This is a genomic window from Acuticoccus sp. I52.16.1 (assembly GCF_022865125.1).
GTDB lineage: Bacteria > Pseudomonadota > Alphaproteobacteria > Rhizobiales > Amorphaceae > Acuticoccus.
Genome location: NZ_CP094828.1, coordinates 572,527 through 687,869, shown reverse-complemented (window position 1 = coordinate 687,869; position 115,343 = coordinate 572,527). Strand labels below are relative to the sequence as shown.

The following is a 115,343-nucleotide window of genomic DNA, read 5'->3' as shown; positions in this document are numbered from 1 at the left end:
TGTTCATACCGTTCATCGCGCTAGGCTAGCATGGCCGAAACGATCGCGCGACGCTGATGATTGCGCCTTATGCTGCCTGAATCAGGGCAGATTTCACTGCGCGGCGGGGACCGCCTCGTCGGCCGCACTCTCTGCGTCGTCGGCGGCGTCTTCAGCCTTGTCGGCGGCGTTTTCCGTGGCGTTCGTCACGCTGTTGGCTGCGTCCTTCGCAGCGTCGCCCACCTTGTCGGCCGCATTCTCGATCGCGTCGCCCGCGTTCTCGATCGTCGTCTCGTCGAAATAGCCGAGGTAGTAGGCACCACCGGCCGCGATCAGGGCGACGATGATGATGGTGATGATCGTGTTCGTCACGTTCATGGAACGCTCCAGGACTAGGGCCCTTGCCATCGGGTCCACAGGGTGTCAGCCGGGCAGCTCGTCTGCGCACGGCAAGGCCGAACGGCGCCCGAGGACGCACGTCTCTGCTCACCAATGCACGAGACGCTCAAGCGTTCACCATGAAATGCACCTTTATTGTACAGTCAGGGCAAAATCCGCGGCGCCGACGAGCTGGTCCAGCGCGATCCCGCCGGCTGTGGCGATGAAACCGAAGTTGATCGTCTCGCCCGGGCCGATCTCCCCGTTCCATTGCGCGTTCTCGAGGGTCACCCGCTCGCCCTCGTCGGCAACGACCGCCGCGCTCCAGATCTCCGAGATGTCGAACGGCAGGTCCATCGCCAGCGTCCAGGCCTCGACGGGGTGGTCGGACACGTTCTTCAGGATGACGTTGAAGAGCGATCCGGACCCCCAGTCCTCTTCCAGGATGAGTTCGATGGTGAGCTGGGTCTGCGCGGTCGCTGCCTCGCCGGTGACGCTGCCGAGCGGGCCGTCTCCGGCGAGCTGCGCCTCGGCGCCGCCGTTGCGGATGGCGGCGCCGTCCGCCGCGGTCAGCTCCAGCGTGAAACGCTGCACGCCGGGTTCGATGGGGACCTCGAGATCCACCTGGCGGGCGCCGGCGGGGATCACCGCGGAGTGCGCCGTGCGGCTGCCGTCCGCGCCGGTGAGGGTGAAGTCGATCGCCACGTCCTCGGCGGCGGGGGCGGAAAGGACGAGGCGGAAGCTCGCGGCCTCGGCCCCCTCGGCGAAGACGGTGTTGGCGACGTCGAGCATCGGCATCGCAGCCGGGCGGCGGGCCGTGCCGCGCTCGTCCTCGGTGATGACGCCGGTGCCGGACGCGCGGCTGCCGCTACCCCCGCCCAGGACGAGGTAGAAGAACGTGTCCCCCTCCGTGTCCATGTCGGGCAGGATGGGAACGGAGACGGTCTTCTCGCGCTCACCCGTGGTGAAGGTCAGCGTGCCGGCGGTGGCGACGTAGTCCTCGCCGGCGGTCGCGGTGCCGTCGGTGGTGGCGTACTTCACCAGCATGTCGTTCGGCGCCGGCCGGTCCAGCGAAACCACGAAGTCCGCCGTGACCGGCGAGGCGGACGCGTCGAGTGCGACGGGCGGTTGCGTCTCGCCCAGAAACGGCTCGAGCAGGCGTGCCACCTCGGGGCGCACGGTGGTCCAGTCGTCGGCGAACAGGCCGCCGGTGTCGCCCGAATTGGGGTTGAGCGACCACCAGAACCACGGCAGGCCGAGGTCGGCGATGTAGGCGCTCAGTTCCTCGGCCCAGGCGAGGTCCTGGTGGGTGGCGAGGAAACTGCCCCACTCGCCGATCAGCACGGGGCCGATGCCGTCCTTGACGATGTAACCCCAGTTCTTGTCCCACACTTCGGGCAGCGACCGGCCGTCGTTGAACCAGGGCTGGTCGTAGACCGAGGGCGGATAGTCGTGGATCGAGTAGACGAGCTTGGCCGGGTCGTTCAGCGCCACGGGATGGTCGCGCACGCCCTGCAGGTTGCCGCCCCACCAGTAGCCGTCCCCGTCGTAGACGGAGGTGCCCTCGACGATGATCAGCCATTGCGGCGCGATCTGTTGCACCGCGTTGCCGATGCGCGCGGCCGCGGCCGCCCAGTCGGTCGCCGAGCCGTCGCCCCAGGTCGCCATGTGCGGCTCGTTGATGAGGTCGGCGCCGATGACGGCGGGCTTGTCGGCATAGCGGGCGGCCATCGTGCGCCACTCGGCGATGACGTCGGCCTCGGTGCGGCCGTCGCCGTACCACAAGCCGTTGTCGTTCGGCCCGCCGCCGGGATTGCCGCGGTGATAATCGAGGATGACGCGAAGGCCGATGGTGTCGGCATAGTCGACGATGGCGTCGAGGATCTCGAGGCCGTCGAGGCCGGCGAGGTCCGGGTTGTAGCCGAAGTCGACGCCAGAGACGGTGCCGCCGGTGGCCGCCAGCTCCCCGGAGAAGGGGATGCGCAGGGTGTTGAAGCCGAGCGACTTCACCTCGTCCATCATGCCACGCCAGTTGCGGGCCCACAGGCCGTGGGCGACGAAGATGTCGGTCTCGAAGCCGAACCAGTTGATGCCGTTGATCTCCACCGGCTCGCCGGCCGCGTCGACGATCGCGGTCCCGCGGACCGAGAAGGCGCCCGGTGGGAAGGCCGCGAGGTCGACCGCCTCGCCCGCGGGCTCGACGACGGTGGGGCCGCTGACCGCGATGGCGACGGCGGGCGGTCCGGGCTGGGCCGGCTCGGGTGCCGGCTCGGGTGCCGGGGCGGGCGTCTCGGCCGCGGTGGCGGCCGGCGGGGTGCCGGGGGTGGGGACCGGGCCGCCTGCGACGGGCGGCGGGGCCGGCACCCCGGCTTCGGCGCTCGCGTCGGCGACGTCGGCGGCGAGCTCGATCTCGGCCCCCAGCAGCGCGAAGGGGCCGCCGCCGTCGATCTCCATGCCGAACTGGACCGCGGTTCCGGCGCGCACGAGGTGGTTGTAGTCCACCGCGCCGACACGGTAACGCGTCCCCTCGTTGGACAGCACCACCGCGTTCCAGATGTTGACGATGGTCCCGCCCGCATCGAGCTCCACCTGCCAGCCGTTGACCGGTTCCAGCGCCGACAAGGTCACGTCGACGACGGAGCCGGTCTGCCAGTCTTCGCGGATGGTGGAGGTGAGGCGCGCCTCGTCGGAGACCAAGTCCGTCATGGGGTGACCCTCGTTGTCGGGCGCCGCGGCCGATATGCGGCAGTACGTTGAGAGTTAGCCTGTCGCCCAGGGGCGCAAAAGCGTTTTGAGCGCCTTCCCCCGATCCTCGCCCTCGAGCGGCGAAGCGCCGGGCCGTGGGGCCGTGGGTGGGCGGCGATCGGTCGCCGGGGCGCCGCGGATCGGGCGGGGCTTGTGGCGAGACGAGATGGCGCCCAACTCAGGCTTGCCGTCATGCAGGCTTTCGCGTATCGAACCGGCTGCGGCGACGTGGCGGAGTGGTTACGCAGCGGACTGCAAATCCGTGTACGCCGGTTCGATTCCGGCCGTCGCCTCCACTTGATCCGGCGCGGTGGTGGCCTCGCCGGTGCCCTACGACGTGGGCCGGACCCGCGAGGAGAACGACGATGGGTGACGAGGCTGTTCTGCGTACGCGGATGGTGAACAACCAGCTTCGTACGTTCGACGTCACGGACCATCGGGTCCAGGACGCGGTGCTCTCGGTCCCGCGCGAACAGTTCGTCCCCGCCGACCAGCGCGCCATCGCCTACTCCGACGAAGCACTCCCGATCCTGCGCGATTCCATCGGCCGCCCGGTGCGCACGATGACGCGTCCGGCGATCCTCGGCCGCCTCATCCAGCTCGCCCAGCCGAAGGAGGACGACGTCGTCCTCCTGGTGGGGGCGGGCCTCGGCTACACGGCCGCGGTCCTCGGCCAGCTCGCCGGCTCGGTGATCGCGCTGGAGTGCGAGGACAGCCTCGCCGACAAGGCCTCCGCCGACCTGGAAGAGGACGTCTCCAACGTCGTCGTCGTCAGCGGCCCGCTGGAGGCCGGCTGGCCGAAGGAGGCCCCCTACGACGTGATCTTCGTCGACGGTGCGATCCTGGTGGAGCCCACGGCACTGACCGAGCAGCTGAAGGTCGGCGGCCGCCTGGTCGCGGTCTACGGCGAAGGGCTCTCCGGCCGGGCCCAGATCTTCACCAAGGGCGAGCACGGCGTCTCCATGCGATTCGCCTTCAATGCCGCGGCAACCGTGCTGCCGGGCTTCAAGAGCGAACCCTCGTTCGTCTTTTAGAAACCATCCACAGTTTGCTCCGGCGCGACAGGGGCGCAATCACAGGCATTTGTGATCACGCGGCCACGCGAGCTTCATTGTTCGTTCATTTGTCGTTGCAGGAAAGACGCACCTGCGCGTAGCCTGATCGTTCTGACCCGTCCGGTCGGAACTCGACTCTGGCTCAACGAATTGCCCTGACCGTAGAACATGCTCAGGTTCGTTGAGGACGAGAGCATGCCAAGTCGTATCCGAGTTTCAGCCTTGGCCGCGGTCACTCTGGCCGCAGTCTGCGGGACGCCGGCGTCGTCGCAGACGATGACCGAGTCACTCGCAGCGGCTTATTCCACCAACCCCCAGCTCAACGTCGCCCGCGCCCAGCTCCGCTCGGTCGACGAGGACATCGCCATCGCCCGGTCACAGAACCGGCCGCTGGTGGAAGGCTCGGTCCAGTACCTGACCTCCACCACCCAGGTTCACGGCGCCCCGCTCGTCGCCGGCCACACCGCCAGCAACACGCTGGGCTTCTCGCTGCAGCTGACGCAGCCGATCTTCCAGGGCTTCCAGGTCCGCAACTCGATCCGCCAGGCCGAAGCCTCGGTGCTGGCGCAGCGCTCCGAGCTCGAGGTCACCGAGCAGGACATCCTCCTCCAGACGGCGGTGTCCTTCCTCGACGTGCTGCTGTTCCGCCAGATCGTGAAGCTGCGGACCGACGATGTGGAGTTCCTCGGCGAGCAGGTCCGCGCCGCGCGCGACCGCTTCGAGGTGGGTGAGGGCACCCGCACCGACGTCTCGCAGGCCGAGGCCCGCCGCGCCGAGTCGCAGGCGCTGCTCAACGCCTCGGAGGCCAACTACGAGGCCGCCCGCGCCACCTACCAGCGCCAGACCAACCTCGTCGCCAACAACCTGCGCGACAACTTCAACGTCGAGCGGCTGCTGCCCAAGTCGCTGCCGGACGCGCTCAACGTCGGCCAGCAGCGCCACCCGGCGATCATGGCCTCGCTGCACAATGTCGACGTCAACATCTTCAACGTCGCCACCCTGGAAGGTCAGTTCCTGCCGAGCCTGGGGGCCACCGCGTCGGCCAGCTCCACCTTCCAGACCGTCGGCCGCACCGAGCGTACCGACGACGCCCGCGTCGGCCTCAACCTGACGATCCCGATCTACCAGCGCGGCCTCGTCTCGGCGCGGGTGCGGCAATCGAAGGAGAGCCTGGGCGCGGCGCGGCTCCAGGTCGACGTCAACCGCAACATCGTGCGCCAATCGGTGGCGACCTCGTGGTCGAGCTTCCAGTCCTCGGTCCGCTCCATCCGCAACGCGCAGACGGGCGTGTTCTCGGCGCAGCTCGCGCTGGAAGGCGTGATCGAGGAGCAGCGCGTCGGCCAGCGCACCACGCTCGACGTACTCGATGCGCAGCGCGACCTCATCAGCGCGCAGATCACCCTCGTCAACGCGCAGCGCGACAAGGATGCGGCGGCCTTCCAGCTCCTGTCCAACGTCGGCCGGCTCAACGTGACGGCGCTGGGCATCAACGTCGCCGCCTACCGGCCGGAGGAGCACACCGACTCGGTGCGCAACAAGTGGTACGGCGCGGGTACCCCCGACGGCCGCTGACCGGCGGCCACGGTCCGGACGATCTTTCGAGCGGCGGTCCACCGGGCCGCCGCTTTTTCGTGCCTTCATACCCCGTGCGACGATCCGGCTCGATAAGTTGTGCCGTTCGATCTTTTCAATCTAAGGGTGATATGGTCTGATGCGCCTCCATGAGACGAGGCGGCGCATCGGGGCGACCCGTTGGTCGACGTGTTCGCCGCGTCCGCTCGGGGGTCGGCACGGGCCGGGGCGCAGGGTGCGCCGTGGTGCCGGGCGGCCCCGCGCCGGGGAGCGCGCACTGACTTGGCCACGATCCATCCCAGCAACACCGGCGATGCGGGCGACAACCTGATCCTCGCCGCCAACCCCGCCGCCGGCGACACCTTCTCCGGCGGCGACGGGTTCGACACGCTGCTCCTCGAGACCGCCAGCCTCGAGGTCGTCGAGGTCGACTTCGTCAAAGGCCGGCTCGAGGTCGACCGGGTCCGCTCCAAGGTCGCAGGCTTCGAGGGGTTCCTGTACGAGGGGCAGGCGGCGATCAGCATCATCGGCACGGACCGGTCCGACTCGATCACGACCGGGTCCGGCAACGACACCATCTTCGCCGGCTATGGCGACGACACGGTCCGCTCGCGCGGTGGCGACGACAGTGTGCACGGCACCTACGGCGAGGACGACATCCGCCTCGGGTCCGGCAACGACTCGGCCATCGGCAGCTACGAAGACGACACGATCTACGGCGAGGGCGGCAACGACACGATCCACGGCGGCTTCGACGACGACCTCCTGATAGGCGGCGACGGCGACGACAGCATGCTCGGCAGCTACGATCGCGACACCTTGCAGGGCGGCGGCGGCCGCGACTGGCTGGATGGCGGAGCGGGAGACGACCTCGTCCAGGGCGACGCCTTCGACGACACGCTCTTCGGCGCCGCCGGGCAGGATACGCTCGACGGCGGTTCCTCCGCCGACGTCCTCTACGGCGGCACCGGCAACGACCTCCTCCTGGGCGACAACGGCACCGACACGCTCTTCGGCGAGGACGGCGACGACACGCTGCAAGGCGGCGCGGCCGAGGACAGCCTCGACGGCGGCCTGGGCGACGACGACATCGACGGGGGCACCGGGCTCGACACCCTGCGCGGCGGCCTCGGCAACGACACGCTGCGCGCCGGCGGCGACCTCGGCGAGAGCATCTTCGGCGAGGACGGCGACGACACGCTGTTCAAGAACGCCGACGCCGGGGCCGACGGCGTCGTCTGGGACGGCGGCCCGGGCAGCGACACGCTGGAGTGGGCGAACGGGGCGAGCGCGGCCGCCGGCTGGTCGGCCGACCTGGAGGCCGGCCGGATCGAGCGCAACGGCGTGCGCTACGACATCCTGATCGACATCGAGAACATCACCATCCACCACGACGCGCCGGTCACCGGCAGTCGCGGCAACAACGTCATCACCGCGGTCGGCGACTACGCCAACATCCTCGTCGGCGGCGGCGGCGAGGACACGATCGACGGCGGCGGCGGGTCGGACACCATCATCGGCGGCGGCGGCCCCAGCGTCCTCAACGGCGGCAGCGGCAACGATTCCATCACCGGCGGCGCCGACCGCGACACCATCGACGGTGGCTCCGGCAACGACACGGTGGTCGGCAGCACCTTCCGCGCGGCGGACATCTACGGCGGCGGCACCGGCAACGACCTCCTCATCAAGAACGACGGCACCGGCGCCGCGGCGGCCACCTGGAACGGCGGCCCCGGCATCGATACCCTCGAATGGTCGGCGATCGACCTGCCGGTCGACAACAACTGGGCGGTGAACCTCTCCTCGGGCGCGATCGAGTATCAAGGCGAAAGCCGCGACATCCTGATCGACGTCGAGAACGTCACCGTGCACAACGGGGCGACGCTGATCGGCGACAATGCCGACAACACGCTGCGAAGCGTCGGTGACTTCGCCACCACGCTGTCCGGCGGCAACGGCGACGACAGCCTGGACGCCGGCGACGGCGACGACGCCCTGGTCGGCGGCGCCGGGAACGATACGCTGAACGGCGGCGGCGGCGCCGACACGATGAACGGCGGCGACGGCAACGACACCTACGTCATCGCCGCGACCGGAGACACGATCATCGAGTCGTCCGGCAACGACACGGTCCAGACCTACCGCGACTACACCCTCAACGACGACATCGAGAACCTGACGCTGCTGGGCGCCGTCTTGGTCGGCATGGGGACGAACGTCGCCAACGTCATCATCGGCAATGCGCAGGCGAATACGCTGACCGGCCTCGCCGGCAACGACAGCCTGGTCGGTAACGACGGCAACGACACGCTGGACGGCGGCACCGGCGCCGACACGCTGGACGGTGGCGGCGGCATCGATTCCATGACCGGCGGCGACGGCAACGACACATACGTGATCGACCGCATCGAGGACCTCGTGATCGAGAGCGCGAATGGCGGGACGGACACCATCGCCACCACCCTCGACGGCGTCACACTGCCGGTGAATTTCGAGCACCTGACGCTGCTGGGCAGCGCGATCACCGGCAGCGGCAACGCCTACGACAACTACATCGTCGGCAACGGCACCGGGAACGTGTTGCGCGGGCTGGACGGCGACGACACCATCGTCGGCGCCGGCGGCGACGATACGCTGGACGGCGGCGAGGGCTTCAACACGCTCGAAGGCGGGGAGGGCGACGACTACTACATCGTCATGCGCTCGACCGACGTGGTGCGCGAGGTGGCCGGCGAGGGCCGCGACACCGTCGGCGTCTATTTCGACTTCACGCTCGGCAACAATATCGAGCGGCTGGAGCTGCTCGGCAGCGCGACGACCGGGATCGGCAGTGCCGACGACAATACGCTCCTGGGTAACGGCCTCGCCAACACGCTCTTCGGCAAGGCCGGCGACGACTATATCCTCGGCCGGGGCGGCAACGACACCATCAACGGCAACGACGGCGACGATACGATGATCGGCGGGCCGGGGGACGACGAGTACACCGTCTCCTCCGTTGACGACATCATCACCGAGGCGGTGAACGAGGGGATCGACCTCGTCTACGTCTACCGGGACTTCACGCTCGGCGACAATGTCGAGAATCTGACCATCCTGGGGTCCGGCGCGCGGGCCGGTACGGGCAACGCGCTCGCCAACATGCTGGTCGGCAACGGCAACGACAACAACCTCCAAGGCATGGCCGGGTCGGACACGCTCGACGGCGGCGCCGGCAACGACACGCTGAACGGCGGTGCCGACGCCGACACGATGATCGGCGGCGCCGGCAACGACGAATACGTCGTCGCCGTCAACGGCGATCTGGTGGTGGAGGCGGCGGGCGGCGGCACCGACCACGTCCTCTCCTACAACCCCAGCTACACCTTGCCCGATCATGTCGAGAACCTGACACTCGGCTCGACCACGCCGGTCGGCACCGGCAACGACCTCGCCAACGTCATCAAGGGCAACAGCGGCCAGAACCGCCTCTACGGCGAGGGCGGTGCCGACTACATCACCGGCGGCGGCGACAACGACACGCTGATCGGCGGCCCCGGCAACGACACGCTGATCGGCAACTCCGGCCAGGACCGGATCACGCTGGGCAGCGGGGCGGACCGGCTGCGCTACGTCTCCTACGGCGACTCCGGCGCCACCCCCTCGACACGCGACATCATCACCGACTTCTACCGCAACGAGGGAGACAAGATCGATCTCTCCGCCCTCGACGCCGACCGGACCACCAGCGGCGATCAGGCGTTCGAGTTCATCGGCACGCGGCCGATCACCAAGGCCGCGCAGATGAACTACTACAGCTTCAACGGCACCTCGATCCTCTACATCAATGTCGACGACGACCTCGACATCGAGTTGCAGATCCTCTTCAGCAACAACTCCTACCTCACCGGCACCGACTTCATCCTCTAGTCCGAGCCCTGTCCCCGCGAGTTCGGGGAAGGGCGCGGGAGGGGGGCGGGGCCGGTGCGGGGCCGTCTTCGGCGTGTCCTGCAGCCGGACCGGGGCTGGCCTCTGGCTGACCGGCGCGCCAAGCCGCCCGGCGCCGCGGGCCATTCGTTTGGCGAAAAACAGCTTCGCACAATCTTGGTCCCCTAGCGTCGTCCTCGGGTTTCGAGGGCGGTGGAGGGTGGTACGGGGGGGATACGAACCCACCGTTGCGCCCCGCGCGCCCCCGCCGCCCGACGGGGTGAACCTCGAGCGTCTCCGCCGATCGGTCGTGATCGGTCGGGCCCGGCCGCTCGCCGCCCGTGGGATCAGAGAATGTCGGAGCCGTGCCCGTCGCAGGGCCGGCCGCCCCCGTGCGGCCGGAGGCGATCGCGTGCGCCTTCGCCGGCCACCGCCGCGCACGCTCCATCCCCCGGTCCGCCCCCACGAACACCGATCGCCGGCACGGCGACGTCGTCTCGAGGTGGTGCGTCGCTGGCCCACGGCCCTCCGGGCATCGGCCGCCCGCACGCAACAGGAGTGCGCGGATGACCATGCGCCCAGAAGATCTCGACCCCGCCATCTCACCCACGGCGCAGGCCGGTCGCGACGGCGCGGCGCGCGAGGACACCGCCGCACCCATCTCGCCCGCGGACGACCCCGGCGGCGTCATGCTCGACGTCGTGCCCGCCTCCGACCCCTATTTCACCGCGCAGTACCACCTCGCCAACAACGCCGCGGGCCAGCGTGACCTGCACCTCTTCGACGGGCGGACCGCGGTGTGGGACGACGTCACCGGCATGGGGGTGCGTGTCGCCGTGCTCGACGACGGGGTCGACTACCTGCACCCGGACCTCTTCGCCAACTACGACTTCAGCCTCCAGGTGCGCGGTGTCGACGGCTATCATCCCGACCGCGACGGGGCGCACGGCACGGCGGTCGCCGGCATTATCGCCGCCCAGCGCGACGGGGCGGGCGCGGTCGGCGTCGCGCACGACGCGCGGCTCGTCTCCATGCCGGGGATCCCCGCCTCGGACCTCTCCGGCGACGGCCTCGCCGGCATGCCGACGATCTCGCTCGCCGGCGCCTTCGGGAATTTCGCCAACTACGACGTCATCAACAACAGCTGGGGTTACATCACCCCATTCTACGATACGCCGTTCAACCCCAACCAACGCGCCTACCACGACACGCTGGTCGACGTGATCGACGCCGGGCGCGGCGGACTGGGCGGCATCATCGTGAAATCGGCCGGCAACGGGCGCGGCGCGCTCGACAATACCGCCGGATCATGGACCACCGCGTTTGAAGGGACCATCGCCGTCGCCGCGGTGGAACGGGACGGGCGCGTCACCCACTACTCGACCGAGGGGGCGGGGCTGCTGGTCTCGGCCTTCGGCGGGCCGGTCCCGGGCGACGTCGTCACCACCGACCGCACCGGCGGGCTCGGCTACGACCGTTCCTATTACGGCGACGACGTGACGTCGCAGTTCAACGGCACGTCGGCGGCGGCGCCCATGGTGACGGGCGTCGTGGCGCTGATGCTGGAGGCCAACCCCGACCTCGGCTACCGCGACGTACAGGCGATCCTCGCCGCCACCGCCCGCCACACCGGTGGCGACAGCTTCGACGACGGCGGCCTCACCGGCGCCGAACGCTACCAGTGGGACATCAACGGCGCCGACACCTGGAACGGCGGCGGGATGCACTTCTCGGAGGACTACGGGTTCGGTCTCGTCGATGCGCTGGCCGCGGTGCGGCTGGCCGAGAGCTGGCGCCGAACCGGCGGCTACGACGACCGTCTGGTGATCGCCGACGTCGCCTCCAACGAGGGGAGCGTGACGATCGACGACCTGTCCACCACGTCGATGACCTTCACCATCGCTGGCCACATCGAGGTGGAGCGGGTCGAGATCGACCTCGGCCTCGCGCACACCTGGATGAGCGACCTGGAGATCCAGCTCGTCTCACCGGACGGCACGGTGAGCGAATTGATGCGCGACAATTTCGGTGCCGCCGGCGTCACCGACTACGGCGCGCAGGACCTCACGTTGACCAGCAACGCCTTCCGCGGCGAGCTGAGCGCCGGCACCTGGACGCTGGTCTTCACCGACGACTACTTCGGCGATCCCGGCAGCGCCGCCAACGCCGCGCTCACCATCATCGGCCGTGACGCCGCGAGCGACGTCTACGTCTACACCGAGGAGTTCTCCGACTTCGCCGATGGCGGCCGCCGGGTGCTGGCGGACACCGACGGCGGGGTCGACGAGATCAACGCCGCAGCGGTCTTCTCCGACAGCGTCGTCCACCTGGAGCCCGGCCGCGCGGGGACGATCGACGGGGTGGCGTTCGAGGTCGCCGCCGGGTCGGTCATCGAGCATGCGGTGACCGGGGACGGGGACGACCGGCTGACCGGAACCGCCGGCGCCAATCGCCTCGGCGGTGGGCGCGGCGACGACACGCTGGACGGTGCGGCCGGCCATGACACGCTGGACGGCGGTGCGGGCGACGACCTCTACCGGATCGACAGTGCCGGCGACCGGATCGTCGAGCGCGCCGGCGGCGGGATCGACACGGTGGAGACCACGGTGAGTCTGGCTTTGCCGGACCATGTGGAGCGGGTGCTGTTACAGGGCGCGGCCGCTTGGGCGCGGGGGACAGCGGACCGGAACACGATCCTCGGCAGCGGCCGCGACAACCGCCTCTTCGGCGAAGGCGGCGACGATTATATCGCCGGCGGGGCGGGGAACGATTCGCTCGACGGGGGCGGCGGCGCCGACCGCATGCTCGGCGGTGCGGGGGACGATCGCTACGTCGTCGGCAATGCCGGCGATATCGTGCGCGAGGAGGCCGGCGCCGGGTTCGACACGGTGAGCACCTACGTCGACTTCACCCTCGGCGCCCATGTGGAGCGGCTGGAGCTGCTCAACGCCGCGCGGTCCGGCACGGGGAACGACGCGGCCAATACACTGGTGGGCAACGCCCTCGCCAACCCCCTGAGCGGCGAGGCGGGCGACGACTACATGCTGGGCGGGGGCGGGGGCGACACGCTGAACGGCGGCGCCGGCAACGATACGATGATCGGCGGCGCGGGCGACGACGTCTACATCGTCGGCCTGCGCAACGACGTCGTCGTCGAGGCGGCCTCGTCCGGCTACGATACGGTCGTCACCTACGCGCAGACCTTCGTGCTGGGGGACAACGTGGAGCGGATGGAGTTCCGCGGCGGCGCCCGTGCCGGCTACGGCAACGAGCTGCGCAACACGATGATCGGCAACGACGGCGCCAACGACATCCGCGGCGAGGGCGGGGCGGACCGGCTGTTCGGCGGCGGCGGGCGCGACACGCTGGTCGGCGGCGCCGGCGACGACACGCTGACGGGCGGCGCGGGATCCGACCACCTCGTTCTGGGCGAGGGGGCCGACACGGTCGTCATCGGCGCGGGCGATTCGGGCTACGGATTCGCCCGGCGCGACATGGTCCGCGACTTCGTCCCCGGAGAGGACCGGATCGACCTCACCGCGCTCGATGCCGACGCCGGGCTGGACGGGGACCAGGCCTTCGCCTTCGTGGGGACGGGGTCGGTCGCGGCGGCGGGGACGGTCGGCTTCGCGGTGTATGGCGGCAGCACCATCGTCAGCGTCAACACCGACGACGACCGCGCGATCGAGGTGCAGCTCCAGCTCAACGGCGTCACCACGCTCGGCGCGGATGATTTCATCCTCTGACCCCGAACGCGAAAGGCCCGCCCCGGAGCGTCCGGGGCGGGCCTTTGGTTCGTGTCGCGAGGGGCCGGGTTACTCGGCCGGGGCGCCGGCCGATGCGGGCGGGGTCGCACCGCCGCGCTCCACGGTGCGCTTGTTGTTGCTCACCGTGTCGCCGAGCCACTGGAACATCACGTAGAGGCCCGGGATGAAGATGATGCCGATGCAGGTGGCGGCGAACATGCCGCCCAGCACCGTCGTTCCGAGCACAAAGCGCGAGACGGCGCCCGCACCCGTCGCCGTCACCAGCGGAACCACGCCGAGGATGAAGGCGAAGGCCGTCATCAACACGGCGCGGAAGCGCATCTCGGCGGCTTGCCGGGCGGCCTCCACGCGGGTGTGGTTCGCCTCGCGTGCCTCCTTGGCGAACTCGACGATCAGGATCGCATTCTTCGCCGCGAGGCCGACCAGGAGCACGAGGCCGATCTGGACGTAGACGTTGAGCGCGATGCCGAAGGCGGAGATCGCCGCGATGGCACCCAGCGCCGCGATGGTGACAGAGCCCAGCACCGCGAACGGGTTCATCCAGCTCTCGTAGAGGCCGACCAGGAAGAGGTAGCCGAAGAGCACCGAGAGGCCCAGAAGGATGCCCAGCGCGTTGCCCTGACCTTCCGACTGGTAGGACATGCCCGTCCACTCGAAGCCGTAGCCGGGCGGCAGCGTCTTGGCCGAGATCTCGGCCATCGCCTCCATCGCCTGCCCGTCCGAGTAGCCCTCGGCCGCGCTGCCGTTCACACCCGCGGTGATGAACTGGTTGTAGCGGAAGGAGAGGTTCGGACCGAGCGTGAAGCGCGGTGTCGCCAGAGTGGAGACCGGGACCATGTTCCCGTCCGTCGAGCGGACGTAGATCTGGTTGAGGTCGCCGATCGACTTGCGGTAGGGCGCGTCGGCCTGGATGTTCACCTGGAAGGTGCGGCCGAGATAGGTGAAGTTGTTCACGAACTGCGAGCCGAGCTGCGCCTGCAGCGTCTCGTAGAGCGAGGAGATCGGCACGTTGAGGCTTTCGGCCTTGGCGCGGTCGACGTCCAGGTAGACCTGCGGCACGTCGGCCGAGTAGCTGGAGTAGGCGCGGCCGATGCGCGGGTCGGCGTTGGCGGCGACGAGGAGCGAGCGCAGCGTCTCGGTCATCTCCTGCGGTGTCTGCCCGGAGAGGCCCTGGAGCTGGTAGGCGAAGCCGCCGGCGGTGCCGAGGCCCGGGATCGGTGGCGGCGGGAAGGCGAAGACGTTCGCCTCCGGGATCGCCGCGAACTTCTCCGAGAGGCCGGCGTAGATCGCCCGGAGGCTCAGCTCGGGCGTCGTGCGCTCGTCCCACGGCTTCAACACGATGACCGCGAGGCCGGAGCCGGAGTCGGGCGCGCCCGTCAGCAGGCTGTAGCCGGCGACGGTGATGGTGTTGGCCACGCCCGGCTGCGCCTGGGTGATGTCGGTCACCCGGTCCATCAGTTCGAGCGCGCGGGGGAGGGCGGCGCCGGACGGCAACGACACGTCGACGAAGAGCGCACCCTGATCCTCGTTGGGGATGAAGGCGGCGGGGACGCGCTCCAGCATCAGGTAGGAGGCGCCGCCGGCGGCGGCGATGGCGATCCCCGCGATCAGCGAGCGCCGCGCGATCATGCCGACCAGTCCGACATAGCCGGAGCGCACCTTGTCGAGCCCGCCATCGAAGAGGCGCAGCGGCAGCATCTTCTTGGTGTTGGCCTTGAGGACCAGGGCGCAGATCGCCGGCGACAGCGTCAACGCGTTGATCGACGACAGGAAGACCGCGGCCGAGATCGTCACCGCGAACTGGCGGAAGAGCTCGCCGGTGATGCCGGGGAAGAAGGCGACCGGGCCGAAGAGGGCGAACAGCACCAGCGTGGTCGAGATGATCGGCCCCTGCACCTGGCGCATGGCCTCCAGCGTCGCCTCGCGCCGTTCGAGGCCTTCCTCCTCCATGAGGCGTGAGACGTTCTCCACCACGACGATCGCATCGTCGACGACGAGGCCGATGGCGAGCACCACGGCGAAGAGGCTGATGGTGTTGGCCGAGAAGCCGAACGCGGCGAGGATGAGGAACACGCCGATCAGCGAGACCGGGATGGTCGCCGCCGGAATGATCGTCGCCCGCAGATTGCCGAGGAAGACGAAGGTGACGATCATGACGATGACGGCCGTGATGCCGAGCGTCATGATGATTTCGTTGATCGAGGCGGAGACGAAGAGGGTCGAATCGTAGACGACCTCGTACTTCAACCCGTCGGGGAAGCGCTGCGACAGCACCTCGAGCTGGGCGCGCACGTCCTTCATCACGGCGAGCGCGTTGGCACCCGGCGCCTGGTAGACCGCGACCGAGGCGGCCGGCTGGTTGTTGAGCTTGGAGATGGCCGAGTAGGTCTGCGCGCCGAGCTCGATCCGGGCGACGTCGCGCAGCCGCACGATGGCCCCGTCCGCCCCGGTGCGCACGATGATGTTGCCGAACGCCGTCGGATCGGGGAGCTGGCCCTGGCCGGTGATCGTGTACTGCACCTGCTGGCTGTCGCCGATGGGCGGGCCGCCGATGGTGCCGAGCGAGGCCTGGATGTTCTCCGACTGGATCGCCTTGACGATATCGTCGGTGGAGAGCTGGACCGACGCGAGCTTGAGCGGGTCGAGCCAGATGCGCATCGAGTAGTCGAGGCCGCCCAGCAGCGTCGCGTTGCCGACGCCGTTCACGCGCGAGAGCGGGTCGCGCACGTTGATGGTCGTGTAGTTCGAGATGTAGATCGGGTCGAACGAGCTGTCGGGCGAGAAGACGTTGATGACGCCCAGCATGTTGGTCGACTGGGCCTGCACCGTGACGCCGAGCGCCTGCACCGTCTGCGGCAGGAGGGCGAGCGCCTGGGAGACGCGGTTCTGCGTGTTCACCTGGGCGATGTCGGGGTCGGTGCCGATATCGAAGGTGACGCTGAGCGTGTAGGTGCCGGAGGAGGAGGCGGTGGAGGACATGTAGATCATGTCTTCCACGCCGTTGACCTGCTCCTCGATCGGGCCGCCGACGGTATCGGCGATCGTCTCGGAGTCGGCGCCCGGATAGGCCGCCGTCACCTGGACGACCGGGGGCGTGATGTCCGGGAACTGGGCGACCGGCATCGAATACAATGCCAGCGCACCCGCGATCGTCATGACGAGTGAGATGACGATCGCGAGCCGGGGGCGATCGACGAAGACCTTCGAGATCATTGGGTGCTAGCCGTGCCGCTGGAGGACGACGAGGCGCTGCCGGCCGTCGAGGTGGAGGTGGAGGCGGGGCTCGCGGAGCCGGAGGCGCCCGACCCGCCGGCCGCCCCCGCGGTGCTCGACGAACCGGCGACGGCGGGGTTGGTCGCTTGCGTGGGGCTCACCTCGATGCCGGGCTGCACCTTCTGCAGGCCCTGCACGATGACGATCTCGCCGGCGGTCAGGCCGTTGGTGACGGGGAAGCCGTTCTCGATCTGCGGCCCGGTCTGGATCCGCCGGACCTCCGCCTTGTTCTGTGCGTTGAGGACGAACACGTAGCGGCCCTGCGCGTCCTGCAGGACACCGGAGACCGGGACGACCGGCAGCACCTGCCCCTGCGCTTCCTTGACCGTGACGTTCACAAAAGCGCCGGGCAGGAGGACGCCGTTGGGGTTGGGGAAGTCGGCATAGATCACCAGCGAGCCGGTGCTGGCGTCGATCTGGTTGCTGGCGAAGCTGATCTTGCCGTCGTGACCGTAGGTCGTGCCGTCCGACATCATCAGCTCGGGGGTGAAGAGATCGGCTTCCGCGACCTTGTCCTGCTCGCTGGGCTGGGGGACGGCGGGGGCGGTGGTCGGGTTGTTGGTGGTCGTCGCCGCCGTATCGCCGGCCGTGCTGTCGCTGGCCGCCGTGTCGCTCGGCGTGCTGTCGCTCGTCGTGGCATCGCCGGGGGTGGCGGCTTGGGTGCCCGCGTCGGTGCCGGGGGCTGCGGCGGTGTCCGTACCGGCCGGCGCGCCGGCGTCACCGCTGGCCGGCGTGCCGGCGTCCGTGCCGGCCTCGGTGCTCGAGCCGCTGCTCGCAGGGGGCGTGGCGGCGGCGCTCTGGTCGGCGGCGGCCGGCTGTGCCGGTGCGTCCGCCGGGGCGGGGTGGGCGGCGGCGCCGGAGGCGGCCTGACGTTTGGCCGCCTCTTCGGCGACCTTGGTGAACAGCGTCTCCGGGATCGAGAAGGCGACGCGGATCGGGTCGATCTGCACCACGTTGGCGATCGTCCCGCTCTGCGTGTTCACGAGGTTGCCCTCGGTGATGGCGAGCAGACCGATGCGCCCGTCGATCGGTGAGACGATATCGGTATAAGAGAGGTTGAGCTGCGCGGTCTGGACGTTCGCTTCGGCCTGCTGGATGGCGGCCTTCGCCTCCTCCACCTTGGCTTGCGACACGTCGCGCTGGGCCTGCGCATCGTCGGCCTGCGCCTGGCTGACGACCGAGCGCTTCAGCAGGTCCTGCTGGCGTTGCAACACGACGTCGGCGTTCTTCAATTGGGCCTGCGCGCCGCTCAATTGCGAATTGGCGGCGGCGACCTGGGCCTGCGCGTTGGCGAGCGCGGCCTGGTATGGCGCTTTCTCGATCTGCATCAGCAGCTCGTTCTTCTGCACCATGGAACCTTCCTTGAAGTTGACCGTTTCAAGGAAGCCTTCGACGCGGGCGATCAGGTCGACCGATTGGATCGCCTGGACACGACCGACGAAGCGATCACTCCGGGTGACGTCCTCGTTCTTGACGGCGGTCACGACGACGGCGGGGGGCGGTCCCGCGCCCGGCTGGCTCTGCGCGAGCGCAGGTGAGCCGGCAGCGAGCAGGGTCGCGACAGAAGCTGCCACCCGCCACGACGAGCGGACGGGCATGGCGACGGACGGCGGTCGGAATGTCATGTGGCGGCTCTATCGAACACTCGGGTTAAACATATGAGATGTCGAGCCCCACTGGGATTGGCCCGCGCAGTGCACACTGCCGCCCCGTCCCCCCCGTGACAACCCGAAGCACCACTTTGCGGACACACTATCGCACAATCTCCCCGTCCTGATGACGCAGCGGTGTCCGGCGCGGAGTGGGGTCTCCGTCCCGTTCCGCCGGCGGCTCGGGCTAGGCGCTCGCCTTCGGGCGCGCGTCCGCCTCGGCCCGGTGACCCAGTTGGGCGACGAGGCCCGCGCCCCCCTCCATCAGGTCCGCCTGCACCGCCTTGCGCACGTCCGCCCCGTCGCGGCGGCGCAGTGCGTCCAGCACGTTGAGGTGCTGGTGGCGGCCCGGATAGGTCGGCCGCGCGTCGGGGTAGAGCGCGTTCATCAGCGGGCCGTTGCGCAGCCAGATGCCCTCCAGGATGGCCTGCAGCTCCGGCATCTGCGCGGCCTGAAAGAGGCTCGAGTGGAACTGCCAGTTGGCGCGGATCGCCTCGCGCCAACTGCTGCTCTGTTCCGCCGCGATCAGTGCCGTGTGGTGGCGCTCCAACTGGCCGATCTCGTGATCGGTGATGCGTGCGGTGGCGCGCTCGCCGGCGAGGCCCTCGAGGAGGATGCGGATCTCGCGCAGCTCCAGATATTGTTCCAGCGTCAGGCCGGCGACGGTGATGGAGCGGGCCGCCTGCATCTCGAGCCCGCGCTCGCGCACCAGCTGCATCAGGGCCTCGCGGATCGGCGTCTCGGAGACACCCATGCTTTCGGCGAGAGCGCGGATCTTGAAGCGGTGCCCCGGTTCGAACTGCCCCTCCAGGAGGGCGGTGCGCAGCCGGCTGTAGACACGCTGCGTGAGATTATGGCGGACTACGGTGCCCAGAGGGGCGCTGTCGCGTTCCAACATCCCTGGTCCTTTCCATCGAAATTGATCGTGAAGGCCCAAAACTCCAGGCGCGAATGTGCATGGAGGCGCGGAAATATCGCCGCCGCCCCGGAAGAGCGACGGTGGTTCGGGCAACGAGAGCGCCCACAATACTCCCAGGGTAAGGGTCAGTTTGCGACATTTCGCAAGTGGTGAAGCAAGCCGGCGTGGTAATTCCGGCGCCTGCCGTCCGCGGCAGGGTGTCGTCGATGGCCGTCCGATCCGTCATGGCGGATGCCGTCGCGTTCGGCGCGAGACACCCACTTGACGCGGTCATGCCCGCCCGATAGAGGGAACGGCATCCCGCTGGATCTGCGGCGTCTTATCGGACGACTGTGGGTCGCATTCCCAAAACCCAACGGTTTCTGCGGGGTTCTTGGGGGATAGTTTAACGGTAGAACAGCGGACTCTGACTCCGTTAGTCCAGGTTCGAATCCTGGTCCCCCAGCCACTTCCCGAACATTCGCTCCCGACCGAACGCCCCTCGCCTCCGGCGCGCCTCGCCGCTCGCGCTTTGCCGCTCGCACCGGTGGCGGGCTCTTCGGCGCGCGGCAATTCGCGCCCGGCGTCGTTCGCCGCGGCCTGGCGGTGGTGTCAGCCGGCCGCCAGCAGCAGGGGCGGCGGGCCGCCGTGGGGGCGGCGCAGGAGCAGCGGGGGCACCGCCTCGGCCGCGACGGGGGCGCCGCAGAGATAGCCCTGCAACTCGTCGTAGCCGGCGCGGCGGGCGAAGCGGCGCTGCTCCTCCGTCTCGATCCCCTCGGCGACCACGGTCAGATGCATCGCCGCGCCCATCGCCGTGATCGTGCGCAGCACCTCGCAGACCCCGGTCGACAGCTCGATGGAATCGAACAGCGAGCGGTCGACCTTCAGCTTGTCGAACGGGAACTTCCACAGGTAGTTGAGGCTCGAGTAGCCGGTGCCGAAGTCGTCCAGCGCGATCCCGACTCCGAGCGATTTCAACGCGGTCAATTGGCGCGTCACGATGCCCTCGTTGGCGATCAGCAGCGACTCGGTGATCTCCAGATGCAGCCGCTCCGGCGGCAGGCCCGAGCCGGCGAGGGCCTGGCTCACTGTCCCGACGATGTCCTCGCTGAACTGCTGCGCCGACAGGTTGACCGAGACGGCCACCGGCACCGGCCACGTCGCCGCGGTGCGACACGCCTCGTGCAGCACCCAGGCGCCCAGCCGCGGCATCAGCCCCATCGCCTCGGCCACGGGAATGAAGTCGGCCGGCGCGATCGACCGGCGGCCGAGGCGCGCGGGGAGGCGGGCGAGCGCCTCGAACGCGGTGATCCGACCATCCTCGGCACTGCAAATCGGCTGGTAGTTCATCTCGAACGCGCCGGACTCGATCGCCTGGAGCACCACCATGCGCATGTAGTTGCGCGCCTGCACCTCGTCGCCCATCGATGCGGCGAACGTGACCTGGCGGTCGCGACCCGCCTCCTTGGCGCGGTAGAGGGCGATGTCGGCGAACTTGGCGAGGTCCTCGGCCGTGACCGCGTGTCCGGGCGCCAGCGCGGTACCCACCGACAGGCTGACCTTGACCGCATTGCCGTCCACCTTGCGCAGCGTGCGGACGCTCTCCACCAGCTGTGCGCCGAACACCTCCGCCTCATGCGGCGAGGTGACGTTCGACTGCAGGACCGCGAACTCGTCGCCGCCGAGCCGGGCGACGAGGCCGTTCTCGTCCACCAGCGCCAGCAGGCGCTGGGCGACACGCTGGAGCAGCTTGTCGCCGGCCGGGTGACCCAGCGTGTCGTTTACGGCCTTGAACCCGTCGAGGTCGACGAAGTGGAGGGCGATACTGCTGCGCGCGGCGAGGTCGACGGGGAAGTGCCGGTCGAGCACGTCCTGGAAGAGGTTGCGGTTGGCGAGGCCGGTCAGGCTGTCCTTGTGGGCGAGGACGAGGATCTGCTCGTCGCTGCGCTGCTTGCGCTTCAGCAGGACCGCGACGACGATGCAGTTGGCCAGCGCGATGCTCGCCAACAGCCCCGTCAGCATCATGGTGCCGAGCATCTCCCCCTCGTAGAGGCCGATCGCGTCACTCTGGTCGATCATCACGACAATCGACCCGTTGTTGCGGCTGATGCTGGCGAGCGGCAGCGAGATGCGGGCGATGATCTGGGCGCGGCCGTCCGCGGTGTCGCGCAGGATGTCGGCGCGGCGCACGGTCGTGGCGTCGGCCAGCGCCGCATCGGGCAGCGGCACGGGGCTGGCCGCGCTGTGCGCGAAGAGCTGCTGGCCGAGCGAGCCGTAGACCGCGAAGCCGAGAAGGCCGGCGGTGTGGGTGATGGCTTCGAGATAGGCGCGGTCGGCGGCAGGCAGCGCCTCGCCCGTCAGGATGTGGGCGAGCACGTCGGTGTCGGCGAGGGCGGCGCGCACCCACTTCTCGGCGGTGAACTCCGCGGTCTCGATCAGTTCGTCCTCGGCGGCGAGGTAGGACCAGGAGCAGATGGCGAGGAAGGTGGCGACGACCAGCGCGCCGCCAATCGCGTTGAGCACGAAGACGCGGCCCATGCCATGGCGCCGTTCGCCGGAGACGCCGAAGGGCGAGCGTAGCGACCGCAGCCTGCGCGTCATGAACCTGCCGCGCTCGGCGCCGGTTCTGGCGCCGCCAGGAGGGAGTGTCGCGCTCATCGTGCCGGCTCCGTGCGGGGAAGGGCGGATTGGGGTGGAAGGGCCGTGGCGGCGCAGGTGCGCCGGCTGCGCGAAGCGCTTCGGCCGGTTGTCGAGCGGTTGGTCATGTCGCATCCCCCGTCCGGTCTCGTCCCCTCGATGGATCGTGTATGGGAGGCCACCGATCAGCCCCCGGGCAGGGCATGGAGCGCCGGCCTGGTGGTGAAGAGGTCGCGCGGTCGGCCGCTCGGGACTACGGGCGCAATGGGGAAAACTGTGTTTGGCCGGGTGTCGCGCGCTGCTCCCGACAGGGTGGGCGCAGGCGCGATCGCGCCGCGTCCTGCGGGCTGCGTGCGCGCGCGACGACGCCGCGGGCGCCGCGATCACGACCGTTCGCACGCCATCTATTCCGATGCGACGCTGGTCCTTCGCCCAAAGGATAGGTGGGGGCGGCCGGCTTCGACCGGGCGGGTGAGGGGCGGGCGAGGCTGGTGCAGGGCGGGGCCGGTCAGCGACGGGCAAGCCGTCCCGACCGGCACCCGCCGGGCCGGGGGCGACGGGCGGGGCGATCCGGCCGCGCCGGCCGGATCGCGGGGACTACCAGCCGATGGCGTCCGGCAGCCAAAGCGCGGTGGCGGGGAACAGGAAGACCAGCGCCAATCCGACGAGCTGCAGCAGGATGAACGGGATCACGCCGCGGTAGATGTCGCCCGTCTTCACCTCCGGTGGCGCGACGCCCTTCAGGAAGAAGAGCGCCCATCCGAACGGCGGGGTCAGGAACGAGGTCTGCAGGTTCACCGCGATCAGGATCGCCACCCACGCGAGGTCCACGCCCGACTGGTCGAGGACCGGCAGGAAGAGCGGCAGCGCGATGTAGGAGATCTCGATCCACTCCAGGAAGAAGCCGAGCACGAAGAGGAGCGCCATCAGGAAGAGGAGCTGCCCGTCGAGTCCGCCGGGGACGAAGGCGAAGGCGTCCTGCACCAGCCGCTCGCCGCCCAGCCCGCGGAAGGCGAGCGAGAAGACCTGCGCGAAGATCAGGATGAAGAACACCATCGCCGAGGTGACGAGCGCGCCGCGCACCACCTCGCGCATCAGCGAGAACGTCAGCCGGCCCGACAGCAGCGCCAGGACGATGGAGCCGAACGCGCCCATCGCCGCCGCTTCCGTGGGCGCCGCGACGCCGCCGATGATCGACCCCAGCACCACCAGGATCAGCGCCAGCGGCGGCACCACCACCGTCAGGAGCTTGACGGCTAGCGCGCGGCCGGAGGTCCGGCGCCGCTCCTCCAGCGGGATCGCCGGCATCTTGTGAGGGCTGACGAGGCCGAGGACGAGGACGTAGGCGACGAAGAGCCCAGCCAGCATCAGCCCCGGTATGAGCGCCGCCGCGAACAGCGTGCCGACCGATTCGCCCATGATGTCGGCCAGCAGGATCAGGACCAGGCTCGGCGGGATGATCTGCCCCAGCGTGCCGGACGCGCAGATGACGCCGGAGGCGAGCCCGGCATCGTAGCCGCGCCGCAGGAGGGGGGAGAGGGCGATGAGCCCCATCGTCACCACCGTCGCGCCGACGACGCCCGACGCCGCGCCCATCAACACGCCGACGATGATGATCGCCAGCGCCATGCCGCCCTTGAGGCCGCCCATGGCGAGGCCGATCACGTCGAGCAGGTCCTCCGCCATCTTGGAGCGCTCGAGCATGATGCCCATGAAGATGAAGAGTGGCAGGGCGAGGAGCGTGTAGTTGGTGACGACGCCGAAGACGCGCGCCGGCAGGAGCCCGAACAGCATGCCCCCGAAGCCGAGGTAGCCGAACACGAACCCGGTGACGGCGAGGCACACCGGCACCGTGAAGCCGATCAGCAGCATCGCGAAGAAGGCGCCGATCATGCCGAGCGCCAGCATCTCGTTGACGGGCATGGGTCAGTGTCCGGCCGTGTCTGGACGGGGGGCGGCGAGGGCGGCGATGTCGTGCACCAAGCGGGCGAAGGCCTGGATGGCGAGGAGCACGAAGGCGGTCGGAATCATCGCCTTGAGCGCATAGCGCGCCGGCAGACCGCCGGGGTCGGCCGAGCCTTCCCCCAGCGCGTAGCTGCGGGTGACGAAGCCGACCGAAAGCTGTGCGATCTTCAGCGCGACGAGGCCGAGGAGCAGAGCGCCGAGAGCGTCGATGGCGAGCTTCACGGGCTGCGGAAAGCGCGCATAGAGGACGTCGACCCGCACCTCCTCGCGCCGGTTGAGCGCGTAGGTGATGCCGAAGAGGGCGCCGACGGCCATCAGGTGCCATTCCAGCTCCTGCAACGCCACCAGGCCGTAGGAGAAGAAGTAGCGGGCGATGACGTTGAAGGCGATCAGGAGCACCATCGCGAGCCCCGTCCAGGCGACGATCTCGCCGACGATGCGGACGAGGCGCTCGGCCCCGTCCGCGATTTTCACCAGGGCGCTCAAGAGTAGAGCAGCGGCAGCAGCGGCTGGAGCGACTGGTTGGCCCACGCGGCATACTGCTTCTTGAAGGCGAAATAGTTGTCGTGGACCGTCTGGGTCTGCGGGTCGGCGGCCGCGCCTTCGGCGAGCGTCTCCTCGGTGAGCGTCTTCAGCTCGGCGACCACGTCGTCGGGGAGCGGCTGTGCGATGGTGCCGAAGTTCTCGACGAGGTCGACCATCGCCTCGGCGTTGGTGGCGTCGCACCAGGCGTTGCTGACGAGATTGCACTCGGCCGCGACCGAGGTGACGATCGTCTGCAGATCCTCCGGCAGGCTGTCCCAGGCGGCCTTGTTGATGAGAAGCTCGGTGACGTTGTTGGGCTCGTGCCAGCCGGTGGTGTAGTAGTATTTCGCGGCCTTCTGCAGGCCGAGGCGGCGGTCCTGATAGGGGCCGACGAACTCCGCCGCATCGATCACGCCGCGTTCCAGCGCCGGGAAGATCTCGCCGCCGGGGAGAAGCTGCACGTTGACGCCGAGCTTGGCGTAGACCTTCCCCGCGAGGCCGGGGATGCGCATCTTCAGGCCGTCGAAGTCGGCGACCGAGGTGATCTCCTTGCGGAACCAGCCGGTCATCTGCACGCCGGTGTTGCCCATCGGGAAGGCGATCAGGCCGAGCGGCTCGTACATCTCGTGCCACAGCTTGATGCCGTCGCCGTGGTACATCCACGCGTTGGTGCCTTTGACGTCCATGCCGAAGGGGACGGTGGTGAAATATTGGGCCGCGGGGATCTTGCCGGCCCAGAAGTAGGCATTGGCGGCGTTCATCTCGACGACGCCGTTCTGTACCGCGTCGAAGCCCTCCAGCGCCGGGATCAGCTCGCCGGCGGCGAAGTGCTGGATGGTGAGGCGCCCGCCCGAGAGCGCGGCAACCTTCCGGCAGAAGTCGGTCGGGCTGCCGGGACCTTCCACGTAGTAGGGCGAGCCGGGGCCGTAGGCGTTGGTCATCTTCCAGGAGAAGGTCGACTGCGCCTTGGCGACGTGGGGCGTGGCCAGCGTGCCGGCCGCGATGGTGGCGCCCGCGGCGCCCGCCAGGAAATCGCGTCTCTTCATGGTGCTCTCCTCATGCCTCGATGGGGGTCGTGGCGGGAGGAGAGCAGATTGTATGCCATGCCAACGAAATGGCGGCCGAGCGTCGTCGCGCGCTTATGATTTCTCACGTGCCAGAACGACGCAGCCGGCGCGCTGGGCCGCTCAGACCAGCACGCGGGGCGCCGGCCGGCTGGCGAGGGTCGCGGCGGCGGCGCGCTTGCCGTCGTGCCTGGCCTTCGCCTCGTAGAAGCGCAGGAAGGCGTCGAGCGCCAGCGGCGGCGCGTAGAGGTAGCCCTGCCCTTGGCCGACGCCGTGGGCGCGCAGGAAGCCCGCCTGCACCGGCGTCTCGATCCCCTCGGCGATGATGCCGAGGTTGAGCGAGAGCGCCAGGTCGATGATGTGCTCGATCACCTCGCGCCGCGCCATCTCCCGGCCGATCGCGTCGACGAAGCTCTTGTCGATCTTCAGCGCGTCGACCGGCAGGTCTTGCAGGTATTGCAGGCTGGAATAGCCGGTGCCGAAGTCGTCGATCGACAGGCGGTGGCCGGCGTGCCGGAGGGCGGCGAAGGTGGCGATGCTGCTCACCGGGTCGACCAGCGCGCGCTCGGTCACCTCCAGGTGGACGCTGCGCGCGGCGACGCCGGCCTGATCCAGTTCGGCGGCGAGGAAGCCGGAAAAGGTCGCCGAGGCGATGTCCTGCGCGGAGAGGTTCACCGCAACGTGCGCCTCGGGCGTGGAGCGCAGCAGCGGGCCGAGGTCGTCCAGCACGCGGCGCAAGACGAACCGCGTCACCTCGCCGATCACGCCCTCGTCCTCCGCCGCCGGAATGAACAGGTCCGGGCGCATGATGTGCCCGTCGGGCCGCTGCCAGCGGATGAGCGCCTCGGCGCCGATGCAGGTGCCGGTGTGCAGCTCCATGATCGGCTGGTAGACGAGGTGCATCTCACCGTTGCGCAGGGCGGCGAGGATCTGGCGGTCGAACCGCAGCTGCCGGCGCGAGAGCCAGATCACGTTGGTGATGATGAGCGCCGCCAGCGTGATCCCGATCGGCAGCATCCAAAGGATGAACTGGCGGTAGGTGGCGCCGTGGAGCGGCAGGCTCGAGCTGGCGAGGGCGATGAAGCGGCCCCGCTCGGACGTGCGCGCACCATAGGGCAGCGGGGCACCGTCTAGGACGCGCAGCAGGAGCGAACTCGCCGCCGTCTCCCGCTCGCTCAGCAGGTAGGCGGTGCCGTCGGTGGTGCGGTAGGCGAGGGCGAGGGTCACCCCGTCGAGCGCCGGCAGGCTCACCAGTCGGAACTGCGAGATGAGGACGTTGTGCGCCCCCTTGTGCAGGCCGATCGCCGCGCGCGCGCCGGTGACGGACGGCAGGATCCGGTTCGAGGTCTCGAGGCCGTCGGCCGTGACGAAGTCGATCTCGGCGCGGCGGATCCCCGGCTCCACGGAGCCCCATGAGGTGCAGGCGAGCTCGTCGCCGCGCAGGTAGCCGACCTCGTCGATGAAGAGTTCGCTCATCGCCACGCGGCGCATCGCCTCGATATGTTCGGTGGTGCAGTCGGCGTAGGCGGACATGTCGTCGAGGACGCGCGCGGCGTCGGCGAAGGCCCGTTGGGCGCGCTTCACCGGCAGCGAGGCGTAGGATTCCAGTTGGCCGTTCATCTCCCGCAAGGTGAGGTCGCGGGCGATGACGATGCTGAGGGTGATGGGAACGCCCGCGCCGAGGATAGCGCCGATAGCGGCGAGGAGCGCGATTCGCGTCCGCCTGGACAGCGCCCCTCTACGGAGCCGGTTCCAACGCTCCACCATCAGCTGACATGGCCTAATTCGATGACTTCATAGGTAGCGAATTATATATGGTTTAAATAGGGCTATATTGTTCATAATATGTTGGAGCGGCGCGCCGTTCGCCGCGGGTCCGGGCCTTCATGTCCTATGAATGCGGACCCTCGAGGGCGGCTCATGCCTCGCGCGGAGGCACCCTCGCGGCCCCGGTGTCGACCTCTCACCGCCGCGGCGCCTGCGCCGAGTTTGATTGAATGCCAAAATTCACACGCCGATGGTTGGTCCGGTGTCGACGCTTCGCGGTGTAAAGCGTTGAATTTATATAAATAATCATGACGGTTCCGCCGCCGGATTTGGCACGCCATCCCGCCGCGCGGTGAGTCCCATCGTTTTGCGGTGTGGTGAAATGGCACGGTCGTTGCAGCAGCACTCGTTGCAACGTGGAGGGCCGTCGTGGGCTGGATCATCGTACTTCTGATCCTCGTCATCGCCGTGGTGGCGATTCTTTTCCTCAATCGCTTCTACGTGAAGGCGACGCGCGAGACGGCGCTGGTGCGGACCGGCTTCGGCGGCCAGCGCGTCGTGTTGGACGGCGGCGCCCTCGGCCTGCCGATCGTCCACCGCATCGCCGAAGTGAACATGAAGACGATGCGCCTCGAGGTGGAGCGCGCGGGCGAGCGGTCGATCATCACCAAGGACCGCCTGCGGATCGACACCACCGCCGAGTTCTACGTGCGCGTCCAGCCCTCGGACGAGGGCGTCGCCACGGCCGCCCAGGCTCTCGGCGGCAAGGTGCGCGCATCCGACGTCGAGGATCTCCTCGAAGGCAAGCTCGTCGACGCGCTGCTGTCGGTCGCGGCCAAGTACACGATGGACGAGCTGCAGGACAACCGCGGCCGCTACGTCGCCGAGGTGAAGGACGAGCTGACCGAGAAGGTCGCCGCCAACGGCCTCGTCCTGGAGGCGGTGTCGCTGACCCGGCTCGATCAGACACCGTTCTCGGCGCTCGATCAGAACAACGCCTTCAACGCGGTCGGCATGCGCCGCCTCGCCGAGGTGATCGCCACCAACCGCCGCGAGCGCGCCGAGATCGAGGACTCGGCCGACGTCGCGGTGCGCCAGTCCCACCTCGACGCCACCAAGCGCAAGCTCGTCATCGAGCAGGAAGAGGAAGAGGCGCAGCTCACCCAGCAGCTCGCCATCGAGGTGCAGCGCGCCAAGACGATGGCCGAGACCGCCGAGCGCCAGTCCGAGGCCGAGGAGCGGCGCGAGTACGCCCGCATCCGCCGCGACATGGAAGTGCGCGCCAAGCAGATCCAGTCCGATCGCGAGATCGACGAGCTGTCGCTGCAATCCAAGCTCGCCGTGCAGTCGACCCGGCACGACACCGAGATCAAGCTCGCCGCCAAGAAGGCGGAGGAGGCGGCCGCCGCAGCCGCCGCCCAGGCCGCCATCGCCGAGGAAGCCACCGCCCGCGAGGGGGTGGACACCGCGCGCGAGACCGCGGTCGCCGAACGCATCCGCGCGCTCGCCGTCATCAAGGCGAAGGAGGCCGCCGAGGTGGACGACACCCGCGTCGCCTCCGAAGCCGACACGGTGCGTGCGATGGCCGCCGCCGAAGCCGAGGCGATGCACACCAAGGCCCAGGCGATCAAGGCCGAGCTCCTCGCCAAGGCCGAGGGCGAGAGCGCGCTCTACGCCGCCGAGAACGCCCAGTCGGACGCGATCATCAAGATGAAGCTCGACCTCGCCAAGGTCGAGGCGCTGCCGGAGGTGGTGCGCGAGATGGTCAAGCCGGCCGAGAAAATCGATTCCATCCGCATCAACCACGTCTCCGGCTTCGGCCCCGTCGCCAACGGTCACGGCGGCGGCGGCGGCGAGTACGGCGGTGGTGGCGGGCCGATGGTCAACCAGGTCGTCGACGGGATCTTGTCGATGGCGCTGCAACTCCCCGCCGTCCAGAAGCTCGGCGAGGACATCGGCATGAACATCGCCGGCAGCATGGACCGCGTCACCAGCGGTCTGACGGGCGGGCTGACCGGCGAGACGACCGGCGCCACCAAGCCGGCCGGCAGCGCCACCGGCACCAAGCCGTCGGGCAAAAAAGGCACGAGCAGCGAGGCGGCCGAGTGAGCGACGCCGCACCCAGAGGGGGACTTCCGATGACGATCAACCGCCGCACTCTTCTCAAGAGCGCATCCGCCGCATCGCTGGTGCTGGCCGCCCCCGGCATCGTCGGCCGCGCTGCCGCCAACGACACCATCAAGCTCGCGGCGATCCTCGACCAGTCCGGCGGGCTCGACCTGCTCGGCCGGCCGATGCTGGCGGCGACCAAGATGGCGGTCGACGAGCTGAATGCCGCCGGCGGCCTCAACGGCGCGGAGATCGAGCTGATCTCCTACGATCCGCAGACGACGATCCAGTTCTACACCCAGTTCGCCACCCAGGCCGCGGCCGGCGACCGGGCCGACGTCGTCCACGCCGGCATCACCTCCGCTTCGCGCGAGGCGATCCGTCCGCTCCTCAACCGCTACCAGTCGCTCTACTTCTACAACACGCTCTACGAGGGCGGGGTGTGCGACATGAACAACTTCTGCACCGGCTCCACCCCGGCGCAGACGGTCGAAAAGCTCGTCCCCTACGCGATGGAGAAGTTCGGCCCGAAGGTCTACGTCGTCGCGGCCGACTACAACTACGGCCAGATCACCGCCCAGTGGGTGAAAAAGTACGTCGAGGACAACGGCGGCGAGACGGTCGACATCGAGTTCTTCCCGCTGGACGTCTCCAACTTCGGCCCGTCGATCCAGAAGATCCAGGCGGCCAAGCCGGACTTCGTTATGTCGGCCCTCGTCGGCGCGGCGCACATCTCGTTCTACCGCCAGTATGCCTCCGCGGGCCTGACGACGCAGATCCCGCTCGCCTCGACGACGTTCGCGCTCGGCGGTGAGCACCTCCTCGTCTCGCCCGAGGCGGCGGAGGGGATGCTCCTCGCCTACGCCTACTTCGAGGAGATCGACACGCCCGCCAACGCCGAGTTCGTCGAGAAGCTGCGCGCGTCCTCCTCCGAGGAGATCCCCTATATCGGCGAGGCGACCGCCCGCTCCTACGAGGGCGTCATGTTGTGGGCCGAGGCGGTGAAGAAGGCCGGCACCAAGGACCGCACCGCTGTGATCGAGGCGCTGCGCAGCCCGGTCGGCTACGCCGGCCCGTCCGGCACGGTGACGATCGAGCCGAAGACGAACCACGCGCTGCAGAACGTCTACATCGGCGAGATCAAGAACCAGAAGATCGAGATCATCGAGGAGTTCGAGAACCAGCCGCCGGCGGACACGCTGCTCGTCTGCGATCTCGACGAGAACCCCAACCAGTCGACCTTCTATTTCGAGAACGGCCTCGCCGCGGCCGGCATCGAGTAACCGCGCCTCCGGCGGCCCTCGGGCCGTCGTCCTCTGCGGCGGCGTCCTGCCGCCGCACCGCTTCCGCGTCACGGAGAACCGGGTGGACTACGCCGCCGTCATCGTCCTGCAGGTCGCCTACGGGATAGCGAACCTCGCGCTCATCGGCCTCGGCCTCGCGATCATCTTCGGGATGATGCGCGTCATCAACCTCGCACACGGCGAGTTCCTGATGCTCGGCGGCTACACCGTCGTCGTCGCCACCAACGCGGGCGTCAACCTGTGGCTCGCCATGCTGGTGCTGGCGCCTGTGGTGGTCGGCCTCATCGGCGTGATCGTCGAGCGGGTGCTGATCCGCTTCCTCTACGGGCGCATGATCGACACGCTGCTCGCCACCTGGGGCCTGTCGCTCTTCCTCATCGGCCTGGTGACGACGATCTTCGGCCCCACCACGTCGACCACCGTGTCGCCCCCGGTCGGCGCGCTGCACATCGGCGAGTTCTACACGTCCGGCTACGAACTCCTCCTTATCGTCTTCACGATCATCCTGTTCGCGATCGTCTTCGCGGTGATGAAGTTCACCAAGCTCGGCCTCCTGGCGCGCGGCACCATGCAGCGGCCGGACATGGCGGCCGCGCTCGGCGTGTCGACGTCGACCATCTACATGATCACCTTCGGGCTCGGCTCGGCCGTCGCGGGGCTGGCCGGCGCGCTGCTGGCGCCGATCACCGGTGTGGTGCCGACCATCGGCGCGGCCTACATCGCCAAGGCGTTCATCACCGTCATATCCGGCGGGGCGGCGATGCTGGCGGGCACGGCCTCTGCCGCGGCGCTGCTCGGCTTCATCAACCAGGTCATCACCTTCATCACCGGCCCCACGGTGGGCGAGGTGGCACTGCTCGTCGCCGCGATCATCCTGTTGCGGCTCCTCCCCACCGGCATCACCGGCCGCTTCTTCCGGCGCAGCCTGTGAACCGCTGGTCCGACAAAGGGCGGCTGATCGCCGTCGGGGTCATCGGCCTCGTCTTCATGTTCGGGGCGCCGCAGGTGCTCCAGCTCTTCACCATCATCAACCTCACGACGGCGATCGCGCTCGCGGTACTGGCGCTCTCGCTCGGCCTCGTCTGGGGCTACGGCGGCATCCTGTGCTTCGGGCAGACGACGTTCTTCGGCCTCGGCGCCTACGCCTACGCCGTCGCCGCCCAGAACTTCGGCGACACCACCGGCGCGGTGATCGTCGCGATCCTGGTGGCGGCACTCGCGGCGGCGATCCTGGGCTACTTCATGTTCTGGGGTCGCATCAGCGACGTCTACCTCGGCGTCATCACGCTGACGGTGACGCTGATCCTCTTCAACCTGATCCGCCGCACCTCGGGACCCGAGTACAAGATCGGCACCGCGCTGCTGGGCGGCTTCAACGGCACCTCCGCGCCGCCGTTGCAGGTGCCGTGGTCGGGGGCGATGCTGTTCCCGCAGCATCTCTTCTATGTGGCGATGGGCGCGCTGATCCTCGCCTATTTCGGCTGCATCTGGCTGACGCGCACGCACTTCGGCCGCGTCTGCGTCGCGATCCGCGAGAACGAGACGCGGGCCGAGCTGCTCGGCTACGACACGCGCGTCTACAAGCTCGGCCTCTTCGCCATCGGCGGCGGGCTCGCCGGCCTCGCGGGGGTGCTGATGGCCAACGGCATCGGCCGCGTGACGCCGGATCTCTTCAGCCTCTCCTATGCGGCGCAGGTGATCATCTGGGTCATCGTCGGCGGTCGCGGCACGCTGATCGGCCCGATCCTGGGCGCGTTCGGCATCTTCTGGCTGACGTCCAAGCTCGGCACGCAGCAGACCGTCAACGCCAACATGGTGCTCGGCCTGGTGCTGATCGGCTTCGTGCTCCTCTTGCCCAAGGGCGTGGTGCCGACGGTGATCGAGCTGGCCGGCCGGCGCTGGACCCGCCGCTCCGGCCGTGCCGCGCGGCGCCGGGCGCGCGGCGGGGCGCGCCGCAGCGTGCAACCGGCGGAGTGATGTGATGGCCCGTACGCGCCGCGAAACCGTCCTCGAGACACGCGACCTTTCCATGCGCTTCGGCGGCGTGGTGGCGAACGAGAGCGTCGACTTCCGCCTCGCCTCCGGGGAGCTGCGCTGCCTCATCGGCCCCAACGGCGCCGGCAAGTCGACCTTCTTCAAGTGCCTCACGGGGCAGCTGAAGCCGACCGAGGGCACCGTCACCATCCGCGACGTCGACACCACCGGCGCCGACCCGCACGAGGTGGCGGAGCTGGGCGTCGGCATCAAGACGCAGGTTCCCAACGTCTTCGACTCGCTCAGCGTGGAGGAGAACATCTGGCTCGCCTCCCGCCGCTTCCATGCCGACCGGCGCGCCCAGGCCCTCACCGCCGAGACCATCGAGCGCGTGCGCCTCGGCGACATCCGCCGCCGGCAGGTGGGGGCGCTGGCGCACGGGCAGCGCCAATGGGTCGAGCTGGCGATGGTCGTCTCCGCCGAGCCGTGGCTGGTGCTCCTCGACGAGCCCGCCGCCGGCATGACGGACGAGGAGACCGAGTTCACCGCCGAGCTCATCAAGAGCATCAACGAGACGGCGACGCTGATCGTCGTGGAGCACGACATGAACTTCATCCGCGCCATCGCGCAGAAGGTGACGGTCTTCCACCGCGGTGCCATCCTGATCGAGGGGACCATGGACGAGGTGTCCGCCGACCCGACGGTGCGTGACGTCTACCTGGGGCACAAGCATTGACCGCGCTGGCGCCCGAGGCGCGGAGCCGTAGCGGCGCGTCGTCCTCGCTGCTCCACGTGAAGGGCCTTCGCGCCGGCTACGGCCGCGTGCCGGTGCTGCACGGGGTCGACGTGTGGGTGGGGGAAGGCGAGATCGTCGGCGTGCTCGGCCACAACGGCATGGGCAAGACGACCCTTCTGAAGACGCTCATGGGCCTCGTCCCGGCGACCGGCGGCTCCATCCACTTCGACGGGATGGACATCACCCGCGACAAGAGCCACACCCGCGCCCGCCTCGGCATCGGCTACGTGCCGCAGGGGCGCGGCATTTTCCCGACGCTCTCCGTGCGCGACAATCTCCGGATGGGGATCGCCGCCCACGGCGCGGAGGACGAGGAGGCCGCCGTCGAGGCGATGCTCGCCGAGTTCCCGCAGCTGGAACGCCTGCTCGACCGGCCGGGCGGCGCGCTGTCGGGCGGCGAGCAGCAGCTGCTCGCGCTCGCCCGCTGCCTCGTCTCCGACCCGCAGCTCGTCCTGCTGGACGAGCCGACCGAGGGCATCCAGCCCTCCATCGTCGACATGATCGAGGACAAGCTGAGCGAGCTCGCCAAGCGGCGCGGGCTGTCGATCCTGCTGGTGGAGCAGAACCTCGAGTTCATCACCGACCTGTCGGACAAGCTGGTGCTGCTGGGCAAGGGCCAGGTCGCCGGCGTGATCGACCGGGCGGACTACAAGGACGCGCCGCTGATCGCCGAATTCACCGGCCTCAACGCCAAGGGCGGCAGCGCCAAAGCCGCGCCCAAGGCCGCCCCCGCACCGAAGACCAACGGCGCCACCGCGCCCGCCGCCGACCTCTTCGCCCGGCACGACCCCGTTCAAAGGCTCGCCCGCATGACCGTCCAACGCCCCTCGTTCGCGCAGATGAAGTCCATCACCGAGGACTTCGGCATGCACCTCTCCGACGAGCGGATCCGCGAGTTCATGGGCCTGATGGAAGCCTCCATCAAGCACTATGACGCGCTCGACGCGATGCCGGATAACCTGCCCGAGGTCGCCTATCCGCGCACCTCCGGCTACCGCCCGCCCGCCGAAGAAAACCCCTACAACGCCTGGTACGTGAAGACCGACATCAAAGGTGCCCCGCGCGGGCCGCTCGCCGGCAGGACCATCGCGCTGAAGGACAACATCTGCCTTGCCGGCGTGCCGATGATGAACGGCGCCTCCACGCTGAAGGGCTACGTGCCGGACGTCGACGCGACGGTGGTGACGCGGCTCCTCGATGCGGGCGCCGTCATCAAGGGCAAGGCGCACTGCGAGTATTTCTGCTTCTCCGGCGGCAGTCACACCAACGCCACCGGCCCGGTGCAGAACCCGCGCAAGCTCGGCCACACCACCGGCGGCTCGTCGTCGGGGTCGGGCGCGCTGGTCGCGGCCGGCGAGGTGGACATCGCCATCGGCGGCGATCAGGGCGGGTCGATCCGAATGCCGGCGTCCTTCTGCGGCATCTACGGCATGAAGGCGACGCACGGGCTGGTGCCATACTCCGGCGTGATGCCGATCGAGACGACGATCGACCACACCGGCCCGATGACCCAGAACGTCTACGACAACGCGCTGTGCCTGGAGGTGATCGCCGGAAAGGACGGCCTCGACCCACGCCAGTACGCGCCCAAGACCGACGCTTACACCGAAGCGCTCAACAAGGGCGTGCGGGGCCTGCGGATCGCGCTGGTGCGCGAGGGCTTCGGCCGGCCCGAATCGGAGGAGGTGGTCGACGCCTCGGTGCGCAAGGCGGCCGAACTCTACCGCCAGATGGGCGCCACGGTGGACGAAGTGTCGATCCCCTGGCACGCGACGGCGATGGCGGTGTGGCTCCCCATCGCGGCCGAGGGCGGCACCAACCAGATGATGCGCGGCAACGGCATGGGGACGGGCTGGAAGGGCCTCCACACCACGAGCCTGCTCGACTACCACGCCAACTGGCGGTCCCGCGCGGACGAGCTCGCCGACCCGCTGAAGATCACCATGTTCGTCGGCGAGTACTTCCAGCGCTTCCACCGCGGGCACTACTACGCCAAGGCGCAGAACCAGGCGCGCAACCTGCGCAAGGCGTACGACAACATGCTGGCGAGCTACGACATCCTCGTCATGCCGACGACGCCGATGCGCGCCCCGCCGATCCCGCCGGCGGACGCCCCGCTCGCCCTCGTCGTCCAGCGCGCGTTCGAGATGATCGAGAACACTGCCCCGTTCGACGTCACGGGCCACCCGTCGATGTCGATCCCCTGCGGCATGGTCGACGAACTGCCGGTGGGCATGATGCTCACGGCCAAGCACTGGGGCGAATCGACGATCTACCAGGCCGCCGCCGCCTTCGAGGCGGCCGGCGACTGGACGCGGATGTAACGTGGCGATCCAGCGCCCCGACGCCGGCGCGGTCGCGGAAGCGGGCGCCGAACTCGGTCTCAACCTGTCGCCGGCCGACGCCGCCTCGTTCCACGGCCTGATGCAGGGGCTGTTCGACGCCTACGAGCAGGTGGCGGCGATGGCCGAGCCGCTGCCCCCGGTGCGCTACCCGCGCACCCCCGGCCGCCGCCCGGCGCCGGCGGACAACCCCTACGGCGCCTGGGCGACGCTGTCGGAGATCAAGGGCGCCAAGCGCGGCAAGCTCGCCGGCAGGACCGTCGCCATCAAGGACAATACCGCCGTCGCGGGTGTCGCGATGGCGAACGGCGCCTCGGTGCTGGCGGGCTACGTTCCGGAGATCGACGCCACGGTCGTCACGCGGCTTCTGGATGCCGGGGCCACCATCCTCGGCAAGGCGCAGTGCGAGTATTATTGCGCGTCCGGCGGCAGCCATACCTCCTGGCCGCATCGGGTCGAGAACCCGGCCGTGCCCGGCTACAACGCCGGTGGCTCGTCATCCGGGTCGGCGGCGCTGGTGGCGGCCGGGATCGTCGACATGGCGACCGGCGGCGACCAGGGCGGCTCGATCCGCATCCCCGCCTCGTTCTGCGGCATCGTCGGCATGAAGCCGACGCACGGGCTCGTCCCCTACACCGGCATCTTCCAGGTCGAGCAGACGATCGACCACACCGGTCCCATGACGCGCACCGTCGCCGACAACGCGTTGATGCTGGAGGTGATGGCCGGGCCCGACGGGCTCGACCCGCGCCAGAAGGGGGCGCCGGCCGAGCCCTACACGCAGGCGCTCTCGCGCGGCGTCGCCGGCCTCACCATCGGCGTCGTGCCGGAAGGGTTCACCCGGCCGGGGGCGGAGGCGGCGGTCAACGATGCGGTGCACGCCGCGGCCGAGCGGCTCGGCCGGGCCGGGGCCCGCATCGTCGAGATGCCGATCCCGATGCATGCGCACGGCAACGCGATCTGGACGCCGATCTTCCTGGAAGGCGCGACGCGGCTGATGATGCAGGACAACGCCTACGGCACCAACGCCAAGGGCGTGTACCTGGAAAGCCAGCTCGACGCGCACGGCCGCTGGCGCGGGCGGGCGGACGAACTGTCCGAAACGCTGAAGCTCGGCATCCTGATGGGCCATTACATGGCGAGCCGTCACAACGGCCGCTATTACGGCAAGGCGCAGAACCTCAACCGCGCCCTGACCGCGGCCTACGACGCGGCGCTGACCCGCTGCGACGCGCTGCTGATGCCGGCGACCGCCATCGCCGCCACCCCGCTGCCGGGGCCGGATGCGACGCGCGAGCAGATCGTCACCTCCGCGTTCGCGATGACGGCCAACACCGCACCCTTCTGTGCGACGGGCCACCCGTCGATCTCGGTGCCGGTGGGGCCGCTCGCCGACGGCCGGCCGGTGGGCGCGATGCTGACCGGGGCGCACCTGTCGGAGATGATGCTTTACCGCATCGCCGCCGCGCTCGAGGCGGCCTACCGCTAACCCTAGAGCACTTCGCGCTCAGTCCGGGTCATAGCCGGCGGCTCGGAAGTAGGCTCGGGCTTCGTCTGGCGTGACGAGGTCGAGGACCGCGCCGATGCGGTCCCACAGGTCATCGACGGTTCGCTCCGCCGCCTTTCGAAGGAGCGCCTTGATCTTGGCGAAGGCCATCTCGATCGGGTTGAAGTCGGGGCTGTAGGGCGGGAGGAACACGAGCCTCGCCCCGGCGCTCTCGATCAGGTCGCGAACGCGCCAACCCTTGTGACTGCCGAGGTTGTCCATCACGACGACGTCGCCCGGCGACAGGCATGGTGCGAGAACCTGCTCCACGTAGGTCTCGAACCATACGCCGTTGATCGCCCGGTCGAGCACCATAGGCGCGACGATCCCGGACAGCGAGAGCCCGGCGACCAGCGTGGTCGTCTTCCAATGGCCGAACGGCAGCGGCATGCGCAGCCTTGTCCCCCGGGCGCAGCGGCCGTGGGTGCGGGCCATCTTCGTGTTGGCCCAGGTCTCGTCGATGAAGATCAGGCGCTCGGCGTCGAGCTCGTCCTGCCCGTCGAACCAGGCGTGCCGCCGGGCAAGGACATCCGCGCGGTCCTGCTCGGCCGCGTGGCCGGTCTTTTTTTGCGCGTGATCCCGTGGCGACGGAAGAAGCGCGACAGCGCCGAGATGGAGACCGTGCCGCCGCTCTCACCGAGCCTTGCCTTCAGCTCGACCAGGGTGATGTCGCCGGTGCCGTCCAGGATCGCGAGGATGCGCTCGGCGTGGGCTTCGGTGACGTGGGACCAGCGGTCGCCGCCCTGGCGCTTGGCGCGGCATGAGCCGGTGCGTTGCCAAGCCTCGTACCATCGGATCGCCGTGGACGGGGCGACCTCGAACCGCGCCGCGGCCTGCCGGCGGGACATTCCATCGTCGATGGCGCGAACCACGCGAAGGCGAAGATCCTCAGAGAGCAGCTTGGGCATCATGACTGGCCCCCCATCGCCAGCCATGATGCTGAATCAGACTTCCGCTGATTCGGGAATCCCACAGCGATTCATTCCGAGCGCGAAACGCTCTAGGCGGCGGTGACGAGCGCCGCCGTCACCGCGGCGATGAAGACCCATGCCACCGCGCCGAGAAGTAGCGGCCGCACGCCCTTCAGCCGCAGCTTGGCGAGGTCCGTCTCCAGCCCCATCGCGCCGAGCGCCATGGTGAGAAGGAGCGTCGACGCGCTCGCCGCGCCGTGGACGGCGACCGCGGGGAACGCCACCAGCGAGTTGAGCGCGACCACCGCGACGAAGCCGAACACGAACCACGGCATCGGCGCGCGTCCGGCGACCGCGCCGCCGCGTCGTGCCGCCACGGCGCCCAGGATCAGGATCATCGGCGCCAGGAGGATCACGCGACCGAGCTTGGCGACGGTGGCCGTCTCACCGGCGACGTCGCCCAGCGCGAAGCCGCCGCCGACCGCCTGCGCCACCTCGTGCACGCTGGCCCCGACCCAGAGCCCGTACGCCTCGGGCGAGAAGCCCAGCGGGCCGGCGAGCAGCGGAAAGAGCAGCATCGACAGCGAGCCGAACACCGTGACGCAGGCGATCGCGTAGGCGACATCCTCGTCGTGCGCGCGGGTGACGGTGTTGACCGCCAGCACCGCCGACGCACCGCAGATGGAGGTGCCGGCCGCGATCAGCTCGCCGAGCTTGGCGTCGACTCCGAGCACTCGCGCGGCGGCCTTGGTGAACAGGAAGGTCGACACCAGCGCCAGCGCGACGACGGCGACGCCGGAGAGGCCGATGGCGCCGAGCTGCTCGAACGTCAGCCGGGCGCCGAGGAGGACGATGCCGAGCCGGAGCACCGGCCGCAGCGCCACCTTGACGCCCGGAAGCATCCCCTCGCCGAGGCCGACCGTGTTGCGGATGGCGATGCCGGCCACCATCGCCAGCACCATGGGGCTGATCAGCGGCGAACCGGACCACGCCGCCAGCGGCATCGCCAGCGCCGCCAGCACCGCGGCGAGGGCGAGCCCCGGCGCCACGGGGCGCAAGCGCTGCAGCCAACCCTCCGCCGTGGAAGGGGAATTTTGCACGCTCATAATCGCCATCGCGCCGGTCCTCATCGCAATGCAGCCAATGTGGCGCGCCTTGATCATTCGATCCAATTGAATATTCTGAGCAAACCAATCGATTTTGCCGATGAGTTTCCGCATGACCCTGGATCAGGTGCGCATCTTCCTGGCGGTGGCGGAGCGGCGGCACGTCACGCGCGCGGCGGAAGCGCTGCACCTGACGCAATCGGCCGTCTCGTCGGCGATCGCCGCGCTGGAGGCGCAACACGGCGTGGCGCTGTTCGACCGGGTGGGGCGGGGCATCGCGCCGACCGAGGCCGGCGAGATCTTCATCGACGCGGCGCGCAGCCTGCTGGCCCAGGCGGAGACGACGCGGCTGGTGCTGGACGATCTGGCGCGGGAGATGCGCGGGCGGCTGCGCATCGCCGCCAGCCAGACGGTGGCGAGCTACTGGCTGCCGGGCCACCTGATGGCGCTGCACGATCGTCACCCCAAGATCCAGATCGCGCTCAGCGTGGGCAACACGGCGCACGCGGCGCGGGCGGTGCGGGAGGGGGCGGCCGACCTCGGGTTCGTGGAGGGCGAGGTGCCGGCGGACGACCTCCACCGCGAAGTGGTCGCGCGGGACGAACTGGTCATGGTGCTGGCGCGCGGTCACGGGGAGACGCGGCGGCCGGCCTTCACCGCCGGCGACTATCGCGCGTTGCGGTGGGTCCTGCGCGAGCCGGGCTCGGGCACACGGTCGGCCGCGGAGGCGCACTTCGCGGTGATGGGCCTCACCGCCGCGGATCTCGACGTGGCGCTCGAGCTGCCGTCGAACGAGGCGGTGCTGGCGGCGGTCGGCGCGGGCGATGCGGTGACTATCCTCTCCCGCCGCGCGGTCGGCGCGTTTCGCACGCGGCGTATCGCGATGCGGCGTGTCACCTGGGCGCCGCGTCCGGTTCGCCCCTTCGCGGTTCTCACCCACCCGCAGCGCCACAAGACCCGCGCCGCGCAAGCGCTCCTCGCCCTCGTGACGGCGGAACTCGGCGCATAGGGCGCGCCGCGGACGACCGGGACACCACGCCGGCACGCCTCGCGCGTGGTCGTGAGCGGTCCGGCGGTGAGCGCCGCGTGCTCCCTTCGGAGCCCCGCCGGCGGGAGGACGTCAGGCGCTCGCCATCCGGCGCAGGCGCAGGGCGGCCAGGGTGGCGGTGCCCTTGGTGTCCTCGCCGGGATCGAGGTCGATCGTCAGCGTCTCGTGCGGGGCGAAGACCGACTGGCGGATCGTCCGCGGCTCGGTGAGATGCAGGCGCGTGCCGCCGATGGCGACACTGAGACGCTTGCCGACGCTGGTGGCGACCAGCTCGACCTCGTAGCGGCCGCCGCGCTTCACCTCGGCGACGATCCGGCACATTCCGCCGTAGGGGGCACCGTTGCGGCTGAGCTTCCAGGCGCCGGGGACCGGCTCCAGCGTCGCAGGGGCGACGAGCGCGACGGCGACCCCCGGCTGATCGCTCCCGAGGAGATCCTGAGTGGGGCGATAGTCGGCCCGGTCGGGCGCGTCGGTGTCGTCGCGGAAGATGTTGCGGATGACGCGACGGATGTCGGCGCGCAGGTCCGTGGGGCGCGCGTCGGCGCGCCGGTCGCCGAGGGCGTCGCTGTTGAGGATGTCGTTGGTGAAGCGGGCGAAGGTCATGATCTTCGCGCCGGTGATGGCGTCCGCGTCGATCAGGTCGGGCGCCATGTCCATGAGGCAGCGCACGCCGATGTCCTGGTAGGCGACCTCGGACCAGCGCTGGGAGTGGGTGATGTGGGGGAAGACCGCGTCGTCCAGCCGGCGCACGGTGTGTCCGGCGAGGATCGCCAGCACCGGCACCATGTAGTCCCACCAGGGCATGCCGAGGCGCAAGTCGTCCCGCTCCAGCACGCCGAGGCTGTCGCGCGAGAACGCGAAGACGTCGAACCCGTCAGTGTAGAGGCCGGCGTCGGTGCCGTCGGGCCTGACGTCGCTGCGGGAGGCGAAGGTGAGGTCGGCCGGGGCGGTGACCAGGGCGGCGACATCGTCGATCCCGCGGACCTTGATGTCGGAGTTGGTGAAGACGATGCGCTCGGCGGTGGGGGAGGCGGCACGGGCGATGCCGTCCCGCAGGGCGCGAAGGGGCAGGTAGTCGCGGCCGTAGGCGCGCGCGAAGTCGACCTCGACCGGGATCATCCACGGCGGCAGGTCGGCGGCGAAGGTATCGAACTCGCGGGCGTGGTTGACGGTGAAGACGGGGCGGCCGTGGGCGGCATGCCACGTCGCGAGCTTGTCGACCTGGGCGGCGATCCCGACCGGGGCGATCGACGTGAAATGGTCGAAGCCGAGGTTGGGTGCGCTCATGCCGGCACCGTCAACGCGGCGTAGGCCCGTTCCAGACGCACCTGCGCGGGCCCGCAGGTCGTGTCGAGGGCCCGGCCGAGGGCGCGCAGGTCTGTCAGGACGTGGCCGGGGAAGGTCGCGCGGGCCTCCAGATGGTCCCACGCATCACGCATGGGCGCGGAGACGACGAGGGTCTCGGCGGCGCTGCGCAGAAAGGTGAGCGCCTCGGCGCCGAAGCGGGTGGCGAGCATGTCCGCTTGGCACAGGAAGGCGCGGTGGAGGTCGAGGGCGGCGTCCCACATCGCCTCGCATGCGGGCGTGCGGCCGGGCCGCGGCGTCCAGACGAGGCCGACCTGCGGCGTGCGCACGACGCCGGAGGCGAGGCCGCTCAGCTCGATGGCGAGCGACCAGTCGGCGAAGCGGCCGAGGGTCGGGCCGTAGCCCATGGTGCGGCCGTAGAGGGCGCGCGAGAAGGCGATATGCCGGGGCAGGGCCGGGCCGCGCGCGGCCACCGCGGCGGTGAGGGCGCCGCCGGCGAGACCGCCGAGCGCGCCGAAGGACCAGCGCACCGGCGCGCCGAGCTGGCGGCGCTCCAGGTCGCAGACGGCGATGGCGCGCGGGTCCGTGCCGATGATGTCGACATCGGCGGCGAGTTTGTGGGGGGCGAGGGTCGTCTCGGGATCGAGTGTCGTCAGGACGGGGGCGCCCGAGGCGGCCGTGCCGTGGGCGAGGGCGGCACCCGACGTCGCGGCGCTCGCGATCCGGCCGCGCCCCTTGGCCGCGAGACGCTCGGCGCGGAGGTGGTCCCGCTCGGAAACGCCGACCGCGACGAGAATGGCCTCGGCCTCCACGCCCGACTGCGCCCAGACGGAGGCGACGGCCTCCTCCAACCCCGCGTCGTAGCGGCGGAAGGGGATGACGACGCCCACGCCGCGCGGCCCCGACCGCCAGACGGGGCGAGCGGTGGTCGCGGGGTATCCGCGAAGACGGTGCGGGGGCTGGCGGGTGGTCATCATGCTATCGCCTCGCGGCCCGTGGGGCGCGGCCGGAGCATCGGCCGGCCGCCACGGGGGATCAAGCCTCTCGGCATCACCCGGCGCGACGGGACGACGGGCCGGCCGGCCGCCGCGCGGCGCCGCCGGGCGGGAGGTCCGGCGGGCGGGAGGTCCGGCGGGCGCGTCATGCCTGCGCACCGCGGCGGGCCGCGATGACGGCGCATGGGGCATCCGTTCGCCCGGCCGGTCGCCCGTCGTCGCACCCGGAGCCCGCCGGAGACGCCGGCGCGGGACGACCGGACATGGCGGCGCGGGTCGGCCGGAGGCCGGGGCGTATCAGCTCGGGCGCCAGTCGGACAGGCGCTGGCCGGAAGCGGCGAGGTCGCGCAGCAGCGGCGCCACCGTCCAGTATCCGTGCGGATTGCCGAGAGTCGCGGCATAATGGTCCAGCCGGGAGACGATCTCGGCGATGCCGATCTCGTCGGCCATGAAGAGCGGGCCGCCGCGCCAGGCCGGGAAGCCGTAGCCGGAGGTCCACACCACGTCCACGTCGCCGGGCCGGTAGGCGATCCCTTCCATCAGGATCAGCGCGGCCTCGTTGATCATCGGGTAGAGCAGGCGCTCGAAGATCTCCTGGTCGGAGTGCTCGCGCGGGGCGATGTTGTGCATCGTCGCCAGCTCCCGGGCGAGGGCGGCGGTCTCCTCGCTCGGGATCGGCGTGCGGCCCTCGTAGGTGTAGAAGCCGGCGCCGGTCTTCTGGCCGAACTTGCCGCGGTGGAAGAGCGCGCGCACCAGCGCCCGGTAGTCCGGCGCCTGCGGGCCCTCGCCCGCTTCCACCCAGCCGTTGACGATGCGGGCCATCACGTCGACGCCGGCCATGTCGCCCATGCGGTTGGGGCCCATCGCCAGGCCCAGCCACGCCGGGTTCTCGACCACCTTGTCGATCTCGGCCGCGCTCGCGCCCTCGAGCTGCATCGCGTCGGCCTCGCGCAGGTACACCTCGGTCATGCGGTTGCCGATGAAGCCGAAGCACACGCCCGAGACGACGGCCGTCTTGCCGATCGGCTTGGAGAGCTTCATCACCGTGTGCAGGACGTCCGGCGCCGTCTCGTCGCCACGCACGACCTCGAGCAGCTTCATGACGTTGGCCGGAGAGAAGAAGTGTGTCCCCAGGACGTCCGACGCGCGGCTGGAGGCGGCGGCGATCTTGTCGACGTCGAGCGTCGAGGTGTTGGTGGCGATGATGGCGCCGGGCTTGGCGATCGCGGCGAGCTTCTTGATGACGTCGAGCTTCAGCGCCATGTCCTCGAACACCGCCTCTATGATGAGGTCGGCGTCGGCGAGCGCCTTCATCTCGGTGGTGCCGGTCATCAGGGCGCGGCGCTCTTTGGCCTCGTGCTCGGACATGCGGCCGCGGCTGACGGAGCCGGCGTAGTTCTTCTCGATGATGCCGAGGCCACGCTCCAGCGCCGCGTCGGTGGTCTCCACCAGCGTCACCGGGAAGCCGGCGTTGGCGAAGGTCATGCCGATGCCGCCGCCCATGGTGCCGACGCCGACGATGCCGACGGTCTTGATCGGCCGCGGCTCGATGCCCTTCGGCAGCCCCGGAACGCGCTGCGCCTCGCGCTCGGCGAAGAAGATGTGGCGCAGCGCGCGCGAGGTCGCGGTGGCGCGCAGCTTCTCGAACTCGGCCGCCTCGACCCGCTCGCCCTCGGCGAAGCTCTTCGTCGCGGCCTCCAGCGACGCGGCGATGGCGCCGAGCGACGGCAGGAAGGGCTTGGCGTCCGCGGCGGCCTTGGCGCCGGCGATGATCTCGTCCGCCTGGTCGAGGTCGGGGATGGCGAGCCGGCTGGCACGCCGGGGCGGCTTGCCGGAGTTGATGGCGTCGGCGACCGCGTGGATGGCGGCCTCCTTCGGATCGTCGGCGAGATGGTCGACGAGGCCGGCGCCGACCGCCTTCTCCGCCGCGATCGGCTTGCCCGAAGAGATCATCTCCAGCGCCGTGGCGAGGCCCGAGAGGCGCGGCAGACGCTGCGTGCCGAGTGAGCCGGGGAGGAGGCCGAGGTTGATCTCCGGCAACCCGACGCGGGTCGCCGGGTGCGCGATGCGGATGTGGCAGGCCATCGCCAGCTCCAGCCCACCGCCCAGCACCGTGCCGAACAGCGCCGCGGCGACCGGCTTGTCGCACGCTTCGATGTCGGCGAGGAGGGCGTTGAAGGGGGCGGCGGAGAAGGACGGATCGTCGAACATCGTGATGTCGGCGCCGGCGACGAAGGTGCGGCCGGTGCAGGCGATGACCAGGCCCGTCGCCTCGCCCGCCGCGAACGCGTGGAAGCAGGTGCGCATTCCGTCGATCACCGCCTGGGACAGCGCGTTCACCGGCGGATTGTCGATCGTCATGACGGCGATGGGGCCGTCGAAGGTCAGCGTTACGGGCTCGGTCATGGGTCTCGTTTTCCTCCCTCGGGCCGCTGGCTCGGGCGCCGGCGGGATCGTGCCGCCGGCCCAGCGGGGTCGGCGGGGGACATGGAGCGTTCGCGTCGCCGGGGGCGTAACCCGCCTCGGGCGGTGCGAACGCGCCTCAGTCGACGATGGTCGCCTTGGTGGCGGCGCGCAGCTCGTCCTCGGTCACGCCGTCGGCACACTCGACGATCTTCAGCCCGCCCTCGACGACGTCCAGCACGCCGAGGTTGGTGATGATGCGGTCGATCACGCCGGTTCCGGTCAGCGGCAGGGTGCATTCCTTCAGCACCTTGGACTCGCCGGCCTTGTTGGTATGGTCCATCACCACGATCACCTTGCCGACGCCGGCGACGAGGTCCATCGCCCCGCCCATGCCTTTGACGAGCTTGCCGGGGATCATCCAGTTGGCGAGGTCGCCGTTCTCGGCCACTTCCATCGCGCCCAGGATGGCGGCCGCGATCTTGCCGCCGCGGATCATGCCGAACGAGGTCGCGCTGTCGAAATAGGCGGTGCGGTTCAGTTCGGTGATCGTCTGCTTGCCGGCATTGATGAGGTCCGGGTCCTCCTCGCCCTCGTAGGGGAAGGGGCCCATCCCCAGCATGCCGTTTTCGGACTGCAGGGTGATGTCCTTGTCGCCGACATAGTTGGCGACGAGGGTCGGGATGCCGATCCCGAGGTTGACGTACATGCCGTCTTCGAGCTCTTCCGCGGCGCGAGCGGCCATTTGATTGCGGTCCCAGGGCACAAGCCATCTCCTGAAAAGTCGGCGGTCTCGCCGGATTGTCCTTGCCCCCGCAGGGGCGTCACATCGGTCGCGTCGGCGGCCCGAGGGGTCAGGCCGCTTCGCGCTTGCGCGTGGTGCGCTGCTCGATGCGCTTCTCGTGCTCGCCCTGGATGATGCGGTGGACGTAGATGCCGGGGAGGTGGATCTGGTCGCCGTCCAGCGAGCCGCGCGGGACGATCTCCTCGACCTCGACGACGCAGACCTTGCCGGACATGGCGGCCGGCGGGTTGAAGTTCCGCGCGGTCTTGCGGAAGACGAGGTTGCCGGTGTCGTCCGCCTTCCAGGCCTTGACGATGGCGAGGTCGGCGACGATGCCGCGCTCCAGGATGTAAGTCTCGCCGTCGAAGTCCTTGTGCTCCTTGCCCTCGGCGACGAGGGTGCCGACGCCGGTCTTGGTGTAGAAGCCCGGAATGCCGGAGCCGCCGGCACGCATGCGCTCGGCCAGTGTGCCCTGCGGGTTGAATTCCAGCTCCAGCTCGCCCGACAGGTACTGGCGCATGAACTCGGCGTTTTCGCCCACGTAGGACGAAATCATCTTCTTGACCTGTTTGGTCTGAAGGAGGACGCCGAGGCCGAAGTCGTCGACGCCGGCATTGTTGGAGGCGACGGTGAGGTCCTTGGTGCCCGCGTCGCGGATCGCGGCGATCAAGAGCTCGGGAATGCCGCAGAGGCCGAAGCCGCCGGCAGAGATCAACATGCCGTCGAACAGAAGCCCGTCGAGCGCCTCCGCTGCGGACCCGTAAACTTTCTTCATGCCTCTCCTCCCGTCGTGGCAACCCGGTCGATGCGGCGCAACTAGCACGACTTGACCGGCGGCGTCGCACCAGAAAATCGAGCGTGTCGAGCCCTGCCGTCAAGTCGCGCAGTCCGCTCTTCGCTGCAAGCTTAATCGGCCGCGCTCGCCGGTGGCGGCGAACGCCGCGTCGCGGCCTAACCGGTCCGCGTGGAAGGCGAATCCGGCGTTATCGAAACCGGGGGGATCGGCGTGGCGAGGGCGGCGGCGGCGGGCGGGCCCGCTCAGGAGCCCTTCCGCGGCACGAGCTTGACGATGTTGGAGGAGTTGCCCGTCTCGGTCACGGCGTAGACCGCGCCGTCGGGGCCGACTTTCACGTCGCGCACGCGTGCGTTGAGCGGCACCCACGCCTCGGTCACGACCTTGTCGTCCTTCACGTCGAGCACCACGACCGCCCGCGCCTTGAGGCCGCCGACCAGGAAGCGCCCGCGCCACTGCGGAAACTGGTCGCCCTCGTACTGCGCCATGCCGGAGGGGGCGATCACCGGATCCCAGTAGTAGACCGGCTGTTCCATCCCCTCCATCTGCGTCAGCCCCTCGCCGATCGGCGCGCCGCTGTAGTCGACACCGTAGGTGATGACGGGCCAGCCGTAGTTGAGGCCGGCCTGCGGGCGGTTCAGCTCGTCCCCGCCGCGCGGCCCGTGCTCCACCGTCCACAGCCGGCCGTCGGCGTCGACGAGGGCCGATTGCAGGTTGCGGTGGCCGTAGGACCAGATGGCCGGCTGCACGTCCTCGCGTCCGGCGAACGGGTTGTCGTCGGGCACGGTGCCGTCGCGGTTGATGCGGAAGATCTTGCCCATTCCGGCGTCGAGCGCCTGGGCGCTGTCGCGGATCGGCGTGTCGGAGCGTTCGCCGGTGGTGACGAAGAGCGTGCCGTCCGGCGCGAAGGCGAGGCGGGAGCCGAAGTGCTTGGTCCCCGCATAGCCCGGCTTCTGCCGGAAAATGACGCGCACGCCCTTCAGCGCGGCGGTGTTGCCCTCGCGCAGCTCCAGGGTGGCGGTGGCGACGGAGGTGCCGTTGACACCGTCACCGCGCGGCTCGGCGTAGGAAAAATAGATCTGGTGGTTGGAGGCGAAGTCGGGGTCGAGGGCGAGGTCGAGGAGGCCGCCCTGGCCGCGCGAGTCGACGCTGGGGACGCCGGCGATCATCGGGCCGACGTGGCCGTTCTCGGTGAGGATGTGCATCGAGCCGGAGTTGGCGGTGACGAGCATGCGCCCGTCCGGCAGGAACTCCAGCGCCCACAGCTTTGGCAGGCCCGTGGCGACGATGCGCGTCGCGACGGGGACCGGATTGTCGGGCTGGGGGGCGCGGGTCTGTCCCTCGAACGCGGGGCGCTGGTCGGGCGCGTCGGGCGGGCCGACCTCCACCGGCGGGGCCGACTGGGCATATCCCGGCCCGGCGAGTGCGGCGCTCAGCGCGAGGGCGATGGCAAGGCGCATGGCAAAGGCGTCCTCATCGTGTCTGCGGCGCCGGTGCGGCGCAATGACCTCCGCTGGAGGTGGCGCGAGCGGCGCGCGGCACAACCGTTTCCCGCTGTGCCCAATGGGCGCACGGCCCTTGGTTGCGCGAGCGCCGCTCTACACTCTGCCGTTCCCCGAGCGCGCGACCTGCGGCCGGCTCTCAATCGCTCGGCAGGTTCTCCTGCAGGACGTCCATCATTTTGGGGATCATCTCGTGCGCGCGCTGCGACTGCAATGGCAGCTCCACCGAGATCAGCTTCTCGAAGCCGATTTCGTCGAGGGCGGCCAGCACGGCGGGGAGGTCGAGGTCGCCCTCGCCGAGCGGGCGATGCTCGTGGAGGCCGCGGACCATGTCCTCGATGCCGACCGCGCCGAGGACGGGGGCGAACTCCTTCACCGCCACGGCCGGCTCGCGCTCGCCGGTCACCAGGCAATGGCCGACGTCGAGCGAGAGGGTCGGCGCAGTGCCGGTCATCTGCTTCAGCGCCTCACGCACGAGCATGAAGTCGTCCAGCGTGCCGACCATTTGCCCCGGCACCGGCTCCAGCGCGACGGCGACGCCGGCCTTGGCGCCGATCTCGGCGATCTGGCTCAACCCGTCGAGCAACCAGGCGCCGGCATTCTCCTGGCTGACGTTGCGGCGGCGACGGCCGGCGAAGAAGGTCACCGCCTCCGCCTCGCAGATCCTGGCGATGTTGACCGCACGCTCGACGAGGTCGATCCGCCGACGCCGGCCGTCCTCGGTCGGGTGCAGGAGGCTCGGCTCCATCGCCTCGCGCGGGTCGAGAAGGTAGAGGGCGCCGGTCTCGATCACGAGGCCGAGGTCGAGCGCCTTCAGCCGCTCGCCGAGGCGACCTGCGGCATCCTCGTAGTCGTCGGCGAGGGGGTCGAAGTGGTGGCTGTCGAGCGTCAGGGCGACGCCCTGGTAGCCGGACTCGCAGATGAGGTCGAGCGCATCGTCCAGGCGATGGTAGGCGCAACCGTTCGTATTGTAGGCAAAGCGCAGCATGGGTCGTCGACTATTGGGCCTGAGGTCCTGCGGTGGGGCTGGCGCCGCACACCCCTGCGGCACCCGCGCACATCGCGACGTCGGCAGGAATCGGACCACCGGCGCAACGAAATGCTTCGCTGCAAGGTTATCGGCTCATCGCGCCGGTTTGCCAAGTCTCGCCGACCCCGCGCGGGCCGAAATCCGCCTGTTTTCTCGACACTTTGCCGGCAAAAGGGTGGGGCGGGCGGTCGACGTCGTGTCTTTGCCGCGATCGGGACCGGATCGCCGCGCCTCAAAAGATGAGGCGGAATCGGCGCAGCACGTCGAGCTGGAAGTCGTAGAGGGGGCCGTGCGCCGCGAATTCCCGCGCGTCCATCGCATCGGACAACGAGAAGCCCGCGAGGTTCGCATAGTGGCGCTGCTGCAGGACGCGGTCGATCAGGTCGGCGGCGACGAAGGCGCCGACGGACGGGGCGGCGACGTCCTCGCGCGCGGCGAGCCCGGCCTCGAGCGCCTCGGCGAGGTCGCCGGCGCACTGCTCCAGCGCGCGCCGCTCCGAGCGCGCCCGCGCCTGCTGGAGCTGCGCGGCGGAGAGGTCGGTGGCGCTCGTCATCGTGTAGGCGTCGCCCAGATGATGGGCGAGGCCGAGCAGGAAGGCTCCGGCCGCCGGCTCGCCGCGCTGGCGCTGCAACAGGCCGCCGATCACGCCGACGCACCAGCCGTGCTCGGACTGCATCTCCTCCGGCGGCATGATGAGCCGCGCCGCCCCTTCGCGCAGCGCCCCGGCGCGCGGCTGCGTCGCCAGCAGCTCGACGAACTGCGGCCCCTCGCCGGTCGGCGCCGTCCCCTCGACGATCTCGGCGAGGCGGTCGGCGACGGGCTCCGGGAGGTCGCCCATCATCCGGGCGGCGGCGTTGGCATAGACGGTGCGGCGGTCCTCGGGCTCGACGCCGGCGAAACGCAGCTGCGAGGCGTCCACCGGGGCGATGGCGATCTGCACGGCGGCGAAGGCGACCTCGGCGAGCGCCACCGTCTCTGGCGCTTCACCGTCGAGGAGAGCGGTCCAGGCGCGGCGGAAGCCCTCGTCGGCCAGCGAGCGGTGCGCATCGGCGAGGCCGGGCACGCGCTTCAGCGCCGCGATCTCGGCGAGCGCGGGGGCCACCGAGGGATCGAGCGGGGCCGGGCCGCCGTCCGGCCGGGGGGCGAGGGCGTCGTGCATCATACTCGCGCGCGTCTGCTCCGTGACGGGGCCGGAACATTAAGGGCCCGTAAGGTTTCTGCCGGTCCATCCGCCCTCAGTCAACGCACCGTCCGCCGACGCGCCGTTTCGCCTCGGCGGCGCCCGCTGCCGGACGATTGCGCCGCGGCATGGAACCGGCGCGCCACACGGGCGGTTGCGCTTAATGACGAGGAGGCGGTGTCTATGAACGTTGCGGAGCCGAAGGCGGGTGTGGACGGGCGCTACGCGGAAGGGATCTTCCAGATCCCGCCCGGCGCGTGGATGGAGATCCTCAAACGCACCGTGCGCGACGTCGGCCGCAACAACCTCTCTCTCATCGCCGGCGGGGCGACGTTCTTCCTGCTGCTGGCGATCTTCCCGGCGCTGGCCGCGTTCGTCGCCCTCTACGGGCTGGTGTTCGACGTCGCGGCCGTGCAGGAGCACGTGACGGCGCTGACGGGCGTGTTGCCGGCCGAGGCGATCGACCTCGTCAGCGAGCAGCTGAGCCGCCTCGCCTCGCAGAACGAGGGGACGCTGGGGATCGGCTTCGCGGTCGGCCTGGGCGTGGCGCTGTGGAGTGCCAACGCGGGGGTCAAGGCGCTGTTCGCGGCCATGAACGTCGTCTACGGCGAGGAGGAGAAGCGCGGCTTCGTCAAGCTGACGCTGATCTCGCTGGCGTTCACGTTGGCGGCGATCGTCGCGGCGGCGATCCTGCTGGGCGCCATCGTCGTGGTGCCGGCGGTGCTGGCGGTGATCGGGTTGCAGTCGACCGGCGGCCTCATCATCGACCTGGCGCGGTGGCCGATCCTCTTCGTGGTGCTGCTCTCGGGGCTGAGCCTGCTGTTTCGCTACGGTGCGTCGCGGCGGCCGCCCCGCCTGCGGTGGGTCGTCTGGGGCAGCGTGCTGACGGCGGCTCTGTGGGTCGCGGCATCGGCGGCCTTCTCGTTCTACCTGGCCAATTTCGCCAACTACAACGCCACTTACGGATCGCTGGGGGCGGTGATCGGCTTCATGATGTGGCTCTACGTGTCGCTGATGATTCTCCTCATCGGCGCCGAGTTGAACGCCGAAGTCGAGCACCAGTTGATCACGGACACCACGGTCGGGCCGATGAAGCCGATGGGCGAACGACGCGCCGTGGTGGCGGATACGTTACCGGACACGGCCGAGGTTTCCGGCGCGCGCTAGCAGTCTCCTGCACTGCTGCCAGCTAACCTGTTGCCCAGCTTGCTTAAAATTCATTCGCCGGCTTGCCTTTGTCAGATCTCGTGGCAGACTTTTGTTTGTTCGACCTGGAGAGACCAATGGCGACAGCGTTGGAACGGCAACTCGCCGGCTACAGCTTGACAACCGCGGAAATCCTCTACCGCCTGCCGGACCATCCGGCGATTCTCCAAAGTTACATCTGGCAGGAATACGACTGCGCACCCGAGTTTCCGGTCCTGGAAACGTTCCTAGACTTCTGGAAGCGCGAGATTGACGGCAAGTTGCATTCGGTCGTCGTGTGCTATCAACAGCTCATCTCGGCGGGCACTTGGCGCCTGGTCACGCACCAGCACGTCCACTGACCCACGCGCCGCCCGGAGACCCCGTCCGGGATCCCGCCGGCGACCCTGCCGGACACCGCGCCGCCGGGCCGGTCCCAATCCCCCCTCACGCGAAGCTGAGGCGGTAAGGGGTATGCGTCTGACATCGCGCGCTTATATTGCTGCGTGAACACTGATGCAGCACCGGACGCGCGCATGACGCCCCCTCTCTACCGAGAACACCCCACCATGTTCGCCGACGAGCCGGGGCGCTTCATCCTCGCTTGCCTGCTGGTGCCGCTCGGCGTCGGCCTCGTGTGGCTGATCGTGTGGTGGGTCATCAACCGCAGCACCGTCGTCACGATCGACGACGAGCGGGTGACCCTGCGCCGGGGCATCTTCAGCAAGGAGAGCATCGAGGTGGAGATGAGCTCGATTCGCACCGTGCGGATCGACCAGACGCTCGTCGACCGCGTCTTCGACTGCGGCATCCTCAAGGTCTACACCACCGGCGACGTGCCCGACATCGACCAGGGCGGCCTGCCGGATCCGACCCGGCTGCGCACCATGTTGCGTGCCGCGCGCGAGACCCCAGGCTAGACTTGCACTCCCGCCACCAAGGCAACCATTGTGGGGCCTCGCGGGTTGCTCGCCGGGGGCCGCCCGCCGGACGGCCCAGACGCCTGACCGACAGAAAGCGCTGAAATCGATGACCGATGTGACTGCCGACAACGTCCCCAAGCCTCGCTACCAGGAACACCCGCGCATGTTCGCGGACGAGCCGGGGCGCTTCATCCTGGCGTGTCTGTTGATCCCGGTGGGGGTCGGCATCGTGTGGCTGCTGGTCTGGTACATCAAGAAGAAGTGCACGCTGCTGACCGTCGGCGACGAGCGCGTCCTGCTGACGCGCGGCGTCTTCAACAAGGAGCGGCTGGAGATCGAGCTGGAATCGATCCGCACGGTGCGCGTCGACCAGACCTTCGTCGACCGCATCTTCAACTGCGGCATCCTCAAGATCTACACCGCCGGCGACAATCCGGAGCTGGTACAGGGCGGCATGCCCGACCCGGAGCGCCTGCGCAGCGCGCTGCGCGTCTGACACCGGCGGCAGCCGGCGGATCGGCGCGCGCACCCGCCGCAGGCGCGCCGCCCGCCCGGCACCGTGACGCGGCGACGGGATGTTGCCGACTGCATCGAAATTCGGGCTAAGGTCGTGCGGCCGGTCGGGCGGGACCCGATCGGGGCGTCGCCGCGTTTGGTTTGACCGGCGCTGCCGTTGGTGGCATTCGCCGGACAGTCTGTGAACGAGGGGGCGTATTTGGCCTCGCGAGCCTTTTTCCGCTGCCGCGCGTGCGGCGAACCGGTCGTGTCCGGCGCCTATCGGTGCCCGGTGTGCGGGATCGATTTCCCCACCGGGACCCCGAACACGCCGACGACGCCCGATTCGCCCGCAGCGGTCGACCCCGGTCGGCGCACGCGGCCTCGACCCGTCGCGCCGGGCGATATCGCCTCCCGCCTCGAAGGCGCCCTCGGCGACGAGCTGTTCGAGCCCGCGCCGCCGCCGCCCCCGGAGAACGCTGCCGAACGAGACGCGCCGCACGCGCCGGCGGCGACCGACGCGGCCGAAGACGATTCCGAAGTGTGGATCGACGTCGGTGTCGGCGCCGAAGACCGGCGCACGGCCGATCTCGGGGCCACGCGCCCCGGCACCGAGCGGGCCGGCGGCCGCGGCCGTGTCCAGTGGGCCGACGAGACCGAGCCGGGCGACGGCGACGCGCCGGACCCCGAGGCCGACGAGGATGGCGAGGACGCCGAGGACACCGGCGACGAAGCGCCCCAGCGCACCGGCCCACAGGACGCCCCGTCCGACTTCGACGTCGCGGCGATCGTCCCCGGCCATTCGCGGGCGAGTGGGCGCGAGGCGGGCACCGGCCTCAGCGTCGCGCCGGCGGGTGCGCCCAAGCGGCCGCGCCGGGTGGTGGTGGCCGAGCCGCGCACGCGCGAAATCCTCGTCGTGCCGCGGCGGCGCAGCGTCTCCAAAGGGCTCTTCGGCACGGTGGTCGTGGCGCTGGTGGCGCTCGTCGGCATCGGCGGCGCGGCGGTCTACCTGGAGCAGAGCGGCCTCGCCGACTTCGGGCTCTTCCAGCGGACCGCCTCCGGGCTCATGGGCCGCGACGCGATCACGGTGACGGCCGACGACGGCTGGGTCTCGATCCCCGCCGAGTCCGGCACGGTGCTGATCGACGCCGACGGCACCTACCGCATCCGCCTCGACGGCGAGGTCTTCACCGGCAATGCCGCCCAGCGCGTGCGCGTGCCGATGACAACCGACACCTCGCTGGCCGTGCGCACCGTGCGCGCGCCGACGCAGGCCACCGTCAGCCGCGTCCCCTGAGTGCGTCCCCGGAGCGCGGTGCCCGGCGCGGCGCCGCGGACGCCTCGCCCCTGCGGGCCCCACGCGCGGCCCACCCCGTCCGCCCAACCGTGCGAAGCGACGACCGGTGCGGCCGGCGTGCCGCTCCGCACGCAAGGGGCGGCAGACCGGCCGGGCGCCGGCATCACCGGATCAGGGGGCGATGCACATCGTCTGCGTGTCGGTGGTGCACACCGGGAGCGAGCCGGAGCGGTCCAGCGCGTCGTTGAGGCGGGCGAGCAGCGTCGTGGCGGGGACGGGAAGGGCGAAACGCTCGTCGCGGGCAAAGTCGCCGATCGCGTCCTGCACCGCGCTCGACGAGCCGTCCGTGCTCGCGGGCAGATAGTCGAGTTCCTTCAGCGCGGCGACGACGCGCTCGTCGGTCGCGTCGCCGCCAGGCGGCCCGGCGACCGGCGCGCCGACGACGCGCGTGGTGTCCGTCGCCGCGACGTCGACCGGCCCGGTGCCGGTTGGGCCGTCGCCGCGCGGGGTCACGTCGCGTGGCGGTGCGGCGGGGGCGGAGGCGGAGGGAGCGGCGGCGGGCTCGGCACGGTCGGTGGTGAGGCGGGCCCGCACGGTCGGCGCGAAGGTGTCGTTCGGGGGCGTGTCGGCGTCGGCGCTGGAGACGGAGTTCTGCCGCACCAGGCTCGTCTCGCCGGGTCCACCGCCAGCGTCCCCCGTGTCCCCGGCGTCGCTGGTGGTCGCGGCGCCGCCGGTGTCGCCGGCGCCCGCGGTGGTGTCCTGTGGCTCGGCGGGGCGGGCGGTGATCTGCGGCGCGGCGGTCGCGATGTCGGCGTTGCCGGGAGGCGCGGCGCTGTCCGTCGTGGCTGGCGCGGTCGGCGCCGGCCTGCCGGCAGCGTCGGCCGGCGGCGCGGCGGTGGCGACGCGCGCCGGCGCCTTGCGGGGCAGGGGCGGAACCTCGCCGGGGCCGAAGAGGGACGCGTTCTCGGGCTCGGGCTCGGGCTCGCCGTCGTACGGCGCATTGGGGTTGCCCAGGCGTTCGCGCATCCGGTCGGCGAAGGAGCCCGGCGGTGGCGTCACCTCGGACGCCGGGGGGGCGCCGGGGGTGCGCAGGTCGAGCGGCCCGGCCTGCTGCAGGGTCGTCTCCGGCTCGGCGATCACCCAGGCCTGCCCCTCGCGGCAACGGTACCCGTCCACCGCGGAGCGGCCGGCGAGGCTGTCGACGTCGACCCGGTAGCCGCGGCACAGCCGGCCGTTGCTGCCGCGCACGGCGCGGTAGGGGCGGATCGCGGCCTGCCCGCCGCCGGGCAGCTCGAACCGCGCGACCTGATTGTCCTGGGCATAGTCGAGGATCGTGGACAGGCGGCTTTCCAGGGCACGCCGCTCGTCCGGCGTCAGCTGCAGCGCGGTGGTATAGTTCTGCGCGCGTGCTGGGGCCGTCGCTGTCGCCATTGCGCTCGCCACCGCCAGCGGCAGGGCGAGAAGGGCAAGACGCCTCATCGGTCATACTCCCGGACCCCCGTCGGCGCGACGGGAGCGCTCAACCTCGATGGATCGGCCGGCCGTCGCCTCGCACAGGGACCGGCCGTGGGCGAGGGTCTGCCAAGGCGACCCTGAGCCACGGATGAACACCATAGGGCGCGCGGCCGCCGATTGCGACCGCCCGCCCGGTGCGAGGCATCCTCCCGCGCGCATCGTCCACGCCCGTCGTCACCGGCGCCCCGGCCCCGCGGGGCGCGCCGCTCAACCCTTGCGGCGTACCTTCATCGACTTCTCGCGCGGCAGGTACTTGCCGTCGGCCTTGGTGCCGGTCAGCGCGCCGTCCTTCACCATCACCTTGCCGCGCAGGATCACCGTCTTCGGCAGCCCTTTGACCTCCAGCCCCTCGTAAGGGGTATAGTCGGACCCGCCGTGAAGGTCGGCGTGGCGGATGGTGGTCTGCGCCTGCGGATCCCACAGCACGATGTCGGCGTCCGAACCGACCGCGATCGTGCCCTTCTTCGGATAGAGGCCGTAGGTCTTGGCGTGGTTGGTCGACGTCAGCGCCACGAAACGGTTGATGTCGATCCGGCCCTTGGAGACGCCTTCGGAGAAGAGGATCGGCAAACGCGTCTCGACCCCCGGAATGCCGTTGGGGATGTGGCGGAAATCGGTTCGGCCCTTGGGGTTCAGCTTGCCGTGGTCGTCGTCGTAGCGGAACGGGCAGTGGTCCGAGGAGAAGACGTCGAACACGCCGTTCTCGATGCCGCGCCAGATGTTCTCCCATTCGGCCTCGGTGCGCGGGGGCGGGGAGCAGACCTGTTTGGCGCCCTCCCAGTTCATGCCCTCGAGGTCCTTCTCGGTGAGGCGGATGTACTGCGGGCACGTCTCGCCGGTGACGTTCATGCCGCGCGCCCGCGCCCGCTCGATCTCCTCCATCGCCGCCCCGTTGGAGACGTGGACGATGACGACCGGCACGTCGACCACCTCGGCGAGCGAGATGGCGCGGTGCGTCGCCTCGCGCTCCACCGCCAGCGGCCGGGTCGTGGCGTGGGAGGCCGGCTCGAGGCGGCCTTCGGCGACGTGGCGGTCGATCAGGAAGCGGATCGCGTCCTCGTTCTCGCAGTGGACCATGGCGAGCGCGCCGGTGCGCCGGGCGGTGTCCATCACGGCGAGGATCTCGGCGTCGTTCAGGCGAAGGTTCTCGTAGGTCATGAAGACCTTGAACGAGGTGTACCCATCCTCGACCGCCGCCGGCAGCTCCTGGCCCAGCACCGCCTCGGACGGGTCGGAGATGACGAGGTGGAAGGAGACGTCGGTGTAGCAGTTGCCCTCGGCCTTGGCGTGGTACTGGGTCAGCGCCTCGCGCAGGGACTTGCCCTTCTCCTGGATGCAGAAGGGGAGCAGCGTGGTGTTGCCGCCGAAGAGGCCGGAGAGGGTGCCGGTCTCGAACGTGTCGGCCATGGTGATGCCCTCGCCGGAGGGCTGGTCGATGTGGACGTGGCTGTCGATACCGCCCGGCAGGACGTATTGGCCCGTCGCGTCGATCGTCTCGGCGCCCTCAAGGCCGATCCCCAGCGCCGTCACGACGCCGTCCTTGATGCCGACGTCGGCCTTGAACACATCCGCGGCCGTCGCGATCGTGCCCCCCGTGATGACGAGGTCGAAGGTCATCTCACTCTCCTCAGTAGCCGCGCGCGAGGTCGACGACGTTCTGCAGCGGCTGGCCGCTCTCGTAGGCGTCGATCTGGCGGATGATGTTGGCGACGGTGGCCTCCGGGTCGGAGGCCGCCGCGACGTGGGGGGTAATGACGAGGTTGGGCCCGTCCCACATCGGGTCTCCCGCCGGCAGCGGCTCCTCGTTGAAGACGTCGAGCGAGGCACCCTTCAGCGCGCCCGACCTCAGCGCGGCCAGGATGTCCGCCTCGTTCTGCAGGCCGCCGCGGCCGGCGTTGACGAGCACCGGCCCCAGCGGACTGCCGCCGCCGAGCTTGGCGATCAGCGCCGCGTCGAGGATGCCGCGCGTGCCCTCGGTCAGCGGCAGCAGCGAGACGAGGATGTCGGTCCGGGCGAGGAAATGGTCGAGCCCGTCGTCGCCGTAGTGGAGGGTGATGTCGCTCGACTTGGGCGAGCGGGACCAGCCGTGGACGTTGAAGCCGAGCGCCAGGAGGATCGGCGCACAGTGGCGGGCGAGGGTGCCGTAGCCCATCAGCCCGACGCGGGCGGAGTGCGCGGCGGGCTGCGTCAGCTCGGTCCACTCGTGCTTCGCCTGGAAGTCCAGGTAGGTGAGCGCCTGGCGGAAGTGAGTGAGCACCTGAAGGACGACCCACTCGCCCATCCGCGAGGTCAGGTCCGGGTCGACGAGGCGCACCAGCGGCACGGCCGGAAACTCCGGGTCGGCGATCACCCCGTCGACGCCGGCGCCCATGTTGAAGATCGCCTTCAGGTTCGGCAGCGTCTTCAGGACGCCGCGCGGCGGCTTCCAGGTCAGCGCGTAGTCGATGCCGGCGGGGTCGTAGTCGTCCCGGCCGTGGACGAGGAGCGGGCGGTTCGGGGCGACGGCCTGCCAGGCGGCGAGCCATTCGTCCTGTCCCCAGTCGGCGGAGAGGAAAAGCGTTGTCATGGTAGAGGTCTCATAGGCAATTGGCGGGCCGTTTGACAATTGACCGCCGCCCACGCGCGTCATATCTGCCGCCCATGGCGAAACGTCCGATCCTCATCATCCCCGATCCCGTGCTGCGGCGTGTGGCAGAGCCTGTGACCGCCGTCGACGATCGGATCAAGTCACTGGCCGACGATATGCTCGAGACCATGTATGCCGCGCCCGGCATCGGCCTCGCCGCGCCGCAGATCGGCATCTCGGAGCGCCTCGTCGTCCTGGACGTGGCGACGGAGGACGACGCCGAGCCTGCGCCGATGGTGCTGATCAACCCCGAGATCGTCGCCCGCTCGGAGGAAACCTCCGTCTACGAAGAAGGCTGCCTGTCGATCCCCGACTATACCGAAGACGTCGAGCGTCCGGCCCGCGTCACCGTGCGCTACCTCGACCGCGAGGGCGCGGAGCGGACCGTGGACGCGGACGGCCTGCTGGCCACCTGCCTGCAGCACGAGATCGACCACCTGAACGGCGTCCTCTTCGTCGACTATCTCTCCCGGCTGAAGCGGGAGCGGGTGCTGAAGAAATTCGCCAAGCAAGCCAAGCTCGGCGCGTGATGGTGACCCCGACCCGATTCGCGCAGCCGGTGCGCCGCGGTCCGTCCGCTCGCCCGCGGGTGACGGCATGATGCGCGTCGTCTTCATGGGCACGCCCTCCTTCGCGGTGCCGACGTTCATGGAAATCGCCGGCCAGGGGCACGAGATCCCGGCCGTCTACACCCAGCCGCCGCGTCCGGCCGGCCGCGGCATGGCCGAGCGCCGCTCGGCGGTGCACGAGGCGGCCGACGCGCTGGGCATCGAGGTGCGCCATCCGACGTCCTTGAAAGAGGAGGCCGGCGCGATCGAGGCGCTGGAGGCGGACGTGCTGGTGGTCGTCGCCTACGGGTTGATCCTGCCGCAGGCGGTGCTCGACTCGGCGCCCCTGGGGGCCTTCAACGTCCACGCCTCGCTGCTGCCGCGTTGGCGTGGCGCGGCGCCGGTCGCCCGCGCCATCATGGCCGGCGACGCGCAGACGGGCGTTGCGGTCATGCGCATGGAGAAGGGCCTCGACACCGGCCCGGTCGCCATGGTGGAGCGCACGCCGATCGGACCGGACGACACCGCCGCCGACCTGACCGACCGCCTCTCGCGCCTCGGCGCCGACCTGATGGTCCGCGCCCTCGCCGGCCTGGAGCGCGAGGCGCTGACGATGACGCCGCAGCCGCAGGAGGGTGTCACCTACGCCCACAAGATCGACAAGGCCGAGGCGCCGATCGACTTCACCGCCGACGCCGAGACCGTGCGCAACCACATCCACGGCCTCAACCCGATGCCGGGCGCCCACGCGACCATCGAGATCGGCGGCAAACCGGAGCGGCTGAAGGTGCTGCGCGCGACCCTCGCCGACGGGACGGGCGCGCCGGGCGAGGTGCTGGACGACCGTCTGACCGTCGCCTGCGGGCGCGGCGCGGTGCGTCTCGTGCGGGTCCAGCGGGCCGGCAAGTCGCCGGTGGAGGCGGATGCCTTCCTGCGCGGCGCCCGCATCGGCCCGGGCGACCGGTTCGAGCGCTGAGCGGCGCGGCGAGATGGACTTCGCCGCGGCTGCCGGTTAGGCCGGGGGAGCCCGCCGGCGACGCCGCCATCGAGGCCGCCCCGCAACCGATCGCCAGCTGCCGTGCCGCGCTACAAGCTCACCATCGAATATGACGGGACGCCTTATGTCGGCTGGCAGTGCCAGGAGACCGGGCGCGCCGTGCAGGAGGCGCTGGAGGACGCGCTGGAGAAGTTCGTCGGCACGGCGACCCGCGTCCACGGCGCCGGGCGCACCGACACCGGCGTCCACGCCACCGGCCAGGTGGCCCACGTCGACCTCGCCAAGGACTGGCGCGCCGACACCGTGCGCGACGCGGTCAACGCCCACCTGCGGCCCGAGCCGGTCGCCGTCCTCTCGGCCGAGCGCGTGGGCGACGACTTCGACGCGCGCCACTCCGCCCGCGCGCGGCACTACCTCTACCGCATCGTCAACCGCCGGCCGCCGCTGGCGCTCGAGCGTGCCGCATGGCGGGTGCCGCAGCCGCTCGACGTCGCGGCGATGAACGCGGCCGCCGCCCACCTCGTCGGCCGGCACGACTTCACCACCTTCCGCGCCGCGCAGTGTCAGGCCAAGAGCCCGCTGCGCACGCTCGACCGGCTCGACGTGACGCGTTCGGGCGAACGGATCGAGGTGCGGGCCAGCGCGCGCTCTTTCCTTCACAATCAGGTTCGGTCCATGGTCGGCACGCTGGTCGAAGTCGGCATCGGCCGCTGGCAGCCGCGGGACGTCGCGGCGGCGCTGGCGGCCCGCTCGCGGCCGGCCTGCGGTCCGGTCGCTCCGGCGGTCGGCCTTGTTTTGACGCGCGTCGACTACGCGCCGCAGGAGGACGAGGAGAGCTGATGGACGTTGTGCTCGGCATCATCGGCGGGTCGGGACTTTATGACCTGCCAGGCCTCGAGGGGACGTGGGAGACGGTGGAAAGCCCGTGGGGCGAGCCGTCCGACCGGGTCCTCGTCGGCACCCTGGCGGACACCCGGATCGTGTTCATGCCCCGCCACGGCCGCGGCCACCGCCTCGGCCCGACGCAGATCGACTATCGCGCCAACATCGACGTGATGAAGCGCGCCGGTGTGACCGACCTCGTCTCGCTCTCGGCCTGCGGCTCGCTGCGCGAGGACCTGCCGCCGGGGACGTTCGTGATCGTCGACCAGTTCATCGATCGCACCTTCGCGCGCGAAAAGTCGTTCTTCGGGGCGGGCTGCGTGGCGCATGTGTCGATGGCCCATCCCGTCAGCCGCGACTTGGGCGACCGCATCGCCGCGGCGGCGGACGTCGCGGGCGTCGTCTGCCATCGCGGCGGGACCTACCTCGCGATGGAGGGGCCGCAGTTCTCCTCGCTGGCCGAATCGCACCTCTACCGCAATTGGGGGGCGGACGTGATCGGCATGACCAACATGCCGGAGGCCAAGCTCGCCCGCGAGGCCGAGATCGCCTACGCCACCGTCGCCATGGTGACAGACTTCGACAGCTGGCACCCCGACCACGGCGAGGTCGACATCCAGCAGATCATCACCACCATGCGGGCCAACGGCGACGCGGCGCGCGCGCTGGTCCAGGCCCTCGCCGTGGCGACCCCGCCGACGCGCCAGCCCTGCTCCACGGGGTCGGACACGGCGCTGGAGTTCGCCATCATCACCGCGCCGGAAGCGCGCGACCCGGCGCTCGTCGCCAAACTCGACGCGGTTGCCGGCCGCGTCCTCCACAGGACCTGACCATGAGCCAGACGACGCGCGACCTGCGCGAGATGGTGCGGGCGATCCCCGACTATCCCAAGACGGGCATCGTCTTCCGTGACGTGACGACCCTGTTCGGCGACGCCGACGGGTTGGCGCGCACGGTGGACGCGATCGCCGGGCACGCGGCCGGGCAGGGGTTCGACCTCGTCGCCGGGATCGACGCGCGCGGCTTCATCCTGGGCGGCGCGCTGGCGCTGAAGATGGGCAAGGGGTTCGTGCCGATTCGCAAGTGCGGCAAGCTCCCCGCCGAGGTCTATCGCGAAGAGTACGCGCTGGAGTACGGCACCGACGAGGTGGAAATCCACAGGGACGCCATTCCCGACGGCGGCGCGACGGTGCTTCTGGTGGACGATCTGATCGCGACCGGAGGCACCGCGATCGCCGCGGCCCGGCTGATCCAGCGCGCCGGCGGTACGGTGCCGCTGGCGGCCTTCGCGATCGACCTGCCCGAGCTGGGGGGCGCCCGGCGGCTGGCCGACATCGGCGTCGCCACCTTCGCGGTGATGGCCTTTGAGGGGCATTGACGCGTCCCGTCGCGGGGCGGGGAGGCCCGCGATCGGGGACAACGGGCGGGCCGTCGTCATTTCCGGGACGTGCTAGGGTGCTGACATCGTGGACCAATTTACTTAACAACACGACGCGCCGCTTGGTTCCCGCCAAACAGCTATTCCGCCGATGGCCTTTCTGGCCCATGACCCAAAGGTTAGCCTGATCGGCAATTCACTGAACTTAGGTGCAGGGCAATGTCCGTAAGCTACGAGTTGCGCAATTATTGGTGTGCGAGTCGGATGGTCTGCCGGCTCTCGCCGCGGGTCGCCGCCCGCTACCTCGCGCCGCGTATCGTCTGGGCGGTGACGCAGCGCGAGAAGGCGCTTCTGGAGCGCCTCCGCGACCAGGCCCTCCGGGCCGACCATTCCGCCATGACCGAGGCGAACGTCCTCCCCCTCCAGCGCAGCGAACCGCCTTCGGTCGCCTGACCCGCCGCGCATCGGCGGCGCCCGGCGCGCCCGGCACGTCGGCCGCGACGCCGCCTGCGCATCCTTGCGAGAGTTCGCCGTGGGTCGGCTACAGGCCGTGTTGCAGGGCGTGGGCGTGGAGCGCGATGCCGGCGGTGGTCGCGACGTTGAGGCTGTCGACGCCCGGCGCGATCGCGATCGCCAGCGGCTCGGCCGATGCGATCAGCGCCTCGGGCAGGCCGGGGCCCTCCGTGCCCAGCAGGAAGGCCGCGCGTTCGGCGAGCGGCGTGGCGCCGAGGCGGGCGTCGGCACCCGGTGTCAGCGCGTAGGGGGTGAGGCCGGCCGCACGCAGCGCAGCCACGAGATCGTCCCCGGCGGTGTAGGTCGGTACCGTCAGCGGGGCCCCCGCGCCGACACGGATCGCCTTGCGGTAAAAGGGGTTGGCCGTCGTCGCGTCGATCGCCACGCCCGCCGCACCGAACGCGGCCGCATTGCGGTAGATGCCGCCGACATTGTCGTGATTGGCGAGGTTGACCAGCACCGGCAGGCGCAGCGGTCCCGCCGGCAGCGCGGCCAGCGGGCGCGGCGCCGGGACCCGGCCGGCGGCGAGGATCCCGCGATGCAGGTGGAAGCCGGCGATCGTGTCGACGACGCTCTGCGGGGCCACGTAGAGCGGCGCGGCGCCCCGGCGTGCCAGCACGGGGAGGCGCGCCACCCGGCTCTCCTCGACCAGCAGCGCCAGCGTCTCCAGCGGCGAACGCTCCAAGAGCACCGTCAGCACCGAGAGCCCCTCGGCGATGAAGACACCGTCCCGGCCGATCCTGTCCCGCTCGCGGATGTCGCGGAAGAGCGCGATCGCCGGGTCGTCCGGGTCCGTGACGCGGATGGGGGGCGGAGAGGCGGTCACCGGGCGTGGCTCCGGCCGCCGCGACGGCGGATCACCCCGCTTCCAGCTCCTCGCGCTTCATTTCCAGCTCCAGCCAGCGCTCTTCGGCGGCGTCCTTCTCGGCCTGCCGGGTGGCGAGGTCGCCGGTCAGCGTCTCGAACCGCGTGGGGTTCCTGGCGTAGAGGCTCGGGTCGGCCAGCGCGTCGCTCAGCTCGGCGATCGCAGCGTCCAGCGCCTCCAACTTGGCCGGCAGCGTTTCGAGGTCGTGCTTCTCGCGGAAGGAGAGCTTGGCGGCCTTCTTCGGCGCGGCGGGCTTGTCCTCCTTCGGCTTCTTCGCCTTGGCGGGGCCGGTGTTCTCCACCGCCCGCACCGGCGCCTCGCCACGCTGCACCAGCATGTCGGAATAGCCGCCCGGATACTCGCTCCAGCGGCCGTCGCCGTCCGCCACCAGCGTCGTCGTCACGGTGCGGTCGATGAAGTCGCGATCGTGGCTGACCAGCAGGAGCGTGCCGTCGTAGTCGCCGATCACCTCGGCGAGGAGGTCCAGCGTCTCGAGGTCGAGATCGTTGGTCGGCTCGTCCAGCACCAGGATGTTGGAGGGCATCGCGAAGGCACGGCCCAGCAGGACCCGCATCCGCTCCCCGCCCGACAGCGCGCCGACGGGGGTGTTGAACTGTTCGGGCGTGAACAGGAAGTCTTTCAGGTAACCGGCGACGTGCTTGGTGGTGTTGCCGACGGTGATCTGGTCGGAGCCGGCCGGGCTGATCGCCTGACGCAGCGGGGTCGTCGGGTCCAGCGCCTCGCGCCGCTGGTCGAGGAGGTTCACCTTGAGGTCGGTGCCGTAGGTGATCTTGCCGGTATCGGGCGCCAGGCGGCCCAGGAGCATGTTGATGAGCGTCGTCTTGCCGACGCCGTTGGGGCCGACGAGGCCGACCCGGTCGCCCCGCATGATGGTGGTGGAGAAATCCGCCACAACGGTCTTGTCGCCGAAGGACTTGGCGAGGCCCTCGGCGACGATCATCCGCTTGCCGGAGCGCTCGGCGCCGGCGAGCTGCATGTCGGCGAGACCGGTGACCTTGCGCTGCTCGCGCCGCTCGGTGCGCAGGTCCTGCAGCTTCCGCAGGCGGCCCATGTTGCGCTTGCGCCGCGCGGTGACGCCGTAGCGCACCCACTCCTGCTCCTGCTCGATCTTCTTGTCGAGGCGGCGGCGCTCGTCCTCCTCGGCGGCCAGGATCTCGTCGCGCCAGTCCTCGAACGCGGCGAAGCCGCGGTCCATCCGGTGCGTCTTGCCGCGATCGAGCCAGACGACCGCGGTGGACAGCTCCTCCAGGAAGCGCCGATCGTGGCTGATGAGGACGAGCGACTTGCGGCGCTCCACGAGGGTCGCCTCCAGCCAGGCGATGGCGGCGATGTCGAGGTGGTTGGTCGGCTCGTCCAGCAGGAGGACGTCCGGGTCCGGCGCCAGCGCGTGGGCGAGGGCGGCACGGCGGATTTCACCACCCGACATGGGTCCGGGCGCCGCATCGGCGTCGAGGCCGAGCGATTCGAGCGTGGCGCGGGCGGCGTGCTGGTCGTCCCCCTCGGCGAGGCCGGAGACCACATAGTCGAGCACGGTCGGGTAGGCGGAGAGGTCCGGCTCCTGGGCGAGGTAGCGCACGGTGGCGTCCGGCTGGACGAATCGCTGGCCCGAATCGGCCTGGACCAGCCCGGCGACGATCTTCAACAGCGTCGACTTGCCGGAGCCGTTGCGGCCGACCAGCGCGATGCGTTCGCCGGGGGCGAGCTGCAGCGAGGCCGTCTCCAGCAGCGCAGTGCCGCCGAAGGTGAGCGCGATATCCTGCAAGGACAGTAGGGGAGGGCGTGCCATGGCTCGCTAATATGCGTGGCGGTGGGCCGCTACAAGGGTCGCCGCGGGGTTGGCGCGGTGGATTTTTCCCCAGCCTCGACACGCCGGTGAGCGTCACCGCCGACGCTCGTTAGGAGGGCGTTAACCAGAATTGGTCACGCTTGATCAACCAAGAATGGAGCGAGGCAGATGGCAATCCACTCGGTGTTCGTGTCCCCCCGCAACCGCGACGGCTCCGGCGTCGATCTTCGGCTGCGTGTCCTCTTCAACGACGTCTATCGCGTCGGTTCCGAGTTCTGGCTGATCGATTCGGCGCGGGACAGCGAGACCGTGACGCGCCTCATCCGCACCATTCTCGCGCCGGGAGACAAGACCTTCGTCGGCGCGTTGCAGCGCGACGTGTGCTCGGGCCTGTCGCACAATGCGCAGTCGTGGCTGAACGCGCCGGGGCGCAACTGGGGCCGCACCGGTCGCGGCATGGGCGAGATGCCGGCCGAAACGGTTCCGCTGGCGGCCGTCGCCTGAGGGTTCATCGCTCAACCACTTGACATATGGCCTCCTTGTTCGCCCATGGTGGCGACAATGAGACGGCGCCGAGCCAACGGCGCATCCCAGGGAGGACCTATGACGAAGAAATGGATCGCCGGCGCGCTCGCCGGCGTGGCGCTCGCCGGACTGTCGCTGCCCGCGTCGGCCGAGACCACGATGCGCATCACACTGCAGCTTCCGCTGAAGTCGCACCTCGGCCAGAACCTCCTGTTCTTCAAGGAGGAGGTCGAGAAGATCTCCGAGGGCGAGATCAACGTCGAGATCTACGACTCGGCCCAGCTCTACAAGGACAACGAGGTGCCCGAGGCGGTCGGCTCCGGCCAGATCGAGGCGGGCGTGGCCTCGCTGACGCGCTTCGTCGGCGAAATTCCGGCGGTCGACGTCTTCTACATGCCCTTCCTCCTCAACACCGAGGAAAAGGTCCGCGCGGCCGTGGCGCCGGGCTCGCCGGTTCGCTCGGCGATCGACGACGCCATCGCCGAGACCGGCAACAAGGTGCTGTGGTGGCAGGCGTACGGCTCGGTCGTCCTCCTGTCGAACGACGAGCCCATCGCCACGCCCGAGGACATGGCGAACAAGAAGGCGCGCGTGTTCGGCAAGTGGCTGGGCGAGTGGATCGACACCGTCGGCGGTGCGCCCACCCTCATCTCCGGCTCCGAGCAGTTCCTCGCCTACCAGCGCGGCACGGTCGACGTCGGCATGACGGGTGTGTCGGGCGTCTCCTCGCGCTCGCTGTGGGACGTGATGGACACCATCACCCGCGTCAACGTCGCCGACATCGAGTTCATCGTCGTCGTCAACCAGGACTGGTGGGAAGGTCTCTCCGAGCAGGAGCAGATGTGGATCACCGAGGCGGCCGGCGCGGCCGAGACGTCGGTCCGTGACGAGATGAGCCAGATCGAGGCCGACGCCTACGCGCAGGCCGAAGAGCACGGCATGACGGTCTACGACCCGACGCCGGAGGAGATCGAGGCCTGGAAGACCGCCTCGCAGCCGGTGATCGAGAAGTGGCTGTCGGAGTCGGGCGACCTCGGCCAGACGGTCTACGACGCGGCCAAGAACCTCTAAGGAACTGCCATGCGGGGAGTGGCTCAGGTCACGGCGGCGATCGCGTCGGTTCTCCTGTTCGCGATCGGTGTCATGCTCACATACGAGGTCGTGGCGCGTTACTTCTTCAACGCGCCGACGATCTGGGCCGAAGAGCTCTCGCGCCTGGCGATGATCTGGGCCGTGTTCATCGGGAGCGCGGCCCTCCTTCGCGGGGGCGACCACATCCGCGTCACGGTCATCACCGAAAAGCTGCCCCCGGCACTGCGCAACGTGATGGAGGTGTTCAGCCTCGTCTTCGTGGCGGTGATCTCCGGCTTCGTGGCCTGGCACGGCACGCCGATCGCCTGGAACTCGTTCGAGCGCGGTCGCACCGTGGGGTCGATGCTCGACCTGCCGTCGTGGGTGAGCCAGGCCTCGGTGCCGCTCGGTTTCGCGCTGATCGCCATCCAGGCGGTGGCGCTGATCTTCGCGGTCCCGCGCCAGGGTGTGGCCACCGCCGCGTCCGATCACATCGAACTCTGACCCCCCTTCGTGGCTCGCCCCGACCCGGCGGCCGGCACCCGAATTTGCGAGATGCGGCTCACAATGGGACACTCAAAGTTGTTCTTTGATCATATTTGGGATCCCGAACATCTCGACCCGGTGGTCTTCACGCCGGCGGCGCCGATAGAGGCGGGCCGCGCACGCACCGTCGCGGCCGGGCGTCCGACCGAGGAGGCCCGCCCGTGATCTCGATTGCCATTCTCGTCGCGCTCTTCCTGCTGTTGTTGACGGGTATCCCCGTCGCCTTCGTTCTGGGCGGGCTCGGCATCATCCTCCTGGCGCTCGGCGGCTTCTCGCCGCTGATGGCGCCGGCGGGGCTCCTGTCGGCGATGGACTCGTTCGTCCTCGTCGCCGTGCCGCTCTTCCTCTTGATGGCCAACGTCATGCTGAAGGGCGGGGTGGGGCGCGACCTCTTCGCCGCGCTGCAAGCCTGGGTCGGGCACCTTCCCGGCGGCCTCGCTGTGGCGACGATCCTCTCCTGCGGCGTCTTCGCGGCGATCTCCGGCTCCTCGGTCGCGACGGCGGCCACCATCGGCACGGTCGCGATCCCGGAGATGACGTCGCGCGGCTACCCGCGGCACTTCACCTTCGGCGTGCTGGCCGCAGGCGGCACGCTCGGCATCCTGATCCCGCCATCCCTGATCATGATCATCTACGGCGTGATCACCGAGGAATCGGTGCTGGCGCTTTTCATCGCCGGTGTCGGGCCGGGGCTGATCATGATCGTGCTCTTCATCATCTACTCGATCCTCTACGCGCGCACGCAGCCGCAGCTGGAGCGGGTGGAGAAGGCGACCTGGGCCGAGCGGCGGCAGACCGGCGTGCGCGCCTTCCCGACGATCCTCTTGTCGGGCCTCGTCATCACCGGCATCTATCGCGGCTGGTATACGCCGACCGAGGCGGCCGCCATCGGCTTCGCCGGCGCGCTCTTCGTCACCGGCATCGTGTTGCGGACCCTGACGCTGCGGGCGCTGTGGGAAGCGACCGTGATGTCGATGCGCACGACGGTGGCGATCCTCCTCATCGTCGCCGGCGCCAAGGTGTTCGGCAAGGCGATCGCGCTCTACCGCATCCCGCAGGACGTCTCGTCCTTCATCATCGACACGATCGCCTCGCCGAGCCTCTTCATCATGGCGGTGGCGGTGGTGCTCCTCATCATGGGGCTGGTGATGGAGAGCCTGTCGCTCCTTCTCATCATGGTGCCGGTGCTGGCCGGGGCCTTGATTCCGCTGGGGATCGACCCGATCTGGTTCGGCGTCTTCTTCGTCATCATGGTCGAGTGCGCGCTGATCACGCCGCCGGTGGGATTGAATCTTTATGTGATCCAGGCGGTCGGCAACGGAACGTTGACCGAGGTGTCGCGCGGGATCCTGCCCTTCCTGGCGCTGATGCTCCTGACGGTGCTGGCGATTACCGTGTTCCCGCAGCTCGCGTTGTGGCTGCCGTTCAACCTGTAAGCGTCGCGGGCGACAGTCGGGGCGCGTGCGGGGGTATTGGCGGGTTGGCCGCGCGCTTGCATGATGCGTCCCGGACGAGCCGCCGTTTGCGCCTACGCACAAACACGCTATACCGACCTGCCGCGCGGCCGACGGTGTCAGCGCGTGCCGAGCCTCCGAACAATCAGGACGGGTGCTCGAGCCGCTCGTCCTGAGGGAGACGAGCGACCCGAACAAGAGGCGTGCCCGCTTGGCGGCGGGCTGAAGGAGATTGACGATGACCCAGTTGTTGCCCATCGCACGCTCTCACGCGCCGACCACCGCGACCCGTCGCGCTCCGACCGAGGGCCTCTATCGGGCCGACAAGGAGCACGACGCGTGCGGAGTCGGCTTCATCGCCGACATCAACAATGTCGCCAAGCACGAGATCGTCAAACAGGGCCTGGAGATTCTGGTCAATCTGACCCATCGCGGCGCGGTGGGGGCGGACCCGGAGATGGGTGACGGCGCCGGCCTGCTGATGCAGATGCCGGACGAGATGTTCCGTGCCGAATCCGAGCGGCTCGGCTTCACGCTGCCGCCGCAGGGCGAGTATGCCGTCGGCATGATCTTCCTGCCGCCCGAACACGTCGCCAAGACCGCGGTCGTGGAAGAGGTGATCGCCGCCGAGGGGCAGACGCTGCTGGGCTGGCGCGACGTTCCGGTGAACTCCGAGATCCTGTCGGCGTCGGTCGCCGCGTCCGAGCCAGTGATCAAGCAGTTCTTCGTCGCCCGCGGCCCGGGGATCGACAACGAGACCGACTTCGAGCGGCGCCTGTTCATCCTGCGCAAGGTGATCTCGAACACCGTCTACGGCGGCGAATCGCCCGCCGAGCACGGCTTCGTCATCTGCTCGCTGTCGTGCCGCACGATCGTCTACAAGGGCATGTTCCTCGCCCATCAGCTCGGCGCCTACTACCGCGACCTGACGGACGAGCGCTTCAAGTCGGCGATGGCGCTGATCCACCAGCGCTTCTCGACCAACACCTTCCCTTCCTGGGGCCTCGCGCATCCGTTCCGGATGGTCGCCCACAACGGCGAGATCAACACGCTGCGCGGCAACAAGAACTGGATGGCCGCGCGTCAGGCGACGGCGTCCTCGTCGCTCTTCGGCGACGAGATCTCCAAGCTGTGGCCGATCTCCTACGAGGGCCAGTCCGACACCGCCTGCTTCGACAACGCGCTGGAATTCCTCGTCCAGGGCGGGCACTCGCTCGCCCACGCGATGGCGATGCTGGTGCCCGAGGCGTGGGCCGGCAACCCGCTGATGTCGGACGAGCGCCGCGCCTTCTACGAGTATCACGCCGCCCTCATGGAGCCGTGGGACGGCCCGGCGGCGATCGTCTTCACCAACGGCCGCCAGATCGGCGCCACGCTCGACCGCAACGGACTGCGGCCGGCGCGCTACTGCGTGACCCACGACGGGCTGGTGGTGATGGGCTCGGAGGCCGGCGTGCTGCCGATCGACGACAGCCGCATCAAGACCAAGTGGCGCCTGCAGCCGGGCAAGATGCTGCTGATCGACCTCGAGGAGCACCGCATCATCTCCGACGAGGAGGTCAAGCGCCAGCTCGCCTCGGAGAAGCCGTACCAGGCCTGGCTCGACAAGACGCAGATCGTGCTGGAGGACCAGCAGGCGGTCCGCTCGCGCGCGCCGCGCACCAACGAGTCGCTGCTCGACCGGCAGCAGGCGTTCGGCTACACGCAGGAAGACCTGAAGCTGCTTCTCTCCCCGATGGCGATCACCGGGCAGGAGGCGCTCGGCTCGATGGGGACCGACACGCCGCTCTCCGTGCTGTCGGACCGCTCCAAGCTGCTCTACACCTACTTCAAGCAGAACTTCGCCCAGGTGACGAACCCGCCGATCGACCCGATCCGCGAGGAACTCGTCATGAGCCTGGTGTCGTTCATCGGCCCGCGCCCCAACCTCTTCGACCTCGAAGGGCAGACCAAGCGCAAGCGTCTGGAAGTGCGCCAGCCGATCCTCACCAACGACGACCTGGAGAAGATCCGCGAGATCGGCGACATCGCCGACGACCAGTTCCACACCAAGACGCTGGACATCACCTACCCCGCCGAGCAGGGCGCGGAGGGCATGGCCGACATGATCGACCGCCTGTGCGACCGGGCCGAGAAGGCCGTGCGCGACGGGTACAACATCATCGTCCTGTCGGACCGGCTGGTGTCGCGCTCGCGCATCGCGATTCCGGCGGTGCTGGCGACGGCGGGCGTCCACCATCACCTCATCCGCAAGGGCCTGCGCACCTCGGTCGGTCTGGTGGTGGAGACGGGGGAGCCGCGCGAGGTGCATCACTTCGCGGTCCTCGCCGGCTACGGCGCGGAGGCGATCAACCCCTACCTCGCGTTCGAGACGCTGACCGAGCTGCACAAGGGCTTCCCCGAGGAGGTCGACGATCAGGAGATCGTGCAGCGCTACATCAAGTCGATCGACAAGGGTCTTTTGAAGGTGATGTCCAAGATGGGCATCTCCACCTACCAGTCCTACTGCGGCGCGCAGATCTTCGACGCGGTCGGCCTGTCCCAGGACTTCGTCGACCGGTTCTTCTTCGGCACCGCCACCACGATCGAGGGTGTCGGCCTGATGGAGGTCGCCGAGGAGACCGTGCGGCGCCACAGGATCGCCTTCTCGGACGACGTCCTGATGGCGCGTCACCTCGAGGTCGGCGGCGAGTACGCCTTCCGTACGCGCGGCGAGCACCACTTCTGGCATGCCGATGCGGTGGCCAACCTGCAGCATGCGGTGCGCGGCAACGCCCAGGACCGTTACGACGAGTATTCGCGCCTCATCAACGACGACGCGGGCCGCTTCGCCGTGCGCGGGCTCTTCCGCATCAAGGATGCCGCGGAAACCGGCCGCTCGGCGATCCCGGTCGAGGAGGTGGAGTCCGCCGCCGACATCGTGAAGCGCTTCGTCACGGGCGCGATGTCGCTCGGCGCCATCTCCAAGGAGGCGCACGAGACGCTGGCGCTCGCCATGAACCAGATCGGCGGCAAGTCGAACACGGGTGAGGGCGGTGAGGATCCGGACCGCTTCCGGCCGCTGCCGTCGGGCGCGTCCAAGCGCTCGGCGATCAAGCAGGTCGCGTCCGGCCGGTTCGGCGTCACCACCGAGTATCTGGTCAACGCCGACCAGATCCAGATCAAGATGGCGCAGGGGGCCAAGCCCGGCGAGGGCGGCCAGCTCCCCGGCCACAAGGTCGACGCGGTGATCGCCAAGCTGCGCCACTCGACGCAGGGTGTGGGCCTCATCTCCCCGCCGCCGCACCACGACATCTACTCGATCGAGGATCTGGCGCAGCTCATCTTCGACCTGAAGAACGTCAACCCGGCGGCCGACATCTCGGTCAAGCTCGTCTCCGAGGTGGGGGTCGGCACGGTGGCGGCCGGTGTCGCCAAGGCGCGGGCCGATCATATCACCATCGCCGGCTACGACGGCGGCACGGGCGCCTCGCCGCTCACCTCGATCAAGCACGCCGGTTCGCCCTGGGAGATGGGCCTCGCCGAGGCGCACCAGACGCTGGTCGCCAACGGCTTGCGCAGCCGCATCCGCCTCCAGGTCGACGGTGGGCTGAAGACCGGGCGCGACGTCTTCATCGGCGCGCTGCTGGGGGCCGACGAGTTCGGCTTCTCGACCGCGCCGCTGATCGCGGCCGGCTGCATCATGATGCGCAAGTGCCATCTCAACACCTGCCCGGTGGGCGTGGCGACGCAGGATCCGGTGCTGCGCCGGCGCTTCAAGGGCCTGCCGGAGCACGTGATCAACTTCATGTTCTTCGTGGCCGAGGAGGTGCGCACCTACCTCGCCGCGGCCGGCTTCCGCACCATGGACGAGGCGATCGGCATGGTCGACACGCTCGACCAGCACCGCCTGCTCGACCACTACAAGGCCAAGGGCCTCGATTTCCGCAAGGTCTTCGTGAAGATGCCCGAGCCGATGGAGGAGCAGCGCAACACCACGCGCCAGCTCCACCCGATCGAGACCGTGCTCGACCGCCAGCTCATCGCCGAATCGCAGGCCGCCATCGCCAGCGAGGAACCGGTGGTGATCGAGCGCGAGGTCAACTCCATCGACCGCACCGTCGGCGCCATGCTGTCGGGCGAGATCGCCAAGGCGCACGGCATGGAGGGCCTGCACGACGGCACCATCGTCGTGAAGCTCGCCGGTACCGCGGGCCAGTCGTTCGGCGCGTGGCTGGCCGCGGGCGTGACCCTGGAGCTGACGGGCGACGCCAACGACTATGTCGGCAAGGGCCTGTGCGGCGGGCGCATCATCGTGCGGCCGCGGCCGGACTCGATGATCGTCCCGACCGAGTCGATCATCGTCGGCAACACGGTGCTCTACGGCGCCATCGCCGGGTCGGCCTACTTTGCGGGTGTGGCGGGCGAGCGCTTCGCCGTGCGCAACTCCGGTGCTGTGGCGGTGGTGGAAGGCTGCGGCGACCACGGCTGCGAATACATGACCGGCGGCGCGGTGGCCGTGCTGGGCTACACGGGGCGCAACTTCGCGGCCGGCATGTCGGGCGGTGTCGCCTACGTGCTGGACGAGGAGGGCGACTTCAAGAAGCGCTGCAACCTCGCCATGGTCGAGCTGGAGCCGGTGCTCGAGGAGGACGACCTGATGGAGCGTCTGCACCATCACGGCGGCGACCTCGAGACCAAGGGCCGTGTCGACGTCTCGGTGAACATGACGCACCACGACGAGGAGCGCCTGCTGACGATGATCCAGAACCACGTCAAGTGGACCGGATCGGCGCGCGGCCAGCAGATCCTCGACCACTGGGACGTCTTCCGGCCGAAGTTCGTCAAGGTGATGCCGGTCGACTATCGCCGGGCGATGGAAGAGATGGAGACGCAGCGCATGGGGATGGCGGCGGAATAACCCGCCGTCTCCCGGCGGCGGGCGGCGTCATCGCCGCCGCGGCGCGGGTGGCCTCCCGCATCCGGGCCGGCGGTGCGTCCGCCGGCACCCCAACAACACGACAAGACGGAGAATACCGTTGCTCGATTTCCTGCGCATCGTTCTCATCGGCGTCGGCGCGACCGCGATCTTCGACCTGTATCTGATGCTGCTGGCGCGGCTGGGCCTGCCGGGCGCCAACTGGACGATGGGCGGGCGCTGGTTCGCCCACATGCCGCGCGGCACCTTCGTCCACGCCAGCATCGCCGACGCCGCCTCGATCCCCGGCGAGACGGCCGTCGGGTGGACGATGCACTATCTCATCGGCATCCTCTATGTCGGCGTCGTGGTGATCGTGGCGGGGCTCGGCTGGCTCGACGCGCCGACGCTGCTGCCCGCATTGATCGTCGGCTGGGTCACGGTGCTGGCGGGCTGGCTCGTCATGGCGCCGGCCATGGGCGCGGGCTTCGCCGCGTCGCGCCGGCCCAACAAATGGACCGTGCGGGCCGTCAATCTCTCGGCGCACACCGTGTTCGGCCTCGGCATGTGGCTGGTGGCCCTCGTCTTCGCCGGCTGAGACGCCTCGTACCCGGAGACCCACCGATGCTTCGCCCGATTCTGCCGATGATCGCCGCGCTGGCCCTTTCCGCCGCCCCCGCCGTGGCGGAGGGGGCCGACGGTACGCCCCGCATCGCGGTGATGTCGGCCTTCGCGCCGGAGTGGGGCGTCCTGCAGGACATGCTGGAGAACCGCGCCGACACGGTCGAGCACGGCGTGCGGTTCGTGACCGGCGAGATCGAGGGCGCGCCGGTGGTGCTGCTGCTGTCGGGCGTCGGCATGGTCAACGCCGCCATGTCGGCCCAGATGGTGGTCGACCGCTACGACGTCGCGGCCATCGCCTTCTCCGGCATCGCCGGCGGCGTCGATCCGTCGTTGACGCTGGGGGAGGTCGTGGTGCCGGCCGAATGGGGCTCCTACTTCAACGTGCTCCTCGCGCGGCAGACGGGCGAGGGCTACGAGGTGCCGCCCTTCATGCACCGCGATATCGCCAACCTCGGCATGATCTTCCCGCAGCCGGAGCTGGTGCGCAGCGAGGGCGTGGAGGAGCCGGAGCACCGGTTCTGGTTCCCCGTCGACCGGGCGCTGCTGGAGACTGCGCGCGCCGCGGTGGAGGATCTCACGCTCGACGATTGCATGACCGAGAACCTCTGCCTGACCGAGGCGCCGGGGATCACAATCGGCGGCAAGGGCGTCTCGGGCTCGGCCTTCGTCGACAATGCCGACGTGCGCGCGTACATCTTCGACACCTTCGAGGCGAAGGTGGTCGACATGGAGAGTGCCGCGGTGGCGCACGTGGCGGCGACCAACGGCGTCCCGTTCATCGCCTTCCGCTCGCTGTCCGACCTCGCCGGCGGCAGCGGCGCGGCCAACGAGATGGAAGTCTTCATGGGCCTCGCGGCAGCCAACTCGGCGGCCGTGCTGCGGGCCTTCCTGGCCGAATGGGCGGCGGACCGGCCCTGAACTACCGTCACGCCTTCCACGCCGGCAACCATGCCGACATCCTCAAGCACGTCGTCCTCACCCGGATCCTCGACTACCTGAAGCGCAAGGCCAAGCCCATCCGCGTGATCGACACGCACGCCGGCATAGGCCTCTACGACCTCGGCGCGTCCGAGGCGGTCCGCTCGCCGGAATGGCGCGAGGGGATCGGCCGGCTGGACGGCGCCCCGCTGACGGCCGAGGCCGAGGCGCTGCTGGCGCCGTTCCGCGCGGCGGTGGCGGCCGTCAACGCGGGCCGGCTGCTGCACTATCCGGGTTCGCCGCTGATCGTGCAGCAGATGCTGCGCGCGGACGACGCGCTGGAGGCCATCGAGCTGCACCCGGTCGACCATGGGCTGCTGGTGGACGCGCTGGGCCGGGACGGACGCATCAAGGTGCTGCACCTCGACGGTTGGCTGGCGCTGGGGGCCCATCTGCCACCCAAGGAGCGGCGCGGCCTGGTGCTCGTCGACCCGCCGTTCGAGGAGGCGGCCGACTGGGGGCGCCTGGTGGACGGTCTGAAGGCGGCGCACCGGCGCTTCGCCAACGGCGTCTATCTGCTCTGGTATCCGCTGAAGGCCGGCGCGCCGGTCGACATCCTCCACCGTGACCTGCGCGCGGTAGGGATCCCCAGGATCCTCGCCGCCGAGATGAGCGTGCGGGACGCGGGCGCGGCGGGCCTGTCGGGCTCGGGCGTGATCGTCGTCAACCCGCCGTTCACGCTGGAGGCCGAGCTCGGCGTCCTCCTTCCGGCTCTGACGGCGCGGCTGGCGCAGGACGGCGGCGCCTCCTGGCGGATCCGATCCCTCGGCGGCGAGGCGTAGACTTTGCGCTTCGTTGTGCTATTCGGCGCGCCAACACACTGATCTGTGGCGTGAACGCGTCGCCGTACGGTCTACGCGACGATGGCCGCACGCGAAGATTGACCCGAACCGTCATCCGTTGCAGTCATCGATGGTGGTGAATGAAGGAGTGACGATGGGGAAGGTCACGGGTTTCCTGGAGATCGACCGGCAGGAGCTGAAGTATCAGCCGGCGGCCGATCGTATTCGGCATTTCAAGGAGTTCACGCTTCCGCTCTCGGAGCCGGAAGTGGAACGGCAGGCGGCGCGCTGCATGGATTGCGGTATCCCGTTCTGCCAGTCCGACGCCGGCTGCCCGGTCGACAACCAGATCCCCGACTGGAACGATCTCGTCTACGCCCACGACTGGGAGGAGGCGGCCCGCAACCTCCACTCGACCAATAATTTCCCGGAGTTCACCGGCCGCGTCTGCCCCGCCCCGTGCGAGGAAGCCTGCACGCTCAACATCGAGAACACCCCGGTCGCCATCAAGGCGATCGAGCAGGCGATCGCCGACAAGGCGTGGGACAACGGCTGGATCACGCCGCAGCCGCCTGCGCGGCTGACGGGCAAGAAGGTCGCCGTCGTCGGCGCCGGATCGGCCGGTATGGCGGCGGCGCAGCAACTCGCGCGCGTCGGCCACGAGGTGCACGTGTTCGAGCGGTACGCCAAGTCCGGCGGCCTGCTGCGCTACGGCATCCCCGATTTCAAGATGGAGAAGACCAGCATCGATCGCCGTCAGGGCCAGATGGAGGCCGAGGGCGTGGTCTTCCACTTCGGCGCCGACGTGGACGATGCGCGGCTGACGCAGCTGGCGGGTGAGTTCGACGCGGTGCTGCTGACGACGGGTGCCGAGCGTCCGCGCGATCCGGGCCTGCCGGGGCTGGACCTCGCCGGCGTTCACTACGCGATGCCGTTCCTGGTGCAGCAGAACCGCCGCGTCGGCCGCGAGCCGTTCGAGGACACGCCCATCGTGGCCTCGGGCAAGAACGTCGTCGTCATCGGGGGCGGCGATACGGCGTCGGACTGCATCGGCACGTCCATCCGACAGGGCGCGCTGCAGGTCACCCAGCTCGACATCCGCCCGATGCCGCCGATCCGCGAGAACAAGGACGTCGTGTGGCCCTACTGGCCGACGAAGTTCCGCACCTCGTCCTCCCAGGCGGAGGGCGCGGACCGCGAGTTCGCGGTGGCGACGCTGGAGATCGTCGGCAAGAAGGGCCGCGCGACGCACGTGCGCTGCGCCCGCGTCGACCCCTCGCGCAAGCCGATCTCCGGCACCGAGTTCGACATCAAGGCCGACCTCGTGCTGGTGGCGATCGGCTTCTCCGGCCCGCGGCTCGACACCTACCTCTCCGGTGGCGCCTTCGAGCTGGACCAGCGCACCAACGTCGTCGCCAACACGCAGGACTATCGCACCTCCGTCCCGAAGGTGTATGCCGCGGGTGACGTGCGGCGAGGACAGAGCCTCGTGGTCTGGGCGATCCGCGAGGGTCGGCAGGCCGCGCGCGCCATCGACCTCGACCTGATGGGGGCGACGACGCTCCCGCGCTAAGGAGCTCCATGCCGCCGTCCATCCATCAAACGAGGGAGGCGGCGCAGGAGAGCGCGCAGCCGACCTGGACGCCGGCGCGCGTCGCCGTCGCGCTGCTGACGGTCGGCATCGGTACCTTCGGCGCGTTGGTCTTCCACGCATTCGGCATGCCGGCGGCTTTCCTGACCGGCTCGGCGGCGGCAGTGGCGGTCGCCCTCGTCGCGGGCGTTCCGGTGACCCTGCCCAATGCGGTGCGCTCCGGCTCGTTCTCGGTGCTGGGGACCGTCATGGGGTCCAGCATCAGCCTCGCCGCGCTGGAGCAGCTGGTGACGGCGCCGGTCGCGCTGATCGGCCTCGTCCTCGTGGTCGTCGGCACGTCGGCCGCGAGCGCGGCGGTGCTCTATTGGCTCGGCGGGTGGGACAGGCTGTCGGCGCTGTGCGGGTCGATCCCGGGCAACCTGCCGCTGGTGCTCGCCGTCTCGACAGAGGGCGGCGCGCGGATGGACCGCGTGGTCATGGCGCAGTCGCTGCGGCTCTTCATCCTGGTGGCACTGATCCCCTTCGTGTTCGGCGGCTCGGATGCGAGCGACCTCGAGATGGCGCCCGACGACATCGCCGCCTTCGATGTCGCCTTCACCCTGGCGCTGACGGCGGGGGCGGTGGCGCTGGCCTATGTGGCGCGCATCCCGGCGCCGGCGCTGATGGGGCCGTTGATCGCGGGGGCGGCCATGTCGGTCACCGGCCTGGCGCGGGTGGCGATCCCGGACTGGATGGCCGCCTTCGCGCTCGTGATGCTGGGCACGTCCGTCGCGCTGCGGTTCCGCGGCGTTCAACGCGAGGGGCTGGCCCGGATGTTCGTCGCCTCGCTGGGGGCGTTCGTGGCGGCGGCCTCGGTGTCGCTGGTGCTGGCCGTCGCGTTCGCGGCGATCCTGGCGCGCCCGGTGGGGACGGTCTTTTTCGCCTATGCGCCGGGCGGGATCGATACGATGATCGCGCTGTCATTCCTGTTGAACTACGACGTGGCATTCGTCGCGCTCATCCACACCGCGCGCATGATCCTCCTGTCGCTATCGCTGCCGCCGGTCATCGCGCTACTCGGGCGTCGCTGGCGAAACGAACGTTCGATCGGCGAGTAGCGCGCACCTGCCATGCCTTTCGCTCCCCGTCGAATGCGTTAGGTGTCGCAGCAAGCAAATTGAGAAAGAAGCGATATGAGTGATCAATCTCGCAAGCTCGGCAATTCGTCCATGGCCGAGTTTGTGGGCATGATGGCGATGTCGATGGCCCTCACGGCGCTGTCGGTCGACATCATGCTCGTGGTGTTGCCGGACATTGCCGCAGACTTTCAGCTCACCGACGCCAACACCCAGCAGTTCGTGATCACGACCTATATGGCCGCCTTCGCGACGGGGCATCTGGTGGTGGGGCCGATGTCGGACCGGCTCGGGCGCAAGCCGGTGCTGGTGGGGGGCTTCCTGCTGTATGCGGCCGGGACGATCCTCGCCATCTTCGCCCAGAGCTTCGAGATGCTGCTGGCGGCGCGTGCCGTGCAGGGGCTGGGCGCGTCCGGCCCGCGCGTCGTCGCCGTGGCGGTGGTGCGCGACCGGTACGTCGGCCGCGGGATGAGCCAGATCATGAGCATCGTGATGATGGTGTTCATCATCTTGCCAATCATCGCCCCGTCGCTGGGGAGCCTTCTCGCGTTATTGGGGTCCTGGCAGCCGATTTTCGTGTTCCTTCTCGCGTTTGCGTTGTGCGTGATGGTCTGGATCGGGGTGCGGCTGGAGGAGACCAACCCGCGCACCGGCGAGGGGGTACGCAAGGCGGTCCCGGTGCTGGTGGCGCTGAAGACCATCCTGGAGAGTCGCCAGACCGTCGGTTATACGATGAGCCTGGGCTTCATCTTCGGCTGCCTGATTACGTATATCGCCAGTGCTCAGCAGATGTTCGAGGACATCTACGGCATCGTCACGTGGTTTCCGCTGATTTTTGCCAGTGTCGCGGGCGGTATGGTCGTCGCCAGTCTCGTCAATTCCACCGTGGTCGAGAGAATCGGCATGCGTCGACTGTCGCACGGAGCGTTGATCGTGTTCGCGCTGGTCGCGGTCGTGGCGAACATCGTGCATGTCGCGATCGGCGAATTCCCCGTGGGGCTGTTGGTGGCGTTCCTGTCGCTGTCCTTTTTCCTGGTCGGGTTGATGCTTCCGAACTTCAACGCGCTGGCCATGGAGCCTCTGGGGGCGATCGCCGGCACGGGGTCGTCGTTCGTGGGCTTCGCGATGACGGCGCTGGGGGCGATTCTGGGCGGCGCGGTCGGTCAGCTTTACGACGGATCGGCGTACCCGCTGTTCACCGGCTATTGCTTCTTCGCGTTGATATCGCTGGTGATTGTCGTGATCACGGAGCGGGGGCGGTTGATGCATGCCTCGCCGCAACATGGTGACGCATCGAAGTAGCACTTTTTCGACTTAAAGGTGTAGATCTCGCGTCCGAAAGTGCTATTCTCTTACCCAGCTAAGCACGGAGGGGCCGATGTCCGCTGAGGCACGCAAGGCTGCGCTAGAGCGCAAGCATGCCGCGATCGAAGCTGAGCTGCAAACCCTAGTCACCCAACCCAGTGCCGATCAGCTGGTCTCCGCCCAGCTGAAGCGAGAGAAACTCCGTCTGAAGGATGAGATCGCCCGCCTAAGAGCTTGACGGCTCTCCCGTTTGCGCCACTGGGGCGTTGGTGGCATCGTTCCACCGACGCGCCGCGACAAGGTGCGCAATCGGGGAGGGGGGAATGTCGGACCTCTATGAGGCGACGATCGAGTCGTGGCGTGCGGATCCTGAGGCCTTCTGGCTGAAGGCCGCCGCAGCGGTCGACTGGATCGAGCCGCCGCGAGCCGCTTTCGACCCGGGCGCCGGCATCTACGGCCGCTGGTTCGCCGACAGCGTGATGAACACCTGCTGGAATGCGGTGGACCGGCACCTGCCGGCTCGCGCGGACCAGCCGGCCGTCATCTACGATTCCCCCGTTACGGGCACGCAATCGGTCTGGACCTACGGCGAGCTTGCCGCGCGTGTGAACGCGCTGGCGGCCGTGCTGCAGGATTTCGGCCTCTCCAAGGGCGACCGGGCGATCGTCTACATGCCGATGATCCCCGATGCGCTCGTGGCGATGCTCGCCTGCGCGCGGCTGGGCGCGATCCACTCGGTCGTGTTCGGCGGGTTCGCCGCCAAGGAGCTGGCCGCCCGGCTGGACGACGCCGCGCCGAAGCTGATCATCGCCGCCTCGTGCGGGATCGAGCCGACGCGCGTCGTCCCCTACGAGCCGCTGATCAGCGAGGCACGGCGCATCGCAAAGGATGCGCCGCCGGTGCTCTACCTGCAGCGCGAGCAGGGCCCGGCGGACCTCGCCGGGCCGGGTAACCACGATCTCGGACCGCTCTACGCCGCGGCGCTGGCCGAACGGCGGCATGTGCCGTGCGTTCCGGTCAAGGGGACCGACCCGCTCTACATCCTCTACACTTCCGGCACGACCGGGCGGCCCAAGGGGGTCGTGCGCGACAACGCGGGCTACTGCGTCGCGTTGGCATGGTCGATGACCAACCTCTACGGCATCGCGCCGGGCGAAGTGTGGTGGACCGCGTCGGACGTCGGCTGGGTGGTCGGCCACTCCTACATCGTCTACGGCCCGCTGCTCGTCGGCGCGACGACGGTGGTGTTCGAGGGCAAGCCCGTCGGCACGCCGGACGCGACCGTGTTCTGGCGCGTCGTCGCCGAGCACGGCGTCGTCTCGCTGTTCACCGCGCCGACCGCCATCCGCGCCATCAAGAAGGAAGACCCCGACGGCGAGCGCCCCGCCGCGTTCGACCTCACCCGCTTCCGCGCGCTCTTCCTCGCCGGCGAGCGGGCCGACCCCGCCTCCATCGCCTGGGCCGAAGGGGCGCTCGGCGTCCCGGTGATCGACCATTGGTGGCAGACCGAGACCGGCTGGGCGATCTGCGGCAATCCGCTCGGTCTCGGCGCGCTGCCGGTCAAGCCCGGCTCGCCGACCAAGCCGATGCCCGGCTACGACGTGGTGATCCTCTCCGACAGCGGCGAGGAGCTGCCGCGCGGCGTCATGGGCAACATCGCGCTGCGCCTGCCGCTGCCGCCGGGCTGCCTGCCGACGTTGTGGCACGACGACGCGCGCTTCCGCTCGGCCTACCTCGAGGCCTTCCCCGGCACCTACGCCACCTCCGACGCCGGGCTGATCGACGACGACGGCTACGTCTTCATCATGGCGCGCACCGACGACGTCATCAACGTCGCGGGCCACCGCCTGTCCACCGGGGTGATGGAGGACGTGCTCACCTCGCACCCCGCGGTGGTGGAGTGCGCGGTGATCGGCGCGGAGGACGCCATCAAGGGTCAGGCGCCGATCGGCTTCGTGGTGCTGCGGCCGGACGCCTCGTTCGACGGGCTGGAGGCCGAACTCGTGGCGAAGGTGCGTCAGGAGGTGGGGCCGGTCGCCGCATTCAAGCGGGTGATCGCCGTTCCGCGCTTGCCCAAGACGCGCTCCGGCAAGACGTTGCGCGCCACGATGAAGAAAATCGCCGACGGAGAACGCTACACCATGCCCGCCACCATCGACGACCCGGCCGCGCTCGACGACATCGAAACCGCTCTCGGCAAGCCCGGCGCCGCTGCGTGAGAGGCCTCAACGACAAGGTGGCGATCGTCACCGGGGCCGCGCGCGGCATCGGCCGTGCCGTCGCCGAGCGCATGGTCGAGGAGGGCATGCGCGTCATGCTGGCGGACGTGAACGCGAGCGAGGGGGAGCGCGTCGCCAAGGCGCTCGGGCCCGAGAGCCACGTGCAGTTCACCGAATGCGACGTCGCCGAGCGGCTCGACGTGCGCAACCTGATCGCCGCGACGATCGAAACCTTCGGCGGTGTCGACGTGCTCGCCAACAACGCGGCGATCGACGGCGGGGCGGAATTCCTGGCCCTCACCGAGGAGGATTTCGACCGGGTCCTGCGCGTGAACCTCAAGGGCGCCTTCCTGATCTCGCAGGGCGTCGCGCGGCATATGGTGGAACGGGTCGAGGACGGGGGGGCGCCCGGCACGATCGTCCACATGAGCTCGGTCAACGCGGTCTTCGCGATGACCTCGGAGGTGCCCTATTCGGTCTCCAAGGGGGCGATGACGCAGCTGATCCGGGTGAGCGCGCTGGCCTTGGCGCCGTGGGGTATCCGCGTCAACGCCGTCGGCCCGGGCACCATGGAGGGGGACTTGCCGCCGCGCGCGACCCGCGATTCCAAGGCGGTGAAGACATTGATGTCGCGCACGCCGATGGGCCGGATGGGCCGCCCGCAGGAGATCGCCGCGGTGGTCGCCTTCCTCGCCTCGCCCGAGTCGAGCTACATCACCGGACAGACCGTCTACGCCGACGGGGGCCGGCTGCCGCTCAACATCGTCGTCCCGGTCGACTGAGCGGCGCGCTCGCCGCAAAACCGTCTGACGATTTTGGCTGACGAACGCGCCGGGCCCTGTCAAAGTCGCGCAGCGATCGTTATGTGACATAGCACGCGAATGCGGCGGGGCCGCATTGCAGACTGATGCGGCTTGGCCGCATTGCAGACAGATGCGGCGGGGCCGCTCAACCATGCGGCACGGCCGCGCGAACAAGAGCGGCGCCGGCCGCGCACGATGGAGGAACCTATGACGGCAGCGATGGTGGGGTGGGCCCATACGCCCTTCGGAAAGCTCGGCGACGAGACGGTGGAGTCCCTCGTCGCCCGCGTCGCGACCGACGCGATGGCCGACGCCGGCGTCGGTCCGGACGACATCGACGAGATCGTGCTGGGCCACTTCAACGGCGGCTTCTCCAAGCAGGACTTCACCGCCTCTCTGGTGCTCCAGGCCGACGACCGGCTGCGCTTCAAGCCGGCGACGCGCGTCGAGAACGCCTGCGCCACCGGATCGGGCGCCATCCGCCAGGGGCTGAAGTCGATCGCCGCGAAGGAGGCCAAGATGGTCCTCGTCGTCGGCGTCGAGCAGATGACGACGACGCCCGGCCCGCAGATCGCCGAGAACCTCCTGCGCGCGGCCTACCTGAAAGAAGAGGGCGACATTCCGGCCGGCTTCGCGGGTGTCTTCGGCAAGATCGCCGGCAACTACTTCCAGCGCTACGGCGACCAGTCGGATGCGCTCGCCAAGATCGCCGCCAAGAACCACAAGAACGGCGTGAAGAACCCCTTCGCGCAGATGCGCAAGGACCTCGGCTTCGAGTTCTGCCGCACCGAGTCGGACAAGAACCCCGTCGTCGCCGGCCCGTTGAAGCGCACCGACTGCTCGCTCGTCTCCGACGGTGCGGCGGCGGTGGTGCTGGCCGATTTCTCCACCGCGATGGGGATGAAGAAGGCCGTCGCCTTCCGCAACATGACCCACGTGCAGGACTTCCTGCCGATGTCCAAGCGCGACATCATCCAGTTCGAGGGATGCCGCGAGGCGTGGCAGCGCGCGCTCGCCGCCGCCAACGTCACGCTGGACGACCTCTCCTTCGTCGAGACGCACGACTGTTTCACCATCGCCGAGCTGATCGAGTACGAAGCGATGGGCCTCACCAAGGAAGGCGAGGGCGCGCGCGCCATCCTCGAAGGGTGGACCGAGGCGGACGGCAAGCTGCCGGTCAACGTCTCCGGCGGCCTCAAGGCCAAGGGGCACCCGGTGGGCGCGACGGGCGTGTCGATGCACGTCGTCTCGGCCATGCAGCTCGCCGGCGAGGCGGGCGAGATGCAGCTGAAGAACGCCGACATCGGCGGCGTCTTCAACATGGGCGGCGCGGCGGTCGCCAACTATGTCTCCATCCTCCAGCCGCTGAAGTAGGCCGCGTTCAACGCCGGTTCACGCGCCGGCGGGCATCAGAGGGGCGCAATGGAGGGCAGTGTCGCCCTCCGGGCTGCGTGGCCCGGCGTGTCGCGGTGACGCGGTGCGGACCACGCGGCCGACATGATACCGCAGCGGATGGGGGCCGGACCCCCGTGCGCTTCGGTGGCAGGGAGGTGACCCCATGCGCTCGCCCGCGTTGACGGCTGCCACACGATTCGGCCTCGGTCCCGACCGCGGCCCCGCGAGGACGCGCGAAAGTCTCGCCGCCGAGCTGGACCGGCCGCGCGCGGCGACCATCCGCGGCATGGACGACCTCGACACCATCCGCAGCCGCTACGTCGACCGCGATCGCGAGTTCCGCGTCGCCGCCCGCGCCAATCGCAATGGTGGCACCGCGGCGACTGAGATGACCCGCAAGGAGGCCGCCCGCGCCCGCCAGAAGGTGGTGCGCGAAGCGATGGCGAGCGAAGTCGCCGCCCGCTACCGCCACGGCGTGACCACCGACGCCCCGTTCCTGGAGCGGCTGGTGCTGTTCTGGTCCAACCACTTCGCGGTGGAGACCAAGAAGGTCCCCGTGCGCGCCGTCGCCGGCAACTACGAGCGCGAGGTGATCCGCGCCCACGTCACCGGCACGTTCGCGGACATGCTGAAGGCGGCGATCACGCACCCGGCGATGCTCATCTACCTCGACAATGCGCGCTCGTTCGGGCCGGGCAGTCCGATCGGCCGGCGTCAGGGCAAGTCGCGCGTCAACGAGAACCTCGCCCGCGAGCTTTTGGAGCTGCACACCGTCGGCGTCGACGGCGGGTACGGGCAGGGCGACGTCAACGCGCTGGCACTGACGCTGACCGGGTGGACCGGCGGCATGGACCCGCGCCCGCGCAACCCCGTGTTCGACCGCCGCTGGCACGAGCCGGGGCCGCGCACCATCATGGGCCGCACCTACCGCCAGAAGGGCGAAGCGCAGCTGATGGCGGTGCTGGACGACCTCGCCGCCGACCCGGCCACCGCCCGGCACATCTCGCACAAGTTTGCGCGCCATTTCGTGGGCGAGGCGGCCTCGGCCGATCTCGTCGAGACGCTGCGGGTGACGTTCGTGAAGAGCGGCGGCAATCTGGCCGAGCTCGCCTTCGCGCTGATCGCCCACCCGGATGCGTGGGCCGGCGAGCCGACCAAAGTGGTGCCGCCGTACGACTTCCTCGTCGCCGCCGGGCGGACATTGCAGGCGCCCGACACCCCGCCGCGCTTCGTCGACGAGGCGTGCGAAACGCTGGGGCAGCCGATCTGGGATCCGCCGTCGCCGGCCGGCTGGCCTTACGACGACAACGACTTCCTGGGCGGCGACAGTGTGCTGGAGCGGGTGGACTTCGCCGGCACCATGGTGGGCCGCTTCGGCCGCAGCGTCGACGCGCGGAGTCTGGCGCGCACGCTGCTGGGCGAAGACCTCGATCCGTTCGTTGCCGAAACCGTGGATCGGGCGGAAGATCGCCATCAAGCCATGGTTCTCCTCCTCATGAGTCCGGCGTTTCAACGGAGATGAGTATGCTGCATCCTTCTCGGCGTGCGGTTCTGGCGGGCGGCGCGGCGTTCACGGCATGGGCCTCGATCCCCAAGATCGCCCGTGCCGCCGGCGCACGCGACCCGCGGTTCATCGCCGTCATCCTGCGCGGCGGGATGGACGGTCTGGCCGTCGTCGCCCCGGTCGGCGACCCGGCATACGAGGCCGTGCGGGACGAGTTCTCGATGCCGCTCGAGGGGGCGGACGCGGCGATCCCGCTCGACGGCTTCTTCGTCCTCAACCCGCTGATGACGCGGCTGGCGGACCTCTACGGTCGCGGCGAGGCGCTGTTCGTCCACGCCGCGCACACCGCCTACCGCGAGCGCTCGCATTTCGACGCGCAGGACATCCTGGAGAACGGCACCACCTCCCAGGCGCACCACAAGGACGGCTGGCTCGGCCGCATCATTCAGGGCCTGCCGGCGGACGACCGTGTCGCCAGGGACGGCGCGTTCGCCGCCGCCACCACCACGCCGCTGACGCTGCGCGGCGCGCCGCGGGTCGTCACCTGGCTGCCCGCCGGGTTTGACGAGGCGTCCGACGACACCCGCAACCGCCTCCTGATGATGTACGAGCACACCGACCCCGTGCTCGCCCGGGCGATGGCCGAGGGGCTGGACCTCGCCCGCATCACCGGCTCCGAGATGGAGACCGACGCGGCCGTGAAGTCGATGCTCGGCACCATGGAGGCCAACGCGATGCAGCGCGAGGTGGTCGCCGCCGCCACCGCCGCCGGGCGCGCGATGAGCCGCGACCACGGCCCGCGCGTGGGCTTCCTCGACATGTCCGGCTTCGACACGCACCTGCGCCAGAGCGTCACCTCCGGCCGCATCGGCCGCGCCTTGATCGCGCTCGACCTCGCCATCGGCGCGCTGCGCGATTCGTTGGGCCCGGCGTGGGACAACACCGTCGTCTCGGTGATGACGGAGTTCGGCCGCACGGTGCGCATGAACGGCAGCGACGGCACCGACCACGGCACCGCCACGGTGGCGATGCTCCTGGGCGGCGCGGTGAAGGGCGGGCGCGTGGTGGCCGACTGGCCGGGCCTCGCCCCCAACGCGCTCTTCGAGGGCCGCGACCTCGCCCCCACCACCGATTTGCGCGCCGTCTTGAAGGGGGTCGCGCGCGATCACCTCGGCCTCGCGCCGGGGCTGCTGGGCGACGCGGTCTTCCCCGGAACGGCCGGTCTGCGTCCGATCGACGGGCTCGTCCGCCTGACCTGATCGAAGCCTGAACGATCGGCACATCGCTTGCTTCCCCGCGAGGGGAGGCGGGCGAATGGAATTCAGATTCTTCGAAATCTGGCGCAGCGAGGAGTACCTCCTGCGCCTCTTGGAAGGGGCGGGGTTCTCCATCGCGCTCGCCGCGGCCGGCGGCATCGTCGGCTTCGTGCTGGCGATGGCGCTGGCGTCGGCGCGCTACTTCAACGTCCCCGTCGCGGCGCAGATCGCGGTGGTCTACGTCGAGTTCGTGCGCAACACGCCGCTCATCGTGCAGCTCTTCTTCGTGGCGTTCGGGCTGCCGATGCTGCTGGGTTATGCGTGGCCGTTCTGGGCGCACGCGGCGCTGGCGCTGACGCTCAACTTCTCGGCCTATTTCGCCGAGATCCTGCGGGCCGGCCTCTTCTCGATCGCCAAGGGGCAGGTCGAGGCCGCCCGCGCGCTGGGCCTCTCGACGATGCTCGCCTTCCGCAAGGTGATCCTGCCGCAGGCGGTGGCGGCGGTGTACCCGTCGCTCAACAGCCAGTTCATCTTCCTCTTCCTCACCACCGGCATCGTCGCCGAGATCGGCGTGCCCGATCTCACCAGCGCGGGCCTCTACATCGACTCGCGCACCTTCCGCTCGTTCGAGGTCTTCACGGTTCTGACGGTGATGTACGTCGTCATCGCGCTCGGCTTCAAAGCGGGGCTGACGGTCCTGCAGCACCGGCTCTTCTCCTGGCAGAGGGCGCGATGAGCGAGTTCTTCGTCGGCATCCTCGGCAAGCCGTACGGCTTCGTCGTCGCCCAGCTCCTCTTCGCCACGCAGTTCACCATCTACCTGACCCTGATCGCCTTCGTCGGCGGCGGGCTGATCGGCGCCGCCGTCGCCACACTGAAGATCACGACGAGCCGCGCCGCGCGGATCCTGGCGTCGGGCTACATCTGGCTCTTCCAATCGGTCCCGCTGCTGATGCTCCTCTTCCTGCTGGGGCTCGGCGTGCCGCGGCTGATCGGCATGAACATCGACGCCTGGGTCGCGGCATCGGTGGCGCTCACGCTCTACGCGAGCGCCTACCTCTCGGAGGTGTGGGCGGGGGCGGTGCGGGGCGTCGCCAAGGGGCAGTGGGAGGCCGGCTTCGCACTGGGGCTGCGGTTTCGCCCGGTGCTGGTGAAGATCATCGCCCCGCAGGCCCTGCGGCTGGCCCTGGCGCCGACGGTCGGCTTCATGGTGCAGATCATCAAAGGCACCTCGCTCGCCTACATCATCGGCTTCCACGATCTGATGACCATCGGCCGGCGCTGGGCCAACGCGCCGGTGCCGGGCACCGAGCCGTTCGTGATCTTCCCGCTGATGGCGCTGATCTACTTCTGCCTCTGTTTCCCGCTGTCCAAGCTGTCCCGCCGCCTGGAGCGCCGCCTCGGCGCGGTCCACGGCGCCGACAAGACGGCCGCGGGCTGACGATCCCCGACACCATCCGAGAAGGAGCAACCATGATCCGCACCACCATCGCCGCCGCCGTGGCGGCCACGCTCGCGTTCGCGACGCCCGCATTGGCGGACCTGTCGGACATCCTGTCGGCCGGCACGATCAAGGTCGCCGTGCCGGAGAACTTCCCGCCCTTCGGCTCGCTCGGCATGGAGGGCGAGTATGTCGGCTACGACGTCGACGTCGCCAACCTGATCGCCGAGAACCTCGGGGTCGAGCTGGAGCTGGTCCCGGTCACCTCCGCCCAGCGTATCCCCTACCTCGAGACCGACCGGGTCGACCTGGTGGTCTCCTCCATGGGCGCCAATCCGGAGCGGGCCAAGTCGATCTGGTTCTCGTCCGCCTATGCCCCGTTCTTTTCCGGCGCGTTCGCGGGTGCCGACCTGCCGATCGGCTCGGTGGCCGAGCTTTCGGGCCACAAGGTGGGCGTCACCGGCGGCACGCTGGAGGATCTGGAGCTGACCGAGAACGGGCCGGAGGACCTGGAGATCATCCGCTTCGGCGACAATGCGGCGACGATCCAGGCCTTCGTCTCCGGTCAGACGGACGTGATCGTCACCGGCAACACGGTGGCCGCGCAGCTGGGGGCCGACAATCCGAACGTGTCGATCGAGACGAAGTTCATCATCAAGGAATCGCCCGCCTTCATCGGCGTCAAGAAAGGCAACATCGACCTGTTGCAGTGGGTCAACGTCTTCATCCTGCACAAGAAGCTGGGCGGCGAATTGAACGACCTGTCGGAGAAGTGGCTCGGCCAGCCGTTGCCGGATCTGCCGGCGCTCTGAGCGACGATCCGCCCGGTCCTGTCCGCCGGCGCCTGCGGGCGTCGGCGAGTTCCACCGAGGGCCGCCCGCAAAGCCCGCCCTTCGTTCGAGCCCCGAGCCTGACGACAATCTGCGATACCCGCGCCTCTATTGTAGGTCTGATGCAGCTTTGGTAAGTGCGCGCAGCCGAACCCTTTGCCGGTTGCCGCGTCCGAGCGGGCGACCGTGCCCCCTGATTTTGACACAAGCGAGACAGACCGCATGGCGCCTAAGGCACTCATCACGGGCATCACCGGGCAGGACGGAGCCTATTTGGCCCAGTTCCTGCTCAACAAGGGCTACGATGTCTACGGTGTGGTGCGTCGCTCCAGCCACTTCGGCATCGCCGACCACCGTCTGCGCTGGTTGAAGATCGAGAAGGACGTCAACTATCTCGACGCCAACCTGACCGACCTGTCGAGCCTGATCCGCTCGGTGGAGACCGCGCAGCCGCAGGAGGTCTACAACCTCGCCGCCCAGAGCTTCGTCGCCTCTTCCTGGCAGCAGCCGATCCTGACCGGCAACGTGACCGGCGTCGGCGCGGCGAACGTGATGGAGGCGGTGCGCATCGCCCAGCCCGACGCGCACTTCTACCAGGCGTCCTCTTCGGAGATGTTCGGCCTCATCCAGGAGGCCCACCAGAGCGAGAAGACGCCGTTCTACCCCCGCTCGCCCTACGGCGCGGCCAAGCTCTACGCCCACTGGATGACGGTGAACTACCGCGAGAGCTTCGCGATGCACGCCTCGTCCGGCATCCTCTTCAACCACGAATCGCCGCTGCGCGGGATCGAGTTCGTCACCCGCAAGGTGACCGACGCGGTCGCCCGCATCAAACTCGGCATGGCCGACGAGCTGCGCCTCGGCAACATCGACGCCAAGCGGGACTGGGGCCACGCGCGCGACTATGTCGAGGCGATGTGGATGATGCTGCAGCAGGAGCAGCCGGACGACTACGTGGTCGCCACCGGCCGCACCACCTCGGTGCGCGACATGGTGGAGATCGCCTTCGGCCACGTCGGGCTGAACTCGGCCGACTACCTCGTCATCGACCCCAAGCTCTTCCGCCCGGCGGAGGTCGACATCCTGCTCGGCGACCCGGCCAAGGCCAAAGCCAAGCTCGGCTGGGAGCCCAAGACCACGCTGGAAGAGATGATCTGCGAGATGGTGGACGCCGATATCGAGCGTCACAAAGCCCAGCGCGCCGCCGTTCTGGCGTAGGTCGGCAAAAGCGGTCTTGCACGTGGGGGCGGCATGATGCCAACACGTCGGGACCGTTTTTAAAGCCCGGGCATTCGATCCCGGCGATCGACTGAGAGTGCCCCGTGAGCGAGACGTCCATCTACGCCCTCAACATCGACGTCTTCTCATCCAACGAGGTGTCGGGCTGGGTCACGGACAAGTCCGACCCCATGCACGCCCCGCTGACCTTGCAGTTCGTGGTCGACGGTGTGCCGACCGCGATCGTGCGGGCCGACGTGCGCCGCAAGGACGTCGAGCAGGCCGGCCTCGGCCCGGCGCGCTCCGGCTTCTACTGGAAGCTGCCCGACGGGCTGCGTGCGGCGATGATGGAACGGGACCTGCCGTTCGAGTTCTTCGTGCGCCGCGGTGACGGGACCTACGAGCGGGTCGCCCGCCGCATGCTGGAGAACCGCAGCGGCGTGACCGACGACATCCGCGCCGCCGTCGCCCCGGCGCTGGAGAACGCGATCTCGCTGGTGGCCAAAGCGGGTCCCGCGATCGAGCGCGCGCCGCTGCGCGGCGAGCCCAAGCGCTACCCCCTGCACGAGACGATGTTCGCCTTCGAGGGGGCGATGACCGGCAACGTGCGCCAGTCGATGTCGAAGTATCTGGAGTTCCAGCACACCCGGCTGAAGCTGGGCCAGGGGCTGCCGATCGACGGGTCGGAGACGGCCAAGAACCGCTTCCTGCGCTGGTATCTCGACAACTACATCACCATGCGCCACCCGCTGCGGATCCCGCTGGGGGCGGACGAGATCGCCTACCTCAACGCGCCGGTGCCGCTGGTCGGCAACAGGTTCAAGCTCTCCCAGGCCTCGCTGTCCTACGCGTTGACGACGCCGGGCGCGGCCGAGGCCTTCCCGCTGGCGGGGATCGACCAGTACGAGGCGTTCGTGCGCTGGTGGTGCCTGGAAAAGGCGATGGACCTGCACGTCGAGGACTGCCTCATCCCGGACTACTATGTCGACGTGCTGCGCCGCGTGCCGGCCGTCTACCGCGGTGAGGACTGGGCCCTGTCGCGCTTCATCGAGGAGGAGCACAAGGCCAACCCGCGCTACGACGTGCTCGACCTGTCGACGCCGGACCATCGCCGCCTGATGCACGTGTGGTTGCTGCTGGAGGCGATCAGCCAGCCCTCCATCATCCGCTACCTGCCGACGAAGAACCTCACGGCGATGTTCGAGGGGCCGCCGCGTGAGACCCCGTTCGACAAGTCGATCCAGGTGCTGCACACCAGCGGCGAGGCGATCTCGGAGGTGTTCGACGCCGAACGCTTCGCCAAGTATCTGCTGACGAACGCGTTCGACCTGAAGCGGCTGCGCTACAACACGTTCGACGCGCGCGGCAACCGGTTCGACGCGGCCCGCTTTCCGCCGGCGACGGCACCGCGCAACGAGCGGGTCCCCCTGCAGATCATCGGCCCGATGGCCAAGTCCTCCGGCCTCGGCCAGGCCTCGCGCCTGTCGTTCGAGACGTTGAAGGCGGCGGGCTACGAGCCCAACGTGGTCGACTTCGATCTCGACAATCCGGCGCCGGTGGGGATGAACACCAAGGACCTCGCGTTCGACGAGCCCAAGCCCGCCAAGGTGAACCTCATCCACCTCAACGGCGAGACGCTGCCGATGGCGCTCGCCTACCTGCCCGATACCTACAACGGCGCCTACAACATCGGCTATTACTTCTGGGAGCTGTCGCGCCCGTCGGACGCGCAGATCCTCTCGTTCGATCTCGTCGACGAGATCTGGGTCGCGACCGACTACGGTGTCGAGATCTACGAGCCGGTGATGGGCGGCAAGCCGGTGCGCAACGTCGGCATGGCGGTGGAGCAGGTGCCGGATCCGGGCCGCGAGGCCTCGCGCGCCTGGGTGCGCGAGCGGCTGCCGGTGGGGCCGGAGACGTTCGTCTTCCTGGCGACGTTCGACTCGTTCTCGTTCGTCGAGCGCAAGAACCCGCACGGGGTGGTGAAGGCGTTCCAGGCGGCCTTCGGGATGGACGAGGACGTGCTCCTCGTCCTCAAGACGCACAACCGCGACTTCGTCGACGATCCGCACCAGACGATGCGCTGGGACGCGCTGCTGGAGGTCGCCGCCTCCGACCCGCGCATCACCATCCTCAACGAGACGCTGCGCTACGGCGACCTGATGAAGCTGAAGCGCGGGGCGGACTGCTACGTCTCGCTGCACCGCTCGGAGGGGTGGGGCTTCGGCCTGATCGAGGCGATGAGCATCGGCGTGCCGATCCTCACCACCGGCTATTCCGGCAACATGGATTTCACCAAGCCGGAGCACTCGTGGATCGTCGATTACGATCTCGTCGAGCCGAAGCCGAACGAGTATATTTTCGTCGACGGCAACCAGGTCTGGGCGCAACCGAAGCTGGAGAGTGCGGTGAAGCAGATGCGGGCGGTGCGGGCCGATCCCGCCGAGCGGCAGCGGCGGGCCGAGCGGGCCAAGGCGTTCGTGGCGAAGAACTTCTCGATTGAGGCGCAGGCACGCAAATATGCCAAGCGGTTGGACGAGATCTTTGCGTCGCTGCGCTAGCGCCCGCGCCATCGCATTCGCGGCGGCGCTCGCCGCCGGGAGCGGCTTCGCCATGGCGCAGGACGCCGGCGATGCCGTCCCGACAGAAACCCCGCGCCCCCCGGCCGCCGCGGCAGACCCCGCCGCCGCCCCCGCGCCCTCCGATGCGCTGAACGAGCCGCCGCTGGCGCAGCTCGGCCGTGGTCTCGTCAAGCCGCGCTTCGCGGCCTTCTCGCGCACGTCGGCGCGGTTGCAGAACGTCGTGCTGCGGCTCTGCTCGCTGGAGCGGCGCTCGCCGCGGGACCTCGAGGTCGGCTACGTGCGCACCATGCGCGCCGCGAGCGCGGCGGTCTCGCTCGCCTTCGCCAGCGAGTACAACCGCGCCGCCTCGACGAGCGTGCTGACGCCGTTCGGCGAGGAGGCGATCGCCCGCACGCAGTTCAACGTGCTGCTGGGGAGCGCGCCGGACGGGCCGGCCACGCTGGCCGCGCTGCGCAACCTGGAGCCCGGCTACGTCGGCCTGCCGGCGCTGGAATACGCGCTCTTCCACCTCGAGGACGACGAAGGGCGGTGCCCGCTGGCGGTGACGCTGGCAGCCCATGTCGCCAACACCGCGCGCACGCTGGAGCGGCGGTGGGACAAGGGCCATCTCGACCCGCAGTGGTCCGAGCCGGAGACCGAGCAGGGCGCGCGGCGCCGCCTGTTCGACCTCCTCGCCGGCATGCTGCGCACCCTGGGGCGGACGGTCGACGTCCTGTCGCCCCGCCCGCGCGGCGCGTCGGGCCAGATCAGTTTCAGCGAGCCCGCCAACGCCGCCTTCGTGCAGGGCCGCCTCGCGGCGCTGACGGACATGGCGCGCGTGGTCAACGCCTATGCGATGCCCGGAACCGACGCGCAGACCGCCACGGCGACGCTGGTTCAGAACCTCGCGGCCCTCTCGGACCGGTCGTCCGAGCTGCGGGCGACACCGTCCCGCACCACGGTCGCCGCGATGACGACGCAGCTCTCGGCCGTGCAGCGCTACGTGCAGACGGATGTCGCGGAGGCGTTCGGCTTCGCGCCGGAGGCGCTGGACCCGCTCATGCTCGACCGCGTGGCCCCCGCGGGCGGCACCGGCAGCCGCTGAAGATTACCCGGAGCGCAGCCGCTCGATGGCGCGGCGGCGCTCGTAGAGGGTCAGCAGCAGCTTCAGCGCCCGGCCGCGCTCGCCGGCGAGGTCGCGGTCCATGGCCACCACCATGCGCGCGTCGTCCGTCGCCGTCGCCAACAGATCGCCGTCGCGCTCCAGGTCGGCGACGCGCAATTGCGGTGCACCGGACTGGCGGGTGCCGAGCAACTCGCCCTCGCCGCGCAGCTTCAGGTCGTCCTCGGCGATGCGGAAGCCGTCGTTGGTGGCCCGCATGGTGTCGAGCCGCTGGCGCGCGATGGCCCCCAGCGGCGAACGATAGAGCAGGAGGCAGGTGGAGGGCTTGGACCCGCGCCCGACGCGCCCGCGCAACTGGTGAAGCTGCGAGAGGCCGAACCGCTCGGCGTTCTCGATGACCATGATGGTCGCGTCCGGCACGTCGACGCCGACCTCCACCACGGTGGTCGCCACGAGGACCGAGAGGTCGCCGTCCTTGAAGGCGGACATGATGTCCTCCCGCTCGGCGACCGGGGTGCGGCCGTGGACGAGGCCGACGACGGGGCCGAGCCGCTCGGCCAGCACCTTGTGGCGGGCGATGGCCGATTGCAGCTCGCTCTCCTCGCCCTCTTCCACCAACGGGCAGACCCAGTAGGCCTTCTCGCCGCGGGCGACGGCGGCGGCGAGGCGGTCGATGATCTGGCCGAGGCGGGTGTCGGCGACGACGCGCGTCTCGATCGGCTGGCGGCCGGCCGGCTTGTCGGTGAGGCGGGAGACGTCCATGTCGCCGTAGCTCGCCAGCACCAGGGTGCGCGGGATCGGCGTCGCGGTCATTACCAGGAGGTCGGAGGTCGGCCCCTTCTGTGTCAGCGCCATGCGCTGGGAGACACCGAAGCGGTGCTGCTCGTCGACCACCACCAGCGCGAGGTCGGCGAATTCCACCGCACCCTGGAAGAGGGCGTGCGTGCCGACGGCGACCTTCGCCTCGCCGCTGGCGAGCGCGGCCATGGCACGGCTGCGCTCGCTCTCCGGCACGCGGCCGGTGAGGAGCCGCACGGCGATGCCGGCAGGCTCCAGGTAGCGCGCCAGCGTCTCGTAGTGCTGGCGGGCGACGAGGTCGGTCGGGGCCATGATCGCGGTCTGCCCACCGTCGCCGGCGGCCATCGCGGCGGCGACCATCGCCACCACCGTCTTGCCGGAGCCGACGTCGCCCTGGACGAGGCGGGTCATGCGGTGCTCGGCGGCGAGGTCGCCCGCGACCTCGGCGATCGCGAGGCGCTGCGAGGGGGTGAGGGCGAAGGGGAGCGATGCCTCCAGCGCGTCGATCGCGGTGGGGTCCCACTTGCGCACCCGCCCGCGCCGGGTGCGCTCGCGGTCGCGCACGATGGCGAGTGCGAGCTGGCTCGCCAGCAGCTCGTCGTAGGCGAGGCGCCGGCGCGCGGGGGAGGCGGGGAGGATGTCCGCCACCTCGGCGGGGCGGTGGACGGCGGTGTAGGCCTCGGCGAAGGCGGGCCAGCGCTCGCGCGCCATCAGCGGCGGGTCCAGCCATTCGGGCACGTCGCCGATCTTTTCCAGCGCGTTTCCGATCACGCCCGCCAACACGCCGGGGGTCAGCCCCTGCGTCATCGGATATTGCGGCTCCAGGCCGAAGCCGGGGCCGGCGGGGGCATCCGGCGCCTCGACGACGGCCGATGCGTCGGGGTGGACGATCTGCGGCCGACCGTCGCGCCACGTCGTCTCGCCCGAGACGCGCACCCACGCACCGATCGGATAGGTGCCGACGATCCACTTGATGCCCCCGCGGAAGAAGACGATCGCGAGTTCGCCGGTCTCGTCCTCGCCGAACGCGCGCACCGGGCCCTTGGGGGTGCGGCTCGATTCATGCCGCGTGATCTTCACCGTAAACGTGGCGGTTCCACGCTCCGGCGCCTCGGCGACCGGGGTGATGGTGCGGCGGTCGGCGACGCCGCTCGGCATGTGGTTCAACAGGTCGAAGATGCGCGTCTCGGCGGCGCTTTCGCGGCCCAGGAGGTGGGCCAGGCGATCCGCTCTGCCGGGGCCTACGCCATCGAGGCGATTGACCGGGGCGATCAGACGACCGATATCGACGTTGCCTGTCACGTCGGCGTCCTCCCGGACGGCCGACCATCTTGCGTTGTGATATGCCACGTTTCAACGTGCGCGGAAAGAGAAGTATGTCCGGTACGACCCGTTCCTCCGCAGGTCTCGACCCGCGCAAGAAGCGCCTGCTTTTCCACACCTGGCACCGCGGCACCCGCGAGATGGACCTCCTGCTCGGCCGCTTCGCCGACGCCACCATCGAGGAGTGGAGCGAAGCCGACGTCGCCGAGATGGAGGCTCTGATGAGCGTCCCCGATCCGGAGCTTTATGCCTGGATCACCGAGCAGACCGATATTCCCGAAAATCATCAGAGCGCGGTTCTTTATCGCGTCATCGCGTTTCACAAGGCAGGGTGATGGCCAAAAAGGCGCAGGCGCTCTCGATCGCCGAAATCAAGGAACTTGCCAAGCCGAGCCTGAAGCGGCTCGCCGAACCGGATTTGCCGCGCGAATTGACCGTGACGCAAGTCCCCGACGGCATGGAAGGCGAGGTTCTCGCCACGATGGCCGCCGCGACGGGCGATGCGGTGATGTTCGTCGCGCGCGACGGGGCGCGGCTGAAGGCGGCGGAGAACGCGCTCGCCTTCTTCGCGCCGGAGCTGGCGGTGGTGCGCCTGCCGGCTTGGGACTGCATGCCCTACGATCGCGCCTCGCCCTCCGCGCTCGTCCAGGCACGCCGCGCCGCCGCACTGGCGACACTCGCCGCGCGCAAGGCCGGCGACGGACCGATGGTGGTGCTGACCACCGCCAACGCCATCCTGCAGCGTGCGCCCAAGCCGGAGGTGATCCGCCGCGCCACGCTGCGCCACGCCGCCGGATCGGACGTCGTCATGAAGGACGTCCTCGCCTGGCTGGAGGACAACGCCTTCCTGCGCACGCCCACGGTGCGCGAGGCGGGTGAATATGCGGTACGCGGCGGCATCGTCGACCTCTACGCGCCCGGCACCGAGCAGCCCGTCCGGCTCGACTTCTTCGGCGACACGCTGGAGACGATCCGCCCGTTCGATCCCGACACGCAGCGCACCACCGGCCAGTGGCCGATGATCGAGCTGATCCCGATGAGCGAGGTGATCCTCGACGAGGAGACCATCTCGCGCTTCCGCGAGGGCTACCTGCGCCGCTTCGGCGCCGCCACGAAGGACGACATCCTCTACCACTCCGTCTCCGAAGGCGTGCGCGCGGCGGGCGTCGAGCATTGGATGCCGCTCTTCCACGAGGGCCTCGCGACGGTGTTCGACTACGTGCCCGGCGCTCCGATGGTGATCGACCACCTGGCCGAGGACGCCGTCGCCAAGCGCGTCGCCGAGATCGAGGACCACTATGCGGCCCGCACCACGGCGATCGAGCAGTCGCTCAAGGGCGCGCCCTACAACCCGCTGCCGACCGACGAACTCTACCTCACCGGCCTCTCCACCGAGGAGATGCTGGAGGGGCACCGCGTCATCCGCCTGTCGCCGTTCGACGAGCCGGAGCGGCCCGAGCAGTTGACGATCCCGGCGGGCGGCAAGGTCGGCCGCTCGTTCGCGGCGGAGCGCTCGGCCGGCAACGTCAACATCTTCGTCTCCCTGGTCGACCATGTGAACGCGATCCGCAAGGACGGGCGGCGGCCGATCATCGCCTCATGGTCGGAGGGCTCGCGCTCGCGCATGGCGCAGGTGCTGCGCGACCACGGCGTCGGTGCGATGACCGAAGTCGGCACGATCGAGGAGGCCGGCGCGCTCCCCAAGGCCGAGGCCGCGCTCACGGTGATGGAGCTGGAGACCGGGTTCGAGACGCCCAACTACGTCATCGTCGCCGAGCAGGACGTTCTGGGCGACCGTCTCGTCTCCTCCAGCCGCAAGCGCAAGCGCGACGCCAACTTCCTTACCGAGGCATCCTCGCTGGCGGAGGGCGACCTCGTCGTCCACGTCGACCACGGCATCGGCCGGTTCATCGGCCTCAAGACGCTGGAGGCCGCCGGCGCGCCGCACGACTGCGTCGAGATCGCCTATCAGAAGGACGACAAACTCTACCTGCCGGTCGAGAACATCGACCTCCTGTCCCGCTACGGCGCGGCGGACACCGAGGGCGTCGTCCTCGACAAGCTGGGCGGCGCAGGCTGGCAGGCGCGCAAGGCGAAGATGAAGGAGCGCGTGCGCGAGATCGCCGACGGTCTCATCAAGACCGCCGCGCAGCGCCTCCTGAAGAAGGCCCCGGTGATCGAGCCGGCGACCGGCGTCTACGACGAGTTCGTCGCCAAGTTTCCCTACAACGAGACCGACGACCAGCTCTCCGCCATCGAGGCGGTGGCCGAGGACCTCGCCAAAGGCACGCCGATGGACCGCCTGGTGTGCGGCGACGTCGGCTTCGGCAAGACGGAGGTGGCGATTCGTGCCGCCTTCCTCGCCGCGATGGACGGCAAGCAGGTGGCGCTGATCGTGCCGACGACGCTCCTCGCGCGCCAGCACTACAAGACCTTCGCCGAACGCTTCGCCGGCCTGCCCTTGCGTGTCGAGCAGGCCTCGCGCCTCGTTGGCCCCAAGCATATGCGCGAGGTGAAGGCGGGGCTGAAGAACGGCGACGTCGACATCATCGTCGGCACTCACGCGCTCCTCGCCAAGGGGATCGAGTTCCGCGACCTCGGCCTGCTGATCGTCGACGAGGAGCAGAAGTTCGGCGTCAAGCACAAGGAGCGGCTGAAGGAGATCAAGTCCGACGTCCACGTGCTCACCCTCTCGGCGACGCCGATCCCGCGCACGATGCAGCTCGCCCTCACCGGCGTGCGCGAGCTGTCGCTCATCGCGACGCCGCCGGTCGACCGGCTGACGGTGCGCACGTTCGTGACCCCGTTCGACGCGCTGACGATCCGCGAGGCGCTCCTGCGGGAGCGCTACCGCGGCGGCCAGTCCTTCTACGTCTGCCCGCGCGTGTCGGACCTCGCGGGTCAGAAGGAGTTTCTGGAGCAGCACGTGCCGGAGGTGAAGGTCGCCGTCGCGCACGGGCAGATGTCGCCGACCGAGCTCGACGATGTGATGAACGCCTTCTACGACGGGCAGTACGACGTGCTGCTGGCGACGACCATCGTGGAATCGGGGCTCGATATCCCGACCGCCAACACGCTGATCGTCCACCGGGCGGACATGTTCGGCCTGGCGCAGCTCTACCAGATCCGCGGCCGCGTCGGCCGGTCCAAGACCAGAGCCTACGCGCTGATGACGACGCCGGTGGACAAGACGCTGACCGGCCCGGCGCAGCGGCGTCTCAAGGTGCTCTCCTCGCTCGACACGCTGGGCGCCGGCTTCCAGCTCGCCTCCCACGATCTCGACATTCGAGGCGCGGGCAACCTCCTGGGAGAAGAGCAGTCGGGGCACATCAAGGAGGTCGGCTTCGAGCTCTACCAGTCGATGCTGGAGGAGGCGGTGGCGACCTTGAAATCGGGCTCCGACGAAGAGGCGCCGGACCAGTGGTCGCCGCACATCTCGGTCGGCATCCCGGTGCTGATCCCGGAGGACTACATTCCCGATCTGCAGCTGCGCATGAGCCTCTACCGCCGCCTCGCCGACCTCGACGACGCGCAATCTATCGACGCGTTCGGCGCCGAGCTGGTCGACCGTTTCGGCAAGGTGCCGGAGGAGGTCGAGTGGCTGATGAAGATCGTCTACATCAAGAGCCTGTGCCGGCGCGCCAACGTCGAGAAGATCGACGCCGGGCCGAAGGGCTGCGTCGTCTCGTTCCGCAACAACGAGTTCAACAACGCCTCGGGGCTCGTCCAGATGATCGCCGGCGAGGGCTCGCTCGCCAAGATGCGCCCGGACCAGAAGGTGGTCTTCATCCGCGACTGGCCCGATCCCGACAAGCGCACCAAGGGCGTCGCGGTCCTGTTGACCAAGATGGCCAAGCTCGCCGAGCAGGAGGAGAAGGCGGCCGCGTGAGCCGTCAGCCGCGCCCGAACTCGTGGAACACGAACCATGCGCCGCCGGCGATCAGCGCGAAGCCGACGGCGTGGTTCCAGCGGATCGGCTCCCCCAGGTAGGTCGCCGAGAAGATCATGAAGACCGACAGGGTGATGACCTCCTGGATGGTCTTCAGCTGCGCGCCGCTGAAGGTGCCGTAGCCGATCCGGTTCGCCGGCACCTGCAGGATGTACTCGAACAGCGCGATACCCCAGCTCACCAGGATCACCGCCACCAGCGGCGCGGCCTTGAACTTGAGGTGCCCGTACCAGGCGAACGTCATGAAGACGTTGGAAGCGATGAGCAGGCCGATCGTCGCGACCGGGACGGGTATGGCGGACAAAGGCGGGTATCCTTCACGATGACGGCAGGCGCTTAGCAGATGCCGCTTCCGCTGACGATGGACCCCGCCCCCGCCCGCCGATCCGCCCTAGCTCCGCGGCGCGTAGAACGTTCCCTCGACCTCGACGATGTCGTCCTGGTTCAGCCGGTCGACCTCGATGATCGTGCGCGGCGGGTAGGGGCGGCCGGCCCAGAGTTCCTCTTGAATCTGGTTCACGATCGGGCGGTAGCGGTACATGTCCGTCACGTAGACGACGATGCGCACCGCGTCCTGCAACGTCGCTCCTTGCGAGGCGGCGATGGTCTGCATGTTCACGAACGCCTGCCGGACGCGCGCCTCGTTGCCCTCCGCCAGCGTGTTCGTCTCCGGCACGATGCCGCGCATCCCCGCCACGTAGACGAAGTCGCCCGCGCGGGTGGCGAGGTTCCAGGTGCCGGTCGGCGGGAACATCCCGTCCGGGTAGAGCGTCACGACGCCGTTGGGGGCCGTGTCGCCCTCCTGGGCGGCGGCAGCGAGGGGGAGGGCGAGCGCGGTCGCCAGCGCCGCGGCGCGGGTCATCGTCCTGAACATGTGGGTGGCTCCATCAAGGGTGGTCGGCGTCTGCCGTCGCCGATGGAATGCAATACGGCTGCCACGCGCCTCACACGGCGCCCGCGTCACGCGACGGCGACCCAACCGCGGAAGCTGAAGGCGGCATAGAAGAGGCGTATGTCCGTGAAGCCGGCGGCGGCCAGGATCGCCTCGTCCTCCTCCGGCGCCAGCAGCGGCAGATGCTGCGCGATCGACGCGCCGGCCTTGGCGGCGCGCTCCGGGTCGACGCCTTTCTCGGCCGCGAACCCGGCGTACTGCGCCAGCCAGAACGCGCGTTCCGCCGGCTCCCGCGACACGCTGTGATGCGCGACGACGAGCGGAGCCCCGGGCGCCATCCGCGCGCGCAGCGCCTCCAGCGTGCGCCGGCGTTCGTCGGGCGCGATGAAGTGGAGCGTCAGCAGGCACACCGCGCCGTCGAACGGGCCGGCGGGGGCGGCGTCGATCGTGCCCTCGATCAGGGCGATGCGCGCGGCGAAGGGGGCCGTGTTGGCGGCGGCGAGGCCCAGCATCTCGGCCGACGGGTCGACCCCGTCGAAACGCCAGCCGGGACGTGCGGCGGCGAACGCCTTCAGCTCCAGGCCGCCGCCCGCGCCCAGGACCAACACGCGCCCCCGCGCCGGCACGTGGCCGGAGAGGAGCACCAGCGCCATCGTGTGCAGGTCGTGAAAGCCCGGCACCTGTCGGGGCGGCCCGTCGGCGTACCGTGCGACCGCGGCGGGATCGTCGAACATCTCATGCGCTCCCATGGGCTCCGGCCGCTGGCCGGCGAAAAACGGGCTCCGGCCGCTGGCCGACGAAAATGCGCTCTGGCCGCTGGCCGACGAAAAAGAGCGGGCCGGGGCCCGCTCTTCGGTCGTCGTCGGCGATGGGCGGGCGCTTACGCCTTCGCCACGTCCTTCTCGAGGCGGGCGGAGACCGAATCGAGGAAGCCGGTCGTCGTCTCCCAGCCCTGGTCGGCACCGACGAGGAGCGCGAGGTCCTTCGTCATGTGCCCGTCCTCGATGCAGCCGACGGTGGCCTTCTCCAGCGTGTCGGCGAACATCTTCAGGTCGTCGTTGCCGTCGAGCTTGGCGCGGTGGGCGAGGCCACGCGACCACGCGAAGATCGACGCCGTGGAGTTGGTCGACGTCTGCTCGCCGCGCTGGTGCTGGCGGTAGTGGCGCGTGACCGTGCCGTGCGCGGCCTCGGCCTCGACCGTCTGACCGTCCGGGGTCATCAGCACCGAGGTCATCAGGCCCAGCGAGCCGAAGCCCTGGGCGACCGTATCGGACTGGACGTCGCCGTCGTAGTTCTTGCACGCCCAGACGTAGCCGCCGGACCACTTCATCGCCGAGGCGACCATGTCGTCGATCAGGCGGTGCTCGTAGGTGATGCCCTTGGCCTTGAAGTCGGCCGCGAACTCGGCGTCGTAGATCTCCTGGAAGATGTCTTTGAAGCGCCCGTCGTAGGCCTTCATGATGGTGTTCTTCGTGGAGAGGTAGACCGGCACGCCGCGCATCAGGCCGTAGTTCATGGAGGCGCGGGCGAAATCGCGGATCGAATCGTCGAGATTGTACATCGCCATCGCGACGCCGCCGCCCGGGAAGTCGAACACCTGGTGCTCTTGCGGCTCGCCGCCCTCGGGCGTGAACGTCAAGGTCAGCTTGCCCTTGCCCGGCACCACGAAGTCGGTCGCGCGGTACTGGTCGCCGAAGGCGTGACGGCCGATGATGATCGGCTCGGTCCAGCCCGGCACCAGCCGCGGCACGTTGCGGCAGATGATCGGCTCACGGAAAATGACGCCGCCGAGGATGTTGCGGATCGTCCCGTTGGGGGAACGATACATCTTCTTGAGGCCGAACTCTTCCACGCGCGCCTCGTCCGGCGTAATCGTCGCGCACTTGACGCCGACGCCGTGACGCTTGATGGCGTTGGCCGCGTCGACCGTGACCTGGTCGTCGGTGGCGTCGCGGTGCTCGACACCGAGGTCGTAATATTCGAGGTCGATGTCCAGGTACGGGTGGATCAGCTTGTCTTTGATGTACTGCCAGATGATGCGGGTCATCTCGTCCCCGTCCAACTCTACGACGGGGTTTGCAACCTTGATCTTCGCCATTCCAGGACCTTGCGTCTTTAAGGGACATTCCGCGTTCACCGCGGATCTGGGCGCCGCCTTAGCATGACCGATGCCACGAAGGAAGTTGCGGCACCGACCTTAGTGCCGCCCCCCGCCGTCGTCCTCGTCGAGCCGCAGCTCGGCGAGAATATCGGCACCGCCGCGCGGGCGATGGCCAACTTCGGCGTCACCGACCTGCGCCTCGTCGCCCCGCGTGACGGCTGGCCCAACGAGAAGGCCCGCGCCGCCTCGTCGGGCGCGGCTCACGTGATCGACAATGCGCGCGTCTTCGCCACGTTGGAGGAGGCGATCGCGGACCTCACCTTCGTGATCGCCACCACGCGCCGCCCGCGCGACATGACGAAGCGGGTCGAGGGGCCGGAGGCGGGACTCGCCGAACTCGTCGCCGAGACGCGCACCGGGCCGACGGGCATCCTCTTCGGCCGCGAGAGATGGGGCCTGCAGAACGAGGAAGTGGCGCTCGCCTCGATCATCGTGTCGTTCCCGGTGGATCCGGAATTCGCCTCGCTGAACATCGCCCAATCGGTGCTGCTGATGGCGTACGAATGGCGCCGTGTCGCGCGCGAGCTTCCGGCCGCGCCGCCGCCCGATCAACCGCCCGCGACGCGCCAGGAAGTAACGGGCCTGTGGCGCCACCTCGTCTCGCTGCTGAAGCCGACGGGCTATTTCCGGCCCGAGGGGATGGCCGAGCGCATGGAGCGCAACCTCTTCACGACACTGTCCGACGCGGGGTGGGACCGCCAACAGGTCCGCACCCTGCGCGGCGTCCTGAACCACCTCGACCCACAGCGCCCGCCGCGTTCGGGCGACTGAGGGCGGCGCGCAAGACGGGCGCCCGCGCGCGCCCGCCGGGCCGGCGGGGGAGGCTCAGCAGGCGCCGGGGCCCATCTCGCGTTTGATCTTGCCCAGGGTGGCGACGCGGTCGGTGTAGAGGGACGTCAGGCAGGCGTCGTCGGCCCCGCAGGCGGCGCGCTCGGCCATGAAGGTGTGCTGGCTGTCGGTCACCTCGCCGCGCGTTCCCATCAGCGCGCAGCGGCGGATGGCGTCGTAGAGCTTCGCCATCTCGTCGTCGAGCGCGGAGAGGCGGGGGGAGTTGCACACGGCCTTCTCGTCGGCGGCCATCACCTTGGAGCAGTCGTAGCTCTGCGCCGCGGCGGGCGGTGCGCCGGTACCGGCTGCGAGGACCGCGAGCATCAGCGCGGCGGCGGCAAGACGATCGAGCATGGCGGGGCCTCCTGGGTGGGCCGCCGCCCTACGTCGTGGCGCGGTCGGCGCGGTATGGGCCGTGCGCCGGTGGCGGCGCACGGCGATCATGCATCAGGCGCCGCGCAGCGCCGGCACCTTGCAGGACACGCTGCCGACGCCTTCGAAAGTCGCGGTGATCGTGCCCGGACCGGTGCGGGTCGGCTTGGTATGCGTGCCGGTGGTGATCACCGCGCCCGCCTCCAGCGTGTGCCCGCGCGCCGTCGCGAACTGCGACAGGAACGCCACCACCTCGAACGGGTTGGGCCGCCAGTCCGCGCCGAGCGGCTGCAACACCGTGCCGTCGCCCAGCGTCAGCGTCAGCGGGCCGCGCGCGACCGCCAGCATGCCGTCGATCGGCCGCAGCTCGCCGATGATCAGCGCGTTGGAGGAGTTCATGTCGGCGATCACCGCCTTGGCGCCCATCGACGGCTTGTCCGCATAGCGGCTGTCGGCCATCTCGATCGCCAGGCGGTAGCCCGCGCACGCCGCCTTCACCTCGTCGGGCGTCGCCGGTGCGGTGATCGCGTCGGCGAGTTCCAGCACGATCTCCGCCTCCGCCTCCGGGGAGAGGAAGCGGTCGGCCGGAAACTCGGTCCCGTCGGGGTAGATCATCCCCTCAAGGAGCGGCGAGACGGTCGGCGCGTCGAGGCCGGCGGCGGCCTGCGCCGGGGGCACGGTCTGCGCCAGTTTCCAGCCGGCGATGGGCTTGCCGAGGGCGGCCCGCATCGCGTCCTGGATCTCGTAGGCCGCGGCGACGTCCGCCGGCGGCTGGGTCAGCTCGGTGAGGGGGCCGCCGCTCACGAAGGCGGCGGCGAGGCGCTGTGCGTCGGTCATGCGAGCTGATACGCGGTCTTGACGGTGGTGTAGAACTCGGCGGCGTAGCGGCCCTGCTCGCGCGCACCGTAGGACGAGCCCTTGCGCCCGCCGAACGGCACGTGCGGATCGACGCCGGCGGTCGGCAGGTTGACCATCACCATGCCCGCCTCCGCGTTGCGCTTGAAGTGCGAGGCATGCTTCAGCGACGTGGTGCAGATGCCCGCCGACAGGCCGAACGGCGTGTCGTTGGCGGTGGCGAGCGCCTCGTCGTAGTCCTTCACGCGGATCACCGTCGCGACGGGACCGAAGATCTCCTCGCGGTTGATGCGCATGTCGTTGGTGGTCTCGGTGAAGAGGGCCGGCTGCAGGTAGAAGCCCGGCGTGCCGCGGTTGAGGCGCTCACCGCCCCAGGCGAGCTTGGCGTTGTCCTCGCCGCGGCCGACCTCGATGTACTTCATGTCCGTGTCGAGCTGCTTCTGGTCGACGACGGGGCCGATGTGCGTGCCGTCCTTGCGCGCGTCGTCCACCGAGAGCGACTTCAGCTTGTCGATGCAGGCGGCGACGAACTTGTCGTGGATGCCTTCGGTCACGATGAGGCGCGAGGAGGCGGTGCAGCGCTGACCGGTGGAGAAATAGGCGCCGTTCACGCACGCGTCGACGGCGACGTCGATGTCGGCGTCGTCGAGCACGATCATCGGGTTCTTGCCGCCCATCTCGAGCTGGAACTTGCGCATGTGCTCGATGCACTTCTGCGCCACGTGCTTGCCGGTCGCGACCGAGCCGGTGAACGAGACCGCGTCCACGTCCGGCGAGGAGAGGATCGCCTCGCCGACGATCGAGCCCTTGCCCATGACGAGGTTGAAGACACCGTCCGGCAGCCCGGCGCGCTTCAGAATGTCGGCCAGCGCCCAGGCGCAGCCGGGCGTCAGGTCCGCCGGCTTCATGACGACGGTGTTGCCGTAGCAGAGCGCCGGGGCGAGCTTCCACGCTGGGATCGCGATGGGGAAGTTCCACGGCGTGATCATGCCGACGACGCCCATCGGCTCGCGGGTGATCTCGATCTCGACATTCGGGCGGATCGACGGCACCTTGTCGCCCGCCAGGCGCAGGCACTCGCCGGCGAAGAAGTCGAAGATCTGACCCGCGCGGCCCGCCTCGCCGATCCCCTCGGCGAGCGTCTTGCCTTCCTCGCGCGCCAGAAGGTCGCCCAGCTCCTTGGAGCGGGCGAAGATCTCGGCGGCGGCCGCCTTCAGGATGTTGTGGCGCACCATGACGTTGGTGCGCGCCCAGGCCGGCGCCGCGGCTTTGGCGGCGGCGATCGCCGCGTTCGCCTGCGCCGCGTCGCCCGAAGCGTAGCGGCCGATCACGTCGTCGGTGTTGGACGGGTTGATGTTCTCGGTGACGTTGGCTCCCTCGGTCCACTCGCCGCCGATCAAATTGCTGAACGTGTCCATATTGACCCTGCTTGGCTCTTCCGTATCCCACGCGGGGACACCGACAGATGTATTAGTGTTTCTAGGTCTGCTGCCCTGAGGAGGTAGCGGACGCACAGTTTTATGGCAAGGCGATGCCAATTGCCGGGCGTCTGAAGAAAGCGCCCGCGGACGGGTGGCCGGTGAATGGCCGGCGCGCCTCAGCGCGGCAGCAGCGTGATCGACGTCGTCTGCTTGTAGGGCCGCTCGGGTGTCGCGACGACGTCGGGGAAGTTGTCGTGGTTGACGCTGTCGGGCCAGTCCTGCGCCTCCAGCGCCACCGCGCAGAACGGGCCGTACTGCGCCCCGCCGAGGCCCGGTGCCTCGATCGTCGGCATGTCGAACGCGTTGTAGACCTGGAGGCCCGGCCGGTCGGTCGCCAGCACCAGCGTCATGTCGCGGCCCTGGAGCGTCGCCGCCGGCGCCCGCTCGTAGAGGCAGAAGTTGATGTCGAGCTCGGCGTCGCCGATCGCGCGCGGGGTCAGGAAGTCGTACTCGGTGCCGGCGACCGCGAGCAGCTCGCCGGTGGGGATGTTGGCCGGGTCCGTCACCGTGACCTCATGCGCCTCGATATGGAGGACGTGGTCCGCCACCGGGCCGCCGAGCGCATAGTAGGAGTGCTGCGCCAGCGCGATGGGGGTCGGCCGGTCCGGCACGCCGGTCATCGCGAAGGTGACCGTCGGGCCGTCGAGCATCACGTCCACCGTGAAGTGAACGGTGCCGGGGTAGCCCATGTCGCCGTCCGGGCTCGTCAGCGTCAGCCGCGCGCTGCGCCTGTCCGCTTCCAGGCCCCAGAGCTGGCGGCCGAGGCCGGCCGAGCCGCCGTGGAGGTGGTTGCGGCCCTCGTTCTGGTCGAGCTGGAAGGTCTCGCCGTCCAGGTTGAAGCGGCCCTCGTGCACCCGGTTGGCGAGGCGGCCGGCGATGATGCCGAACGAGCGGCTCCATTCCGGGTAGGGGGCGAAGGTGTCGAAGCCGAGCGTGGCCTGCATCGGCCCGTTCGGTCCGTGCACCTCCCAGCTCTGCACGACGCCGCCATAGTTCATGAGCTTCAGCGTGATCGCGTCCGAGGTAAGTGTCGCGCGGTGCACCGGAGCGCCGCGAAATTCGCCGAATGTCTCGATCGTCATGGGAGTTTCCGCGGCTACTTCTGGGTGATGGCGAGGAGGCCGGCGGCGCCGATCATGGTGCCCCCGGTGATGCGGTTGGCCCAGCGCATGCGCGAGGCGGTGAGCTTCAGCCGGCGCATCGAGGCGCCCGCGCCGGTGTAACCGCAGGCAAAGCAGAACTCGACCGCGAGGTAGATGGCGCTGAGCACGGTGAAGTCGACCGCCCAATTCCCGTCCGGCGACATGAACTGCGGGATGAAGGCGGTGAAGATGAGGATCGACTTCGGGTTTGCGAGCGCCACCCAGAAGGCGCGGCGGGCGAGCGCCAGGCCGGTGCCGTCAGGTACCTCGCCGGCCTCGTGCACCGGTGTGCGCCACATGCCGACCCCGAGCCACACGAGGTAGAGGACGCCGAACCATTTGATGACCGTGAACGCCGTTTGCGAGGCGGCGACCACCGCGCCGAGGCCGACCGCCACCAGCGCGATGAGGATCGCGAAGGCGCACATGCGTCCCAGGAGGCTCACCACCGTCGGCCGGAAACCGGCCTTGATACCGTAGCTGAGCGCCAGGAGGTTGTTGGCGCCGGGCGTCGAGGCGACCAGCGCCGCGGCGGGCAGGAAGACGGCGAGGGTCGCGCTGTCGAGCGTCATGCGGCGCTCAGGTGCGCGGCAGGCGTGCGGTGAGCGTCCGCTCCAGGTCGCCGTCGAACCCGTCGGCGCAGAAGGTGCCGCCCTGGAAGAGGTCTCCGATCGGCTCCGGGCCGACCTTGGCCTGCTCGGCCATCGCGTAGTCGGCGTGGTCCTCGGCGCTGTGCTTCGGGCGATAGCCGAGCGAGAGCGCGGTGCCGTTGTCCCACCAGGCGCGCTCGTTGTGGGAGGCACCGTAGACGATCGCGTGATGGATCTCGGGGTGCTCCAGGCCGATGCGGATCAGCTGGGCGAGGTCCTCGGGGTGCTGCCAGATGGACAGGCGCCGATGGTCCGCCGGCCGCTCGGCGATGTTGCCGATGCGGATCGACATCACCCGCAGGCCCCACTTGTCGGCATAGAGCGAGCCGAGCGCCTCGCCGAAGGCCTTGGAGACGCCGTAGAAGCCGTCCGGTCGCACCGCCTGGTCGATGCCGATGCGCCGCGTGCGCGGATAGAACCCGCAGGCATGGTTGGAGGAGGCGAAGATCACCCGTCCGACCCCCGCCGCGCGGGAGGCCTCCAGGATGTTCTGGTAGCCCTGGATGTTGGCCATGTTGACCGTGTCCCAGTCCGCCTCGACCGATTGGCCGCCGAGGTGGATCAGCCCGTCGGCACCGGCCATCAGCGGCGCCAGCTCGTCCGGGCGGGTGAGGTCGGCGGTGGTCCAACGCTCGTTGGCGGCGAGGTCGCCGGGTGCGGCGCCGCGGTCGGACAGGACGAGGTCGTAGTGCGCACGCAGCAACGGGCGGAGCATGGTCGCGACACCGCCGGCCGCTCCCGTCATGACGATCGTATCCATCGCGCGTGCAACCTCTTCGCTGTTTGCTCGTTGACCTACGCTGGGAAGGGCACGGTGTGCAACGCGTCGTGTCCGCTGCTTCGGAGGGGAACTTATGGACGTGAACGGCGTCGGAATCCTGTCGGCCGTCATCATCGGCGGCATCGCCGGCTGGCTGGCGGAGAAATTCATGCGCAGCGACATGGGGTTGCTGATGAACATCGTGCTCGGCATCGCCGGTGCGGTGGTCCTCAACGCGATCCTGGCCGCGCTCGACACCGGCTTCGGCGAGGGCATCTTCGCCTATCTCGTGACGGCCGTCATCGGCGCCTGCCTGCTCATCGCGGGCGGCCGGATGATCCGGGGGCGTTGAAGAGATCGGGGCATCTCGTCTGCGTTCGTCAGGACGCGGGATGCTCCAGCCTCACGATAGGGCGACGCGCGGCTCCGGCCGCCCCCGCTGCGGCGGGCGATCGCGCAAACGTCGGCCGCCTGGCGAGGATGCTCGCCGGCGGCCGTCGTCGTGTCGGCCATCGGTCGGCCGTCGGATCCGGGCGTCGTTCGCCTGGGATCAGGCGGCGGCGAGCTTGCCGTTCTGCTTGGCGACGTGGGTGGCGATCGCGTCCATCAGCGGGGGCGAGAGGCAGTCGTAGGGGGTGAGCGACAACTCGGTGAGGCGGGCGCGCACCTCGCCCATCCGGTCGGGCGGGAAGCCCGATTCTATGATCGACGAGCAGAAGGCGGCGAACTCCGGCGGCGACCAACCGCTGGTGTCGGACAGCTCGGTGTGGACGAAGTCGAGGCCGTGGAACGGGTGGCCGGTGTTCTCGATCCGCCCATACATGTGCGTGCCGCACCCGGTGCAGGCGTGGCGCACGATGGCGGCGCTGGTGTCGACCGGCTTGAGCTTCTCCTGGTGCGCGGTGACGGAGAGATGATCGCGCGGCACGACCGCGACCATCGAGAAGTTCGCCCCCGCCGGCTTCCAGCACTTGGTGCAGCCGCAGACGTGGTTGTGGGCGGTGTTGGACGTGAGCGTGACCTCGACCTTGTCGGTCGCGCACTTGCAGGTGAGCTTGCCGCCCGAGAACCCCGGCTGCCCTGCCGGCACCCCCTGGTCGACGGATGGATGGATGGATACTGCCATGACCGGACGTCCTCCCCAATCGGTATTTGTTGGTCGGTCCTGCCAATAAGTCGTGCGCGTGCGAGGCAGTCGCCAGGACGCACGAAGTAAAAGCGGCTGAAGTATAGAGCCGCTATGGGCCTCGCGGCATCGCGACCAAGGTCTTACGACCCTCAAGGCCCCAATTTTACGGTCGGTTTTCGAGAAGAACCGCGAGCCGCCCCGCGCAGGGCGGGCGGCGCGCCGCGCAAGGGCCTAATCGCGCGCGTAACGGCGCCAGCGGAACGGGGTGTCCTCGGCGCCGAGGGCGGCTTGCAGCGCGGCGTCGAGTGCGGCGCGATGGGGGGAGAGGACGCACACCGGGTCGGTGTTGGCGGCGTCGCCGGTCACCATCATCGCCTGACAGCGGCAGCCGCCGAAGTCTTCGTCGCGGCGGGTGCAGCTCTGGCAGGGCTCGCGCATCCAGTCGGTGCCGCGGAACCGCTCGAACGCGGGCGAGGCGCGCCAGATCTCGGCGAGCGACATCTTGCGCACATTGTCGAACACCATGTCCGGGATGCTGGCGGCGGCGTGGCACGGCAGCACGTCGCCCGACGGTGCCACGGCGAGGAACTGCTGCCCCCAACCGCCCATGCAGGGCTTGGGAAAGCGGGCGTAGTAGTCCGGCAGGACGTAGTCGATCGCCAGGACGCCGCGCAGGCGCTCGCGCGCGGCCTCGACGACGGCGTTCGCATGCTCCACCTGCTCCGGCCGCGGCATCAGCGCGGCGCGGTTGGCGAGCGCCCAACCATAATATTGCGTGTTGGCGATCTCGAGCCGGTGTGCGCCTAGCTCCACCGCCAGATCGACCATCTTGTCCACGTTGTCGAGGTTGCGGCGGTGGACGACGGCGTTCAGCGTCAGCGGCAGGCCGCGTTCGGTGACGAGATTGCAGGCGGCGATCTTTTTGGCGAAGGCGCCCTTCATGTTCGTGATGTCGCCGCAGCCGGTCGCGGTCGCGTCCTGCAGCGAGACCTGGACATGGTCCACGCCGGCCTCGACCAGCGCGTCGGCGCGCTCGGGCGTCAGCGTCACGGCGGCGGTGATGAGGTTGATGTAGAGGTCCGCAGCCCGCGCCTCGCGCACGATGTCGACGATGTCGCGCCGGGCGAGGGGCTCGCCGCCGGAGAGGTGGAGTTGCAGCGCGCCCAGTGCCGCCGCCTCGCGGAAGACGCGGCCCCAGTCGGCGACGCTCAGCTCGCGCGCCGGCGCCTCCAGCGCCACCGGGTTCGAGCAGTAGGGACACTGCAGCGGACAGCGATGGGTGACCTCGGCGAGGAGGCCGAGGAGGACGGGCGTCGCGGTCGCGGGCGCGGCGTCGGGGCGCTCAAGCGTGGACGCGTCGGACATAGCCTTGCTCCACCAGGCCCGACACGAGCGGGCCGAGGTCTTCTTCGATCACGTCGATCGGGGCGTCGTACTCCTGCGCCAGGGCCGCCAGCACGTCGCCGAAGCGGGTGGGGGTGGCGAGCCGCTCCAGCACCTCGACGGTGGTGGGGCAGGGGTAGAGCACCTGTTCGGGCACCAGCAGGACCCAGACGCCGCGCACGTCGCACCGCTTCAGTCGCGCCCAGGTGGGGCGCACGAGGGTGTCGCTCGGGCTGAGGGGGGTCATCATGGGTGGGGCTCGGCTCGTCGTGATCGCCGGAAAGGGTGCGCCGCTCCCGCCCGACGCGACAGGGAGCGCGAGCGGGAGCGGCGCGTGACGTTCAGAACGTCGGGTTCACGTACGCCGTCACTTCCATGCCGGCGGGCTTCTGCTGAATGGCGGGCTTGGTCCAGGTCTTCTTCATGTTTCGTCTCCCTCTGAGTGGCACTGGCCGTTCGACCAGGTGCCGTTGAATGTCTCGTCCCACCCCGCGCGCGGCAAGCGATAGGGACCATAGGACGCGCCTATGATCGTTCCTTATGGGCCGGAAGGCGGTGCATATAGGTTCGCGTCTGAAGCACCCGCCGGTCCCAGGTCGGATTGGCGCACGAATGCCGGAATCGGCCGGGTTTCCAGGGGCTCCAACCCCGCCGACGCGGCCTTCAGTGCGGCCTCCAGCGCCACGATGCTGGGCATGCGGGCGGTCTGGAACGGCGTCAGCAGAACGGTCTGCCGCACCGGTAGACCAAGGTCGTAGAGCGCCACGTCGAAGAGGAGCCGCGGCCCCTGGCGCACCGAAAGCTCCGGCACGATGGCCACGCCCTGGCCCTCCTCGACGAAGGCGAGCGCGCTCTCGAAGGTGCGGCAGCGCAACGTGGCGCCCGAATCGGGCAACAGCCGCTCGTACCAGGCCGTGACACGTGCGGTGTGCTCGCTGCCGAAGGCGTAGCGCGCGGTGCGGTTCATCGTGTCCAGCGCCTCGGCCGGGAGGTCGCGCGTCAGGTCGGCGATGGTGCTGAGGTCGGGCATGTGGCGCGGCACCGCGAGGAGCTGGCGGTCGCCCAGGATCTCGACGCGCCGCAAGCCCTGGCCGGTCCCCTCCGAGTAGTCCGACATCACCGCCGCGTCGAACAGGCGGCCGTTGAGCTGCTCGCGCGCCTCCCGCGGCGTCACCTCGGCGAGGTCGAGGACGTAGCCCGGATGGTCGCGCCGCATGCGGGCGAAGGCGGGGGCGACGATGTTGCGTGCGATCGAGGGGAGGGCGCCGACGGTGAGCTGGCTGCGCACCCCCTCGAAATACTCGTTGAGGCCGGCGCTGGCGCGGTCGACCGCCTCCAGGATGCCGCCCGCCTCGGCCAGCAGGAACTCCCCCGCCGGGGTGAGGCGCAGCTCGTTGCCGACGTAGCGGATGAGCTTGCCGCCGAGCTGATGCTCCATGCGGCTGAGCTGCTGCGAGATCGACGGTTGGCGTACGTCGAGCTGCTTGGCGGCCCGCGTCAGCGAGCGGGACTGCGCGACGGCCCAGAAGATCTGCAGCTGGCGCAGCGTGAACTGGTGCGTCGTGTCCTTGGCGTCCATGGCGTCAGCATGGCTGCACATCCCGTGCTTCACAACTGCCGCGGACGCGATCGGCCGCGCCCCGCCCGCCCCGACGTTCGGCGGGCTTGACGGCGCCCCGGCGCCGTGCGGGCGGCTACTTGGTGCCGAACATCCGGTCGCCCGCGTCGCCCAGACCCGGCACGATATAGCCGTGGTCGTTGAGGCGCTCGTCCACCGCCGCGGCGACGATGGGCACGTCCGGATGGTGGCCCGAAAGGTTTTCGACCCCCTCCGGCGAAGCCAGCAGGCAGACGAACTTCATGTCCGTGGCGCCGGCTTCCTTCAGGCGGTCGATCGCGGCGATGGCGCTGTTGGCGGTCGCCAGCATCGGGTCCAGCACGATGACGCGGCGGTTGCCCATGTCGTCCGGCGCCTTGAAATAATACTCCACCGCCGACAGCGTGTTGGGGTCGCGGTAGAGGCCGACGTGGCTGACGCGGGCGGCCGGGACGAGGTCGAGCATGCCGTCGAGCAGGCCCTCGCCGGCGCGCAGGATCGAGGCGAAGACCAGCTTCTTGCCCGCCAGCACCGGCGCCTGCATCGCCTGGATCGGCGTCTCGATCTCGACCAGCTCCAGCTCCAGGTCGCGCGTCGCCTCGTAGCACAGGAGCATCGCGATCTCGCGAAGGAGCTGGCGGAAGCTCGCCGTCGACGTCGTCTTGCGCCGCATCAGCGTCAGCTTGTGCTGCACCAGCGGGTGGTCGATGACGGTGACGTTGGGGTGGGTGCTGGTCGTGTCGGTCGGCATTCGCGAAAGGTCTCCTGCGGCGCTGCGACGCTTGGCCATACGAGCGCCGCAAATCGGACCATAGCGGGCGGATCAAAGCAATCATCCGCGCCCGCCGTCAGCGTGCTGAAGGGTGCGTTAAAACACTGTGCCGTCGCTGATGATGGCGATCGGCGGGGTGCGGTCGGGACGCGCCTCGGCGGCCAGCAGGCGCCCGGTCGCCCAGGTGCCGCCCTCCAGGATCGCCGCCAGCGGCAGCGCCTCGGGCGGGGCGTCGAGCCGCTCGCGCACCATCGGCGCCAGTCGGTCGAGCAGCGTCACGGTCGCGGCGCGCCACTCGACGATCAGCGGGTGGTCCACCGGCAGCGGCGCGGCGGGCGGGGCGACGAGGCTCAGCGCGCGACCGTCCACGAAGAGCCCGCCGTTGCGGTACTCGGCGAGGCCCGGCAGCGCGTCGAGGTCGACGACGTCGATCCCGCGGATCACCAGCGGCTCCACCAGCGAATAGGAGAGCCAGGACGAGAGCTTGTGGAAGGGGACGATGTCCGATCCGGGGGTGCCGTCGCCGAGCGCGGGATGGCGCCACGCGTCACCCAGGGCGATGCCGCCCAGCTCCAGCCGGCTCGGCCAGATCGGCGCCAGGCCCTCCAGCACCATGGCGAGGATCATCGTCGCCGGCAGCTCGCCGTCGACGGCCTCGGCGGCCAGCGCGTCGAT

General features: G+C 69.6%; 93 protein-coding genes and 2 tRNA genes (2 of these 95 only partly in view). 52 read left to right on the top strand and 43 right to left on the bottom strand.

Features of this window, described 5'->3' with window-relative positions; genetic code table 11:
• From MRB58_RS03090 to MRB58_RS03080, 3 genes are all read right to left on the bottom strand, one after another.
• On the bottom strand, nucleotides 1-16 hold the 5' portion of the coding sequence (locus MRB58_RS03090) for a TIGR00730 family Rossman fold protein (protein ID WP_244780248.1). The gene continues 587 nt to the left of window position 1, outside the view; the window shows 16 of its 603 coding nt (coding positions 1-16); it begins with the start codon at nucleotides 14-16; the stop codon falls past the left edge of the window.
• Nucleotides 17-93: 77 nt separating this feature from the next.
• The gene (locus MRB58_RS03085; RefSeq protein ID WP_244780247.1) at nucleotides 94-357 is read right to left on the bottom strand and encodes a hypothetical protein; all 264 of its coding nucleotides are present in this window, start codon (nucleotides 355-357) and stop codon (nucleotides 94-96) included.
• A gap of 153 nt (nucleotides 358-510) precedes the next feature.
• Nucleotides 511-3,063 carry a cellulase family glycosylhydrolase gene (locus MRB58_RS03080; RefSeq protein ID WP_244780246.1) on the bottom strand — a complete coding sequence of 851 codons (2,553 nt, stop codon included), beginning with the start codon at nucleotides 3,061-3,063 and terminating at the stop codon, nucleotides 511-513.
• Between the two features lie 261 nt (nucleotides 3,064-3,324).
• Here MRB58_RS03080 and MRB58_RS03075 point away from each other — a divergent pair.
• The 5 genes from MRB58_RS03075 to MRB58_RS03055 all read left to right on the top strand — a co-directional run bounded on the left by MRB58_RS03075 (nucleotide 3,325) and on the right by MRB58_RS03055 (nucleotide 13,381).
• A tRNA-Cys gene (locus tag MRB58_RS03075) sits at nucleotides 3,325-3,398 on the top strand.
• A gap of 69 nt (nucleotides 3,399-3,467) precedes the next feature.
• On the top strand, nucleotides 3,468-4,136 hold the full coding sequence (locus MRB58_RS03070) for a protein-L-isoaspartate O-methyltransferase (RefSeq protein WP_244780245.1): 669 nt from the start codon (nucleotides 3,468-3,470) through the stop codon (nucleotides 4,134-4,136).
• A 297-nt stretch (nucleotides 4,137-4,433) separates the two neighbouring features.
• Nucleotides 4,434-5,729 carry a TolC family outer membrane protein gene (locus MRB58_RS03065; protein ID WP_244780243.1) on the top strand — a complete coding sequence of 432 codons (1,296 nt, stop codon included), beginning with the start codon at nucleotides 4,434-4,436 and terminating at the stop codon, nucleotides 5,727-5,729.
• A 282-nt stretch (nucleotides 5,730-6,011) separates the two neighbouring features.
• On the top strand, nucleotides 6,012-9,638 hold the full coding sequence (locus tag MRB58_RS03060) for a calcium-binding protein (RefSeq protein ID WP_244780242.1): 3,627 nt from the start codon (nucleotides 6,012-6,014) through the stop codon (nucleotides 9,636-9,638).
• Nucleotides 9,639-10,201: 563 nt separating this feature from the next.
• Nucleotides 10,202-13,381 (top strand): S8 family serine peptidase, encoded by a 3,180-nt coding sequence (locus MRB58_RS03055; protein WP_244780241.1) that lies wholly within the window; start codon nucleotides 10,202-10,204, stop codon nucleotides 13,379-13,381.
• Between the two features lie 69 nt (nucleotides 13,382-13,450).
• On the opposite strand, the gene MRB58_RS03050 is transcribed toward MRB58_RS03055, so the two are convergent.
• The 3 genes from MRB58_RS03050 to MRB58_RS03040 all read right to left on the bottom strand — a co-directional run bounded on the left by MRB58_RS03050 (nucleotide 13,451) and on the right by MRB58_RS03040 (nucleotide 19,222).
• The gene (locus tag MRB58_RS03050; protein ID WP_244780240.1) at nucleotides 13,451-16,615 is read right to left on the bottom strand and encodes an efflux RND transporter permease subunit; all 3,165 of its coding nucleotides are present in this window, start codon (nucleotides 16,613-16,615) and stop codon (nucleotides 13,451-13,453) included.
• On the bottom strand, nucleotides 16,612-18,300 hold the full coding sequence (locus MRB58_RS03045) for an efflux RND transporter periplasmic adaptor subunit (RefSeq protein WP_244780239.1): 1,689 nt from the start codon (nucleotides 18,298-18,300) through the stop codon (nucleotides 16,612-16,614). Before MRB58_RS03045 ends, MRB58_RS03050 begins: the two co-directional genes overlap by 4 nt.
• A gap of 211 nt (nucleotides 18,301-18,511) precedes the next feature.
• Nucleotides 18,512-19,222: a GntR family transcriptional regulator gene (locus MRB58_RS03040; protein ID WP_244780238.1), complete on the bottom strand. Its 711-nt coding sequence runs from the start codon at nucleotides 19,220-19,222 to the stop codon at nucleotides 18,512-18,514.
• Nucleotides 19,223-19,617: 395 nt separating this feature from the next.
• Here MRB58_RS03040 and MRB58_RS03035 point away from each other — a divergent pair.
• A tRNA-Gln gene (locus MRB58_RS03035) sits at nucleotides 19,618-19,691 on the top strand.
• 143 nt (nucleotides 19,692-19,834) lie between these two features.
• On the opposite strand, the gene MRB58_RS03030 is transcribed toward MRB58_RS03035, so the two are convergent.
• The 5 genes from MRB58_RS03030 to MRB58_RS03010 form a co-directional block, all read right to left on the bottom strand.
• Complete coding sequence (locus MRB58_RS03030; protein ID WP_244780237.1) at nucleotides 19,835-21,880, bottom strand: bifunctional diguanylate cyclase/phosphodiesterase; 2,046 nt, start codon at nucleotides 21,878-21,880, stop codon at nucleotides 19,835-19,837.
• A gap of 576 nt (nucleotides 21,881-22,456) precedes the next feature.
• Nucleotides 22,457-23,782 (bottom strand): TRAP transporter large permease subunit, encoded by a 1,326-nt coding sequence (locus MRB58_RS03025; RefSeq protein ID WP_244780235.1) that lies wholly within the window; start codon nucleotides 23,780-23,782, stop codon nucleotides 22,457-22,459.
• A gap of 3 nt (nucleotides 23,783-23,785) precedes the next feature.
• The gene (locus MRB58_RS03020; protein WP_244780233.1) at nucleotides 23,786-24,298 is read right to left on the bottom strand and encodes a TRAP transporter small permease subunit; all 513 of its coding nucleotides are present in this window, start codon (nucleotides 24,296-24,298) and stop codon (nucleotides 23,786-23,788) included.
• 8 nt (nucleotides 24,299-24,306) lie between these two features.
• Nucleotides 24,307-25,395: a TRAP transporter substrate-binding protein gene (locus tag MRB58_RS03015; protein ID WP_244780231.1), complete on the bottom strand. Its 1,089-nt coding sequence runs from the start codon at nucleotides 25,393-25,395 to the stop codon at nucleotides 24,307-24,309.
• A gap of 141 nt (nucleotides 25,396-25,536) precedes the next feature.
• The gene (locus MRB58_RS03010; RefSeq protein ID WP_244780229.1) at nucleotides 25,537-27,180 is read right to left on the bottom strand and encodes an EAL domain-containing protein; all 1,644 of its coding nucleotides are present in this window, start codon (nucleotides 27,178-27,180) and stop codon (nucleotides 25,537-25,539) included.
• A 429-nt stretch (nucleotides 27,181-27,609) separates the two neighbouring features.
• Between MRB58_RS03010 and MRB58_RS03005 the strand changes: the two genes are divergently transcribed.
• The 7 genes from MRB58_RS03005 (at nucleotide 27,610) to MRB58_RS02970 (ending at nucleotide 37,194) form a co-directional block, all read left to right on the top strand.
• Nucleotides 27,610-29,289: a flotillin family protein gene (locus MRB58_RS03005; RefSeq protein WP_244780227.1), complete on the top strand. Its 1,680-nt coding sequence runs from the start codon at nucleotides 27,610-27,612 to the stop codon at nucleotides 29,287-29,289.
• A 29-nt stretch (nucleotides 29,290-29,318) separates the two neighbouring features.
• A complete protein-coding gene (locus MRB58_RS03000; RefSeq protein WP_244780225.1) occupies nucleotides 29,319-30,572 on the top strand; it encodes an ABC transporter substrate-binding protein in 1,254 nt (417 codons plus the stop codon).
• Between the two features lie 82 nt (nucleotides 30,573-30,654).
• On the top strand, nucleotides 30,655-31,524 hold the full coding sequence (locus tag MRB58_RS02995) for a branched-chain amino acid ABC transporter permease (RefSeq protein WP_244780223.1): 870 nt from the start codon (nucleotides 30,655-30,657) through the stop codon (nucleotides 31,522-31,524).
• Entirely contained in the window at nucleotides 31,521-32,570 is a 1,050-nt protein-coding gene (locus MRB58_RS02990) for a branched-chain amino acid ABC transporter permease (RefSeq protein WP_244780222.1), read from the top strand. Before MRB58_RS02995 ends, MRB58_RS02990 begins: the two co-directional genes overlap by 4 nt.
• A gap of 4 nt (nucleotides 32,571-32,574) precedes the next feature.
• Nucleotides 32,575-33,303: an ATP-binding cassette domain-containing protein gene (locus MRB58_RS02985; protein ID WP_244780220.1), complete on the top strand. Its 729-nt coding sequence runs from the start codon at nucleotides 32,575-32,577 to the stop codon at nucleotides 33,301-33,303.
• Nucleotides 33,300-35,687: an amidase gene (locus tag MRB58_RS24910; protein WP_371747227.1), complete on the top strand. Its 2,388-nt coding sequence runs from the start codon at nucleotides 33,300-33,302 to the stop codon at nucleotides 35,685-35,687. The genes MRB58_RS02985 and MRB58_RS24910 overlap by 4 nt, the downstream gene beginning before the upstream one ends.
• A 1-nt stretch (nucleotide 35,688) precedes the next feature.
• On the top strand, nucleotides 35,689-37,194 hold the full coding sequence (locus tag MRB58_RS02970; protein WP_244780219.1) for an amidase: 1,506 nt from the start codon (nucleotides 35,689-35,691) through the stop codon (nucleotides 37,192-37,194).
• Nucleotides 37,195-37,212: 18 nt separating this feature from the next.
• Here MRB58_RS02970 and MRB58_RS02965 read toward each other — a convergent pair.
• Both MRB58_RS02965 and MRB58_RS02960 read right to left on the bottom strand, forming a co-directional pair.
• Nucleotides 37,213-38,159, bottom strand: a protein-coding gene (locus tag MRB58_RS02965) for an IS630 family transposase (RefSeq protein ID WP_244781858.1) whose coding sequence is annotated in 2 segments (ribosomal slippage) — nucleotides 37,213-37,823 and nucleotides 37,823-38,159 — 948 coding nt in all. Because the reading frame shifts where the segments join, the coding sequence is not laid out codon by codon here.
• A gap of 92 nt (nucleotides 38,160-38,251) precedes the next feature.
• Nucleotides 38,252-39,268, bottom strand: coding sequence for a YeiH family protein (locus MRB58_RS02960; protein ID WP_244780217.1), 1,017 nt, complete (start codon nucleotides 39,266-39,268; stop codon nucleotides 38,252-38,254).
• 112 nt (nucleotides 39,269-39,380) lie between these two features.
• Between MRB58_RS02960 and MRB58_RS02955 the strand changes: the two genes are divergently transcribed.
• Nucleotides 39,381-40,277: a LysR substrate-binding domain-containing protein gene (locus tag MRB58_RS02955; RefSeq protein ID WP_244780215.1), complete on the top strand. Its 897-nt coding sequence runs from the start codon at nucleotides 39,381-39,383 to the stop codon at nucleotides 40,275-40,277.
• A 111-nt stretch (nucleotides 40,278-40,388) separates the two neighbouring features.
• Here the strand turns inward: MRB58_RS02955 and MRB58_RS02950 are convergent, their stop codons facing one another.
• From MRB58_RS02950 to MRB58_RS02915, 8 genes are all read right to left on the bottom strand, one after another.
• Nucleotides 40,389-41,603: a hypothetical protein gene (locus MRB58_RS02950; protein WP_244780213.1), complete on the bottom strand. Its 1,215-nt coding sequence runs from the start codon at nucleotides 41,601-41,603 to the stop codon at nucleotides 40,389-40,391.
• A complete protein-coding gene (locus tag MRB58_RS02945; protein WP_244780212.1) occupies nucleotides 41,600-42,598 on the bottom strand; it encodes a hypothetical protein in 999 nt (332 codons plus the stop codon). Before MRB58_RS02945 ends, MRB58_RS02950 begins: the two co-directional genes overlap by 4 nt.
• Before the next feature lie 315 nt (nucleotides 42,599-42,913).
• The gene (locus tag MRB58_RS02940; protein ID WP_244780210.1) at nucleotides 42,914-45,022 is read right to left on the bottom strand and encodes a 3-hydroxyacyl-CoA dehydrogenase NAD-binding domain-containing protein; all 2,109 of its coding nucleotides are present in this window, start codon (nucleotides 45,020-45,022) and stop codon (nucleotides 42,914-42,916) included.
• A gap of 136 nt (nucleotides 45,023-45,158) precedes the next feature.
• Nucleotides 45,159-45,785: a 3-oxoacid CoA-transferase subunit B gene (locus tag MRB58_RS02935; RefSeq protein WP_256461701.1), complete on the bottom strand. Its 627-nt coding sequence runs from the start codon at nucleotides 45,783-45,785 to the stop codon at nucleotides 45,159-45,161.
• 88 nt (nucleotides 45,786-45,873) lie between these two features.
• Nucleotides 45,874-46,578 carry a CoA transferase subunit A gene (locus MRB58_RS02930; protein WP_244780207.1) on the bottom strand — a complete coding sequence of 235 codons (705 nt, stop codon included), beginning with the start codon at nucleotides 46,576-46,578 and terminating at the stop codon, nucleotides 45,874-45,876.
• Between the two features lie 263 nt (nucleotides 46,579-46,841).
• Nucleotides 46,842-48,056 carry a PQQ-dependent sugar dehydrogenase gene (locus tag MRB58_RS02925; protein WP_244780206.1) on the bottom strand — a complete coding sequence of 405 codons (1,215 nt, stop codon included), beginning with the start codon at nucleotides 48,054-48,056 and terminating at the stop codon, nucleotides 46,842-46,844.
• Between the two features lie 181 nt (nucleotides 48,057-48,237).
• Nucleotides 48,238-49,086 (bottom strand): sugar phosphate isomerase/epimerase, encoded by an 849-nt coding sequence (locus MRB58_RS02920; protein WP_244780204.1) that lies wholly within the window; start codon nucleotides 49,084-49,086, stop codon nucleotides 48,238-48,240.
• Nucleotides 49,087-49,360: 274 nt separating this feature from the next.
• Nucleotides 49,361-50,290 (bottom strand): hypothetical protein, encoded by a 930-nt coding sequence (locus MRB58_RS02915; RefSeq protein WP_244780203.1) that lies wholly within the window; start codon nucleotides 50,288-50,290, stop codon nucleotides 49,361-49,363.
• A 201-nt stretch (nucleotides 50,291-50,491) separates the two neighbouring features.
• On the opposite strand from MRB58_RS02915, the gene MRB58_RS02910 reads away from it, so the two are divergent.
• From MRB58_RS02910 to MRB58_RS02890, 5 genes are all read left to right on the top strand, one after another.
• Nucleotides 50,492-51,475 carry a YihY/virulence factor BrkB family protein gene (locus MRB58_RS02910; protein WP_244780202.1) on the top strand — a complete coding sequence of 328 codons (984 nt, stop codon included), beginning with the start codon at nucleotides 50,492-50,494 and terminating at the stop codon, nucleotides 51,473-51,475.
• A gap of 116 nt (nucleotides 51,476-51,591) precedes the next feature.
• The gene (locus MRB58_RS02905; protein WP_244780201.1) at nucleotides 51,592-51,855 is read left to right on the top strand and encodes an usg protein; all 264 of its coding nucleotides are present in this window, start codon (nucleotides 51,592-51,594) and stop codon (nucleotides 51,853-51,855) included.
• Between the two features lie 174 nt (nucleotides 51,856-52,029).
• Nucleotides 52,030-52,413: a PH domain-containing protein gene (locus tag MRB58_RS02900; protein ID WP_244780200.1), complete on the top strand. Its 384-nt coding sequence runs from the start codon at nucleotides 52,030-52,032 to the stop codon at nucleotides 52,411-52,413.
• A gap of 109 nt (nucleotides 52,414-52,522) precedes the next feature.
• Entirely contained in the window at nucleotides 52,523-52,912 is a 390-nt protein-coding gene (locus tag MRB58_RS02895) for a PH domain-containing protein (RefSeq protein ID WP_244780199.1), read from the top strand.
• 267 nt (nucleotides 52,913-53,179) lie between these two features.
• A complete protein-coding gene (locus MRB58_RS02890) occupies nucleotides 53,180-54,208 on the top strand; it encodes a hypothetical protein (protein WP_244780198.1) in 1,029 nt (342 codons plus the stop codon).
• Nucleotides 54,209-54,379: 171 nt separating this feature from the next.
• Here the strand turns inward: MRB58_RS02890 and MRB58_RS02885 are convergent, their stop codons facing one another.
• The 3 genes from MRB58_RS02885 to MRB58_RS02875 form a co-directional block, all read right to left on the bottom strand.
• On the bottom strand, nucleotides 54,380-55,687 hold the full coding sequence (locus MRB58_RS02885; RefSeq protein WP_244780197.1) for a hypothetical protein: 1,308 nt from the start codon (nucleotides 55,685-55,687) through the stop codon (nucleotides 54,380-54,382).
• Between the two features lie 243 nt (nucleotides 55,688-55,930).
• Nucleotides 55,931-57,340, bottom strand: a complete 1,410-nt coding sequence (hydA, locus tag MRB58_RS02880; RefSeq protein WP_244780196.1) for a dihydropyrimidinase — start codon at nucleotides 57,338-57,340, stop codon at nucleotides 55,931-55,933.
• Between the two features lie 10 nt (nucleotides 57,341-57,350).
• On the bottom strand, nucleotides 57,351-58,289 hold the full coding sequence (locus MRB58_RS02875) for a glyoxylate/hydroxypyruvate reductase A (RefSeq protein WP_244780195.1): 939 nt from the start codon (nucleotides 58,287-58,289) through the stop codon (nucleotides 57,351-57,353).
• Nucleotides 58,290-58,363: 74 nt separating this feature from the next.
• Here MRB58_RS02875 and def point away from each other — a divergent pair, with 74 nt between their 5' ends.
• The 6 genes from def to MRB58_RS02845 all read left to right on the top strand — a co-directional run bounded on the left by def (nucleotide 58,364) and on the right by MRB58_RS02845 (nucleotide 62,607).
• Nucleotides 58,364-58,879, top strand: a complete 516-nt coding sequence (def, locus tag MRB58_RS02870) for a peptide deformylase (RefSeq protein WP_244780194.1) — start codon at nucleotides 58,364-58,366, stop codon at nucleotides 58,877-58,879.
• A gap of 70 nt (nucleotides 58,880-58,949) precedes the next feature.
• Nucleotides 58,950-59,873 carry a methionyl-tRNA formyltransferase gene (fmt, locus tag MRB58_RS02865; protein ID WP_244781877.1) on the top strand — a complete coding sequence of 308 codons (924 nt, stop codon included), beginning with the start codon at nucleotides 58,950-58,952 and terminating at the stop codon, nucleotides 59,871-59,873.
• A 102-nt stretch (nucleotides 59,874-59,975) separates the two neighbouring features.
• Nucleotides 59,976-60,734 carry a tRNA pseudouridine(38-40) synthase TruA gene (gene truA / locus MRB58_RS02860; RefSeq protein WP_244780193.1) on the top strand — a complete coding sequence of 253 codons (759 nt, stop codon included), beginning with the start codon at nucleotides 59,976-59,978 and terminating at the stop codon, nucleotides 60,732-60,734.
• A complete protein-coding gene (locus MRB58_RS02855) occupies nucleotides 60,731-61,606 on the top strand; it encodes an S-methyl-5'-thioadenosine phosphorylase (protein ID WP_244781876.1) in 876 nt (291 codons plus the stop codon). The genes truA and MRB58_RS02855 overlap by 4 nt, the downstream gene beginning before the upstream one ends.
• A gap of 2 nt (nucleotides 61,607-61,608) precedes the next feature.
• Nucleotides 61,609-62,154 (top strand): adenine phosphoribosyltransferase, encoded by a 546-nt coding sequence (locus tag MRB58_RS02850; RefSeq protein ID WP_244780192.1) that lies wholly within the window; start codon nucleotides 61,609-61,611, stop codon nucleotides 62,152-62,154.
• 219 nt (nucleotides 62,155-62,373) lie between these two features.
• On the top strand, nucleotides 62,374-62,607 hold the full coding sequence (locus tag MRB58_RS02845) for a hypothetical protein (RefSeq protein WP_244780191.1): 234 nt from the start codon (nucleotides 62,374-62,376) through the stop codon (nucleotides 62,605-62,607).
• 88 nt (nucleotides 62,608-62,695) lie between these two features.
• Here the strand turns inward: MRB58_RS02845 and MRB58_RS02840 are convergent, their stop codons facing one another.
• Together MRB58_RS02840 and MRB58_RS02835 are read right to left on the bottom strand one after the other, a co-directional pair.
• Nucleotides 62,696-63,493 carry an RNA methyltransferase gene (locus MRB58_RS02840; RefSeq protein WP_244780190.1) on the bottom strand — a complete coding sequence of 266 codons (798 nt, stop codon included), beginning with the start codon at nucleotides 63,491-63,493 and terminating at the stop codon, nucleotides 62,696-62,698.
• Nucleotides 63,494-63,524: 31 nt separating this feature from the next.
• A complete protein-coding gene (locus MRB58_RS02835; RefSeq protein ID WP_244780189.1) occupies nucleotides 63,525-65,339 on the bottom strand; it encodes an ATP-binding cassette domain-containing protein in 1,815 nt (604 codons plus the stop codon).
• Nucleotides 65,340-65,507: 168 nt separating this feature from the next.
• On the opposite strand from MRB58_RS02835, the gene MRB58_RS02830 reads away from it, so the two are divergent.
• The 23 genes from MRB58_RS02830 (at nucleotide 65,508) to MRB58_RS02720 (ending at nucleotide 94,558) form a co-directional block, all read left to right on the top strand.
• Nucleotides 65,508-65,843, top strand: coding sequence for a hypothetical protein (locus MRB58_RS02830; RefSeq protein ID WP_244780188.1), 336 nt, complete (start codon nucleotides 65,508-65,510; stop codon nucleotides 65,841-65,843).
• 99 nt (nucleotides 65,844-65,942) lie between these two features.
• On the top strand, nucleotides 65,943-66,935 hold the full coding sequence (gene dctP, locus MRB58_RS02825; RefSeq protein ID WP_244780187.1) for a TRAP transporter substrate-binding protein DctP: 993 nt from the start codon (nucleotides 65,943-65,945) through the stop codon (nucleotides 66,933-66,935).
• A 9-nt stretch (nucleotides 66,936-66,944) separates the two neighbouring features.
• Nucleotides 66,945-67,439: a TRAP transporter small permease gene (locus MRB58_RS02820; protein ID WP_244780186.1), complete on the top strand. Its 495-nt coding sequence runs from the start codon at nucleotides 66,945-66,947 to the stop codon at nucleotides 67,437-67,439.
• Between the two features lie 203 nt (nucleotides 67,440-67,642).
• Nucleotides 67,643-68,917, top strand: coding sequence for a TRAP transporter large permease (locus MRB58_RS02815; RefSeq protein WP_244780185.1), 1,275 nt, complete (start codon nucleotides 67,643-67,645; stop codon nucleotides 68,915-68,917).
• A 256-nt stretch (nucleotides 68,918-69,173) separates the two neighbouring features.
• Nucleotides 69,174-73,835 (top strand): glutamate synthase large subunit, encoded by a 4,662-nt coding sequence (gene gltB, locus MRB58_RS02810; protein ID WP_244780184.1) that lies wholly within the window; start codon nucleotides 69,174-69,176, stop codon nucleotides 73,833-73,835.
• Nucleotides 73,836-73,953: 118 nt separating this feature from the next.
• Entirely contained in the window at nucleotides 73,954-74,430 is a 477-nt protein-coding gene (locus MRB58_RS02805) for a DUF2938 family protein (RefSeq protein ID WP_244780183.1), read from the top strand.
• A 26-nt stretch (nucleotides 74,431-74,456) separates the two neighbouring features.
• Nucleotides 74,457-75,374 carry a 5'-methylthioadenosine/S-adenosylhomocysteine nucleosidase gene (locus MRB58_RS02800; protein WP_244780182.1) on the top strand — a complete coding sequence of 306 codons (918 nt, stop codon included), beginning with the start codon at nucleotides 74,457-74,459 and terminating at the stop codon, nucleotides 75,372-75,374.
• Entirely contained in the window at nucleotides 75,371-76,216 is an 846-nt protein-coding gene (locus MRB58_RS02795; RefSeq protein WP_244781875.1) for a 23S rRNA (adenine(2030)-N(6))-methyltransferase RlmJ, read from the top strand. The genes MRB58_RS02800 and MRB58_RS02795 overlap by 4 nt, the downstream gene beginning before the upstream one ends.
• Before the next feature lie 154 nt (nucleotides 76,217-76,370).
• Nucleotides 76,371-77,789, top strand: a complete 1,419-nt coding sequence (locus tag MRB58_RS02790; protein ID WP_244780181.1) for a glutamate synthase subunit beta — start codon at nucleotides 76,371-76,373, stop codon at nucleotides 77,787-77,789.
• 8 nt (nucleotides 77,790-77,797) lie between these two features.
• The gene (locus MRB58_RS02785) at nucleotides 77,798-78,904 is read left to right on the top strand and encodes an AbrB family transcriptional regulator (protein WP_244780180.1); all 1,107 of its coding nucleotides are present in this window, start codon (nucleotides 77,798-77,800) and stop codon (nucleotides 78,902-78,904) included.
• A 75-nt stretch (nucleotides 78,905-78,979) separates the two neighbouring features.
• A complete protein-coding gene (locus tag MRB58_RS02780; protein WP_244780179.1) occupies nucleotides 78,980-80,224 on the top strand; it encodes a multidrug effflux MFS transporter in 1,245 nt (414 codons plus the stop codon).
• A 76-nt stretch (nucleotides 80,225-80,300) separates the two neighbouring features.
• Complete coding sequence (locus MRB58_RS02775) at nucleotides 80,301-80,465, top strand: YdcH family protein (protein ID WP_244780178.1); 165 nt, start codon at nucleotides 80,301-80,303, stop codon at nucleotides 80,463-80,465.
• Between the two features lie 85 nt (nucleotides 80,466-80,550).
• Nucleotides 80,551-82,446 (top strand): AMP-binding protein, encoded by a 1,896-nt coding sequence (locus MRB58_RS02770; protein WP_244780177.1) that lies wholly within the window; start codon nucleotides 80,551-80,553, stop codon nucleotides 82,444-82,446.
• Complete coding sequence (locus MRB58_RS02765; protein WP_244780176.1) at nucleotides 82,443-83,228, top strand: SDR family NAD(P)-dependent oxidoreductase; 786 nt, start codon at nucleotides 82,443-82,445, stop codon at nucleotides 83,226-83,228. The genes MRB58_RS02770 and MRB58_RS02765 overlap by 4 nt, the downstream gene beginning before the upstream one ends.
• A 228-nt stretch (nucleotides 83,229-83,456) precedes the next feature.
• Nucleotides 83,457-84,623, top strand: a complete 1,167-nt coding sequence (locus tag MRB58_RS02760) for an acetyl-CoA acetyltransferase (protein WP_244780175.1) — start codon at nucleotides 83,457-83,459, stop codon at nucleotides 84,621-84,623.
• 184 nt (nucleotides 84,624-84,807) lie between these two features.
• Nucleotides 84,808-86,166 (top strand): DUF1800 family protein, encoded by a 1,359-nt coding sequence (locus MRB58_RS02755; RefSeq protein ID WP_244780174.1) that lies wholly within the window; start codon nucleotides 84,808-84,810, stop codon nucleotides 86,164-86,166.
• 2 nt (nucleotides 86,167-86,168) lie between these two features.
• Complete coding sequence (locus MRB58_RS02750) at nucleotides 86,169-87,407, top strand: DUF1501 domain-containing protein (RefSeq protein WP_244780173.1); 1,239 nt, start codon at nucleotides 86,169-86,171, stop codon at nucleotides 87,405-87,407.
• A 55-nt stretch (nucleotides 87,408-87,462) separates the two neighbouring features.
• Entirely contained in the window at nucleotides 87,463-88,140 is a 678-nt protein-coding gene (locus MRB58_RS02745) for an amino acid ABC transporter permease (RefSeq protein ID WP_244780171.1), read from the top strand.
• A complete protein-coding gene (locus MRB58_RS02740; protein ID WP_244780169.1) occupies nucleotides 88,137-88,844 on the top strand; it encodes an amino acid ABC transporter permease in 708 nt (235 codons plus the stop codon). Before MRB58_RS02745 ends, MRB58_RS02740 begins: the two co-directional genes overlap by 4 nt.
• Before the next feature lie 32 nt (nucleotides 88,845-88,876).
• A complete protein-coding gene (locus MRB58_RS02735) occupies nucleotides 88,877-89,656 on the top strand; it encodes a transporter substrate-binding domain-containing protein (RefSeq protein ID WP_244780168.1) in 780 nt (259 codons plus the stop codon).
• Nucleotides 89,657-89,896: 240 nt separating this feature from the next.
• Entirely contained in the window at nucleotides 89,897-90,892 is a 996-nt protein-coding gene (gmd, locus tag MRB58_RS02730; protein WP_244780167.1) for a GDP-mannose 4,6-dehydratase, read from the top strand.
• A 104-nt stretch (nucleotides 90,893-90,996) separates the two neighbouring features.
• A complete protein-coding gene (locus tag MRB58_RS02725; RefSeq protein ID WP_244780165.1) occupies nucleotides 90,997-93,453 on the top strand; it encodes a glycosyltransferase in 2,457 nt (818 codons plus the stop codon).
• Entirely contained in the window at nucleotides 93,437-94,558 is a 1,122-nt protein-coding gene (locus MRB58_RS02720) for a hypothetical protein (protein WP_244780164.1), read from the top strand. The genes MRB58_RS02725 and MRB58_RS02720 overlap by 17 nt, the downstream gene beginning before the upstream one ends.
• Before the next feature lie 3 nt (nucleotides 94,559-94,561).
• Here the strand turns inward: MRB58_RS02720 and recG are convergent, their stop codons facing one another.
• Nucleotides 94,562-96,676: an ATP-dependent DNA helicase RecG gene (recG, locus tag MRB58_RS02715; RefSeq protein ID WP_244780162.1), complete on the bottom strand. Its 2,115-nt coding sequence runs from the start codon at nucleotides 96,674-96,676 to the stop codon at nucleotides 94,562-94,564.
• 74 nt (nucleotides 96,677-96,750) lie between these two features.
• Between recG and MRB58_RS02710 the strand changes: the two genes are divergently transcribed.
• Nucleotides 96,751-97,032, top strand: coding sequence for a succinate dehydrogenase assembly factor 2 (locus MRB58_RS02710; RefSeq protein WP_244780160.1), 282 nt, complete (start codon nucleotides 96,751-96,753; stop codon nucleotides 97,030-97,032).
• A complete protein-coding gene (gene mfd / locus MRB58_RS02705) occupies nucleotides 97,032-100,586 on the top strand; it encodes a transcription-repair coupling factor (RefSeq protein WP_371747226.1) in 3,555 nt (1,184 codons plus the stop codon). The genes MRB58_RS02710 and mfd overlap by 1 nt, the downstream gene beginning before the upstream one ends.
• Before the next feature lie 4 nt (nucleotides 100,587-100,590).
• Here the strand turns inward: mfd and MRB58_RS02700 are convergent, their stop codons facing one another.
• From MRB58_RS02700 to MRB58_RS02685, 4 genes are all read right to left on the bottom strand, one after another.
• Nucleotides 100,591-100,950 (bottom strand): DMT family protein, encoded by a 360-nt coding sequence (locus MRB58_RS02700; protein WP_256461700.1) that lies wholly within the window; start codon nucleotides 100,948-100,950, stop codon nucleotides 100,591-100,593.
• An 87-nt stretch (nucleotides 100,951-101,037) separates the two neighbouring features.
• Nucleotides 101,038-101,520 carry a RidA family protein gene (locus MRB58_RS02695; RefSeq protein WP_244780159.1) on the bottom strand — a complete coding sequence of 161 codons (483 nt, stop codon included), beginning with the start codon at nucleotides 101,518-101,520 and terminating at the stop codon, nucleotides 101,038-101,040.
• 86 nt (nucleotides 101,521-101,606) lie between these two features.
• Entirely contained in the window at nucleotides 101,607-102,272 is a 666-nt protein-coding gene (locus MRB58_RS02690) for a class I SAM-dependent methyltransferase (RefSeq protein ID WP_244780157.1), read from the bottom strand.
• A 146-nt stretch (nucleotides 102,273-102,418) separates the two neighbouring features.
• The gene (locus tag MRB58_RS02685; protein WP_244780156.1) at nucleotides 102,419-103,636 is read right to left on the bottom strand and encodes an NADP-dependent isocitrate dehydrogenase; all 1,218 of its coding nucleotides are present in this window, start codon (nucleotides 103,634-103,636) and stop codon (nucleotides 102,419-102,421) included.
• A 63-nt stretch (nucleotides 103,637-103,699) separates the two neighbouring features.
• On the opposite strand from MRB58_RS02685, the gene MRB58_RS02680 reads away from it, so the two are divergent.
• Nucleotides 103,700-104,470, top strand: coding sequence for an RNA methyltransferase (locus MRB58_RS02680; protein ID WP_244780154.1), 771 nt, complete (start codon nucleotides 103,700-103,702; stop codon nucleotides 104,468-104,470).
• Between the two features lie 54 nt (nucleotides 104,471-104,524).
• Here the strand turns inward: MRB58_RS02680 and MRB58_RS02675 are convergent, their stop codons facing one another.
• From MRB58_RS02675 to MRB58_RS02650, 6 genes are all read right to left on the bottom strand, one after another.
• Nucleotides 104,525-104,881: a lysozyme inhibitor LprI family protein gene (locus MRB58_RS02675; RefSeq protein WP_244780152.1), complete on the bottom strand. Its 357-nt coding sequence runs from the start codon at nucleotides 104,879-104,881 to the stop codon at nucleotides 104,525-104,527.
• Nucleotides 104,882-104,974: 93 nt separating this feature from the next.
• The gene (locus MRB58_RS02670) at nucleotides 104,975-105,736 is read right to left on the bottom strand and encodes a 2-keto-4-pentenoate hydratase (RefSeq protein WP_244780151.1); all 762 of its coding nucleotides are present in this window, start codon (nucleotides 105,734-105,736) and stop codon (nucleotides 104,975-104,977) included.
• Entirely contained in the window at nucleotides 105,733-107,172 is a 1,440-nt protein-coding gene (locus MRB58_RS02665) for an aldehyde dehydrogenase family protein (protein ID WP_244780144.1), read from the bottom strand. The genes MRB58_RS02670 and MRB58_RS02665 overlap by 4 nt, the downstream gene beginning before the upstream one ends.
• 179 nt (nucleotides 107,173-107,351) lie before the next feature.
• Nucleotides 107,352-108,317 carry an aldose epimerase family protein gene (locus tag MRB58_RS02660; protein ID WP_244780143.1) on the bottom strand — a complete coding sequence of 322 codons (966 nt, stop codon included), beginning with the start codon at nucleotides 108,315-108,317 and terminating at the stop codon, nucleotides 107,352-107,354.
• 14 nt (nucleotides 108,318-108,331) lie between these two features.
• Nucleotides 108,332-108,949: a LysE family translocator gene (locus MRB58_RS02655; RefSeq protein ID WP_244780141.1), complete on the bottom strand. Its 618-nt coding sequence runs from the start codon at nucleotides 108,947-108,949 to the stop codon at nucleotides 108,332-108,334.
• Nucleotides 108,950-108,956: 7 nt separating this feature from the next.
• Nucleotides 108,957-109,787, bottom strand: a complete 831-nt coding sequence (locus tag MRB58_RS02650) for an NAD(P)-dependent oxidoreductase (RefSeq protein WP_244780140.1) — start codon at nucleotides 109,785-109,787, stop codon at nucleotides 108,957-108,959.
• Nucleotides 109,788-109,881: 94 nt separating this feature from the next.
• On the opposite strand from MRB58_RS02650, the gene MRB58_RS02645 reads away from it, so the two are divergent.
• Nucleotides 109,882-110,139 (top strand): GlsB/YeaQ/YmgE family stress response membrane protein, encoded by a 258-nt coding sequence (locus MRB58_RS02645; RefSeq protein WP_244780139.1) that lies wholly within the window; start codon nucleotides 109,882-109,884, stop codon nucleotides 110,137-110,139.
• Nucleotides 110,140-110,337: 198 nt separating this feature from the next.
• Here MRB58_RS02645 and gfa read toward each other — a convergent pair whose 3' ends face one another.
• The 6 genes from gfa to MRB58_RS02615 form a co-directional block, all read right to left on the bottom strand.
• Nucleotides 110,338-110,913 (bottom strand): S-(hydroxymethyl)glutathione synthase, encoded by a 576-nt coding sequence (gene gfa, locus MRB58_RS02640; RefSeq protein WP_244780138.1) that lies wholly within the window; start codon nucleotides 110,911-110,913, stop codon nucleotides 110,338-110,340.
• Nucleotides 110,914-111,147: 234 nt separating this feature from the next.
• Entirely contained in the window at nucleotides 111,148-112,281 is a 1,134-nt protein-coding gene (gene pqqE / locus MRB58_RS02635; protein WP_244780136.1) for a pyrroloquinoline quinone biosynthesis protein PqqE, read from the bottom strand.
• Nucleotides 112,259-112,549 carry a PqqD family protein gene (locus MRB58_RS02630; protein ID WP_244780135.1) on the bottom strand — a complete coding sequence of 97 codons (291 nt, stop codon included), beginning with the start codon at nucleotides 112,547-112,549 and terminating at the stop codon, nucleotides 112,259-112,261. Before MRB58_RS02630 ends, pqqE begins: the two co-directional genes overlap by 23 nt.
• Before the next feature lie 288 nt (nucleotides 112,550-112,837).
• Entirely contained in the window at nucleotides 112,838-113,899 is a 1,062-nt protein-coding gene (locus MRB58_RS02625; RefSeq protein ID WP_244780133.1) for a LysR family transcriptional regulator, read from the bottom strand.
• Nucleotides 113,900-113,993: 94 nt separating this feature from the next.
• On the bottom strand, nucleotides 113,994-114,647 hold the full coding sequence (upp, locus tag MRB58_RS02620) for a uracil phosphoribosyltransferase (protein WP_244780129.1): 654 nt from the start codon (nucleotides 114,645-114,647) through the stop codon (nucleotides 113,994-113,996).
• Nucleotides 114,648-114,764: 117 nt separating this feature from the next.
• Nucleotides 114,765-115,343: the 3' end of a DUF1688 family protein gene (locus tag MRB58_RS02615; protein WP_244780128.1), read on the bottom strand. The gene runs 690 nt beyond the window's last position; 579 of the gene's 1,269 nt are visible here — the last part of the coding sequence; its start codon lies beyond the right edge, outside the window — the gene reads right to left on this strand; the stop codon is at nucleotides 114,765-114,767.

Bases quoted from the DNA above. Each gene is read 5' to 3' on its own strand.
- MRB58_RS03080 (WP_244780246.1), bottom strand. From the start codon at position 3,063: ATGACGGACTTGGTCTCCGACGAGGCGCGCCTCACCTCCACCATCCGC.
- MRB58_RS03085 (WP_244780247.1), bottom strand. From the start codon at position 357: ATGAACGTGACGAACACGATCATCACCATCATCATCGTCGCCCTGATC.
- MRB58_RS02785 (WP_244780180.1), top strand. From the start codon at position 77,798: ATGCCGCCGTCCATCCATCAAACGAGGGAGGCGGCGCAGGAGAGCGCG.
- MRB58_RS02950 (WP_244780213.1), bottom strand. From the start codon at position 41,603: ATGAGCGCACCCAACCTCGGCTTCGACCATTTCACGTCGATCGCCCCG.
- MRB58_RS02660 (WP_244780143.1), bottom strand. From the start codon at position 108,317: ATGACGATCGAGACATTCGGCGAATTTCGCGGCGCTCCGGTGCACCGC.
- gmd (WP_244780167.1), top strand. From the start codon at position 89,897: ATGGCGCCTAAGGCACTCATCACGGGCATCACCGGGCAGGACGGAGCC.
- MRB58_RS02775 (WP_244780178.1), top strand. From the start codon at position 80,301: ATGTCCGCTGAGGCACGCAAGGCTGCGCTAGAGCGCAAGCATGCCGCG.
- MRB58_RS02630 (WP_244780135.1), bottom strand. From the start codon at position 112,549: ATGATGACCCCCCTCAGCCCGAGCGACACCCTCGTGCGCCCCACCTGG.
- MRB58_RS02800 (WP_244780182.1), top strand. From the start codon at position 74,457: ATGCTTCGCCCGATTCTGCCGATGATCGCCGCGCTGGCCCTTTCCGCC.
- MRB58_RS03000 (WP_244780225.1), top strand. From the start codon at position 29,319: ATGACGATCAACCGCCGCACTCTTCTCAAGAGCGCATCCGCCGCATCG.
- MRB58_RS02790 (WP_244780181.1), top strand. From the start codon at position 76,371: ATGGGGAAGGTCACGGGTTTCCTGGAGATCGACCGGCAGGAGCTGAAG.
- dctP (WP_244780187.1), top strand. From the start codon at position 65,943: ATGACGAAGAAATGGATCGCCGGCGCGCTCGCCGGCGTGGCGCTCGCC.
- MRB58_RS02900 (WP_244780200.1), top strand. From the start codon at position 52,030: ATGACGCCCCCTCTCTACCGAGAACACCCCACCATGTTCGCCGACGAG.
- fmt (WP_244781877.1), top strand. From the start codon at position 58,950: ATGCGCGTCGTCTTCATGGGCACGCCCTCCTTCGCGGTGCCGACGTTC.
- MRB58_RS03050 (WP_244780240.1), bottom strand. From the start codon at position 16,615: ATGATCTCGAAGGTCTTCGTCGATCGCCCCCGGCTCGCGATCGTCATC.
- MRB58_RS02885 (WP_244780197.1), bottom strand. From the start codon at position 55,687: ATGAGGCGTCTTGCCCTTCTCGCCCTGCCGCTGGCGGTGGCGAGCGCA.
- MRB58_RS02740 (WP_244780169.1), top strand. From the start codon at position 88,137: ATGAGCGAGTTCTTCGTCGGCATCCTCGGCAAGCCGTACGGCTTCGTC.
- MRB58_RS02835 (WP_244780189.1), bottom strand. From the start codon at position 65,339: ATGGCACGCCCTCCCCTACTGTCCTTGCAGGATATCGCGCTCACCTTC.
- MRB58_RS02685 (WP_244780156.1), bottom strand. From the start codon at position 103,636: ATGGCGAAGATCAAGGTTGCAAACCCCGTCGTAGAGTTGGACGGGGAC.
- MRB58_RS02695 (WP_244780159.1), bottom strand. From the start codon at position 101,520: ATGTTCAGGACGATGACCCGCGCCGCGGCGCTGGCGACCGCGCTCGCC.
- MRB58_RS02735 (WP_244780168.1), top strand. From the start codon at position 88,877: ATGATCCGCACCACCATCGCCGCCGCCGTGGCGGCCACGCTCGCGTTC.
- upp (WP_244780129.1), bottom strand. From the start codon at position 114,647: ATGCCGACCGACACGACCAGCACCCACCCCAACGTCACCGTCATCGAC.
- MRB58_RS02665 (WP_244780144.1), bottom strand. From the start codon at position 107,172: ATGGACACGTTCAGCAATTTGATCGGCGGCGAGTGGACCGAGGGAGCC.
- hydA (WP_244780196.1), bottom strand. From the start codon at position 57,340: ATGACCTTCGACCTCGTCATCACGGGGGGCACGATCGCGACGGCCGCG.
- MRB58_RS02760 (WP_244780175.1), top strand. From the start codon at position 83,457: ATGACGGCAGCGATGGTGGGGTGGGCCCATACGCCCTTCGGAAAGCTC.
- MRB58_RS02645 (WP_244780139.1), top strand. From the start codon at position 109,882: ATGGACGTGAACGGCGTCGGAATCCTGTCGGCCGTCATCATCGGCGGC.
- MRB58_RS03010 (WP_244780229.1), bottom strand. From the start codon at position 27,180: ATGGTGGAGCGTTGGAACCGGCTCCGTAGAGGGGCGCTGTCCAGGCGG.
- MRB58_RS02650 (WP_244780140.1), bottom strand. From the start codon at position 109,787: ATGGATACGATCGTCATGACGGGAGCGGCCGGCGGTGTCGCGACCATG.
- MRB58_RS03025 (WP_244780235.1), bottom strand. From the start codon at position 23,782: ATGCCCGTCAACGAGATGCTGGCGCTCGGCATGATCGGCGCCTTCTTC.
- pqqE (WP_244780136.1), bottom strand. From the start codon at position 112,281: ATGTCCGACGCGTCCACGCTTGAGCGCCCCGACGCCGCGCCCGCGACC.
- MRB58_RS02875 (WP_244780195.1), bottom strand. From the start codon at position 58,289: ATGACAACGCTTTTCCTCTCCGCCGACTGGGGACAGGACGAATGGCTC.
- MRB58_RS03040 (WP_244780238.1), bottom strand. From the start codon at position 19,222: ATGTTGGAACGCGACAGCGCCCCTCTGGGCACCGTAGTCCGCCATAAT.
- MRB58_RS03070 (WP_244780245.1), top strand. From the start codon at position 3,468: ATGGGTGACGAGGCTGTTCTGCGTACGCGGATGGTGAACAACCAGCTT.
- MRB58_RS02820 (WP_244780186.1), top strand. From the start codon at position 66,945: ATGCGGGGAGTGGCTCAGGTCACGGCGGCGATCGCGTCGGTTCTCCTG.
- MRB58_RS03030 (WP_244780237.1), bottom strand. From the start codon at position 21,880: ATGAGCGCGACACTCCCTCCTGGCGGCGCCAGAACCGGCGCCGAGCGC.
- MRB58_RS02920 (WP_244780204.1), bottom strand. From the start codon at position 49,086: ATGCTGCGCTTTGCCTACAATACGAACGGTTGCGCCTACCATCGCCTG.
- gltB (WP_244780184.1), top strand. From the start codon at position 69,174: ATGACCCAGTTGTTGCCCATCGCACGCTCTCACGCGCCGACCACCGCG.
- MRB58_RS02915 (WP_244780203.1), bottom strand. From the start codon at position 50,290: ATGATGCACGACGCCCTCGCCCCCCGGCCGGACGGCGGCCCGGCCCCG.
- MRB58_RS02770 (WP_244780177.1), top strand. From the start codon at position 80,551: ATGTCGGACCTCTATGAGGCGACGATCGAGTCGTGGCGTGCGGATCCT.
- MRB58_RS02675 (WP_244780152.1), bottom strand. From the start codon at position 104,881: ATGCTCGATCGTCTTGCCGCCGCCGCGCTGATGCTCGCGGTCCTCGCA.
- MRB58_RS02830 (WP_244780188.1), top strand. From the start codon at position 65,508: ATGGCAATCCACTCGGTGTTCGTGTCCCCCCGCAACCGCGACGGCTCC.
- MRB58_RS02955 (WP_244780215.1), top strand. From the start codon at position 39,381: ATGACCCTGGATCAGGTGCGCATCTTCCTGGCGGTGGCGGAGCGGCGG.
- MRB58_RS02670 (WP_244780151.1), bottom strand. From the start codon at position 105,736: ATGACCGACGCACAGCGCCTCGCCGCCGCCTTCGTGAGCGGCGGCCCC.
- MRB58_RS02755 (WP_244780174.1), top strand. From the start codon at position 84,808: ATGCGCTCGCCCGCGTTGACGGCTGCCACACGATTCGGCCTCGGTCCC.
- MRB58_RS03065 (WP_244780243.1), top strand. From the start codon at position 4,434: ATGACCGAGTCACTCGCAGCGGCTTATTCCACCAACCCCCAGCTCAAC.
- MRB58_RS02845 (WP_244780191.1), top strand. From the start codon at position 62,374: ATGTCCGTAAGCTACGAGTTGCGCAATTATTGGTGTGCGAGTCGGATG.
- def (WP_244780194.1), top strand. From the start codon at position 58,364: ATGGCGAAACGTCCGATCCTCATCATCCCCGATCCCGTGCTGCGGCGT.
- MRB58_RS02625 (WP_244780133.1), bottom strand. From the start codon at position 113,899: ATGTGCAGCCATGCTGACGCCATGGACGCCAAGGACACGACGCACCAG.
- MRB58_RS02925 (WP_244780206.1), bottom strand. From the start codon at position 48,056: ATGCGCCTTGCCATCGCCCTCGCGCTGAGCGCCGCACTCGCCGGGCCG.
- MRB58_RS02690 (WP_244780157.1), bottom strand. From the start codon at position 102,272: ATGTTCGACGATCCCGCCGCGGTCGCACGGTACGCCGACGGGCCGCCC.
- MRB58_RS02905 (WP_244780201.1), top strand. From the start codon at position 51,592: ATGGCGACAGCGTTGGAACGGCAACTCGCCGGCTACAGCTTGACAACC.
- MRB58_RS02710 (WP_244780160.1), top strand. From the start codon at position 96,751: ATGTCCGGTACGACCCGTTCCTCCGCAGGTCTCGACCCGCGCAAGAAG.
- MRB58_RS02745 (WP_244780171.1), top strand. From the start codon at position 87,463: ATGGAATTCAGATTCTTCGAAATCTGGCGCAGCGAGGAGTACCTCCTG.
- MRB58_RS02850 (WP_244780192.1), top strand. From the start codon at position 61,609: ATGAGCCAGACGACGCGCGACCTGCGCGAGATGGTGCGGGCGATCCCC.
- MRB58_RS02680 (WP_244780154.1), top strand. From the start codon at position 103,700: ATGACCGATGCCACGAAGGAAGTTGCGGCACCGACCTTAGTGCCGCCC.
- MRB58_RS02940 (WP_244780210.1), bottom strand. From the start codon at position 45,022: ATGACCGAGCCCGTAACGCTGACCTTCGACGGCCCCATCGCCGTCATG.
- MRB58_RS02930 (WP_244780207.1), bottom strand. From the start codon at position 46,578: ATGAAGAAAGTTTACGGGTCCGCAGCGGAGGCGCTCGACGGGCTTCTG.
- MRB58_RS02910 (WP_244780202.1), top strand. From the start codon at position 50,492: ATGAACGTTGCGGAGCCGAAGGCGGGTGTGGACGGGCGCTACGCGGAA.
- MRB58_RS02750 (WP_244780173.1), top strand. From the start codon at position 86,169: ATGCTGCATCCTTCTCGGCGTGCGGTTCTGGCGGGCGGCGCGGCGTTC.
- MRB58_RS02655 (WP_244780141.1), bottom strand. From the start codon at position 108,949: ATGACGCTCGACAGCGCGACCCTCGCCGTCTTCCTGCCCGCCGCGGCG.
- gfa (WP_244780138.1), bottom strand. From the start codon at position 110,913: ATGGCAGTATCCATCCATCCATCCGTCGACCAGGGGGTGCCGGCAGGG.
- MRB58_RS02945 (WP_244780212.1), bottom strand. From the start codon at position 42,598: ATGATGACCACCCGCCAGCCCCCGCACCGTCTTCGCGGATACCCCGCG.
- MRB58_RS03015 (WP_244780231.1), bottom strand. From the start codon at position 25,395: ATGAAGAGACGCGATTTCCTGGCGGGCGCCGCGGGCGCCACCATCGCG.
- MRB58_RS03055 (WP_244780241.1), top strand. From the start codon at position 10,202: ATGACCATGCGCCCAGAAGATCTCGACCCCGCCATCTCACCCACGGCG.
- MRB58_RS02780 (WP_244780179.1), top strand. From the start codon at position 78,980: ATGAGTGATCAATCTCGCAAGCTCGGCAATTCGTCCATGGCCGAGTTT.
- MRB58_RS03045 (WP_244780239.1), bottom strand. From the start codon at position 18,300: ATGACATTCCGACCGCCGTCCGTCGCCATGCCCGTCCGCTCGTCGTGG.
- mfd (WP_371747226.1), top strand. From the start codon at position 97,032: ATGGCCAAAAAGGCGCAGGCGCTCTCGATCGCCGAAATCAAGGAACTT.
- MRB58_RS02985 (WP_244780220.1), top strand. From the start codon at position 32,575: ATGGCCCGTACGCGCCGCGAAACCGTCCTCGAGACACGCGACCTTTCC.
- MRB58_RS02960 (WP_244780217.1), bottom strand. From the start codon at position 39,268: ATGAGCGTGCAAAATTCCCCTTCCACGGCGGAGGGTTGGCTGCAGCGC.
- MRB58_RS02895 (WP_244780199.1), top strand. From the start codon at position 52,523: ATGACCGATGTGACTGCCGACAACGTCCCCAAGCCTCGCTACCAGGAA.